A 91,166-nucleotide genomic window follows, 5' to 3' on the forward strand; every position below is an offset into this window, starting at 1 on the left:
TTACGCACCACCCCGTCAGTAGCTGAACAGGAGGGACAGCTGATAGAAACAGAAGCCACTGGAGCACCTCAAAAACACCATCATACACTAAATCAGTAAGTTGGCAGCATCACCGGCATTAACTACTATCAGCCGCGCCGCGTGAAGTGTCGCGACAGCGCGGTGAACCCGCAGTCGCCGTTTATGCCGGAATGGTTCTTTGATAGCTACGAGATGCCGGGCCGCAAGATGAACCCGTACCGCGGCTGGGAAATCTACGCGCCAGGTATTTACGATATTCTGATTAACCTGCGCGACAATTACGGCAACCCCCGCTGCTTTATTTCTGAAAACGGCATGGGCGTCGAAAACGAACAACGTTTTATTGAAAATGGCCAGATTAACGATCAATACCGCATCGAGTTTATTTCCGAACATTTAGCCTGGCTGCATAAGGGTATTAGCGAAGGGTGCAATTGTCTTGGTTACCATATGTGGACGTTTATTGATAACTGGTCGTGGTGTAACGCGTATAAAAATCGCTACGGATTTATCCAGCTCGATTTAAAGACGCAGCAGCGCACCATTAAGAAAAGCGGGGAGTGGTTTGCCGCCACCGCCTTAAATAATAGCTTTGATAAAGAGTAATGATGATGATCGCACTAGAAGAAGCCGTAATGGAAATTATCGTCAATGCTGGCCAGTCCCGCAGCCTGTGCTTTGAGGCGCTGCACGCGGCGCGCCAGGGCAACATTGACGAAGCCAAAAGCCTGCTTCGCGAAGCCGACGGCTATGCGCGCCAGGCGCACAAGATGCAGACCAAACTGATTGAGCAGGACGCGGGCGAAGCACGCCAGCCTATGACATTAATTATGGTGCACGCGCAGGATCATTTAATGAACTCCTTATTAGCGCGTGAATTATCCGAAGAAATTATTCATTTATATCAGAGATAGTCTATGGCGAAATAAATTACTGTAATACCTCTGTACCTAAAACTAGAAATCCACTTGTTCTGATGATAGCGACATATTCTGTCAGATCGGAGCGGGATGGTTATTGTCTGAATAAAATTAAACTATATTGAGATAACCATGAATACGATTAAAAAACTTCCATTAACCATGGCGGTTATCGCCGCGCTTTGCCCAATTTCCGTGCTCGCCCAGGAATTCACGCAGGAGCAAATCGACGCCATTGTGGCGAAAGCGGTGGATAAAGCCCTGGCCGAACGTCAGGCCAAAATGGATGCCGCCGTCGCGAAAAAAGCGGACGTGGTGACCGAGCCGCAAAGCGCGGCGCAATCCCCGGACATGGCGATTCCGTTCGGGATTAAGTTTACCGGCTACGCCCGCTACGGCGCGCACTTCCAGGCCGCCGATCAGAAATATGTGGCGGTGGATGGCTCCTACAACGGCGCGTCCGCGATCGGTCGTCTGGGTAACGAAGGCAACGGCGGCGAGTTCCAGCTCTCTAAAGCCTTCAAGGGCGACAACGGCGCCATCTGGGACATCAACGTGATGATCGACCACTGGGGCGACGAAGTTAACCTGAAAAAAGCCTACGCGGGGGTGACCAACATTATGGCCTCCAACCCGAACGCCTATTTCTGGGCCGGTCGCGACTTCCACCAGCGTCCGCAGCAGGGCATCAACGATTACTTCTGGATGAACCACGACGGCCAGGGCGCCGGGGTGAAGAACTTCGATATCGGCGGCGTGCAGTTTGACGTCGCTGCCGTGGCGGCAGTGGAATCCTGTAGCCCGGAAGTGATGGAAGACGAAGCGAACCCGTCACGCATCACCTGTACCGGCGGGTCCGGCACGGGCGACAAAGGTAACTACGCGGCCACCTCTAAAATCCACGGCATGAAGCTCGGTCCGCTGGATCTGGAGCTGTACGCCAACTACGGCTTTGATTCAAAAGCGGTGGAGAGCGACGAGCGTCTGAACGCCTGGCAGGGCGGCGTGGTGCTGAGCCACACCAACGACAGCGGCGTGAACAAGGTGATCGCCCGCTACTCCGATAACTCGGACAACAGCGTGTTCAATAAAACCGAAGACCTGACCACGGTCTACGCCAGCTTCGAAGGGCTGTACAAATTCACCCAGGCCACGCAGGTGGAGTACATCCTCGCCTTCCACGATTACGACAACAGCCGTGATAAGACCGACAACCGCAAGAACTACAACGCCATCGTGCGCCCGATGCACTGGTGGAACGACGTTCACTCCACCTGGCTGGAAGCGGGCTGGCAGCACGTCGATTACGACAACGGCGGCGACAACAAAGGCTGGAAGCTGACCCTGTCGCAGAACATGTCTATCGCCATGGGGCCGGAGTTCCGTCCGATGCTGCGCTTCTACGTGACCGGCGGCAAGGTGGATAACGCACGCACCGCGCGCGTGAACAACACCAAAGACGAGACGCTCGACGACTTCAACGTCGGCGCGATGTGGGAGGCGTGGTTCTAGTAGAGCGTCGTTTGTTTCGCCCGGCGGCGCTGCGCTTGCACGGGCCTACAACGTTTTGTAGGCCGGGTAAGCGTAGCGCCACCCGGCAAGATCCCATGTTATGCTACAAAAAAACCAACATAACAGGGGAGAAAATGGGTTCCACACGTAAAGGGATGCTGAACGTCCTGATCGCCGCCGTTTTATGGGGCAGTTCCGGCGTTTGCGCGCAGTACATCATGGAGAAAAGCCACATTTCTTCGCCTTACCTGACCATGGTTCGCCTGCTGTTTACCGGCGTGATCCTGCTGACGCTCTCCTTCGTTCACGGCGACAAGATTTTCTCGGTCATCAAGCATCGCAAAGACGCCCTCAGCCTGCTGTTTTTCTCGCTGGTCGGCGCGCTCACCGTGCAGCTCACCTTCCTGCTGACGATTGAAAAATCCAACGCCGCGACGGCCACCGTGCTGCAGTTTCTGTCGCCAACGATTATCGTGGCATGGTTCGCGCTGGCGCGGAAAAAGCGCCCCGGCGTGTTTGTTTTGTCCGCGATTGTGACCTCGCTTGTCGGGACGTTCCTGCTGGTCACCCACGGCGACCCAACCTCGCTCTCCATCTCGCCTGCCGCCCTGTTCTTCGGCATCGCCTCGGCGTTTGCCGCCGCGTTTTACACCACCTATCCGTCAACGCTGATTGCCCGCTACGGCACATTGCCGATTGTCGGCTGGAGTATGTTGATTGCCGGATTAATGCTGACGCCGTTCTACGCCGGACGCGGCACCACCTTCGTGATCGACGGCGGCCTGCTGCTGGCGTTTTTCTACCTGGTGGTGATTGGCACCGCGCTGACGTTCAGCCTGTATCTGAAAGGCGCACAGATGATCGGCGGGCCGAAGGCGAGCATCCTGAGCTGCGCCGAGCCGCTGAGCAGCGCGCTGCTGTCGGTGGTGTTGCTGGGCGTGGCGTTCACCCTGCCGGACTGGCTGGGGACGCTGCTGATCGTGTCGTCGGTGGTACTGATTTCGATGGATTCGCGTAGAAGGGTTAAGGCATCGGCGTAGCCTGATGCCCTCACCCCAACCCTCTCCCACGGGAGAGGGAGAAAAACACTACTTCGCTTTAACCTTCCCTGTCACCAGCAGCGCCGTCAGCAGCATCAGCGTACCGGAAATCACCAGCGGTGACGTCAGCCCCAGATGGTCGAGCGCCACGCCGCCAATGGCCGCGCCGCAGGTGTTCGCCAGCTGGATCACCGCCACCTGAATCGACCCGGCTTTTTCCGCCTGATCGGCAAGCGAGCGGGTGATCCACGTCGACCAGCCCACCGGCACCAGCGCAAAGGCAAAGCCCCAGATAATCGCAATGGCAGACGCGACCCACTTATCGCTGCCCCACAGCACCAGCACCGTGGCGCTCGCCGCCAGCACCAGCGGCGCACCCGCCAGCGCCACCTTCAGGGAGCGTTTCAGGAACTGGGACGACAGCGAGGTACCGACAAAGCTGGCGATACCGAAGCTCAGCAGCACCAGCGTCAGGCCGTCTACGTCAAAGCCCGCCATGGTCATAAACACCGGGCGGATATAGGTAAAGAAGGCAAACTGCCCGGCAAAGGCCATGAAGATGGCGGTCATCCCCGCCAGCACGCCGGGGCGCTTGAGCAGCGCGAACATATTCTGCTTATGGTGCGCCGCTTCGCCCGGCAGGGACGGCAGCGCTTTCCACACCCAAATGATGCAGAGCAGGCCCATCACCGCCGCGGCGTTGAAGACGTTACGCCAGCCGATAATCCCACCGAGGAAGCTGCCCAGCGGCGCGGCGATCACCAGCGCGATGGAGACCGCACCGAAGATAACGGAAAGCGCTTTCGGCACCGTCCGCGCGGGCACTAGGCGCATGGTGAGCGAGGCCGACATCGCCCAGAAGCCGCCGAGCCCCAGCCCCAGGCAGGCGCGCCCGAGCAGCAGCAGGGTAAAGCTTTCCGCAAACGAGACCAGCAGGCAGGAGAGCGTCAGCAGCACGCTGAACAGAATGACCACCTTGCGGCGGTCAATCGCGCCAATCACCTGGGTGATAAACAGGCTGGCGAACATCGCCACGAAGGCGGTGACGGTAACGGACTGCCCTGCCACGCCTTCGGAAATGCCCAGATCCTGCGCCATCGGCGTCAGCAGGCTTACCGGCAGAAACTCAACGGTAATCAGGCAGGCGACGCAGAACGCCACGGAGAAAACCGCCGACCAGTTGGGGCGAGTAACCTCTTTGGTCTGCGGTCGGGTCGTGGGCTGGATATGTTCTGTCATGGCGTCACCTGAAGATAAAAACGTGCGGAAAAGTCGCGCAGTTTATCATCAAAAGTGTGACGAATTTAACGTTTAGACAACTTTTGTCGTTTTTACAGGGGATCAGTGCAGGTAAAACACGCCCTCTTCCGGCAGGAAGAGCTGGTTATAGCGTAGCTGGAAGGCGTTCAGCTCCTGCGGATCGGGCTCCATCTCGCGCATAAAGCCAAGCGCCAGACGAATTTGCGCATCGGTAATGGGCGCGGCCAGGCGGGCTTTACGCAGCATGCGGTGCCAGGCGTGCAGGTTCTCCTCGCTGCCGTCGACAATGCAGACCTGCCAGATCAGCAGCACCTGCACGGCGTTTTGCAGATGCGCCTCGTCCGGCCGTTCAAGGTAGCGGATAAACTCATTGCCCGGCGTTTTACCGAACTGATCGATCATCGACTCAACCGGCATCGGGGTGATGCCAAGACGCTCGCTTAAACGTTTGATGGCGCGGCGGGAATCTGAGGTCAGGACGCGAAATCCCACCACAAACACCACGGCAAGCGTTGCCAGCATTATCCAGACCATGCGTTCTCCTTTGACTAGCCGCTCATCATAGCGGGAAACGCACGGCGTCAACAGCGGGCATAACCAGAATAGTGCTCTGAAAAGACGTTGCGGAATGGGGGATCAGGTATTAACGCCGTCGGCGCAGATAAAAAAGCCCGGCATCACACACCGGGCAAAGAAGTTACCTGCACACTCAGGCTGTTTTTAATTTCTGCGCACGATTTTCACGGCGAATTTTACGTTCTTCCAGCACCGCGACCATCGCCATCAGGACGATACAGCCGATGGCTGCCGCATCCAGCGCCGCGAAGGTGCCCGCCCAGCCGGTGAGGCCGAAAATTGGCGTGCCGTCGGCGATCATCCCCAGACCCAGCTTGGCAAAGCTGTCGCCGATCAGATAGGCGAAGGTGCCTTTAATCCCATCGGCAGCGCCGATCGCTTTTTTCGGTACGAAGCCCACTGCCGCCACGCCGATCAGCAGCTGCGGACCAAACACCAGGAAGCCGAGCGCGAACAGGGATGCGAGGTAAACGTACTGGTTGCTGGCGTGCTGGTAGACGCCGAGGGTGGCGATAATCAACGCCAGCGCGATGCAGGCCACCAGCGCGCGACGGCCGTTGGCGAGGTCGGAGAGCCAGCCCCACAGCAGCGTGCCGACCAGCGCGCCCACTTCGAACAGGGTGAAGCCCTGAATTGCTACTTCTTTAGAAAGCTTCAGCTCCTGGAAAGCATACACGGTTGACCACTGGTCAATGCCGATACGCACCACGTAGAGGAAGATGTTTGAGAAGCAGAGCAGCCAGATCACTTTGTTTTTCAGCACGTACTCAACAAAGATCTGCCATTTGGTCATCTCGTTTTCTTCGGTCTCTTTGTCCTCTTCGCTGATCTCCTCGCCGAACAGCTCTTCCGCTTTGCCGAGGCCGTAGGATTCCGGGGAGTCGCTGCCGAAGCGCAGGCCGATAAAGCCGACAATCAGGGCGATAATCGACGGGAAGATAAACATGCCGATCACATGGCCGTCGAACAGGTAGTTTGCGCCGAACAGCGCTACGCCAGCCGCGCCCGCCCCGCCGAGGTTGTGGGAGATGTTCCACATGCCGAGGTAGGAACCACGCTTGCGGCGCGGGGTCCATTTGGTAATGGTGGAATAGCTGCACGACCCGCCGGTACTCTGGAAGAAACCGCTCAGGGCGTAGAAGGCGATCATCAGGAACAGGCTAACGGAACCCGCGCCCATGCTGGCGCTGAAGCCGAGCATACAGATGGCGGAGAGGATCAGCATAAACGGCAGGAATTGCTTGGTGTTTTTGCCGTCCGCGTAGTAGGAAACGACGGTCTTGCCCACGCCGTAGGTGATGGAGAAGCCCAGGCCAATCATCCCCAGCTGCGTCATGCTCAGCCCGTAGGTCGAGATCATGTCGTTCTGCGCGATGTTAAAGTTTTTGCGGATCAGATACATGGTCAGGTAGCCGATGAAGACCACCAGATAGGACTGCATGAACGGTTTGAACCACATCTTGCGCCGCACGTCGAGCGGCAGATCCAGAGTCGGCTTGCGCACCTGGTTTAAGAAGGCCAGCATGGTTGGTTTACTCCTGAGCTGATTTTTGCAGCATTGTAAAAATCAGCCGGGAGAGATGCCTGAGACAGCGTCCAGGTAAAACCGGGAAAATTTCCTAGTTTTGCGCCACTCGGGGTGAAAAGGTGAGGCGCATCACATCACGCTGGCTTCACGCGGGGCCTGCGCATGTAAAAACGGCAGCAGCAGCAGGGCGGAAATGCCCGCCGCGATGGCGATCACCGCGAAGAAGCCACTCCAGTGCCAGATGTCGATGACCCGCGCCAGCGGCCAGCCGGAGAGCGATGCGCCAAGATAGGCAAACAGCCCGACAAAGCCCGTCGCCGCGCCTGCCGCCTCCTTGTGCGAGCACTCCGCCGCCGCCATGCCGATGAGCATCTGCGGGCCAAACACGAAGAAGCCGGTGGTGAAGAAGCACGCCGCCTGCATGACGTAGCTGGCGAACGGCATCAGCCACAGCGAGCCAACAGAGAGCAAAATCCCGGCGGCAAAAATCAGGTTCATCGGGCCGCGGTTGCCGTTGAACAGCTTATCCGAGCCCCAGCCCGCCACCAGCGCGCCGATAAACCCGCCCAGTTCAAACATGGTCACCGCCGAGTTGGCGGTCACCAGGTCCACGCCGAGCGTCTCGGACATGTACAGATTGCCCCAGTCGTTGATGGCCGCGCGCACCACGTAGACCAGCACGTAGCAGAGCGACAGCAGCCAGATGTAGGGGTTTTTCAGCACGTATTTGGTGAGGATCTCCCTGCGGGTCAGCCCCGCGCCCTCCTGCTGCTGGGCAATCTCCATCTCGTCGTGCCGCCAGTCGCCCACCGCAGGCAGGCCCACGGTCTGCGGCCTGTCGCGCAGGCGCCAGCAGAGGAACAGCCCGGCGACAATCGCCAGGCCACCGGCAATCATCATCCCCGCGCGCCAGCCGTAGTGCAGCGCCGCGGCACCCACCACCATCGGGATCAGCGCCCCGCCGACGTTATGTGCGGTGTTCCATATCGCCCACCAGCCGCCGCGTTCGTTGCGCGAGTACCAGGCGGTGAGCAGACGCGCGCAGACCGGCGCGCCCCAGCCCTGGAAAAACGCGTTCAGCGCCCACAGCAGGGCAAAGGCCCACAGCGAGGTGGAGAAGCCAAACAGAATATTCACCACGCCGGTGGCGATCAGCCCAACGCCCATGAAATAACGGGCATTTGAGCGATCGCTGACGATGCCGGAGAAGAACTTCGACAGGCCGTAGGTGATATAAAACAGCGTCGCCAGCAGGCCGATGTCGGTGCGGGTCATCACGCCGCTGGCGAGAATTTCCGGCGCGGCGGCGTTGAAGCTTTTACGGGTGAAGTAGAACAGCGCGTAGCCGAGCCAGATGGTAATCAGAATATGACGTCGCCAGTAGCGGTAGCGGGCGTCGATTTCCGCTTTGTTGCTTAACGGGGCTGCGCTGGCTGGGGTTTTAAACATGGTGCGTCCTTAACGGCAGGCTGACGCTGACGCGCGTCCCATAGGTGCAGGAGAGGCTCAGCGTGCCGCCAAGCGCCTTCACCCGCTCGCGCATGCCCGCCAGGCCAAAGCCCTGCTGGCCGGAGCCCGGCGGCAGGCCGCAGCCGTCGTCTTCAATTACCAGCATCAGACGCTCGTCCTGTTGCCAGCCCTGGATCGTGACCGCGCTGGCGCTGGCGTGTTTGACGATATTGTTCAGCCCTTCCTGACAGACGCGGAACAGCGTCACGCGCTGGCCTTCGCTCAGGGCAGATTCGTTAATTCGCCAGTCGAGATGGCTGACAATGCCGCGGCTTTCCAGCTCCATCTCGCGCATCAGGGAGCGTACCGCCTGCTCCAGCGACAGGTCGTCGAGCTGGCGCGGACGCAGCCTGCCGAGCAGGCGTCGCACCGAGTCATACACGCCCAGTGAAAGCTGTTCGATATGCGCCCCGCCCTGCTTCACGCCTGCGTTTTCTGACGCCAGGCGCTGGACAATGCCCGCCTGGGTGCGGATGGCGGTAATGGTCTGCCCGATGTCATCGTGCAGCTCGCGGGCGACCTCCTGCCGCACGCTCTCTTCCGTCTCCAGCAGGCGTTCAGCCAGACGCCGGTTGCGCGCCAGCTCGGTCTGCAGGGACTGGTTCAGCTCGCGCAGGCGCTGAATGCCCGCCCCCAGCAGCAGCCCGGTCAGGCTCTGGGCCAGCAGCGAGAGCAGCAGATCCACCGGATGGTCGTGCCAGGTCTGGCTGGCAATCAGCGCGATGGCGTTCATCAGGGTCGCGATCAGCGCCCCCTGCCAGCCGTAGTGCCAGGCCAGGGCGATAATCGGCAGCGCCAGGCAAAACGGCGTAAAGCGTGAAAGCTCGGCAGGTAAACCGAGCTGAAGCCAGAGGCTCACCACGAACAGCAGCAGATACCAGATGAGATGCCTGGCGCGCCAGTTCACCGGTTGGGACACCAGCCCCGGACCAAGCGGTTGCCAGACGGTGCTGGTGAGGTAGTGCCAGAAAACCAGACAGGTCGGCGCCAGCGTCAGGCCGCCGGTGAGGGTCAGCAGCAGGGCGTTGAGCATCTCCTTGTCGCCAACCCACGGCAGGGACTGCAGCAGCGCGGCGGCAATCAGCGCCGCCCCCTGACGCAGCAGCGTGCGCCAGTCGCGCTGGTGACGGTAGCGGGAAATGAGCGCAACCGGGAGAAGCGTAAGCAGGCTTCCGGTCATCAATAATGGCAGATGCGCCAGAGCGACTTCCTGCGCCAGCCAGACCAGCAGCAGCCACTCTGCGCCCAGCAAAACGGGCCAGTAGCCGCGCGGGCACTGGAGCATTAGCCCCAGTCGCAGGCCGAAGGGAAAGAGCAGCACCGCCAGTTCAGGACGTTCCACCAGATGCAGGCTGATGCTCCACAGGCAGAACCACGCGGCAGAAAAGATAAAAAAGCTGGCAACGACGGCGATCAGCCGTGAAAACACGGGACTCATTGCCAGCTGTCGAACATGCGGCGCGCCAGCTCAACGTCGTTGCTGACGTTGAGTTTTTCCATCAGGTTGGCGCGATGGACGTGCACGGTCTTCGGCGACAGATCCAGCTCGGCGGCAATCTCTTTTACCGACATCCCCTGCGCGAGCTTCTCCGCCACCTGGCGCTCGCGCCGGGTGAGCGGATCCTGTCGTCCAGCCGCCAGCTTGATGGCGATTTCCGGCGTCAGGTAGCAGCCGCCGGTGGAGACGGTGCGCACGGCGGCAATCAGCTCGTCCGGGCTGCAGCGTTTAGAGAGGAAGCCCCGCGCCCCCGCGTTAAGCGCCTGCTCCACCAGCGCCGGGCTGTCGTGGACCGAGAGCATAATGGTCGCCATCCCTTTCGGCAGCTGGCTTAACAGCTCCAGCCCGGAGAGATCCGGCATCGAAATGTCGCAGATACAGACCTGCACCCCGCGCCCCGGCAGGCCCGCCAGCGCCTCGCGGCCGGAGCCAAACTCGGCCACGACCTGGAAATCCGGTTCGAGGTTGAGAAGCTGGGCAAAGCCAGAGCGGACGATAAGGTGGTCGTCGATAAGGGCGATGGTGGTCATGTGTGTTCCTGCGGTCTGAAAAAGCCGGATGGCGCTGCGCTTATCCGGCCTACAAGAGCGAAAGACGCTTACCTTAAGCGATCTATTCGAAGAACACCGCAATTTTGTTAAACATGGTGGGATCGGACTGGTTGCGCGCCACGTTGGTGACGTCCTCCAGCTTGTCGATCTGCGCCATCATCTGCTCCAGACGCTGGTCATCGTTGACCAGTAGCCAGATGCGGCTGTGCTCGCTGCCCTGAATCGGCAGACAGAGAATGCCTTCCACGTTAAACGCCCGGCGGGCAAACAGCCCGCAGACGTGGGTCATGACGCCAGGGTGGTTGCGGACGGTGAGTTCCAGAATGACGTTATCATGTTGTTTCTGCATGGCTTATTCTCCCACCATCTCAGTATTTGCCGCACCCGGCGGCACCATCGGATACACTTTTTGTTCAGGGTCGATACGCACGTGGATCAGCGCCGGGCCCGGACGCGAGATCGCCGCCTGCAGCGCCGCGTGGGCATCCTCTTCCGCGTTCAGATCGCAGGTGTGCAGGCCAAAGCCGGCGGCAATCTGCATAAAGTTAATCATCCCCGGATAGGTCGCCGCAAACACGCCCTGCTTGTAGAACAGGCTCTGCTGCTGGTGCACCAGCCCCAGCGCCTCGTTGTTCATCAGGATGATTTTCACGTCTAACTGGTTTTCGGCCGCGGTCGCCATCTCCTGAATGTTCATCATCAGGCTGCCGTCACCGGAGAAGCAGATGACCTTGCGGTCCGGATTCGCCAGCGCCGCGCCCACAGCTGCGGGCAGGCCAAAGCCCATGGTGCCGAGGCCGCCGGAGGTCAGCCACTGGCGCGGACGGTTCAGCGGGTAGGCCTGGGCGGTCCACATCTGGTGCTGGCCCACGTCGGTGGTGATAATCGCGCTGTCGTCCACGCAGGCGGCAACGGCGTTGATAAGACCATAGTGGCTCAGCGGATCGCCTTCAGTTGGGATCGCACCCGGGAACTCGCGCTGCAGATCGGCCACCAGCTGGCGCCAGTCGGCGCGATCGGTCGCGTCGGTTTGCGGGATCAGCTGCGCCAGCACTTCGGCTACGTCCCCCTGAATCGCCACGTGCGGCTGCTTGATTTTACCCAGCTCGGCGCGATCGATATCCACGTGAATGATTTTCGCGTTCGGGCAGAACTCCTCGGTTTTGCCAATCGCCCGGTCATCAAAACGCGCGCCCATCACAATCAGCAAATCCGCCTCTTGCAGGATGTAGTTGGTGCTGCGCGCGCCGTGCATGCCCAGCATCCCCAGGGACAGCGGGTGCGCTTTAGGCAGCATACCGAGCGCCATCAGGGTCATGGTGGTCGGCAGGTTGGCTTTTTCCGCAAACTGGCGGATTTCATCCGCAGCGTTAATCGCCCCGCCGCCCAGATAGAGCACCGGGCGTTTGGCGGCGTTAATCATGGCGGCGGCGTCGCGCACGCTCTCAGCGCTGAACTCCGGCGCGGGGGCACGCTCGCCCGGCTCCGGCAGAACGTCGATCTCGATCTCTGCGGTCTGGACATCCTTAGGAATGTCTATCCACACCGGGCCCGGGCGGCCGGACTGCGCAATGCGGAACGCATCGCTAATAACCTGAGGAAGTTCTGCGATGTCGCGAACTAAATAGTTATGTTTGGTGATGGGGATAGAGATGCCGTAGGTATCCACTTCCTGGAACGCATCGGTACCGATCATCGAGGACGGCACCTGGCCGGTAATGCAGATCAGCGGAATGGAGTCGAGGCGCGCGTCGGCGATGGCGGTGACCAGGTTGGTTGCGCCCGGCCCGCTGCAGGCCATACAGACCGCCGGTTTACCCTGCGTGCGCGCCATGCCCTGAGCGATGAACCCCGCCCCCTGCTCGTGGCGCGCCAGCACGTGGCGGATCTGCGTGCTTTGGCTTAACGCATCGTACAGCGGCAGCACCGTGCCGCCAGGGATGCCCGCAACCGTGGTGATGCCCTGTCGCTCCAGCAGATGAACGATCAGCTGCGCGCCGGTAAAACGCGTCTTGGTGGATGTTGTGCCCGAACTTGCCATGCTCCAGTCCTTTTCTTCTGAGCCGACTTTCCGGGGAGGGTCCTAAACGAAAAACCCCGCCCGGTTTGCGCCGGCGGGGTTTTGGATTCGTGTGTTGATCCAGTCCCTACGGCGCATTGCCGACGACCACCACCACACGCACGACGACCACTGCGGCTGGTTGCGCAGTTTTTAGTAGGGTCGAAGTGAAGATGGATGAAGTCATTGGGGACCTGTGTTTGGAATCATTGATGGAATTTATACAAACACAGGTTTTCGGGCGTGACAATGGAAATATTTTCATCTGCGCAAAAATGCGTCAGGGATCACGTTTCGTTTGTTGGGGGATGAAAACAAAAAACCCCGCCGAAGCGAGGTTTTTATCAGGGTCTTGCGGTTGGTCGCCGCAGAACACACTGTGTTACGTCAACGCAAAAAGTATACGCGATCGAAGACGAACGCGCAATTCCGGCACGGATTTTGACGTTTTTGAGTATGGATCGCCTTCCAGATTTTGTCCACAAAATACTGTTCATACGTACAGTATTTATCTATACTGAGGGTGTTCGCAGTGAGCGAGGGGGCCGCAGATCTACCGGCGCAACGAAGTCCTGGCTGAAACGGGTGGTGCCGTCAGTGCCTTAACCCCTGAAGTGAGCACACTGTGTTACGTCAATCCAGGTGCTGGCAACAGGCGGCGGAAAGGTACGCCAGCATCGTGCTCCTTTTAACCAAAAGGAGACGCGTATGAGCGTAGTGGATATGGTGATACTTATCCTCAAACTCATTGTTGCTGTACTGCAACTGCTTGATGCTGTCCTGAAATTCGTTCGGTAATTCAGGTTCAAGTCGCACCTGAGAGGGGCGGGCAACCGCCCCTCTTTAATAACGAGGGAATGCTATGTCGCGTCTGTTAATTGAGCCTGTCACGCCCGACGAGCCGGGGTATAGCGCCCTGAAGGCGGAAAGTATCGCACTGAATTTCAACATGCTGCGCAGGCTGGAAGAGAGCTGGCAGCGGGGTGAGAACCGCTTTAACGCGCCGGGTGAAAAGCTGCTGGGGGCGTTTCTCAACGGCAAGCTGGTGGGCGTGTGCGGTCTGAATCGCGATCCGTTCAGCCAGCAGCCGCGCGCCGGGCGTATTCGCCATCTCTACGTCAGCGAGAAGTGTCGCGGGCTGGGAATTGGCAAGCAGCTTTTGACCGTGTTGATGGCCGATGCCAGCATCTGGTTCGATTTCCTCAATACCCATGCGCCGGACGCTGCCTACGGATTTTATCGCCAGGCAGGGTTTACGCTGGTCTCGGACGAACCGCGGGTGACGCACCGCCTTTTTTGTGCGGTGTAACCGGCTGGCAGCTTCAGGACGTGAATGTTACAGTTGAGTGACAATTCATCACCCGATACGCCATGACCCTCACCGTATTCTGCATTTTGCTGTTCGCCGCCCTGCTGCATGCCAGCTGGAATGCCATTGTCAAAGCCGGAACGGACAAGCTCTATTCCGCGATTAGCGTCAGCGGCTCCGCCACGCTGATTGCCCTGGTGCTGCTCCCCTTCTCTCCACAGCCCTCTGCCGCAAGCTGGCCGTTTTTGATCGTCTCCTGTGCCTTACAGGTGGTCTACACCGTGCTGGTCGCGAAGACCTATCAGGTTTCCGATATGAGCCAGACCTACCCGCTGATGCGCGGCACCGCCCCGCTGCTGGTGGCGCTGATCAGCGTGCTGGTGCTCGGCGATCGTCTCTCCTGGCTCGCCTGGTCCGGCATCGGGGTAATTTGCCTGTCGATTCTGGCGATGGCAATGAACGGGCGCATGCAGTCACGCAAGGGGATCTGGCTGACGCTGCTGAACGCCTGCTTTATTGCGGGATATACGCTGGTGGACGGCACCGGCGTGCGGCTGTCGGAGACCGCGCTGGGCTATACGCTGTGGACCTTCTTTATGAACGGCTTCTGCCTGTTCGGCTGGGCGATGGTCGCGCGTCGGCGCGAGGCGTCCGGCTACCTGCGTCTGCACTGGAAAAAGGGGCTGCTTGGCGGGGTGGGGACCATGGGTTCTTACGGTCTGGCGCTGTGGGCGATGACGCAGGCGCCGCTGGCGGTGGTTGCGGCGCTGCGTGAAACCTCCATACTCTTTGGCGCGCTGATCGCATTTCTGCTTTTAAAAGAGAAGGTTGCGGGCCTGCGCATTGCGGCGGCGCTGGGTATCGCCGGCGGCGCCATTCTGCTGCGCCTGGCGTAAAGCACTGGCAACATTAGTTGCCGTTCTTGTTTACAAATCCTGCCTTTACCGGTTTTTTCATTCACCGCGACAATGCTTAAATTGTCATCTCTCTGTGGTAGATTCCTCGCGCATTTATGGGAATGCGCAGTCACTTATTCTTCATTTTTCTCTTTTGGCAAAAGTATTCAGCGACATGAAAAAGCAACGGAACGTTAACTTATTGTTGATGCTGGTGTTACTGGTGGCCGTCGGTCAGATGGCGCAAACCATCTACATTCCGGCGATTGCCGACATGGCAAAGGAATTGAACGTCCGCGAGGGCGCGGTACAGAGCGTAATGGCGGCCTACCTGCTGACCTATGGCGTTTCGCAGCTCTTCTACGGCCCGCTCTCCGACCGCGTCGGGCGTCGCCCGGTGATCCTGGTGGGCATGAGCATTTTCATGGTGGCGACGGTAATTGCCATTACCACCCACAGCCTGACCGTACTGATTGCCGCCAGCGCCCTGCAGGGCGTGGGGACCGGCGTTGGCGGGGTGATGGCGCGAACCTTACCGCGCGATATGTATCAGGGCACCCAGCTCCGTCATGCCAACAGTCTGTTGAATATGGGGATTCTGGTCAGCCCGCTGCTGGCCCCGCTGATCGGCGGCCTGCTGGACACGATGTGGTCCTGGCGCGCCTGCTACGCCTTCCTGCTGGTGCTGTGCATCATTGTCACCTTCAGCATGGCGCGCTGGATGCCGGAAACGCGTCCGCAGGACGCGCCGCGCACGAAGCTGCTCGCCAGCTATAAAACGCTGTTCGGCAACGGCGCGTTTACCTGCTACCTGCTGATGCTCATCGGCGGCCTGGCGGGCATCGCGGTGTTCGAAGCCTGCTCCGGCGTGCTGCTGGGCGCGGGGCTGGGCCTGAGCAGCATGGTGGTGAGCATTCTGTTTATTCTGCCGATCCCGGCGGCGTTCTTCGGCGCGTGGTTTGCCGGTCGACCAAACAAACGCTTCTCCACCCTGATGTGGCAGTCGGTGATCAGCTGTCTGCTGGCGGGTCTGATGATGTGGATCCCGGGGCTGTTTGGCGTGATGACCGTCTGGACGCTGCTCATCCCGGCGGCGCTGTTCTTCTTTGGCGCGGGGATGCTGTTCCCGCTCGCCACCAGCGGCGCGATGGAGCCGTTCCCGTTCCTTGCAGGTACGGCGGGCGCGCTGGTGGGCGGTTTGCAGAACATCGGTTCCGGCGCGCTGGCCTGGCTCTCGGCGATGATGCCGCAGACCGGGCAGGCTAGTTTGGGCCTGCTGATGACGCTGATGGGGCTGCTGATTTTACTGTGCTGGCTGCCGCTGGCGTCGCGTGTCCCGCATCACGAGCAGCCGGTTTAACCGCATGATGGCCCGGCTTCTCGCCGGGCTTTTCACAGACAGGGGCGATCATCGCCTGCAATAACGGCTCTGGCGCAGGCCGCCAGGCGCCCTCTTCCCCGTCGTAAAACTGGAAATCCGCGTTAAGCGCATACGGGATTTTGGCCTTTTGCAGCTCGCAGGCCATAAAGGTGGCGAACGCGACTTGCGAGGCGGTTGGCGTAAAGCGGCTTGACTCCCCCACGCCCCAGCCCCCGACCCAGCTAACGTGCCCGGTTTTTTGCTGCCAGTGCAGCGCGGCATTGATGCGGTTACGGATTGCCGCTTTCTCTGCCGCCGTGCCGGACGTCCACGGGTATTTGCCGCCATTTTTCAGCGGCCCCCACGGGAAAATATGCCACTCCGCCAGCAGATAGGTTTGGCTGTGCGCGGGCAGCTTCAGGCTGGATAACTCCTCCGGCGCGGCACGCAGGCGTGGCGCAATGAAGATCATGCGCTGCGGGTCGATGTCGTGGATCGCTTTAACGGTTTTTTCATAGACGCGGTTTAGCGACGCCAGATTGTGGTTAAGCTTGTCGGCAGGCTCATAAATGAGATCAAAACCCAGCAGCGGGTAGCTTTGACCGAAATAGTGCGCCACGGCAATCCACCAGTTGACCGTCTCTTTCTCGTTATCGGCTTTCGGGTCGTTTTTATATTCATCAGCCTGATACGCGACTATCGGGATCACGCCATACTGCTCACAGGCTTCTACCAGCTTGCGCAGGTGGATCAGCCGCGCTTCCGTCGGCTCGTCGGCCACGCGGATGCGCACGTGGGTAATGCCTTTAGCCCGAAAATCGCGGACCACCAGCGGGTCGAATTCGCGTATGCCGCGCTCGGTGCGCGCCCAGTCCACATCCATACCGACGCCAAGCTGCTGCGCATAACGGGCAGCCGTCAGCGGCGGCTCAGCGGCAATGGCCCAGCCGGAAGAGATCAGTAACGCGGTCGCTATAAGAGGCTTTAACACGGTTTACCCTGGATAAATCGAAAGCATTACCTGTATTTAGCACGCTTTTTCACATTTGGTGTAGCGCGAAAGCGTAATAATTCTTCAACCTGCCAGTTCTCTCAGCCAGCCGATAAAGGCCTGTATTTTCGGCCACTGTCGGCCCGAAAGCGTCGAAACATAGTAGTGCTGATGGCATTTCAGGGTCTTGTCACCAAACGGGGCGATCAGTTCGCCCCGTTCAAGCCGTTTTTGCACCAGCCGCTTTCTCCCCATCGCGACGCCGACGTGGTTGATGGCCGCAATAATCGCTAAGTCGGAACGATCGAAACCAATACCCGACGATGGCGGCATATTCACCGCAAAGTGCTGCGCCCAGCTCAGCCACTCATCCGTACCGGAATCATTACTCCAGGCCTGACGATCGTGCAGCACCGTGCAGTGGCTGAGGTTATCGGGGTTTTTCAACAGTTCATGCTCACGGGCATACTGCGGCGAGCAGACGGGCAGGATCTCCTCGTCCATCAGGAAGTGATGAGAGAGATGGTTAGGCGGCGTATCGTCGAAATAAAGCGCCAGATCGATACCCGTTCGCTGCATATTGACGTAATCATTGCCGGTCAGGATGGTGAGCGAAATCGATGGATAGCGGCGGGTAAAATCACCCAGCATGGGTACCAGCCAGCACTGGGCGATCGACGGCCGGGAGTAGACCGTCAGCGTACCGGACAGCGCCTGGTTTTTGATATCCAGGATCTCCTGATTCAGGGTGTCGAGGGATGATTTTAGCGTCCAGTAGACGCGCTTTCCCTCCTGCGTCAGCTCGACTTTACGGTGCGAGCGGACGAACAGCTGAATACCCAGCTCCTCTTCCAGCAGGTTGATGCGGTGGCTCACCGCGCTGGGGCTAAGCGACAGTTCCTCCGCCGCAAGGGCGAATGACTCATGCCGGGCGGCCACTTCAAAGGTGTACATTTTCGACAGCTGCCAGCCGTTGAGCAGCCGGTTTCTGGCTTCATTTGCATCGGTCATCACAATTCTCACGCGTGGTTTCTGCGCTCAGCATACCGTTTAAGGGTGAATTAATGTGAACCTAATACGAATTAAGTGCGCTTTTTAGAGAGCAGTCACTGAGTTGATCCAATCTGGCTCACCTGAACGCCAATTTATATCGTTTGTCAGCCCACGCCGCTTTTTCGTCCAATACCCCCAGATGACATAAGGGTGAGGTGAGATATGGGATCTCAGGTCTGGGTTGTGGCAACGCTGCTGGTCAGCATAGTGTTGATTGTTTTAACCATCGTTAAGCTGAAGTTTCACCCGTTCCTCGCGCTGCTGCTGGCGAGCTTTTTCGTCGGCGCAATGATGGGAATGAGCCCGCTGGATATGGTAAACGCCATTGAGAGTGGGATTGGCGGCACGCTGGGCTTCCTGGCGGCCGTGATTGGTCTGGGCACCATTCTCGGCAAGATGATGGAGGTTTCCGGCGCGGCAGAGCGCATCGGGATCGCCCTGCAGCGCTGCCGCTGGCTGTCAGCAGACGTGATTATGGTGCTGGTGGGCCTGATCTGCGGGATCACGCTGTTCGTGGAAGTGGGCGTGGTCCTGCTGATACCGCTGGCGTTTTCCATCGCCAAAAAGACCCACACGTCGCTGCTCAAGCTGGCCATTCCGCTTTGTACCGCGCTGATGGCGGTGCACTGCGTGGTGCCGCCGCATCCGGCCGCGCTGTTTGTGACCAATAAATTAGGGGCGGACGTTGGAACGGTCATTGTCTACGGTTTGATGGTCGGCCTGATGGCCTCTCTGGTCGGCGGCCCGCTGTTCCTGAAGCTGCTCGGCAATCGTCTGCCGTTTAAACCGGTTCCGGCGGAATTTTCAGACCTGAAGGTGCGGGAGGAGCATACCCTGCCGTCGCTGGGCGCCACGCTGTTTACGGTGCTGCTGCCGATTGCCCTGATGCTGGTGAAGACCATCGCCGAACTGAATATGGCAAAAGACGGCACGCTGTATACGCTGCTGGAGTTTATCGGCAACCCGATCACCGCCATGTTTATCGCCGTGTTTGTCGCCTACTACCTGCTGGGCATCCGCCAGCATATGGGCATGGGCGCAATGCTGACCCACACCGAACACGGCTTTGGCTCTATCGCCAACATTTTGCTGATTATCGGCGCGGGCGGCGCGTTCAACGCCATCCTGAAAACCAGCGGACTGGCGGACTCGCTGGCGCAAATTCTCTCGAACCTGCACATGCACCCTATCCTGCTCGCCTGGCTGGTGGCGCTGGTGCTGCATGCCGCCGTAGGCTCCGCCACGGTCGCGATGATGGGCGCCACGGCCATCGTCGCGCCGATGCTGCCGCTTTACCCGAACGTCAGCCCGGAGATCATCACGATTGCCATCGGTTCCGGCGCCATTGGCTGCACGATCGTGACCGATTCTCTCTTCTGGCTGGTGAAGCAATACTGCGGCGCGACCCTGAATGAGACCTTCAAATACTATACGACGGCGACGTTTATCGCCTCGGTGCTTGCACTTGGCGGCACATTCCTGCTTTCCTTCATTATCTGAGCGCGAAGAGACGTATTATGGAAAACGCAACTATCACCACTTTAACCGCACAGTTTCCTCTGGTTGAGGATCTGATTGCCCTGAAAGAAACCACCTGGCTTAACCCGAACACCACCACGCTTGAAGAAGGGCTGCCCTATGTCGGGCTGACCAAAGCCGACGTGGACGATGCCCATGCGCGCCTCAACCGCTTCGCGCCATATCTGGCGAAAGCCTTCCCGGAAACGGCCGCAACGGGCGGGATTATTGAATCCGAACTGGTCGCCATCCCGGCAATGCAGGCGCGGCTGGAGAAAGAATCTGGCAAATCCATTCCCGGCACGCTGCTGCTGAAAAAAGACAGCCATTTGCCGATCTCCGGCTCGATTAAAGCGCGCGGCGGTATCTATGAGGTGCTGACCCACGCGGAAAAACTGGCTCTGGACGCCGGGTTGCTGAGCGTTGAGGATGACTACAGCATCCTGCTGGAGCCGCGCTTTAAGGACTTCTTCAGCCAGTACAGCATTGCGGTAGGCTCAACCGGCAACCTGGGGATGTCCATCGGCATCATGAGCGCCCGCATCGGCTTTAAGGTGACGGTGCATATGTCCGCCGATGCCCGCGAGTGGAAGAAAGCCAAACTGCGCAGCCACGGCGTCATCGTCGTGGAATATGAGCAGGATTATGGCGTGGCGGTGGAGCAGGCACGCAAAGCGGCAGAAAGCGATCCGAACTGTTTCTTCATTGACGATGAAAACTCCCGCACCCTGTTCCTGGGCTACGCGGTGGCGGGCGAGCGCCTGAAGGCGCAGTTTGCCGCTCAGGGCCGCGTGGTGGATGCCGATCATCCGCTGTACGTCTACCTGCCGTGCGGCGTCGGCGGCGGCCCCGGCGGCGTGGCGTTTGGCCTGAAGCTGGCCTTTGGTGACAACGTCCACTGCTTCTTCGCGGAGCCCACGCACTCCCCGTGCATGCTGCTGGGCGTTTACACCGGCCTGCACGATGAGATCGCGGTGCAGGACCTGGGCATTGATAACGTGACGGCGGCGGACGGTCTGGCGGTAGGACGCGCCTCCGGCTTCGTGGGCCGCGCGATGGAGCGCCTGCTCGACGGGTTCTATACGCTTTCCGATCAGAGCATGTACGACATGCTCGGCTGGCTGGCGCAGGAGGAAGGCATTCGGCTGGAACCGTCCGCGCTGGCGGGGATGGCCGGGCCGCTGCGCGTGCCTTCAGATGCCAGCGTTACCCACCTGGTGTGGGCGACCGGCGGCGGCATGGTGCCGGAAGACGAGATGGCGAAGTATCTGGCTAAAGGGCAGTAATTCTGCCGGGTGGCGGCTGCGCCTTACCCGGCCTACGGTTCGCGGCAGTTGTAGGCCCGGTAAGGCGTAGCCGCCACCGGGCTTTAAAAGCTCACAATTTGCTGAATGTGAGTCACTGCGAAGAGTAAAGACAGCGACAGCACGGCCAGGGCTATGAGGAACTTATCCCGCACCGCCTTCGGCTGCACAAAGTCGTCCTGCGCTACGTCCATCAGGTTACGGCTGCGGGTATAGCGCCATAAAACGATTGCCACCAGCGCCAGCACAACAAGCGAGATCCAGAACGGCACCCCGGTGCGGTGCCAGTTGTGCTTAATCGCCAGGGCAATCAGCGCGCCATACCCCAGCAGCGTGCGCAGCCAGGCGAGTGACGTCCGCTCCGGCTGCAGACCGGGGTCCGCTTCGCGTCGCGCTTTGCGGCTATCCGCCATAGAACACCAGCCCCATCACCACGCCCGCCACCGCCAGCAAAATCGCGCTGATGATGAGTAACCCGCGCGTATAGGGCAGATCCTGCTTCAGACGCATCGCCTTCTCATTGCGCAGCCAGCGCAGGTAGCCGTAAATCGCCAGCACGCCCGCGAACAGGCACAGCAGCAGCGCCAGCACCTCGCGAATCAGCGGGGTGGCGAAATCAGGCGCGAGCTGGTCGAGCCCCACCCCGGCGGCAAGAAACCCCAGCGCGGTGCGGATCCACGCTAAAAACGTGCGTTCATTAGCCAGCGAGAAGCGGTAGTCCGGCGCTTCGCCGAGGCGGGAAATTTTCATGAAGGTTCCTTGTCGAGCTACGGGCAGGCTTCAGCATAGCGTAAATCAACAAGGACAAGGAGACCGGCATCGGGCGATGCCGGTCAGGACGATCAGTGCAGCGCTGGCCAGTAATCCTTGTTGGCCTCGATCAGGTCATCCAGAATCGCTTTCGCGACGGACGCGCTCGGCACGGTTTTCGACAGGGTGATCGCCTGCCAGAGTTTCTGGTACGAGCGCTGCTCCCAGGCATCCACCACCAGTTTTTCCACCGCCACCTGCTGACTCATCAACCCTTTCTGGAAGTGCGGAATATCGCCCACCGTGAGCGGCTCCGGTCCGTTATGACCCACCAGGCACGGGATCTCCACCATCGCGTCGGCGTCAAAATTATGGATAGCCCCGTTGTTAGGCACAATCAGCAGCATGCGTTCCTGGGTATTAAAGGCAATCGCGGTCGCCAGATCGACGATGTACGAGGCATGTTCGTCGATTTCCAGTTCACCGGCGGAGGACTTGCCCGCCTCGATAATCGCCCGGCATGAACTGAATACATGCTTCTCACGGTGGTCCATGACCTCATTGGCGCGGGTGCGTTCCGGGTTGGAATGCGCGACCACGTAGTCCGGGAACAGGTAATACTTCAGATAGGTGTTCGGCATGGTGTCCGGATCCAGCGCCTGCACGTCTTTGGCTTTGGCGAAGGTATCGTTCCAGCTCGCCTCGGTGTGCGCATCGTCAGACGGCGGTACATAGCCGTGTTTCGCCACGTATTCGCGCAGTTTCGGCATCAGATCGTTGCCGTTGAGATCTTCAATCGACGTCCACCAGCCGAAGTGGTTCAGGCCATAGTAGCGCACGCGCATCTCTTTGCGGTCCTTCAGGCCGACAATCTGCGCCATGCGCCCTTCAATGCCGATCGGCATATCGCAGATGTTGAGAATTTTGGCGTTCGGACGCAGGCGGCGCGTGGCCTCCGCAACAATCGCCGCCGGGTTGGAGTAGTTCAGCATCCACGCGTTCGGGGAGTACTGCTCCATGTAATCCACCAGCTCCAGCACGCCGCCGATAGAGCGCATGCCGTAGGCGATCCCGCCCGGGCCGCAGGTTTCCTGGCCCAGCACGCCGTGGCGCAGCGGGATTTTTTCATCTTTTTCGCGCATCGGGTATTTGCCCACGCGGATATGCGCCATCACGAAATCCACATCGCTAAACGCTGCTTTCGGATCGGTGGTGTAGCTGAATTCAATCTCCGGCGCCTGCTCCTTAAGGATGATTTTGCACGCTTCGGCGATGGTCTCCTGACGCGCGCCGTCGTTGTCATAGAACTTCAGGGCGCGCAGCGGGAAACGGTCACGGTTGGCTAACAGCATCAGGACGATACCAGGCGTGAAGGTGCTGCCGCCGCCTGCAATGACAACTGAGAATTTTTTCATGATATAGCCTCTGTCAGGGTGGTTTGTTCATTCGTTAAGGGGGTTTTCATCAGCGATTCCAGCTGGTCGCGCACCTGAGGAACGTGCAGGCTGACAATCACCTGAATGCCGTTGCCGCGTCGCACCACGCCGTGGGCGCCGAGGGCTTTGAAGACGTCATCACTTTGCGTTTTCGCCATATCGACCAGGGCGATGCGCAGGCGGGTGGCGCAGTTGTTGATGCTTTCGATGTTGGCCGCGCCGCCCAGCGCCTGCAGGAATCCGGCGGCCTGCCCGAGCTGCTGGCTGGCCGCTGCCGGGGCGGTGGTTTGCCCGCGCGCCGCCTTATAGTCGGCCTTGCTGTAGAGCTTGATTTCGCTCTCTTCCCGGCCCGGGGTTTTCAGGTTCAGGCGCGCAATCAGCGTTTTGAAGACCACGAAGTAAACTCCGGTAAAGCAGACGCCAATGCCGATCTGGGTGAACACCGTCGCGGCGTGGTTGTGGAACATCGGGATCCAGTTTTGCGGCAGGAACTGGTCCAGCAGGCCGCCGCCCATGTTCCCGACCACGCCGAAGGTGTACATCACCGTTGCCATGGTGGCCGCCAGCACGGCGTGAACGGCAAACAGCAGCGGCGAGATAAACAGGAAGGTAAATTCGAGCGGTTCGGTAATACCCACCAGCACCGCGGTAAGCGTGGCCGGGACCAGCAGCCCCGCGACCTTGACGCGGTTTTCCGGCGACGCGGTGTACCAGATCGCCAGCGCAATCCCGACCGAGCCAAACACTTTGGAGTTGCCGTGCAGCGCGAACCCGCCTTCCGGGAAAAGGGTTTTCAGCGGCAGGGTGCTCTGGCTGAACTCCTGCAGGTGCTGCGCCCAGTAGACCTGAATCCCGCCTTCCACCGCCGCCGGGCCAAAGATGAACGGACCGTAGACGAAGTGGTGCAATCCGGTTGGGATCAGAATGCGTTCCAGGAAGGTATAGACCCATACGCCCAGCGCACCGGCAGAACGCAGGAACGCCTGCAGGGACTCAATGCCCATCTGCACTTTCGGCCAGCCCAGCAGCGTCAGCCAGGCGCAGGGGATCATGACGAAGAACGCGAGGATAACGACAAACGAGCTGCCCTGGAAAATCCCCAGAAACACCGGCAGCGGCTTGTCAAAATAGCGGTTGTGGATGGCGGTAACGATGCCTGAAATCACGATGGCACCGATGATGCTGGTATCGAGCGTTTTGATGCCAGCAATCATCGCCAGCCCGCTACCGGCCGTTGGTTCGGCGGAGAAGTCGACGCCAAAGAAGTGGCCCCAGGTCATCCCCATCGCGTTGATGAAGTAGTTCCAGGTCAGGAAGCTAATCAGCACTGCCAGGCAGGCGCGGCCCTGGGCCTGCTTCGCCAGGCCAATCGGCAGGCCGACGGCAAAAATCAGCGGCATATTGCGGAACACCGCCCAGCCGCCCTCTTCAATGATGTGAACAATCTGCGCGAAAAGATGATCGGGGGCCGTTAAGGCTTCGCCGACAAACAGCGGGTTGCGAAGCATGATGGCGATTCCCACCACGATCCCGGCGAACGGAAACAGCAACACCGGGGTAAACATGGCACCGCCAAAACGTTGTATTTGACTGAGCATTTTTAAATCCTCATGAAACAACCTGTAGGGGTAGAGGCCTTTATGGTTTTTTGCTGGCCTGAGGTGAGCATAAGAACTTACTGATGCGCGAACATGGCGTGCCGCTGCGATTCGTGATCGCATTCATGGTTTTATTTTGACCAATCAGGTCTACTTTTTACGGTAAATATGGACATGTCAGGACGCCATCCACGCCCTGATAAGGGCAGAGAGGTCTACTGGTGATCTACAAATCCATTGCTGACAGATTGCGGCTGCGGCTGAATTCGTCGGACTACAATATCGGCAGTCCGCTGCCGGGCGAGAAAGCGCTGGCGCAGGAGTTCGGCGTGGCGCGAATGACCATCCGCAAGGCGCTGGATCTGCTGGTGAGCTGGGGGCTGGTTGAACGGCGGCACGGCAGCGGCACGTTTGTGTCACGCAAAGACGTTCACCACGAAACCACCAACCTGACCGGGCTGGTGGAGGTGCTGCGTCAGCAGGGAAAAGAGGTGCAGAGCAAGGTGCTGCAGTTTGAAGTGATGCCCGCCCCGCCCGCCATCGCCAGCCAGCTGCGAATTCAGGTGGATGAGCGGATCTACTTTTCCCGGCGGGTGCGCTACGTGGACGGAAAACCGCTGATGCTGGAGGACAGTTTTATGCCGGTGAAGCTGTTTCGCAATCTGTCGCTGGCGCATCTTGAAGGGTCAAAGTTTGATTACATCGAGAAGGAGTGCGGGATCACCATCAGCGGCAACTACGAGAGCCTGACGCCGGTGCTGGCCGATAAGCAGCTGGCCGGTTATATGAACCTGCCGGAACAGACGCCGCTGCTGCGTATCACCTCCCTTTCCTACAGCGACAGCGGCGAGTTCCTCAACTATTCCGTGATGTTCCGAAATACCAGTGATTACCAGGTAGACTACCATCTGCGGCGCATCCACCCGGACGACCTGCTAGCCCATCCCCCAGAACAGCACCGCCAGTAGCTGCGGCGTAATGATGCGCAGGAACATCACCAGCGGGTAGACGGTGGCATAGGAGAGCGCTGCCGCGCCGCTGGTGCTGTGCAGGTTGTTGGCAAAGGCCAGCGCGGGCGGATCGGTCATGGAGCCCGCCAGCATGCCGCACAGCGTCAGGTAGTTCATTTTGGCGAACATCCGCGCCAGTATGCCCACCGTCAGCAGCGGGATCGCCGTGATAAAGATGCCGTAGCCGACCCAGCTCATCCCTTCGCCCTTGACCAGGGTGTCGACGAAATCCCCGCCGGACTTCAGCCCGACCACCGCCAGGAACAGCACGATGCCCAGCTCGCGCAGCGCCAGGTTGGCGCTCGGCGGCATAAACCAGTAGAGCTTACCGATGCAGCCGATACGCCCGAGGATCAGCGCCATAATCAGCGGCCCGCCCGCCAGGCCCAGCTTGAGCGCCACCGGGAAGCCCGGCACGTACAGCGGGATGGAGCCGAGCAGCACGCCGAGCCCGATACCGATGAACACCGGCAGCATCTGCACCTGCTGCAGTTTTTGCTGGGCGTTACCCACCATATCCGCGACGGCGTCAATGGAAGACGGGCGCCCCACCAGGTTGAGGATATCCCCGAACTGCAGGCTGGCCTCCGGGCTGGCGACCAGCTCGACACCCGCACGGTTAAGGCGGGAGATCACGACGTCATAACGCTCTTTTACCTGCAGATCGCGTATTTTTTTGCCAAGGACGTGCTCGTTGGTTACCACAACGCGTTCAACGCGCATATCGGTGCCGCGCGTTGAGAGCGAGGTATCCACTTCCTGACCAATCACCAGACGGGCATTGTTCAAATCTCCAGGCTGGCCCACCAGGTGCAGCAGATCGCCTTGCTGAATAATGGTGCCGGGGGCAGGCACCATCAGCATATCGTCGCGCTTAAGGCGGGAGCAGATAATATTGGCGCTGTTCAGGATCGGCACGTCCTGAATCGCCATATTGTTCAGGTTGGGGTTATCGACCCGAATGTTGATGGTTTTGATCGGCATATGGCCGTTGGTGAGCGTGGTTTCGTGGTCCTTCGCCTCTTTATCGACGTTAATGCGAAACAGGACGCGGACCAGCCACATGGAGAGCAGAATGCCGCAAATACCAAACGGATAGGCCATGGCGTAGCTCATCCCCATCTGGTCGACAATGCCGGGTTCGATGCCCAAATCGCGCAGGATTTGCTGCCCCGCGCCGAGCGCAGGCGTGTTGGTGACCGCCCCGGAGAAAATGCCCAGCACCACGGGCAGCGGGATAGCAAAGATTTTATGCAGAATGGCGGTGACCAGCCCGCCCATCACCACAATGCCGAGAGCAAACAGGTTGAGCCGTAAGCCGGAGACCCGAAGTGAGGCGAAAAAACCCGGCCCCACCTGAATCCCGATGGTATAGACGAACAGGATCAGGCCGAACTCCTGGGTAAAGTGGAGCATTTCGGCGCTCAGCACCAGCCCGAGCTGGTCGGCAAAGTGTCCAACAAAAATGCCGCCAAACAGCACCCCGCCTATCCCAAACCCGACGCCGCGGATTTTGATATTCCCTATCCACAGGCCAACAACAGCGACCAGGGCCAACACGCTGACGGTTAACGCGATATCACTCATGATCCACTTCCTTGGCATAACCTTGGTTATGCTAAGGATTCTCTCAGAGCCGTGGGCGGTTGTATGGGCGATGGCGCACAAAAAAGCCCTGCCGGGGCAGGGCTTTGTGCGGTCTGTGAGCGGTGTCGGGTGGCGGCTGCGCCTTACCCGACCTACAGGTTCGGCGGGCTTGTTAACTGTTTAACGCCGGCCGGTCGCTAATGGCGATACGCTGTGGCGCGATGGCTTCCGGCACGTTACGGGTCAGGTCAATATGCAGCAGCCCATTGGTAAACGTTGCGCCGGAGACGTCCATATGGTCTGCCAGAGTAAAGCTCAGGCTAAACGGCTGATTAACCAGCCCCTGATGAAGCCATTTGGTCTCGGTCTCTTGTTTTTCCGGCGTACCTTTCACGGTCAGACGCGTGCCTTCGAGCTGAATATCCAGATCCTCCTGACGGAAGCCGGCCAGCGCCAGGGTGATGCGATAGTGGTTATCGTCGCTTTTTTCGATGTTGTACGGCGGAAACGTCTGTTGCTCAGCGGTGTTTTGCAGGGCATTAGCCAGTTTGTCAAAACCAATCCACTGACGAAGTAAGGGGGATAAATCGTAGTTACGCATACTAAATCTCCTTCTGAGAAGCGAGTTCGGCACAGTTTAATTTTGTGCGCAGTTGTTCCTGCAAATCCTGATGGATTCGCATATGCTCCCGTTACGGCAAGCAGGTCTGGGTGGGCCGCTCGCGCGACCCGCATAATTAGTTAATTTCGATACGACGCGGTTTTTTCTCTTCCGGAATCACACGTTCCAGTTCGATAAACAGCAGGCCGTTGACCAGGTTTGCACCTTTCACATGAATGTTCTCAGCTAACTGGAACTTGCGTTCAAAGTTGCGCTCAGCGATGCCCTGGTAAAGGTAGGTACGTTCTTTCTGCTCGGCCGTATGGGAACCTTTCACCACCAGCAGGTTGTCCTGCGCGGTGATCTCCAGTTCGTTTTCTGCAAAACCGGCGACGGCAATGGCGATGCGGTAGTGGTTTTCGTCAACCAGCTCAACATTGTATGGAGGGTAGCCGTTGCTCTGGCTTTGGTTATTTTCTAAATGGTTAAACAGGCGGTCAAAACCAATTGCAGAACGGTACAGCGGAGAAAGATCGAAGTTACGCATAAATAAAACTCCTGAAATCAGCGAGAAAAGTAAGCCTTCCACCATGGACAGGCCTTTACGCCCCCCGAACACCCATCAGGCGAGTTCGTTATCGGGTCGTATTCTTAAAATGGGTCTGCAACCGGGCTTTTCAAGCATGACAACTGCACTTTTTTTTGCACTTTCCTGCATCTCGCATAGACTGGGACAACAGCACAAAGGGTTAAATTGCGATGGCTGCCACAGTGCGGGGTTATCGGGCTATCCATTTTGGATAAGGCTCGCTATAACCCTGAGTTGCAGGTCTATGCAGTGCCATTAACGATGACTGAGTGATGATGAAAAATGTTCTGATAAAGCTGACGACGTTCAGCGGGGTAGTTTTACTTTGCGGGTGTTCGAGCGTGATGTCTCACACCGGCGGTAAAGAAGGAACATATCCGGGGACGCGCGCCAGCGCGGCGATGATCTCCGATGACGATACAAACTGGGGCACCAAATCCCTGGTTATCCTGGATATGCCGTTTACGGCTGTGGCGGACACGCTTCTGCTGCCGTGGGATTTATTCCGTAAGGACGACTCCGTGCGCTCACGGGTAGAGAAAAGCGAGCAGGAAAATCTGGCGACAAACGCCGTCATTCCGCCCGCAGAGATGCCGCCGCGCTAGTTCTGCGCGGTTTCCGTTAACCAGAGCTGACGGAAACCGTCCGTCTCTTCCATCCACGCAATAAAGCGCCCGTCCGGGGAAAATACGACGGCATCCGCAGACGGCGGATTGCCGTGATCGGACGTCAAAAACGTCACCTGTCCGGTCTGCGCGTCACAGCAGGCGATCCGGTTTTCGAGCTCAAACCCCAGCCGATCACCCGCCGGATGCCAGTTAAACGCAGACTGAATATCGCTCCCGTTACGCGTCAGCTGGCGCGGCTCGCCGCCTTCAGGTGAGATCAGCCACAGCTGCACAATGCCGTTATCGTCGCGCATCAGAAACGCGATCTGTGTCCCCTCCGGGTTGCTGCGAACCCAGTGACGCGGCACGTTCACCAGGCCCGGATAGGCCCTTTGATGCGTAAAGGTCAAACGACGCTGCTTCACCCCAGCAGGCGGGGCCGGCAGGGTCTCTGCGGTGCCCTGAAGCGGCGCATCGCCCGCCCTTTTCCAGCTCTGTTCATCTTCTGGCAGGTTAACAATAAACAGTTCAGGCACTTTCTCGCCCGTTGCAGACAGGGTATCGCCGATAAACGCCAGTCTGTCGTTGCCCACCCAGCCCTCTTCGTAGGCGCGGTTAATTTCGTCGCTGCCCGGCTGCGGGTTGGGCGTCGTGCGGCTGACCAGCACGCTCCAGTAAGTCCCCGGGTATTCACGAGGATGGTTTCCCGGCGGATTCACCGGGCCATAAGGTGCCGCCACGCCGACGTTGCGTAAATCAAGCTTCGCATCGCGCACGTGCAGCACGTGGTCGTTATAGGTAAAGCTGACAAGCTGGCCGTTCGGGCTGAAGACATGGACGTGGCTGCCGCCGCGCAGCGCGCCAGGAGTGTACGGCGAAGTGATATCCATTGCGTCCAGGTTGCTCGCCTGACCGTGATGCGCAATTACCCCCTGGCGATGATGAAAATCGTAGTGCCAGCCCGCATCCGGGTTTTTCGGGCCGTGGATAAAGACGTATTTCTCCTGCGCGGGATGAACGGTCACCACGCCAACGTGCGCGCCGTCAGTGGCGCGATAAATCACCTCGACCTCGCCCGTAACAACATTAACCCGCTCGATGGTTTCACCGGTGAACGATGCACCTGACGGGCGCACGTCATAGACCAGCCACTGGCTGTCCGGCGTCCAGGTATTGATGTTAGTAAGCTGGTGGTTGCGGGAAGCGAAGGTGATTTGTTTCATGAGGATACCCTGATGCGCGGTTTTCGCATCAGGGTATCGCAAGCGGGTGTTTAGTTCAGCACAAACTTCTCAATGGCGTAAGCCACGCCGTCTTCGAGGTTGGATTTGGTGACAAAATTAGCCACTTCTTTCACTGACGGAATAGCGTTATCCATCGCTACGCCCATGCCCGCGAATTCAATCATCGCGATGTCGTTTTCCTGATCGCCCAGCGCCATGATTTCGTCCGGTTTGATGCCCAGCGCGTCGGCCAGCGATTTCACGCCGGTGCCTTTATTGACGCGTTTATCGAGGATTTCAAGGAAGTACGGCGCACTTTTCAGCACGGTGTATTTCTCTTTCACCTCGGCCGGAATGCGCGCAATCGCTTTATCCAGGATCTCCGGCTCGTCGATCATCATCACTTTCAGGAACTGGGTGGCCGGATCCATCTTCTCGGCTTCACAGAACACCAGCGGAATGGTCGCCACGTAGGATTCATGTACCGTGTAGTAGCTGATATCACGGTTGGCGGTGTAAAGCGTATTGCGATCGAGAGCGTGGAAGTGGGAACCCACCTCACGGGACAGTTTTTCCAGGAACCGGTAGTCATCGTAGCTTAGCGCGGTTTGCGCAACCGTACTGCCATCTGCGGCTTTCTGCACCAGCGCGCCGTTATAGGTGATGCAGTAGTCGCCGGGCTGATTCATGTGCAGCTCTTTCAGGTAGCTGTGCACGCCCGCATACGGACGCCCCGTGGTGAGGACCACATTCACGCCCTTTGCGCGTGCCGCGGCGATCGCGTTCTTAACGGCTGGAGAGATAGTGTGGTCTGGCAGCAACAGCGTGCCGTCCATATCGATTGCAATAAGTTTGATAGCCATGAGTTCCCCGGGATAAATGAGTGCTGCCTCATGCTAACGCGATTAAGCACACAAAAATAGAGCTACCTTGCGCAACAAAAGCCCCCTTTTACGCCTATCCCGGGGAACAAAGACTTACTCGCGGGTGAGAACGATTTTACCAAACGCACCGCGATCCAGATGCTCAAGAGCCTGTTTAAGCTCGTTAAAACGGTAGCGATGCTCAATCACGGGCTTCAGGCCGGTGACATCCACGGCGCGGACGAAATCCTCCAGCGCCCGGCGGTGCCCCACGCCGATCCCCTGAATGACGGGAGATTTCAGCAACAGTTCGCCAGCCGAGAGCGAAATGTCAGACCCGGCCAGCACGCCAATGACCGAGATACGTCCATGAACGGCAACGGCGCGCAGGGAGTGCTTCAGATTCTCGCCCCCCACGGTTTCAATAATATGGTCGATGCCGCGATCCTGCGTCAGCGCCAGCGCCTCTTCAGCCCAGTCGCCTTTCAGGCGGTTGATGCCCTGGCTGGCCCCCAGCTTTTTGGCCAGCGCCAGCTTTTCATCGCTCCCGGACGTAACAATGACCTCTGCGCCGTGCGCTTTTGCGATTTGCAGGGCGAAAATCGCCACGCCGCCCGTTCCCTGTACCAGCACCGATTGCCCGGCGCGCAGCTGACCGCGTTCCACCAGTGCGAACCAGGCGGTAAGCCCCGCGCAGGGTAAGGTGCTGGCCTCTGCGTCATCCAGGCTTTCCGGCGATGCCGCCAGCGCGTCTTCCTTCACAATCACATACTCGGCCAGCATTCCCTGGAAATAGCCGCCGGACGTTCTATAGGGCAAATTGCGCGCGTCCGCCTGCGGTTTACCGTCGAACCACTCCGGGAAGAAGGTTGAGATAACGCGAGCGCCGGGCTGGAAACGCGTGACGCCTTCACCAACGCTGTCGACGACGCCCGCCATGTCAGACGCCGGGGTAAACGGGAAGGAAAGCGGAATCGGCATCGTGCCTTCTATCACCATTTTGTCGCGATAGTTGAGCGCGACGGCATTCACCCTTACGCGCACTTCACCCGGGCCTGGCTGGGGAATGGGCTCCTGAATAAGCGTTAGGCTCTCGCGCCCGAGGGCGCTCATCGTCCAGCGTTGCATTGTCTCTGTCATTTTTTTCTCCGGCCATCAAGTAAGCTTTAGTACTGACAGTCTACCGTTGACGCATGGTCGCCAGTGGCGATAATTTTTCTCTATATTGACGCCAAAAAAGATACAATTCATGACCGACACGCTGAAGGATATCCCTGTTTTTGTGGCTGCCGTAGAGGCGGGAAGCTTTGCACAGGCCGCCATTCGTCTGCATTTGTCACGCTCGGCGGTAGGAAAAAGCATCGCTCGTCTCGAGGAGCGACTGGGGGTAAGGCTGTTTCAGCGCACCACCCGCAGCCAGAGCCTGACCGATAACGGCGCCCTTTTTTATGAACGGTGCCTGCGTGCGCTGGAGGAAATTCGGGGCGCAGAGTCGCTGCTTGAAACGGGGAAACAGCAGGTCAGCGGCCGCCTGCGCGTTGCCATGCCGGTACTGTTTGGCCGCCAGTGCGTCGCGCCGCTGTTGATTGAACTGGCGCAGGAACACCCCGGGCTTGAGCTTGAGATGTCGTTCAGCGACCGCGTGGTGGATCTGGTGGAGGAAGGGTTTGATATGGCGGTGCGTAACGGCACGCTGCAGGACAGCAGCATGCTGGTCGCCAGAAAGCTAGGGGAACACCGCATGGTGCTGTGCGCTGCGCCGGATTATCTGCAGAACAAAGGCCAGCCGCAAAGCGTGGCTGACTTACCCCATCATACGGCCATTAACTATCTGCGCGCAGGCAGAGTGTTACCCTGGCAACTGATGGATAACGAAGGGACCTCGCACACCTTTATTCCCCGTTCATCGCTCAATATGGACGATTTGCAGGCCATCTGCGACGCGGCGCTGGCCGGGCACGGGATTGCCTGGCTCCCCTGCTGGATGGCCATTAAAGAAATTCATCAGGGAAAGCTCGTCCCGCTCCTGAAGCAGGCGCCGGATGTCCATTTTGACGTCCATGCGGTCTGGCAGCAGACGCCGCACCTGCCGCTGAGGGTGAGGATTGCCGTCGATACGCTCGCCAGTCGCTTACCGTCAGTGCTGTCGCAGGATATGCCCGCGCCCATAAAAAAGCCGCGCTAAACGCGCGGCCAGTTATCGTGCGGTATCACGTCGATTAAATATCGATATTTGCCGCTTTCAGGGCGTTCTCTTCGATGAAGGCACGACGTGGTTCAACCGCATCGCCCATCAGGGTGGTGAACAGCTGGTCTGCAGCAATCGCGTCCTTAACGGTCACGCGCAGCATGCGACGGCTTTCCGGATCCATGGTGGTTTCCCACAGCTGCTCCGGGTTCATTTCGCCCAGACCTTTATAGCGCTGGATCGCGAGGCCGCGACGGGACTCTTTCACCAGCCAGTCCAGCGCCTGCTCGAAGCTGGCTACCGGCTGACGACGTTCGCCACGTTCGATGAACGCATCGTCTTCGATCAGGCCGCGCAGCTTCTCGCCGAGCGTGCAGATACGACGGTATTCCGGACCGGTGACAAACTCGTGCTCCAGCGGGTAGTCAGTGTCGACGCCGTGGGTACGCACGCGAACGATCGGCTCGAATTGGCCGTCAGCGTTCTGCTGAACATCGCATTTCCACTGGCTGCCGTGCTGCTCTTTTTCGTTCAGATCGGTCACCAGAGCGTTCACCCAGCGGGTGACGGTCTGCTCGCTGCTCAGATCGGCTTCGGTCAGGGTTGGCTGATAAACCAGCTCCTTCAGCAGCGTTTTCGGATAACGGCGTTCCATACGCGTAATCATTTTCTGCGTGGCGTTGAACTCGGACACCAGACGCTCCAGCGGCTCACCGGCCAGTGCAGGGGCGTGCGAGTTCGCGTGCAGGGTCGCGCCATCAAGCGCGATTGCGATTTGGTACTGATCCATCGCTTCGTCATCTTTGATGTACTGTTCCTGCTTGCCTTTCTTCACTTTGTACAGCGGCGGCTGGGCAATGTAGACGTGGCCACGCTCAACGATTTCTGGCATCTGACGATAGAAGAAGGTCAACAGCAGCGTACGGATGTGCGAGCCGTCGACGTCCGCATCGGTCATGATGATGATGCTGTGGTAGCGCAGCTTGTCCGGGTTGTACTCGTCACGGCCAATGCCGCAGCCCAGCGCGGTGATGAGCGTCGCCACTTCCTGAGAAGAGAGCATCTTGTCGAAACGGGCTTTCTCAACGTTGAGGATTTTACCCTTCAGCGGCAGAATCGCCTGGTTCTTGCGGTTACGGCCCTGCTTCGCAGAACCGCCCGCGGAGTCCCCTTCCACGAGGTACAGTTCGGACAGCGCCGGGTCGCGTTCCTGGCAGTCAGCCAGCTTGCCCGGCAGGCCGGCTAAGTCCAGCGCGCCTTTACGACGGGTCATTTCACGGGCTTTACGCGCCGCTTCACGGGCACGCGCCGCATCAATAATTTTGCCCACCACGATTTTCGCGTCGGACGGGTTTTCCAGCAGGTATTCGCTCAGCAGTTCGTTCATCTGCTGCTCAACCGCCGATTTCACCTCAGAAGAGACCAGCTTGTCTTTGGTCTGTGAGGAGAACTTCGGATCCGGCACCTTCACGGAAACCACGGCAATCAGGCCTTCACGGGCATCGTCACCGGTGGCGCTGACTTTCGCTTTCTTGCTGTAGCCTTCTTTGTCCATGTAGGCGTTCAGGGTACGGGTCATCGCCGCACGGAAGCCTGCAAGGTGAGTACCACCGTCACGCTGTGGAATGTTGTTGGTGAAGCAGTAGATGTTTTCCTGGAAACCGTCGTTCCACTGCAGCGCCACTTCCACGCCGATGCCGTCTTTTTCGGTGGAGAAGTAGAAGATATTTGGGTGAATAGGCGTTTTGTTCTTGTTCAGATACTCAACAAACGCTTTGATACCGCCTTCGTAGTGGAAGTGGTCTTCTTTGTTGTCGCGTTTGTCGCGCAGGCGAATCGAGACGCCGGAGTTCAGGAACGACAGTTCACGCAGGCGTTTCGCCAGGATGTCGTACTCGAACTCGGTGACGTTGGTGAAGGTTTCGAGGCTCGGCCAGAAACGCACCATGGTACCGGTTTTGTCGGTTTCGCCGGTAACGGCCAGCGGTGCCTGCGGCACGCCGTGCGTGTAAAGCTGACGGTGAATTTTGCCTTCGCGCTGGATAACCAGCTCCAGCTTCTGCGACAGGGCGTTTACTACCGAAACACCTACGCCGTGCAGGCCGCCGGAAACTTTATAGGAGTTATCGTCGAACTTACCGCCTGCGTGCAGGACGGTCATGATCACTTCCGCCGCGGAGACGCCCTCTTCCGGGTGAATACCGGTTGGGATGCCACGGCCGTCATCGGTGACGGAGACGGAGTTATCCGCATGGATGGTGACCACGATGTCTTTACAGTGACCCGCGAGCGCTTCGTCGATAGCGTTATCTACCACCTCGAATACCATGTGGTGCAGACCGGTGCCGTCATCCGTGTCGCCGATATACATACCCGGGCGCTTACGCACCGCATCCAGCCCTTTCAGGACTTTGATACTGGAGGAGTCATAAGAATTCGACATCAACGTTTCTCGCTCATTTCAACTTGGGTTAATCCGTTATTTTACCCTTTTCCACGGTAAACATCTTCGAATTTTCGTCCGACATGTCCATAACGTGTTCAGCGCTAATGGCGCTGACGAAAACCTGCGACTGCGTGGCTTTTAAGCGGCTGGCAAGCAGCCCGCGCCGCGCGTCGTCAAGTTCCGAGGCAAAATCATCTATCAGGTACAGGCAGCGTCGCCCGCTCTCGCGGGTGAGGAACTCCCCCTGCGCCAGGCGCAACGCACACATCAGGAGCTTGAGCTGCCCGCGCGACAACGTGTCTTCCACCGGCGCACCGTCGGCACGAATGCGGAAATCCGCCTTGTGCGGGCCGTGCGCGGTGTAGGTCAACATGCGGTCGCGCTCGAAGCTTCTCTCTAACACCTCGGCATAGTCCGTCTCTTTCTCCCAGCCGCGCTGGAAGGAGAAGGTGAGAGAGAACTCGGGTAAAAACTGTTTGCAGGTGTCGGCCATGTCTTCAGCAATACCTGCGCTGTATTCGGCACGCCAGTTGCTGATTTGTTCCGCAAGAGGGATTAACTCCATGTCCCACGGACGCAGCTGGGCGTAGCGCGTCACCTGGCGCAACGCGGCGTTACGCTGCTTGAGCAGACGCTTCAGGTTGCTCCAGGCGTTAAAGAATCCGGCTTCGTTGTGAAAGCATCCCCAGTCGAGGAACGCTCTTCTGTATTTGGGGCCGCCGTTGAGTAAAGTAAACCCCTCGGGCGTGATCAGCTGCATCGGCATCAGCAGCGCCAGCTCGGCCACCTTGTGGCCGTCGGTACCGTCGATGCGCACCTTGCTGTCGCCCTGCTTGTCTTTGGTCAGGCCGATGGCGGTCTCCCGCTCCTCGCCCTGCAAACGCCCGTGCAGAACAAAAGATTCCTGCTCGTGGCGAATCACGCGACCAATCTGCAAACTGCGAAACGCCCGACCGTGGCCGAGCGTATAGATGGCTTCCAGCACGCTGGTTTTGCCGCTGCCGTTCGCGCCAACCAGGAAATTAAAGCCAGGGGATAAAGCGAGATCCGCGCTTTCGATGTTGCGAAAGTCGCGGATCAACAGACGGGTGAGCGACATTACAGTCTCATTGGCATGACAACATAGGCAGCCGACTGTGATGCGGCATCTTCAATCTGTACGCTCGAAACGGAGTCGGTCAGCAGGATGCGCACGTTCTCGCATTTCAGCGCGTTCAGCACATCCAGCACGTAGCTAACGTTGAAGCCGATTTCCATCTCAGCCCCGGCGTAGGTGACGTCCAGAATCTCTTCTGCCTCTTCCTGCTCCGGGTTGTTGGCGGTGATTTTGATCTGGTTTTCACTCACGTACAGGCGCACGCCGCGGAATTTCTCGTTGGAGAGGATCGCGGCACGGGCAAAGGCCTGCTTGAGGCTGTCGCAACCGGCTTCCAGCGTTTTGTCCGGGTTCTTCGGCAATACGCGGCGATAATCCGGGAAACGGCCGTCAACCAGCTTCGATGTGAAGACAAAATCGCCCACGTGAGCGCGGATGTTATTGCTGCCGATCTGCACGCGCAGCGGCGTGTCGCCACCGTCGAGCATACGCATCAGCTCAATCACCCCTTTACGCGGCACGATCACCGAATGGTTTGGCAGCGAGTCGCCAATCGGCATGGAACAGACCGCCAGACGGTGGCCGTCGGTCGCCACGGTACGCAGCTCTTCACCTTCGGTTTCGAACAGCATGCCGTTTAAGTAGTAACGCACGTCCTGATGCGCCATGGAGAACTGGGTGGCTTCAATCAGACGCTTCATCGTCGCCTGCGGCAGGGTGAATTCCACTTCGCTCTGCCAGTCGTCCAGGTTCGGGAAGTCCGCTGCAGGCAGCGTGGAGAGCGAGAAACGGCTGCGGCCAGAGCGCACCAGCATACGGTCGCCTTCCAGCTGCACGGCGATTTCAGCGCCTTCCGGCAGCCCGCGGCAGATATCAAAGAATTTACGTGCCGGAACCGTGGTCGCGCCCGCGTCGTGCGGCTGCGTCAGCGTAACGCGCGCGATCATTTCCATTTCCAGATCTGTACCGGTCAGCGACAGCGTACCGTCCGCGACCTGAAGCAGCAGGTTTCCGAGAATAGGCAGCGTTGGGCGGCCGCCTAATGGGCCACTCACCTGTTGCAGCGGTTTTAATAAATGTTCACGTTCAACGGTAAATTTCATAGCGTCACGATGATAATGTTCTGATTAGATTGGAAAAATCTTCTTTTATGTCGTGGCTTTCTTCGCGTAACTGCTCAATCTTGCGACAGGCGTGCAGCACGGTCGTATGGTCACGGCCACCAAACGCATCCCCGATTTCCGGCAGACTGTGGTTGGTTAACTCCTTTGCCAGCGCCATCGCCATCTGACGCGGGCGCGCCACCGAGCGGGAACGACGTTTAGACAGTAAATCTGCCACTTTGATCTTGTAGTACTCAGCCACCGTCTTTTGAATATTGTCGATAGTGACCAGTTTTTCCTGCAATGCCAGCAAATCACGCAGCGCTTCACGCACAAAATCGATGGTGATCGCACGACCGGTAAAGTTGGCATTGGCGATAACGCGGTTCAGTGCCCCTTCGAGCTCACGCACGTTGGAGCGCAGACGCTTGGCAATGAAGAACGCCACTTCACCCGGCAGGCGAATGTCGTTTTCATCGGCTTTCTTCATCAGGATCGCGACGCGGGTTTCCAGCTCCGGTGGCTCGATCGCCACGGTCAGGCCCCAGCCGAAGCGGGATTTCAGACGATCTTCAACGCCGTTGATCTCTTTTGGATAACGATCCGAGGTCAAAATGATCTGCTGATTGCCTTCCAGCAGGGCATTGAAGGTGTGGAAAAATTCTTCCTGCGATCGTTCTTTATTGGCAAAGAACTGAATGTCATCGATCAGCAGCGCGTCAACGGAACGGTAGTAGCGTTTAAACTCTTCGATCGCATTGTTTTGCAGGGCTTTTACCATGTCCTGAACGAAGCGTTCGGAGTGCATATACACCACTTTGGCATTGGGCTTGCGCGCCATAATGCCGTTGCCCACCGCGTGCAGCAGGTGCGTTTTACCGAGACCCGTGCCGCCATACAGGAACAGCGGGTTGTAGGCCCCACCTGGGTTATCAGCAACCTGGCGAGCCGCCGCGCGCGCCAGCTGGTTCGACTTACCTTCAACGAAGTTATCGAACGTGTGTTTGACGTTTACGTTAGAGCGGTAGGTTGGCTCAGCCGGTGCAGGAACATTATCCCAACCCTGACGAGCAGGAGCGACGCGAGGAGCCGGCGCGGGTGCGGCCTGAGCAGGCGCAGCCACATTCACGGTTTCACGTACGGTTTGGGTGACCGGCTTTGTGCCCACTTCAAAGCGCAGCTGTGGGGCATCTGACCCGCAGAAATCGTTCAGCAGTCCATTGATGTTATTAAGGTACTTGTCCCTTACCCAATCGAGCACAAAACGGTTTGGCGCGTACAAAGCCAGCGTGTTATCGCTCAGTTCCGCCTGCAACGGGCGGATCCACATACTGAATTCTGTGGCTGGTAACTCATCCTGCAATCGGGCAAGACACTGCTGCCAAAGCGAAAGTGACACGGCGGACTCCACTCGAACAATAAAAGAAAACTATTGAATATTCATGATTGTTGGCGCACATCGGCATGACCCTGTGTAAAGGGGGACGTGCGAATTGCTATCTGCAATTTATCCTGACCAGGATCCTGGGATCCCGATCGGGACCGCGGATCATAGCCTAAACTGAGCCAGAGATCTTCTGTTTCTCACAGATTCTTCCCGATTTATCCACAGGAAGATCAGAAACCGGTTAAGTGTAAACGATCCTGGCGCGAGTGCCCCACGATTTAGCCCGCATATTGGAAAAATTAATGAGCACAGCCAATTTATTGCTTAAATGATCTAACGAAGATCCGGGACGATCCTTGCGCTTTATCGGTGAGCCCGTATAATCCTCGACCCGGCGCGTGATGCTCATCTTCCTGCGTCGTCCGTTGCTCATTTTCCACGCGAAAACGTGCGGAAATACGCGGGAAATAAGGAAAGAGAATTGACTCCGGAGTGTACAATTATTACAATCCGGCCTCTTTAATCACCCACGCTGAGGCGTTAGTCGTTCGAAACTCGTTCGGGTATACGCAAAAGTCAGTGAATTTATTCAAGTTTAGGTAGAAATCGCCATGAAACGCACTTTTCAACCGTCTGTACTGAAGCGCAACCGTTCTCACGGCTTCCGTGCTCGTATGGCTACTAAAAATGGTCGTCAGGTTCTGGCACGTCGTCGTGCTAAAGGCCGCGCTCGTCTGACCGTTTCCAAGTAATAAAGCTAACCCCTGAGTGGTTAAGCTAGCATTTCCCAGGGAGTTACGTTTGTTAACTCCCGCTCATTTCACTTTCGTCTTCCAGCAGCCACAACGGGCTGGCACGCCGCAAATCACCATCCTCGGCCGCCAAAATTCGCTGGGGCATCCCCGCATCGGTCTCACAGTCGCCAAGAAAAATGTTAAGCGTGCGCATGAACGCAATCGGATTAAACGTCTGACGCGTGAAAGCTTCCGTTTACGTCAGCACGAACTGCCTTCAATGGATTTCGTGGTGGTGGCGAAGAAAGGGGTTGCCGACCTCGATAACCGTGCTCTCTCGGAAGCGTTGGAAAAATTATGGCGCCGCCACTGTCGCCTGGCTCCCGGGTCCTGATAGCCCTCATTCGGGTCTATCAACGCCTGATTAGTCCGCTACTCGGGCCGCACTGCCGTTTCACACCAACATGCTCAAGCTACGGAATTGAGGCATTGCGCAGGTTTGGAGTGATAAAAGGCAGTTGGTTGACGGTGAAACGCGTATTAAAATGCCACCCTTTACACCCCGGTGGAGACGACCCCGTCCCCCCAGGACCCTTTGATACCAGAGAACACTAACGATGGATTCGCAACGCAATCTTCTTATCATCGCTTTGTTGTTCGTGTCTTTCATGATCTGGCAGGCATGGGAGCAGGATAAAAATCCTCAACCCCAGCAGCAGACCACGCAGACTACGACCACCGCAGCGGGTAGCGCCGCCGACCAGGGCGTACCGGCCAGTGGCCAGGGGAAACAGATTACGGTTAAGACCGATGTGCTTGAGCTGACAATCAACACCCGTGGTGGTGATGTTGAGCAGGCGCTGCTGTTGACCTACCCGAAAGAGCTGAAGTCTAACGAACCGTTCCAGTTACTGGAAACCACGCCTGAGTTTATCTATCAGGCGCAGAGCGGCCTGACCGGTCGTGACGGCCCGGATAACCCGGCTAACGGTGCGCGTCCACTGTATAACGTCGAGAACGACACCTTTGTGCTGGCTGATGGCCAGAACGAACTCGTTATCCCGATGACCTATACCGACGCCGCAGGCAACACCTTCACCAAAACCTTCACCCTGAAGCGCGGTGAGTATGCGGTGAACGTGGGCTACAGCGTACAGAACGCCAGTGCGAAACCGCTGGAGCTGTCGACCTTTGGCCAGCTGAAGCAGTCCATCAATCTGCCGTCTCACCGTGACACCGGAAGCAGCAACTTTGCGCTGCACACCTTCCGTGGTGCGGCGTACTCCACGCCTGACGCGAAGTACGAGAAATACAAATTCGACACCATTGCCGATAACGAAAACCTGAACGTCAGCGCTAAAGGCGGTTGGGTGGCGATGCTGCAGCAGTATTTCGCGACGGCGTGGGTGCCAAATAACGACGGTACCAACAACTTCTATACCGCGAACCTGGGTAACGGCCTTGCAGCCATCGGCTACAAATCTCAGCCGGTTCTGGTACAGCCGGGTCAAACCGGTAAGCTGGCCAGCACCCTGTGGGTTGGCCCGGAAATTCAGGACAAAATGGCCGCTGTTGCGCCGCACCTGGATCTGACCGTGGATTACGGTTGGTTGTGGTTCATCTCTCAGCCGCTGTTTAAGCTGCTGAAGTTCATCCACAGCTTCCTGGGTAACTGGGGCTTCTCCATCATCGTTATCACCTTCATCGTTCGTGGCATCATGTATCCGCTGACTAAAGCGCAGTACACCTCCATGGCGAAGATGCGCATGCTGCAGCCGAAGATTCAGGCAATGCGTGAGCGTCTGGGCGATGACAAACAGCGTCAGAGCCAGGAAATGATGGCCCTGTATAAAGCAGAGAAAGTGAACCCACTGGGTGGTTGCTTCCCGCTGCTGATTCAGATGCCAATCTTCCTTGCGCTGTACTACATGCTGATGGGTTCCGTTGAGCTGCGCCACGCGCCGTTCGCACTCTGGATCCATGACCTGTCCGCACAGGACCCGTACTACATCCTGCCGATCCTGATGGGCGTGACGATGTTCTTCATCCAGAAGATGTCGCCGACCACCGTGACCGACCCGATGCAGCAGAAGATCATGACCTTTATGCCGGTCATCTTCACCGTGTTCTTCCTGTGGTTCCCGTCAGGTCTGGTGCTGTACTATATCGTCAGCAACCTGGTGACCATCATCCAGCAGCAGCTGATTTACCGTGGTCTGGAAAAACGTGGCCTGCATAGCCGCGAAAAGAAAAAGTCCTGATCCGATAAGTTAACGCTAAAATAAGGGCGGTCGATTGACCGCCTTTTTTATTTGTATTGAACGAGAGCAACCATGAGCCATAACGACACTATCGTCGCCCAGGCAACCCCACCGGGACGCGGTGGTGTAGGCATTCTGCGTATCTCCGGCCTGAAGGCACGCGAGGTGGCCGAAGCGGTGCTGGGTAAACTGCCAAAGCCGCGCTACGCTGATTACCTGCCGTTTAAAGATGCCGACGGCACGCCGCTGGACCAGGGCATTGCGCTGTGGTTCCCCGGCCCGAACTCCTTTACCGGTGAAGACGTGCTGGAGCTTCAGGGCCACGGCGGCCCGGTTATCCTCGACCTGCTGTTAAAACGTATCCTGACCCTGCCGGGCCTGCGCATTGCGAAGCCGGGCGAGTTCTCCGAACGTGCCTTCCTCAACGACAAGCTCGACCTGGCGCAGGCTGAGGCCATTGCTGACCTGATCGACGCCAGTTCTGAACAGGCGGCCCGCTCCGCCCTTAACTCCCTGCAGGGCGCATTCTCCGCGCGTGTGAATCACCTCGTGGAAGCACTTACTCACCTTAGGATCTACGTGGAAGCGGCTATCGACTTCCCGGACGAGGAGATCGACTTCCTCTCTGACGGCAAAATCGAAGCCCAGCTCAACCAGGTGATGGCCGATCTCGACGCCGTTCGCGCCGAAGCGCGCCAGGGCAGCCTGCTGCGCGAAGGGATGAAGGTGGTGATTGCCGGACGCCCTAACGCGGGGAAATCGAGCCTGCTGAACGCCCTGGCGGGCCGTGAAGCGGCAATCGTAACCGACATTGCCGGTACCACTCGCGACGTGCTGCGCGAGCACATCCACATCGACGGCATGCCGCTGCACATCATCGACACCGCCGGTCTGCGCGATGCCAGCGACGAGGTTGAGCGCATCGGTATCGAACGCGCCTGGCAGGAGATCGAGCAGGCCGACCGCGTGCTGTTTATGGTGGACGGCACCACCACCGACGCCGTTGACCCGGCGGAGATCTGGCCGGACTTTATTGCCCGTCTGCCGGCCAAACTGCCGATCACCGTGGTGCGTAACAAAGCAGATGTTACCGGCGAAACGCTGGGTATCAGCGATGTGAATGGTCACTCACTGATTCGCCTGTCGGCGCGTACGGGTGAAGGCGTGGACGACCTGCGTAACCATCTCAAGCAGAGCATGGGCTTTGATACCAGCATGGAAGGCGGCTTCCTGGCGCGTCGCCGTCACCTGCAGGCGCTGGAAGAGGCGGCACGCCATCTTGACCAGGGCAAAGCGCAGCTGATTGGCGCGTGGGCAGGTGAACTGCTGGCGGAAGAGCTGCGTCTGGCGCAGCAGAATCTGAGCGAGATCACCGGGGAGTTTACGTCGGACGATCTGCTGGGACGGATCTTCTCGAGCTTCTGCATTGGCAAGTAATTCCCGCTAATCCATGGTGATTTCCTTCTGGGAAATCACCATTGTCCAAATGGCAACTCGCCTAATCCCTTTTCACCCCCTATCCTGCATGCCTGCATCTATGAGGGGTTTATGGCGCGTTTTCTGTTTTGTAGTTTCGCATTAGTTCTGCTTTATCCGTCCGGTATTGATATGTATCTGGTGGGATTACCGCATATCGCCCGCGATCTGGGCGCCAGCGAAGCGCAACTGCATATTGCGTTTTCGGCCTACCTCGCGGGGATGGCGTCGTCGATGGTCTTTGCCGGGAAGATTGCGGATAAAGCAGGCCGTCAGCCTGTCGCAATCGCCGGTGCCATCGTTTTTGCCCTGGCGTCGCTTCTCTGCTCACAGGCGCAAAACAGCACCGTGTTTCTGGCCGGGCGCTTTATCCAGGGCATCGGTGCGGGCGGTTGCTACGTGGTGGCGTTTGCCATTTTGCGCGACACCTTAAGCGCCCAGCGTCGCGCCAAAGTGCTGTCGATGCTGAACGGTATTACCTGCATCATCCCGGTGCTGGCCCCGGTCGTGGGCTATCTGATCATGCTGAAGTTCCCGTGGCAGAGCCTGTTCTGGACCATGGCGGCGATGGGCGGGCTGGTGTTTGTCCTGTCGATTGCCGTGCTGAAAGAGACCCACCCGGGCTCGCAGAATACCGGCCATACCGCAACCATTCACCCGGCAGAGAAACTTCTAAACCGCTTTTTCCTCAGCCGTCTGACCGTGACCACGTTAAGCGTGGCGGTGATCCTGACCTATGTAAACGTTTCCCCGGTGTTGCTGATGGAGACCATGGGCTTCGATCGCGGTGAGTATTCCACGGTGATGGCATTAACCGCGATGGTCAGTATGGCCGTTTCGTTTTCGACGCCGTTTGCGCTGAATATCTTCCGCCAGCGCACGCTGATGGTGACCTCACAGGTTTTATTCCTTGCCGCAGGCGCGATCCTGGCGACCACCAGCTCACATGCGGTGATGCTGGTGGGCATTACGCTCATTTGCGCCGGGTTCTCGGTTGGCTTTGGCGTGGCGATGAGCCAGGCGCTTGGTCCCTTCTCGCTGCGGGCAGGCGTGGCGAGTTCGGTGCTGGGGATCGCGCAGGTCTGCGGCTCGTCGCTGTGGATTTGGCTGGCAGCCGTAGTTGGCCTGAACGCGCTGAATATGCTGATCGGGGTTCTGATTGGCTGTAGCATAGTCTGCATTACCTTACTTATGGTCATCCAGCCCGCGGCGCACTATGAAGAAGCCCATCAGCAGTCTCGATCTTAACCTGTTGCTGTGCCTGCAGCTTTTGCTGCAGGAGCGCAGCGTTACCAAAGCGGCGAAGCGGATGAACGTGACGCCGTCGGCGGTGAGTAAATCACTGGCCAAGCTGCGTGACTGGTTTGACGACCCGCTGTTTGTCAAAACGCCGCTAGGGCTGCTGCCGACGCCGCTGACGGTGAGCCTGGAGCAGGATCTGGCTGACTGGATGCAAATCGGCAACCAGATCCTCGATAAATTCCATCATGATTCTCCGGGCGGGCTGACGTTCGTGCTGGCCGCGGAAACGCCGCTGATGCTGATCCGCTTCAATACCCTGCTGGAGCAGGTGAACCAGCGCTATCCGCAGGCGACGGTGAAAATGCGCCAGTGGGATTACGACTCGCTGGACGCGATTACGCGTGGCGAGGTGGATTTGGGCTTCACCGGGCGTGAAACGCATCCGCGATCCCGCGAGCTGCTTAAGCTGATGCCGTGGTTTATCGACTACGAAATCCTGTTCAGCGACCGCCCCTGCGTCTATCTGCGCGAGGATCATCCGGCGCTTCAGCAAGAATGGAATCTGGAGACCTTCCTGCGCTATCCCCACATCAGCATCTTCTGGGAACGCAGCGATACCTGGGCGCTTGATGAGGTGTTAAAGGAGATGGGACGCGATCGCACTATCGCCATGAGCCTGCCGGGCTTCGAACAGGCGATGTTTATGGCGGCGCAGCCCGGCCATCACTATATCGCCACCGCCCCGCACTACTGTCATCACTACAATGAACTCCACCAGCGTAAGCTGATCGCGCTTCCGATCCCCATTGATGAGGAGCAGGCGGATAAATTGACCGTGCCCTTCACGCTGATCTGGCATAAACGGAACAGCCATAATCCCAAAATTCTCTGGCTGCGGGAGACCATCAAGGCGCTGTACGGTGCGAGCGATCCAATTTTTGCCTAAGAAAATGTAAAGTTCGGTCCTAAGGCTTCTCTTACTTCCATTTACTGATTAAAACAGGAGGCAAGTTAAGCGATAATCATGTAACCGTTTAACCGATTACGACCATTATCAAGGAGCGAAAAATGGCTACGCACTTTGCAAGAGGGATACTTACAGAAGGACGTCTCGTATCGGCAAGAATTTCTTCAGCCTGTCACCGTGAAGCACTCACTCTTCCGGAGCATCGCAGGTCGCGGTTTTTAGCGTCCCGAGCGCTTCTCGCAGAACTGATGTTTATGCTGTACGGCACCAGCGAGCTGCCGGACATCATTACCCAGCCAGAAGGCCGCCCGGTCTTTGCCGACCCGGATCTCCCTCGTTTTTCCATTGCCTACACGGGCAATATCATTGGGGTCGCGCTGACCACCGAAGGGGACTGTGGGCTCGATATGGAGCTTCAGCGCGCGACGCGCAGCTTCCACGGTGGTAACGCGCATGAAGACTATCCGCTCTCCAGCAATGAGAAGCTGTGGGTACGCAACCAGAACGATCCTGTTGAAGCCAGAGCCCAGCTCATTACCCTGCGCCAGAGCATTCGCAAGCTCTGCGGATGCGCCTCAGACGACGCCAGCCTGCTGCAGCTGTTGCCTGGTTCCGGACGTCTGCGCGCCGCCCAGGCCACGCTGGTAGAAGCGCTCTGCGACGCGGAGGATGTGCTCATCTGGTCCATCGCGGTGACCCCCGCCATCGAACGCATGAAAATCTGGGAATTTGACAGTCAACAGGGATGGCGTAGCCTTCCTGATGTGCCCGAGCGCGCCAACGAGCCCGCCGCACGTCTGATGCGATTAACCAGTTTACCGGCAGAAAAAGCATTCACCCTTAGCTGATCCAATCAGGGTCATCATGATGAAACAGGAGTAATCATGTCTGATACGTTGAAAGTTGTTACGTTACTGGGAAGCCTGCGCAAAGGTTCATTTAACGGGATGGTAGCCCGCACGCTGCCACAGCTGGCACCTGCAGGTATGGAAATTAGCGCCCTGCCGTCTATTGGCGATATTCCGCTTTATGATGCTGACGTACAGCAGGAAGAAGGGTTCCCGCAGAGCGTTGAAGCGCTGGCAGAGCAGATTCGCCAGGCTGACGGCGTGGTCATCGTCACGCCAGAGTACAACTACTCTGTACCCGGTGGTCTGAAGAATGCCATCGACTGGCTGTCCCGTTTACCTGAGCAGCCGCTGTCAGGCAAACCGGTGTTGATCCAGACCAGCTCCATGGGCGCGATTGGCGGCGCGCGCTGCCAGTATCACCTGCGTCAGATCCTGGTCTTCCTCGATGCGATGGTGATGAACAAGCCGGAATTTATGGGCGGAGTGATTCAGAACAAGGTCGACCCACAAACGGGTGAGGTGGTGGATCAGAGCACGCGCGACCATCTCTCTGGCCAGCTGACGGCGTTCGGGGATTACATTAAGCGGGTTAAAGCCTGATAAAAAAGCCCGGTGGCGCTAGCGCTTACCGGGCCTACACTCGTCAGTAGGTCAGGTAAGCGAAGCGCCACCTGACACCACAAACCGCACCTTAGTGCGCGTCAATAAACACAATCTTCAGTACAAACAGCAGCGCCACAACGATGACGCACGGGCTGAGGTCGCGGAAGCGGCCGGTACCGATCTTCATTACGCAGTAAGAGATAAAGCCCAGCGCGATACCTTCGGTAATCGAGAAGCTGAACGGCATCATCACGGCGGTAATAAACGCTGGCACCGCTTCGGTTAAATCATCCCACTTCACGCGCGACAGGCTGGAGGTCATCAGCACACCCACGTAGATCAGCGCACCCGCTGCAGCGTACGGAGGCACCATGCCCGCCAGCGGAGAGAGGAAGATCACCAGCAGGAACAGAATACCCACTACAACCGCCGTCAGACCGGTACGGCCGCCCACGGAGACGCCGGAAGAGGATTCGATGTAAGCGGTCACAGACGAGGTCCCGATAAATGAGCCGGTCACAGAGGAGATACTGTCCACAAACAGCGCCTGCTTCATGCGCGGGAATTTGCCTTTCTCATCTGCCAGACCCGCTTTGTCGGTCACGCCGATCAGCGTACCGGAGGAGTCGAAGAGGTTCACCAGCATGAAGGAGAAAATCACGCCCGCCAGGCCCAGGTTCAGGGAACCCGCCAGATCAACATGGCCAACAACGGTAGAGACGCTCGGTGGCGCGGAAACGATGCCGTTATAGTGAACGTCGCCCAGCATCCAGCCCAGCAGCGTGGTCACCACGATGGAGACCAGCACCGCCGCATGAATATTGCGGGAAGCCAGGATAGCGATGATAAAGAAGCCCAGCACGCCCAGCAGCACGTTATGCGAGGTCAGGTGACCGATGCTCACCAGCGTATCCGGGTTCGCCACGATCACGCCGGCGTTTTTCAGCCCCATCATCCCGATAAACAGACCGATACCGCTGGTGATGCCCACGCGCAGGCTCACGGGAATGTTCGCAATCATCCAGTAACGCACGCGGAAAATGGTCAGCAGCAGCAGGCCAACCGCGCCCCAGAAGATGGCGCCCATACCCACCTGCCACGGCAGCCCCATCGCCTGAACCACCACGAAGGCAAAGAACGCATTCAGACCCATCGCCGGGGCCAGCGCGACCGGCAGGTTAGCGAACACACCCATCAGAATGCTGCCGAGGGCCGCGATCAGACAGGTAGTCACGAAGACGGCGCTGGTATCCATGCCAGCAACGCCCAGAATTTGAGGGTTAACAAAAACGATATAGACCATCGTCAGGAAGGTGGTGAAACCGGCGATCACTTCGGTGCGTGCCGTCGTGCCGTGCTCGCGCAGTTTAAACACGCGCTCAAGCAGACCCTGACCAGATGTCTGGGTAGTGTGTTGTTGACTCATCATCAATTTCCGAACAAGGAGGGAAAATTCGTCGCTATCCTATACCAAAATGCGACAATAGTGGCGGTTACGTGATACTTTTTTCATTGAATTTGCTTATACGGCAACGATTGCGTTCCGGTGAACTGCCGTACGTAAACGTTAAACTGGTTAAAAGGGAAAGGCATGTCCGGAATTGAAGCGGTATTTTTCGACTGCGACGGTACGCTGGTCGACAGTGAGGTCATTTGTTCCCGCGCGTATGTGGCCATGTTCCAGGAATTTGGCATTACGCTGGAACTCGACGAGGTGTTTAAGCGCTTTAAGGGCGTGAAGCTCTACGAGATCATCGACATCATTAACGAAGAACACGGCGTCGTTCTGGATAAAGCGGCTCTGGAACCGGTGTACCGCGCCGAGGTTGCGCGCCTGTTCGATTCGGAGCTGGAGGTGATTCCGGGCGCAAACGCGCTGCTGGATGCCATGACGGTGCCGATCTGCGTGGTCTCCAACGGACCGGTCAGCAAAATGCAGCACTCGCTCGGCAAGCTTGAGATGCTGCACCACTTCCCGGAAAAACTGTTCAGCGGCTACGATATCCAGCGCTGGAAGCCGGACCCGGCACTGATGTTCCATGCGGCAAAGGCGATGAACGTTAACGTAGAGCACTGCATTCTGGTGGATGACTCGTCTGCGGGCGCGCAGTCGGGGATTGATGCGGGGATGGAGGTGTTTTACTTCTGCGCCGACCCGCACAACAAGCCGATCGTTCATCCAAAAGTCACGACCTTCACCGATCTGGCGCAGCTACCCGCGCTGTGGAAGGCGCGCGGGTGGAATATTACGCGTTAAGCCGCCCCTCCCGGCAGGGAGGGCGACAGGTTTATCTGAAGAGCTTTTGAACAAACTCAGCATAGGCCGGACGCCAGACGTCCATTTCGTGATTCAGACCGGGGTACATTTTATAGTCGAATTTGATGCCCTGCTTTTCCAGCTCCGCTTTCAGACCGGCGATATCTTTGCCGGTCACCGAATCGCGCTCTCCCACAACGACGGTGAAGTTATGCAGCTGCCGGTTAATGGCCTCAGGCTGCTTAAAGCGTGCGGCCACGCCTTCGTCAGGCACGGTTGTCGTGGTAACGCCGCTGAACGTTCCCAGCCAGCCGAAGCTCTCCAGATGATTCATCCCGGAGACCAGCGCCTGATAACCGCCCTGTGACAATCCCGCCAGTGCCCGGCCTGCCGCATCTTTACGCACGTTGAAGCGTGTATCCACCAGCGGAATAATCTCGCTCATCAGTTCACGGTCTGCGGCTTTCGCATTGAGCGGATAGAAAGACTTCCGTCGTTCTGCCGGTGGGAAGTTCTCGGGGATGGCCTCAGTGCTCTCCGTCTCGGTGTCGGGTACCACCACCAGCATCGGTTTGATTTTCCCTTCGGCCATCAGGTTATCCATGATTTGCGGCAGACGGCCCTGATCGATGGCAGAGAGCCCGGTATCCCCAAAACCATGGTAGAAGTAGAGCACCGGTAAGGGTTCCCCTGTGCCGTTGTAGCCAGGGGGAGTCCATACATAGACGCGGCGCTCTGACTTGAGTGACGGCGAGTGCCAGGTCAAGGTCGTCAGATCGCCATGCGGTACAGGACGATCGTCGAGAATACTGCCCGGAACCAGAATCAGGCTGGTGTTCACCTGCCGCTGGGGTTTTTGATAGCGGCTTCCCGTGTCAACTGAACGGAAACCATCGATGTCGAAATAATATTCGTAGAGATTCGGGGCCATCGGCTCGCTTTTCCATGACCAGACGCCATTTTTCTCTTTCGTCATATCATGGGAAACCTGGCTTTCAGGCATTGACCCCGTCACCACGGAGACTCGCGTTGCGCCGGGTGCAAACAGGCGAAACGTAATGCTTTTATCCGCATTAACCTGGGTCACATAGTGGCTGACCGGGGTAGTCTGGTCAGGTGTGACCGGCAACGGTGCGGCAATCACGTCTGTTCCAGTACCGATCCCGATGCTGATGGCCATCGCCAGGCACGCTAATGAATTTTTCATATACCATCCTTTGCTGTTTTTTCGTCTCACGTTAGCGCGTTTCGAACGTCAGGCAACGGATGAAGGGGAAAATTGTGATTACACTAGAAATAACAACGCCGGTGAGTACCGGCGTTGTTATCAGATGACAGGATTACTCTTTCGGGTCTTTACCCGCCAGCAGCTTGTCCAGCTCGTCGCCGCCCACGTGACGGAAGTCCTGACCCTTCACGAAGTAGAAAATGTATTCGCAAATATTCTGGCAGCGGTCACCGATACGCTCGATGGAGCGCGCGCAGAACAGGGCCGTCAGCACGCTCGGGATCGTGCGGGAATCTTCCATCATGTAGGTCATCAGCTGGCGCACGATGCCTTCATACTCCTGATCGACCTTCTTGTCTTCACGGTAGATACGCACCGCTTCGTCCAGATCCATCCGCGCAAAGGCATCCAGCACGTCGTGCAGCATCTGCACGGTGTGGCGGCCCAGCGACTCCAGGCTGACCAGCAGCGGCTGATGCTGCTGAGAAAACTTCTCCAGCGCGGTGCGGCAGATTTTATCGGCGACGTCACCAATACGTTCCAGCTCGGCGATGGTTTTGATGATCGCCATCACCAGACGCAGGTCGCTCGCCGTCGGCTGACGTTTCGCGATAATGCGCACGCAGGCTTCGTCGATAGCCACTTCCATCATGTTGACGTTTTTATCGCCTTCAATGACGCGCTTCGCCAGCTCGCTGTCCTGGTTGTGCATCGCCGTAATCGCATCAGAAAGCTGCTGCTCGACCATGCCGCCCATGGTCATCACCTGGGTGCGAATGCTTTCCAGCTCTGCGTTGAACTGGCCGGAAATGTGTTTATTAAGATTGAGGTTGTCCATGGTTTCTCCACATGCACTAAGGCAAATCAACCGTAGCGGCCAGTAATATAATCTTCGGTTTGTTTCTTCGCGGGCTTAGTGAACAGATCGTCCGTGTTACTGAACTCAATCAATTCACCCAGGTACATAAACGCCGTGTGATCGGAGCAACGCGCAGCCTGCTGCATGTTGTGGGTCACGATAACCACGGTGTAATCCTGCTTCAGCTCGGTGATCAGTTCTTCAATACGACCGGTTGAAATCGGGTCCAGCGCTGAACACGGCTCATCCAGCAGCAACACTTCCGGGCGAATCGCAATACCGCGCGCAATGCACAGACGCTGCTGCTGACCACCGGAGAGAGAGTACCCGCTCTGGTGCAACTTATCTTTGGTTTCGTTCCATAATGCGGCCTTGGTCAAAGCCCACTGCACGCGCTCATCCATATCGGCACGGGAGAGCTTTTCAAACAGACGCACACCAAACGCAATGTTGTCATAAATAGACATCGGGAACGGCGTGGGTTTCTGGAACACCATCCCCACTTTCGCACGCAGCAGGGCAATATCCTGAGCCTGGGTCAGAATGTTTTCACCGTCGAGGATGATTTCCCCTTCAGCGCGCTGCTCCGGATAGAGCGAATACATTTTGTTAAAGGTACGCAGCAGCGTGGATTTCCCACAGCCGGACGGACCGATAAATGCCGTGACCTGGTTCTTTGCGATATCCAGGTTGATGTTCTTCAGGGCATGGAATTTGCCGTAGTAGAAGTTCAAATCACGAACCTGAATCTTACCCGGGGCAGTATCAACCATACTCATTGACTCATTTCCTCATTCGGCGCCGCGATCTGCCGCGCCGTAAAAAATTAACCGTGTTTCTTCTTCGCGAAAATGACGCGCGCCAGAATGTTCAGCAACAGTACGCAAAGGGTAATGATCAGCACCCCGGCCCAGGCCAGCTGCTGCCATTCCGCGAAGGGGCTCATCGCAAATTTAAAGATCGTCACCGGCAGGTTGGCAATCGGCTGCATCATGTCCGTGCTCCAGAACTGGTTGGAGAGGGACGTAAACAGCAGCGGTGCCGTTTCACCCGCGATACGCGCCACCGCCAGCAGGATACCGGTCATGATCCCGGAGACCGACGCCTTCAGCGTAATCGCAGAGATCATCTTCCATTTCGGCGTACCCAGCGCGTAAGCGGCTTCACGCAGGCTGTCCGGCACCAGTTTAAGCATGTTCTCGGTGGTTCGAATCACAATCGGCACCTGCAGCAGCGCCAGCGCAATGACGCCCGCCCAGCCGGAGAAGTGTTCCATCTGCGCCACCACCACGGTGTAAACGAACAGACCCACGACGATAGACGGGGCTGACAACAAAATGTCGTTAATGAAGCGAATCACTTCCGCCAGCCAGGATTTACGGCCGTATTCAGCCAGGTAGATACCCGCCATAATGCCCAGCGGCGTGCCGAAGACCGTGGCCCAGAGGATCAGCAATCCGCTGCCCGCCAGGGCATTCGCCAGGCCACCACCCGCCGTGTTCGGCGGCGGCGTCATTTCGGTGAACAGCGAGAGTGACATTCCGTCAATCCCGCGAACGACCGTTGAGAAGAGGATCCAGACAAGCCAGAACAGACCGAATGCCATCGTCGCCATAGAGAGCGTCAGGGCAATGCGGTTTTTCATGCGGCGTCTGGCCTGCATTTTGCGGCGGGATTCCGCCAGTTCAGCAGTAGCTTGCATTTCGAGAGTGGCCATTAGCGTGCTCCCTCATTTTTAGCGAGACGCATAATCATCAGCTTGGAAATCGCCAGAACAATGAAGGTAATAACGAACAGAATCAGACCCAGCTCCATCAGCGCCGCAACGTGCAGGCCGGATTCCGCTTCCGCAAACTCATTCGCCAGCGCAGAGGTAATACTGTTGCCCGGCATGTAGAGCGACGCGCTGTCGAGCTGGTAGGTGTTACCGATGATAAAGGTAACCGCCATGGTTTCACCCAGCGCACGACCCAGGCCCAGCATCACGCCCCCGATCACCCCATTTTTGGTGAACGGAAGAACAATGCGCCAGATCACTTCCCAGGTGGTGCAGCCGATGCCGTAGGCCGACTCTTTCATCATCACCGGCGTTTGTTCGAAGACATCGCGCATGACCGCCGCAATGTACGGAATAATCATGATGGCGAGGATCACACCCGCCGCCAGAATGCCGATACCGAAAGCCGGGCCGGAGAACAGGGCCCCCACAAACGGAATGGCAGAGAGGACGTTACCCACCGGTTCCTGGAAGTACGTGGCGAACAGCGGCGCAAAGATAAACAGACCCCACATGCCGTAGACGATACTTGGGATGGCCGCCAGCAGTTCGATGGCGATACCCAATGGGCGACGCAGCCAGCCCGGCGCGAGCTCCGTCAGGAACAGGGCGATACCGAAACTTACCGGAACCGCAATCAGCAGGGCGATGAACGAGGTCACCAGCGTGCCGTAAATCGGCACCAGTGCACCGTAGATATCGTTCGGCGCATCCCACTCTTTACTCCACAGGAAGGAGAAACCGAATTTCTGGATGCTCGGCCAGGAGGAGAAAATCAGAGACACGATAATGCCGCCCAGCAGCAATAGCACAATCAGCGCAGCCAGTTTGACCAGCGCGCTGAAAATCATGTCACCTTTTTTACCCGGAGGGTTAAATGCAGGCTTGGTTGCAGCCATAAATTACTCTTCTGTTTGAGACGTTTTTACGAATATGCCCGGTGGCGCTGACGCTTACCGGGCCTACAGAGTAAACCGTAGGGCGGGTAAGCGCAGCGCCACCCGCCATCTTCGTTAAATATATCCTGTTAGTACAGCGCTTTACCGCTGCTGTCTTTCACGTTGGTTTTCCATGCAGCGCGAATCTGCTCAACCACGTTGTCTGGCAGGGTGGCGTAATCCAGAGCGTTAGCCTGTTTGCCGCCGTTTTTGTATGCCCAGTCGAAGAACTTCAGCACTTCAGCGCCCTGTTCAGGTTTCTTCTGCTCTTTGTGCACCAGGATGAAGGTGGTAGAGGTGATTGGCCACGCTCCTTCGCCCTTCTGGTTAGTCAGATCCTGCGCGAAGGATTTGCTCCAGTCAGCGCCTTTGGCGGCGTTAGCAAAGTTCTCTTCGGTCGGGCTAACCGGTTTGCCGTCGGCAGACACCAGTTTGGTGTAGGACAGGTTGTTCTGCTTCGCGTACGCATACTCTACGTAGCCGATGGAGCCAGGCAGACGCTGTACGAACGCGGCGATACCGTCGTTACCTTTACCGCCCAGACCGGTAGGCCAGTTAACGGTAGAGCCGGAGCCGACTTTAGATTTCCACTCTTCGTTCACTTTCGCCAGGTAGCTGGTGAACACGAAAGAGGTACCAGAACCATCCGCGCGGCGAACCACGGCGATGTTCTGAGAAGGCAGCTTCAGGCCTGGGTTGAGTTTGGCGATCGCTTCGTCATCCCATTTTTTGATTTTGCCCAGGTAGATGTCACCCAGGGTTTTGCCGTCCAGCACCAGCTCGCCCGACTTCACGCCCGGCAGGTTGATCGCCAGAACCACGCCACCGATCACGGTAGGGAACTGGAACAGGCCTTCCTGAGCCAGTTTGTCATCAGACAGCGGAGCATCTGATGCGCCGAAATCAACCGTGTTCGCGGTAATTTGTTTTACGCCACCGGAGGAGCCGATACCCTGATAGTTAACCTTGTTACCGGTTTCTTTCTGGTAGGTATCCGCCCATTTGGCATACACCGGCGCAGGGAAGGTTGCACCAGCGCCAGTCAGGCTTGCTTCTGCAAATACAGAGAACGCGCTCAGAGATAAGGTCGCGGCGACAACAGTTGCGACAGTGGTACGCATAACTTTCATAATGTCTCCTGCAAGATTTTCGTAAATCGTTGTTTAGTGGCTACGATGAGCAAAATAGGACAAACAGGTGACAGATAAATGTACGAATTATGACATTTTTATGACAATGCAGGCGTTAAAAATAAGTCATTGATAATAAATGATATTTATTCATGATGGCGTCATAGAATTGTCATACAGAAAGGGATAAGCCTGGTACATAAGGGGGAAAATGACAACGGCTGTCATAAACAGCCGTCGGGTGATTAATGTTCAATTTCCAGCGTGACCGTCGCGTACGCTTCAAACGTTCCAGGTTTTGGCTGAGCCCCCGTTGCGCTTGCAGGCGCAGCGGAAAAGGTAAGCGAATTGTTTTCGGCGCCGTTGTTGTTTTCGCCCCTATCCATGTCCATCCTGCCGCCGTTGACGCTGACCAGACGATCCCACTTGTCGTATACCACAATGCCTACATCATCATTGCCGTTGACTTTCATCATCGTGGCATCGGCGTCAACAGGGTCTCCATGGAAAGTGGAGTAGACAATATTCTCATCCAGCATGCCTGTGCACTGTACCTGAATCGTCTTTTTTACCTTGTGACTCGTCACGGCGGTGCCTTTGGTAGCGGAAAATTCCGGGGCCGGGATTTTGCCAAAATCTATCTCAAGCGTCTGCCCGGGCGCTATCTCGCAGTTTTGCGGCACGACGATATCGCCAGCGATTTTGATCTCTGCCATTTTTTCGGTGCTGGAGGTCGAGGAGGCCGCATCCAGCCCTCCATAAAGATCGGCGACTATCGTACCTGGCACACTCACCCGGCCAATAAACGGCTTGTTAATTAAGAATGATATTTTTATTTGTGAACCGGTATTGAGTGTTGGTTCGCTCCCTTCCTCGCCAGGCGCATAACAATAGGAGCTATGAGACATTACGTTTGGTTCTGCACTGAAAGGTACCGGTATATATTCTCTGCCAAGCACAAGTATCGACGTGGCGATGCTGAGGTTGTTATTAAGGGTAAAATAGGTATACCCGTTCTTTACCACATCTTCACTTAACGGCGATCGTGCGGTGTAGTAGATTTGGCGAAAGCCCGTAGAGTAATGCGTAAGACAGTTGCATTGCGCTTTGTAACTCGTAGATGAACTGAGCGTTTCCAGATCTCTGTACCTGCTTTATTTTTATCCGCCGGGATCGACTGCCCGTTCAGATTAAGGTTATAGATATAAGCGCCACCTTCGGAGTGACAAATCCCGTCGCCCGTGGTGTACGCCTTGCATACTGGCGTCATAAATATTATCAACGCGCTTAAAAACAGAGGTGTCCTGAATTTCATCTTATTTCCCTATTGGCATACTGCCGATATTTGTATCAGTTCAACGCCTTCTGGCGGGGTAAAATGGTAGTTAACCGGGCAGGTCACCGTGTTATCTGCACCCCACTTCAGGACAAACGCCCCCTCTTCCGTCATGCCGGACAGATAAAGCTCGCCATTTTCGCCCACAATGCCGGTTACGCTGCCTTGGGGTAAATCAGCCGAGGCCATTGCGCCAAACGGCACCGGTTTGCCACTCTTCTGCCGCACATTGAACAGGACGCGATAGCCCACGTGAGTGACAAACTCCGCCCGTACCACCGCGCCGCGCGTCGGGATAACGCTGAGGATACTGTTGTCGATTTCGACGTTGGCCTTCGCAAAGTAATCGCTGTCGATCTCCACTCTGTTTTCATCGTAGGCATTGAGCTGCGTCTGTACCGTATAGCCGCGCCAGTCCGTCGCCTTACCCGTACCATTCTCCAGCGCCAGGCCGGAAGCTCCCGGGGCTTTAACCAGCGCGACGGTTTCCCCTAGCTCCTGAGAGAAGGTGATGCCATCGCTGTGGGCCAGAATCCCGCCCTTCATGCCATAGTTGAGGCGCTGGTTGTCCTGGGTATAGTCGTAACTGGCGTTTACCGAACCATAGGTGCCGTCATAGCCCACCCCTGCGCTGTTGTTGTAATCTTCGTTATCCGCATCGTAAGACTGCTGAACGTTCCAGGAGAGGTTGTGCGCATCCAGCGCGTTACCGCTCAGCCCCACCTGGTGCATCCCTTTTCCGTGGTTGTTTTGGGTGTACCCATAGTTGACGTAGCTGTCATGCAGCCAGCCTGACAACGGTATGGAGAGAGAGAGCATAAAAATCTGTTCGCTGCCCTGGCTGTCGCTGATGTCAGTGTCGGTGCTATTTTGGGCCGAGGTGAGTGAATCGGTGTAGTTCCAGGAGACGTTCCAGGAAATAGAGCGCCAGCTATTGCTGTAGCCCAGCTGCACCAGCCGCTCGACTTCATTCGTCTTCCAGTACTGCTGGCGGCTAAGGGTAAGATAAATATTTCCCATCCCGTCGCCAAAGGTCTGCGTCCATGTTCCCTCCAGACGGCTACGGCGGTTACCTGTCGTCCAGAAGTCGCTCTCGTTATTCTGCCGGGACGCCCATTCGTTCAGGGTGTAGTAGCCCTCTGTGGAGTAGCGGTAGCCCACCAGCCGAAACGTTGTGTTAGTTTCATCAAAACGTTTGGAATAGAGAAAACGGTAAGATTGCCCGCTTTCGTCATCGTCCTCAAACCGCGCGCGGGCATGCGTTACGTCCAGCGAAATGGCGCCCAGCGAACCCATATCTTTCCCCACGCCAAGCGCGGCGGAGGTGTAATCGCTGGTTCCCTGCACGCCCCCGTAGAGGGTAATACCCGCAGGAAAACCGTGTAAAACCTGCGCCTGAAAAACGATCGGCTGAAAATCGTTTTGATCGCGCAGTTCACCCGCGCTGATATCAACATCGGTTTGATCTTCACGCTTCAGGATCGCCAGTGAGGCGTAAGGCTGGGTAAAATGTTGCTCGCTGCCATCCTCTTCTTTGATGGTAACATCCAGATCGCCACCCGAATTGGTAGTGTTTAAATCCTTGAGCGCAAACGCTCCCTGCGGTACGGCAGACTGGTAAATGATGTAACCGTTTTGCCGCACAATCACGGTCGCATTGCTTTTCGCCACGCCGCGAACCACTGGCGCAAACCCCGTCAGGCTCGAAGGCAGCATGTCATCATCCGTATAGAGACGCATACCACGCAGTTGCGTGCTGTCAAACACGTCGCTTGCGGTCCACGTATCCCCCAGCATGATTTGGCTGCGTAACGCGGCGATATCGCGCTGTAAATAGGTATTGATCGAATGATACGAAGACTCGCCATCGGTCACGTTTAGCGTACTGTAGTTACGTAAACGCCATGCCCCCAGGTTGGCACCGTTGCGCAGGTTCAGATAATAAAAATCGTCGTTAACATCCTCGTTCGAATGCACCGTGCTGGAGCCGGAAAAATCGTAGTTCACCATAAGCGCATTGATGCCCTCATCCCAGCGTGAGGGACTGATATAGCCGCGCGCCGATACATCAATATAGATTTGCGGCAACGTGACGTTAAGCTGGAGTTTATCCGTATCAAACGTCCAGGTTGAGCCGGGAACGAGCGGTGCGGGGTTCAGACAGGCTTTGTCATCTATGTCGTTAAGGGCCTTGATAGCCGCCACTTTTACCCCAAGCTCAGCGAGCACGGTTTTGACGTCTGAGAAGCAAGGATGAAGGTTGCTGGTGGCAGTATCTTCGACAAAGGTTACCTCCCGGCGGTCAACATATTCGCCGTTAACATGAATACTGACCTTATAGTTCCCGGCAGGTAGATTGTTCGCGCGGTTAAACTGGTGGATATCAACGTCCACAGGATGATCGATTTCAAGCAACGCAGGGTTAAACATATCCCTCGCGGCCGTCTCGGCGGATAAACCAAGCACCACCCCGGAAGCAAACGCGATGAAAATACGGGAACACTCCATAAATAAACCATCCTTTGCTTAAAGCGCTGCTTTTAAATCCTGACTAATCGCACCGAAATCATTCACATACCGCCACACCAGCGCATGGCCATTCACGCCTTCCGGTAAGGGTAAACGCAGGGTTTCAAAGGGATGGACGATATTGAGTGGCACATCTTTGCCGTCCACTGTCACATTCATAACGTTGATATTTAGCGGCGTGGGATTTTCAACTACCAACTGCCGATTTTCTCTGTGCCACTTCACCTGCGTGGCGGCGCGCTCCGGGGTGATGTTCAACGAGGCCGGACGCCAGAGCAGCTTGATACGCGTCTTAATGGCGATTTCCATCGCGTTCGGCTTATTGCTCGCCGGGGGAATATTTTTGATGTTCAGCCAGAACACCGACTCCCGATCCTGCGGTAAATTGCCCTCGGTTTTCATAATGCGCAGAATTTTTTCCTGCCCAGCCTCCAGACGAGATACCGGTGGAATGACGGTAAACGGTGGTTTTTTCGCGGTTCCTGTATTATTGAAGGGGTCAACCCATGTTTGAATAAGATAAGGGATAGCCGCTTCGTTATTTTTGACAGTAATGGTTGTGTCGGATTTATCACTCAAATAAATCACTCGTGTGCCACCAATAACCACACCTGCCGATGCCAGTGTAGAAATACCCGTAAGACAACACGCTATTAATACATTCACTATACGCCCTGGCATAATCCAATGTCCTTATATATAAAGGAGCCTGTTAATAAGTTCTTAACAGGCTCCGAATCCATCATCGCTGATTATTTCAGATTTTCAATAGTAAACTGAGAGTCAGCATTCGCAGTACCCGGCGTCACTGTTGCCAGAGTCTGGACGAATTTCGCCTTGAATCCCATATCCGCTTTACCATCAGCAATGGCAACGTATTTAGAATTGTTGTACAACGGGATCGCGGTATCATCGCTCAGGTTGAACAGTTTAATCGCCACGCCCGTCGCCGCAATGGCATCGCCGCTGCCAGTGAACTCGCCATCCGTACCGCTTTCGCCGTTCACCGGCGTACCGATTGAGAGATAACCTTTACCGATGGTATCTTTATCTTCCGTCCCGTCAAAGCGTACTGCCGCCTGAGTATAGGTTGCCGGGCAGCCTTCCAGACGGATGTGGAAATCTTTAACAGACGCGGTGGAATCAATACCTGCGAAAGTAGTGGCCGCCACACGACCAATATTAACAGTCTGGTTGCTGGTATCAGTCGTGACTGTACAGGTAGAATCAATCACCTCGCCACGGAAATGAACAGTACCGTCAGCCGCTAATGTCGCACCTGAAAACAGAGCGGAAGATAAAACCAGCGAAGTGGCTATAACGTTTAATTTCATGAAACTCTCCATAATTTATATTATTTGTATGCGTTTCATTTACACATTCAAATAAAACACACCATCCTTTAAAGCGTGGCGATAGTACAATTCATTCCTGCCCTATGACAAACACGTTTTCCCTCATGAAATATCTTTAAAAGAAAATAATAAAAACGAAAAATAAAAAACCCCTTACAAATAAGAATAAAAAATAATTAAAAAATGCTATTGATGCCTCTTTTCTGTTTTTTTGAGAATTTATCAATATCTTTTCTTTGCCACCGCTAAATAAGATTATTTTTTAAGCAGAAATCGGCGAGACAATCAGATGACGCAATAATGTAAGGAAACATGAAAAAAGAAACAGGCTGCGATAAAAAGAAGTAATCGCTGAGGGGAGGACTATGAGGCTGCCAGAATACTGGCAGCCTCGGGTAGGCTGGAGATTATTCTACGGTAACGGACTTCGCCAGGTTACGCGGCTGGTCAACGTCGGTGCCTTTGATCAGCGCCACGTGATAGGCCAGCAGCTGCAACGGCACGGTGTAGAAGATCGGCGCAATCACCTCTTCCACATGCGGCATCTCGATGATGTGCATGTTGTCGCTGCTGGCGAAACAGGCATCTTTATCAGCAAAGACGTACAGCACGCCGCCACGGGCGCGGACTTCTTCGATGTTGGACTTCAGTTTTTCCAGCAGTTCGTTGTTCGGTGCCACGACGATAACCGGCATATCCGCGTCAATCAGCGCCAACGGACCGTGCTTCAGCTCGCCTGCCGCATAGGCTTCAGCGTGAATGTAAGAGATCTCTTTCAGCTTCAGCGCGCCTTCCAGCGCAATCGGATACTGATCGCCACGGCCCAGGAACAGGGCGTGATGTTTGTCAGAGAAATCTTCCGCCAGAGCTTCAATGCGTTTGTCCTGAGACAGCATCTGCTCAATACGGCTCGGCAGCGCCTGCAGACCGTGAACGATGTCATGCTCAACAGAGGCATCTTCACCTTTCAGACGCGCCAGTTTCGCCACCAGCATCAGCAGAACCGTCAGCTGAGTGGTAAACGCCTTGGTGGAGGCCACGCCGATTTCGGTACCCGCTTTGGTCATCAGCGCCAGATCGGATTCACGCACCAGCGATGAGCCCGGGACGTTACAGATGGCCAGAGAACCCAGATAACCCAGCTCTTTAGAGAGACGCAGCGCCGCCAGGGTATCTGCCGTTTCACCTGACTGGGAAAGGGTGATCATCAGGCTGTTACGACGCACGGCAGATTTGCGATAGCGGAACTCAGACGCAATTTCTACGTCGCACGGCACGCCCGCCAGAGATTCAAACCAGTAGCGAGAGACCATACCGGAGTTGTAGGAGGTGCCGCAGGCCACGATCTGAATATGCTCAACCTTGCTGAGCAGTTCGTTCGCGTTTGCGCCCAGCTCGCTCAGATCCACTTCACCATGGCTGATGCGCCCGGTCAGGGTGTTTTTGATGGCGTTTGGCTGCTCGTAAATCTCTTTCTGCATGTAGTGACGGTAAGCGCCTTTGTCGCCCGCGTCGTACTGCAGATTCGATTCGATCTCCTGACGTTTCACCTGCTCGCCTTTGGTATCGAACACGGTCACGCTACGGCGAGTCACTTCGGCGATATCCCCCTCTTCGAGGAAGATAAAGCGACGGGTGACCGGCAGAAGTGCCAGCTGATCGGAAGCGATAAAGTTTTCACCCATGCCCAGGCCGATAACCATCGGGCTACCGGAACGCGCGGCCAGCAGCGTGGACGGGTCGCGGGAATCCATGATCACCGTACCGTACGCACCGCGCAGCTGAGGAATAGCACGCAGCACCGCATCACGCAGCGTACCGCCCTGCTCAAGTTCCCAGTGCACCAGGTGAGCAATCACTTCGGTGTCAGTTTCAGAGACGAAGGTGTAGCCGCGCGCTTTCAGTGCTTCACGCAGCGGTTCGTGGTTTTCGATAATGCCATTGTGCACGACCACGATGTGTTCAGACACATGCGGGTGCGCGTTGCCTTCAGACGGTTCGCCGTGCGTCGCCCAGCGGGTGTGCGCAATACCGGTTCCCCCGTGCAGCGGATGTTCTTCCGCGGCCTGGGCCAGCATCTGCACTTTACCGAGACGGCGCAGACGGGTCATATGACCTTCTGCATCGACAACAGCCAGACCGGCAGAGTCGTAACCACGGTATTCCAGACGACGTAAACCTTCGAGAAGGATTTCAGCAATATCACGCTGCGCAACTGCGCCAACAATTCCACACATAATTTTAGATTCCGAATTTAGGCATAATGCCTGCGTTGTCGCTGACCTGTATTTGCCCTTTCCGGGCGCCCCGAGCCTTGTAGAGAGTGGGGTTATTTTTATGGGTACTGCTTGTGGGGGGAGATATATGTTTATCTCCTCACCCGGGTTTGCCTGATGACGGCTACGCCTTATCAGGCCTACTCAATCGTAGGGCGGGTAAGCGTAGCGCCACCCGCCTTGTTGTTACTTCTTCTTCACAGGACGTTTCCAGCCCTGCTTGTGCACCTGCGGCACACGGCTTAATACAAGTTCGTTATCGGCGATATCGCGCGTAACGGTTGTCCCGGCGGCAATCGTTACGCCGTTACCCACGGTAACAGGCGCCACCAGTTGGGTGTCGGAACCGACAAACACATCATCACCGATGATGGTTTTAAACTTATTGGCGCCGTCATAGTTACAGGTGATTGTGCCTGCGCCAATGTTGACGTTGTCACCAATTTCCGCGTCGCCCAGATAGGTTAAATGACCGGCTTTAGAGCCTTTACCCAGACGCGCTTTTTTCATCTCAACGAAGTTGCCCACGTGAGCGCCTTCCAGCAGCTCAGCGCCCGGGCGCAAACGCGCAAACGGGCCGATGGTACAGGCCACATCCAGACGGGCATTTTCCACCACGCTGTACGGGCTGATTTCACAGTCGTCACCAATGACGCTGTTTTTGATCACGCAGCCAGCGCCAATTTTGACGCGGTTGCCCAGCGTCACGTTACCCTCGAGGATGACGTTAGTATCAATTTCAACGTCGCGCCCGTGCGCTAACGTTCCACGCAGATCGAAACGCGCCGGATCGCGCAGCATCACGCCAGCCAGAAGGAGTTTCTCGGCCTGTTCGGACTGATAAACGCGCTCAAGACGGGAGAGTTGAAGACGGTTGTTCACCCCTTCGGTTTCGCTGATGCGCGCCGGATGGACCGCCGCAATCTCGCGCCCTTCCAGGTATGCCATCGCAATAATGTCGGTGATGTAGTATTCACCCTGGGCGTTATTGTTATTGAGCTTCGACAGCCAGCGCTTCATATCCGCACCATTGGCAATCAGGATACCGGTGTTGATCTCCTGAATCTGACGCTGCGCCTCGCTGGCATCTTTATGCTCAACAATACCCGTAACGTTGCCGTTTTCACGGGTGATACGGCCATAACCGGTTGGATCGTCCAGCACGACGGTTAATAAACCGATGCCGCCCTGCGGTTTGGCTTCACGCAGGCGAGTCAGCGTTTCAACGGAGATCAGCGGGACATCGCCGTAGAGCATCAAAATGTCTTCGTCATCCGCAAAGAAGGGCGCTGCCTGCTGCATGGCATGGCCTGTACCCAACTGCTCGGCCTGAAGCACCCAGTTGAGCTTGTCGTCGCTCAGCGTCTTTTTAAGCAGATCGCCGCCGTGGCCGTAGACCAGGTGGACCTGACTTGCACCCAATTCATTCGCTGCATCAATGACGTGCTGCACCATTGGCTTTCCTGCAAGCGTGTGAAGCACTTTAGGCAGGTCGGAATACATGCGGGTCCCTTTGCCTGCGGCAAGGATCACCACGCTCATCGCACTGTTTGACATACGCATCCTGACGGTAGTTTGAGTGAGAAGTAAAAACGTTTGATGCTTAAAATTCTACATCTTTTTCAACATGAATTAAGGACGAAAAAAAAGCCAGCCTGGTATCCAGACTGGCTTTTGTGCTTTTCAAGCCGGTGTTACATCGCTTTTTTGGTCAACTCGATAACGCGCAGTTTGGCGATCGCTTTGGCCAGCTCCGCAGACGCCTGAGCGTAATCCACGTCACCATGAGAGCTGCTAATGTGCTCTTCAGCCTTACGCTTCGACTCCAGGGCTCGCGCTTCGTCGAGATCCTGGCCACGAATAGCGGTATCGGCCAGAACGGTCACACTGCCAGGCTGCACTTCAAGAATGCCGCCGGACAGATAGATAAACTCTTCGTGACCGAACTGTTTAACGATGCGGATCATACCAGGCTTAATGGCGGTGAGCAGCGGTGCGTGACCCGGGAAAATACCCAGCTCACCTTCACTACCCGTTACCTGGATTTTCTCGACCAGACCAGAGAACATTTGTTGCTCTGCGCTGACGACGTCCAGGTGGTAAGTCATTGCCATATCACCCTCCGATTAAGGCGTTAAAGTTTTTTGGCTTTTTCCACAGCTTCTTCGATGGAACCAACCATGTAGAACGCCTGCTCTGGCAGGTGATCGTATTCGCCTTCCATGATGCCTTTAAAGCCACGGATGGTGTCTTTCAGGGAAACGTATTTACCCGGAGAACCGGTGAATACTTCCGCAACGAAGAACGGCTGGGACAGGAAGCGCTGGATCTTACGCGCACGTGCTACCACCAGTTTGTCTTCTTCAGACAGTTCATCCATACCCAGGATGGCGATGATGTCTTTCAGTTCCTGGTAACGCTGCAGCAGGGACTGTACGCCACGCGCGGTGTCGTAGTGTTCCTGACCAACAACCAGTGGATCCAGCTGACGGCTGGTGGAGTCCAGCGGGTCAACGGCTGGGTAGATACCCAGAGACGCGATCTGACGGCTCAGTACCACGGTTGCATCTAAGTGCGCAAAGGTGGTGGCTGGTGATGGGTCAGTCAAGTCATCCGCAGGTACGTATACCGCCTGAACGGAGGTGATAGAACCGGTTTTGGTAGAGGTGATACGTTCCTGAAGAACACCCATCTCTTCCGCCAGCGTTGGCTGATAACCTACCGCTGAAGGCATACGACCCAGCAGTGCAGATACTTCAGTACCGGCCAGGGTGTAACGATAGATGTTATCAACGAACAGCAGAACGTCACGGCCTTCGTCACGGAACTTCTCAGCCATCGTCAGGCCGGTCAGCGCAACGCGCAGACGGTTTCCAGGTGGCTCGTTCATCTGGCCGTAAACCAGGGATACTTTGTCCAGAACGTTGGAGTCGGTCATTTCGTGGTAGAAGTCGTTACCCTCACGAGTACGTTCACCTACGCCCGCAAACACAGAGTAACCGGAGTGCTCGATCGCGATGTTACGGATCAGCTCCATCATGTTTACGGTTTTACCTACACCCGCACCACCGAACAGACCCACTTTACCGCCCTTCGCAAACGGACACATCAGGTCGATAACTTTGATACCGGTTTCCAGCAGTTCCTGAGAGCTGGACAGCTCTTCGTAGGAAGGTGCCGCGCGGTGGATAGCCCAACGCTCTTCTTCACCGATGTCGCCTTTCATGTCGATTGGCTGACCCAATACGTTCATGATACGACCCAGTGTTGCTTTACCTACCGGGACTTCGATCGGGTGCTCAAGGTCTTTTACTTCCAGACCACGACGCAGACCGTCGGAAGAACCCATCGCGATGGTACGCACGATACCGCCGCCGAGCTGCTGCTGAACTTCCAGCACCAGGCTCTCGTTACCATTCTGTACCTCAAGCGCGTCGTACACGCGTGGTACGGCGTCCTGAGGGAACTCGACGTCCACCACGGCGCCGATTACCTGGACAATCTTTCCAGTAGCCATCTTGAATCCTCTACGTAATTCGTAAACCTGGTTAAACCGCGGCGGCCCCCGAGACGATCTCGGTGAGTTCCTGAGTAATGCTGGCCTGACGAGCTTTGTTGTAAACCAACTGCAGCTCTTTAATCAGGCTGCCGCCATTATCGGTCGCGGCTTTCATCGCCACCATTCGTGCGGCCTGCTCGCTGGCCAGGTTTTCTACAACGCCCTGATAAACCTGAGATTCAACGTAACGACGCAGCAGGGTATCCAGCAGCGGTTTCGGATCGGGTTCATACAGGTAATCCCAGGCTTTTTGCTTCAGCTCGTCATCTTCTGATGCCGGTAACGGCAGCATCTGAGTGAGCGTTGGAACCTGAGACATGGTGTTAATGAATTTGTTGCTGACAACGTACAGTCTGTCCAGACGGCCTTCATCATAGGCCTGCAACATCACTTTAACCGGGCCGATCAGTTCGGACAGGGACGGGTTATCACCCATACCGGTCACCTGAGCGACAATGTTGCCACCAACGGAGTTAAAGAAAGAGACGCCTTTAGAGCCGATCATTGCGATATCGCACTGAACGCCTTTTTCAGACCATGCTTTCATATCCGCCAGCAGTTTTTTGAACAGGTTAATGTTCAAGCCGCCACACAGACCACGGTCGGTCGACACCACCAGGTAGCCCACGCGCTTAACGTCGCGTTCTTCCAGGTAAGGGTGCTTATATTCCAGATTACCGTTTGCAAGGTGACCAATCACTTTGCGCATGGTTTCTGCATAAGGACGGCTGGCCGCCATGCGATCCTGCGATTTACGCATTTTGGAAGCGGCGACCATCTCCATCGCTTTAGTGATCTTTTGCGTGTTCTGGACGCTTGCGATCTTACTACGTATCTCTTTTGCGCCGGCCATGAGCTTCTCCTCAATGCCAGGCGGCTTGTCCTGAGACAAGCCGCCGGACGATTACCAGGATTGGGTTGCTTTGAAGGAATCGAGGATAGCTTTCAGCTTGCCTTCGATTTCGTCGTTATAGCCACCGGTCTGGTTGATCTCTTGCATCAGCGGAGCGTGATCACGGTCGACGTAAGCCAGCAGAGCGGCTTCGAAGCTACCGATTTTCGCCAGTTCCACATCTTCGAGGTAACCGCGTTCAGCCGCGAACAGTACCAGGCCCTGCTGAGCAACAGACATTGGTGCGTACTGTTTCTGCTTCAGCAGCTCGGTCACTTTCTGACCGTGGCTCAGCTGTTTACGGGTTGCTTCGTCCAGATCGGATGCGAACTGAGAGAACGCAGCCAGTTCGCGATACTGTGCCAGCGCGGTACGGATACCACCGGACAGTTTCTTGATGATCTTGGTCTGAGCAGCACCACCCACACGGGATACGGAGATACCCGGGTTAACCGCCGGACGAATACCGGAGTTAAACAGGTTGGTTTCCAGGAAGATCTGACCATCGGTAATGGAGATTACGTTGGTCGGAACGAACGCAGAAACGTCACCCGCCTGGGTTTCAATGATCGGCAGCGCGGTCAGAGAGCCCGTTTTACCCTTCACTTCACCTTTGGTGAAGTTCTCGACGTATTCCGCGTTAACGCGGGAAGCACGCTCCAGCAGACGAGAGTGGAGGTAGAATACGTCGCCAGGGAACGCTTCACGTCCAGGTGGACGACGGAGCAGCAGGGAAACCTGACGATAAGCAACAGCCTGCTTAGACAGGTCATCGTATACGATCAGCGCATCTTCACCGCGGTCACGGAAGTATTCGCCCATTGCACAACCGGCGTATGGTGCCAGGTATTGCAGTGCAGCAGATTCAGAAGCGGTCGCCACAACAACAATGGTGTTAGACAGCGCGCCGTGCTCTTCCAGTTTACGAACCACGTTAGAAATGGTGGACGCTTTCTGGCCGATAGCCACGTACACACATTTGATGCCGGAGTCACGCTGGTTGATGATGGCGTCGATTGCCATCGCGGTTTTACCGGTCTGACGGTCACCGATGATCAGTTCACGCTGACCACGACCGATTGGGATCATGGCGTCAACGGACTTATAACCTGTCTGAACAGGCTGATCTACGGACTGACGGTCGATAACGCCTGGTGCGATAACTTCGATTGGGGAGAAGCCATCGTGCTCAACCGGACCTTTACCGTCGATTGGCGCACCCAGGGTGTTAACAACGCGACCCAGCAGGCCACGGCCAACCGGTACTTCCAGAATACGGCCAGTACACTTAACCTTCATGCCTTCGGCGAGGTCAGCATATGGACCCATCACAACTGCACCAACGGAGTCGCGCTCCAGGTTCAGTGCGATAGCGTAACGGTTACCCGGGAGGGAAATCATCTCACCCTGCATACAATCGGCCAGGCCGTGGATGCGGATAACACCGTCACTTACAGAAACAATAGTACCTTCGTTGTGAGCTTCACTCACAACATTGAACTGAGCAATGCGCTGCTTGATCAGTTCGCTGATTTCGGTGGAATTCAGTTGCATGCTCCAGTCCCCTTAAGACTGCAAGACGTCTGCAAGGCGCTCAAGACGGCCGCGTACGCTGCCATCAATGACCATATCACCCGAACGGATGATTACGCCTGCCATTACAGACTTATCGATTTTGCAATTCAGCTTAACTTTGCGTGACAGACGTTTTTCCATCGCGGCGGTAATTTTCGCAAGCTGTTCGTCACTCAGTTCAGTCGCAGAAGTCACTTCGACTTCAGCGGTAGCTTCACTAAGGGCACGTAAGTGCTCAAACTGCTCGAGAACATCCGGGAGCACACGGAGACGACCATTTTCTGCCATCACCTTAATCAGGTTCTGGCCGTTGGCATCCAGTTGCTCTCCGCACACGGCGATAAACGACGCGGCGAGGGTTTCAGGTGCTAACGCACCGGAAAGCAACTCGGCCATTTGTTCGTTTTTCGTCACCTCAGCGGCAAACGCCAGCATATTCTGCCAGCGATCGACATTTTGGTGTTCGATAGCAAAGTCAAAAGCTGCTTTGGCGTAGGGGCGAGCTACCGTAACAAATTCAGACATCAGCCCCTCCCTCCTTACAGTTCAGCGACAAGTTTGTCCACGATGTCGCTGTTAGCAGCTTCATCCACGGAACGTTCGATGATCTTCTCGGCGCCAGCAACAGCCAGAATCGCAACCTGCTTACGCAGTTCTTCACGAGCACGTTTACGCTCAGCTTCAATTTCAGCCTGAGCCTGTGTCACGATCTTAGTACGTTCCTGTTCTGCTTCAGCTTTCGCTTCGTCCAGGATCTGCGAACGGCGTTTGTTAGCCTGTTCGATGATAACCTGAGCTTCCGCTTTCGCTTTTTTCAGCTGGTCTGTCGCGTTGGCCTGTGCAAGGTCCAAATCTTTCTTAGCGCGTTCTGCAGAAGCCAGACCGTCAGCAATTTCTTTCTGACGTTTTTCGATGGCTGCCATTAAAGGCGGCCATACATACTTCATGCAGAACCAGACAAAGAGAATAAACGCGATGGCCTGGCCGAGGATTGTTGCGTTCATGTTCACAGCACAATACCTCTTTAATATCTGTGGCTTAGGGTTTTAAAACTACTACTACGCGACAGCAAACATCACGTACAGACCCAGACCTACAGCGATCATTGGGATAGCATCCACCAGCCCCATAACGATAAAGAACTGAGTACGCAGCAGAGGAATCAGATCAGGTTGACGCGCAGCGCCTTCCAGGAATTTGCCCCCGAGGATGCCGATACCGATCGCAGCACCGATAGCCGCCAGACCCATCATCACAGCGGCAGCCATGTACAGCAGATCCATATTCAGGTTTTCCATGACAGTCTCCAGTTTGTTTCAATTAAAACGTAGTAGTGTTGGTAAAAAATCAGTGCTCTTCAGACGCCATCGACAGATAGACGATCGTCAGAACCATGAAGATAAAGGCTTGCAGCGTAATGATCAGGATGTGGAAAATGGCCCACGGCACATTCAGAACCCACTGTGACCACCACGGCAGAAGACCCGCGATCAGAATGAAAATCAGCTCACCCGCATACATGTTGCCGAACAGTCGCAGACCCAGTGAAACAGGTTTGGACAGCAGGCTAACGCCTTCCAGGATCAGGTTGACCGGAATAAACGCCCAGTGGTTGAACGGCTGCAAGGTAAGCTCTTTCACAAAGCCGCTTACGCCTTTCATTTTGATGCTGTAGAAAAGAATCAGGATAAACACGCCCAGCGCCATCGACAGGGTGATGTTCACGTCCGCAGACGGTACAACACGCAGTGCAGGCAGGCCGAAGATGTGCTCGCCAATAAACGGCAGCAGATCGATTGGCAGCAGGTCCATCAGGTTCATCAGGAAGACCCAAACGAACACGGTCAGCGCCAGCGGAGCAATCAGCTTGCTCTTGCCATGGTACATGTCTTTGACGCTGCCATGGACGAAGCCGATGATCATTTCGATGAAGGTCTGGAATTTCCCTGGTACACCGCTGGTCGCTCGTTTAGCAACACCGCGGAACATGGCCAGGAACAGAAGACCCAAAACCACCGAGAAGAACATGGAGTCGATGTTGATCGTCCAGAAGGTGGCCGGGGGGTTATGTGGATCCACCAGCGAGAATGTACGCAGGTCCAGCTGAAGGTTATTCAGATGGTGACCTATGTAATCCTGCGGCGTCATATTTTCTGAAGCCATGATGCCTTTTACCCTTTGTTATTGATTACAGCTGGAGCCAGAACTTGTACCACCAGCACCAAAACCCACGTTGCTATCAGCGGCATGAAGACCACTTTCAAAACCGCCAGCGCCATCACCAGTAGAGCAAAGGTCAGCAACACCTTACACACTTCGCCGAGGGCGAAGGACCAGGCCACGCGGCCTTTGGCAGGTGTATGCGCCTGATGACGCCAGGCAAAAATCATAAACAACACGTTTGGCAGCACAACCGCCAAACCCCCGCACACGGCGGAGATGCCCCAGAAGGGGTCTTTGAGGCTAAACAGCAGTCCACTTGCTATCACAGCCAGAAACTGAATGAACAGAAGCTTACGAGCAACGTTTCTACTCAAGAGCGACACAGACATCACGTTTTTACTCCTGCTCCCTTCGAGGTATGCCGCGTGTCGTATAAAACGTCCTTTAAGGCTCAGAGTCAAGCATCAAAAAGCGGTCAAATTATACGGTGCGCACCCGTGATTTCAAACATTAAGTAGCGAAAAGGTGAATAAATGTTTAAATATTTTTCCCCACCGCTATTTTTTAACTTTCGCTGAAAGCGTCAACCTTCGACCAAAACTGCAAACAGCGCGAAAACGTTGTCGATAAAGCGTGCACGAGATCACAAAACACACATTTGCGATAAGGTTGTATTTATCAAAGGCGCAAATCGCAGAAATTTATCTTTATGAAATTAAACGCAAAATGTCGCAACTATTTTCAAAACAGCCCAGTACACAATAAAAACCTTTTATTGACATTCTTAATAAATAATTAACATTGCGTTCTGGTTACTGCCTTCCACTTTTAGCAGACTTATATTTTCAAAGATGACTATCTTCTCGGTGAATAACGATTGCTTCGTTAACCGGAAGAAAAACCTTAGTGAAGTAGAGGTTAAAAGCTCCTCGGTAAATCCCCGGTAGTTGTGCTGTTTTTTAACATGATAAGAACAGCACGAATTCCACATTTTTTATTAATTTTTTAAAAATTGTTTGGCTTAATTATCACCAGGTGACGTTCGCCTTCGAGCTGAGGAATCTGTAATTTCTCAATAGACTCGACAGCAAAACCGTCCGGAAGCTGTTCAATCTCATCGCCTGGCAACTGCCCTTTCAGCGCATAAAAGCGGCCATTCTCCGCAGGTAAGTGCTTGCACCAGCTCACCATATCGTTGAGCGACGCAAATGCGCGGCTGATAACCCCGTCAAACGGCGGCTCTGCCGGGAACTCCTCTACCCTGCTCTGCACGGGCGTGATGTTTTCAAGCTTCAACTCATGCTGTACCTGGCGTAAAAAGCGCACGCGTTTGCCAAGGCTGTCCAGCAGCGTGAAATGGCTCTCAGGGCGAACAATCGACAGCGGAATACCCGGCAGACCAGGGCCTGTCCCCACGTCGATAAAGCGTTCACCTTTCAGCCAGGGAGCAACCACGATGCTGTCGAGAATGTGGCGAACGAGCATCTCGTTGGGGTCGCGAACAGACGTCAGGTTGTACGCTTTGTTCCATTTGTTCAGCATATCGACATAGGCCACCAGCTGATTTTTCTGGTGATCGGTGAGCGAAATACCTGCCTGATCCAGCAGACGAGAGAGTTTGTTGAGCACGGTGAATACCTGTTGAGAGTTTTTTTGCCCGGTAGCGCTGCCGCTTACCGGGCCTACGAATAAGTAGGGCGGGTCAGCGAAGCGCCACCCGCCAAAAGCAATGTCAATTACGCGCTACGGCGCAACATGCCCTGCTTTTTCAGCCACACCAGCAGGATCGAAATCGCCGCCGGGGTCACGCCCGAGATGCGGGATGCCTGACCGATCGACACCGGTTTGTGATCGTTCAGCTTGGCGATCACTTCGTTGGAAAGGCCCGTCACCTGGCGGTAGTCCAGCATTTCCGGCAGCAGCGTGTTTTCGTTACGCTGCTGTTTTTCGATCTCATCCTGCTGACGGGCGATGTAACCTTCGTACTTCACCTGGATCTCGACCTGCTCTGCCGCTTCAGCGTCTTCCAGGCCCGGCGCGAACGCGGTCAGTTTGACCAGGTTCTCGTAGGTGACTTCTGGACGGCGCAGCAGATCTTCACCGCTGGCTTCGCGCGACAGCGGCGCGGTTAAGTGAGCGTTCACTTCAGCAGCGGTTTCCGCCTGCGGATTCACCCATGTGGTTTTCAGACGCTGACGTTCCTGCTCAATGCGCTCCAGCTTCTCGTTGAAGCGCGCCCAGCGTTCGTCATCGACCAGACCCAGCTCGCGGCCCATTTCGGTCAGACGCAGGTCGGCGTTATCTTCACGCAGCATCAGGCGATATTCCGCGCGAGAGGTAAACATACGGTACGGTTCTTTGGTACCCAGCGTGCAGAGATCGTCAACCAGCACGCCCAGATAAGCCTGAGAACGCGCCGGAGCCCAGCCCTCTTTCTCAGCAGAGAAGCGCGCGGCGTTCAGACCGGCAAGCAGGCCCTGTGCAGCCGCTTCTTCGTAGCCGGTGGTGCCGTTAATCTGACCCGCGAAGAACAGACCGTGGATGAATTTGCTCTCCAGGGTCGGCTTCAGGTCACGCGGATCGAAGAAATCGTACTCAATAGCGTAGCCAGGGCGAACGATTTTTGCGTTCTCCATACCCTGCATTGAGCGAACAATTTGCATCTGTACGTCGAACGGCAGGCTGGTGGAGATGCCGTTCGGGTAAATTTCGTTTGAGGTCAACCCTTCCGGCTCCAGGAAGATCTGGTGCTGGTTGCGATCGGCAAAGCGCATCACTTTGTCTTCGATCGACGGGCAGTAGCGTGGACCGATCCCTTCGATCACGCCGGCGTACATCGGGCTGCGATCGAGGTTATTGCGGATCACATCATGGGTTTTCTCGTTGGTGTGCGTGATGTAGCACGGCACCTGCTGCGGATGCTGTGCCGCATTGCCCATAAACGAGAAGACCGGCATTGGGTTATCACCGTGCTGTTGCGCCAGCACGCTGAAATCAATGGTGCGCGCATCAATACGCGGCGGCGTGCCGGTTTTCAGGCGGCTGACGCGCAGCGGCAGCTCGCGCAGACGGCGAGACAATGGGATAGACGGCGGATCGCCAGCACGGCCGCCGCTGTAGTTATCCAGACCAATATGAATTTTACCGTCAAGGAAGGTACCCACGGTCAACACCACGGCTTTGGCGCGGAATTTGAGGCCCATCTGGGTCACGGCGCCTACGACGCGATCGTTCTCAACGATAAGATCTTCAACCGCCTGCTGGAAGATCATCAGGTTCGGCTGATTCTCCAGCGCGGTACGTACCGCCTGGCGATAAAGTACGCGGTCTGCCTGAGCACGGGTCGCACGCACAGCGGGGCCTTTACTGGCGTTTAGTATCCTAAACTGAATGCCTGCGTGATCGATCGCCTTCGCCATCAGGCCGCCAAGTGCATCCACTTCTTTTACCAGGTGTCCTTTCCCAATGCCGCCAATCGCCGGATTACAGGACATTTGTCCCAGCGTGTCGATATTGTGTGTCAAAAGCAGGGTCTGCTGACCCATTCGCGCTGCGGCCATTGCGGCCTCAGTGCCTGCGTGACCCCCGCCAATGATGATGACGTCAAAAGGATCCTGATAAAACATGGTGGTCTGCCTCGCGTAAAGCGGTAAGAAAATGGATTGAAGCCCGGGCCGTGGATTCTACTCAACTTTAGTCTTTCGAGAAAGCATTGGGATCCTGGGCTATTAAAAAGAAGATCTTTTTATTTAGAGATCTGTTCTATTGTGATCTCTTATTAGGATCGCGAACCCGTGTGGATAAGTCCGATCTCATAAAGAAGATCATGCAGTTAGAAAGGATCGTTTGCTGTGAATGATCGGTGATCCTGGGCCGTATAAGCTGGGATCAGATCGCGACTTTATACACAGGCCAAAAACGGCGCTACGGTTGTTCTTTGGATAACTACGGGTTAATACGAGCTTTTAACCAGAGTTATCCACATCTGTTCGCGCGATCTTTAATCGTTTTTGAGTAAATTTTTCCATTCCGCGAGCCAGATCTCGGCTGGATCCTCCGGAATGTCATGATCGAGGATGTTGATCTTGAGCGTTTCACCCAGCTGTTTTGCTCCGCAGGAGGTCACAGCGGCTTCGACTTTCTCTATTGCCCCGCAAAAGGTGTCATATTCACGACTGCCGATCCCCACTGCGCCAAAACGGACGTTTGACAGGTCGGGCTGCTGTTCCAGCAGTTCGTCATATAAAGGTTGCAGGTTGTCCGGCAGATCGCCCGCGCCGTGCGTGGAGGTGATCAGCAGCCAGACCCCGTCAGTCGGGAGATCTTCCAGCAACGGGCCGTGCAGGGTTTCCGTAGAAAAGCCCGCCTCTTCCAGCTTTTCAGCCAGATGTTCCGCTACGTATTCCGCACCGCCAAGGGTGCTGCCGCTGATAAGGGTAATGTCCGCCATTGATCGCTCGCCCAGATAAAGAGACGGCCATTGTACGCTGTGAACGAGCTGGGATCTACCTGTGGAAAATGTGGGAATGGATTTGCCCGATCACGGGCGGATGGTACGCATGATCGGGTTTTGCAGGGAGATCAGGGTCTCGGTGGACTGAATTTCATCGATTGTTTGGATCTTGTTGATAAGTACCTGCTGGAGGGCGTCGATGGATCGGCACATGACCTTAATAAAGATGCTGTAGTGCCCGGTGGTGTAGTACGCCTCGGTGACTTCATCCAGCGCGTTTAGCTTCGCCAGGGCGGAGGGGTAGTCTTTTGCGCTTTTTAGAATGATGCCGATGAAGCAGCAGACGTCGTAACCCAACTGCTTCGGGCTGACGTCAATGCGCGCGCCGGTAATGATCCCCGCCTGCTTCATCTTCTCTACGCGAACGTGAATGGTTCCCGGGCTGACGCCAAACTGTTTCGCCAGTTCGGCGTAGGCGGTACGGGCATTGGCCATTAACGCCTCCAGAATGCCGCGGTCGAGATTGTCGATCTGATAATTTTCCATAGCTTTTTCTTATGAAGATTAATGAATCACTCTATTCTAGCGCCTTATTTTATCGAATCAAAAGTGAAGGCGGCTTTTTGTTGATGGGTTATTGAATAAGGTGCCATTTCTGTTGCTTAATCAATATCAACAGGACGCAGGAGTATAAATAATGAAAACCGCTTACATCGCAAAACAACGCCAGATCAGTTTCGTAAAATCCCATTTTTCCCGCCAGCTTGAAGAGAAGCTTGGGCTGATTGAAGTCCAGGCCCCGATCCTCAGCCGCGTGGGTGACGGGACGCAGGATAACCTCTCTGGATGCGAAAAAGCGGTACAGGTAAAAGTGAAAACGCTGCCAGACGCCCAGTTCGAAGTGGTTCATTCACTGGCGAAGTGGAAGCGTCAGACCCTGGGACAACATGACTTCAGCGCGGGCGAAGGGCTCTACACGCACATGAAAGCCCTTCGCCCCGATGAAGACCGCCTGTCTCCCATTCATTCCGTTTACGTTGACCAGTGGGACTGGGAGCGCGTGATGGGCGATGGCGAGCGCCACGTTGGCACGCTGAAGTCTACCGTTGAGGCGATCTACGCCGGGATCAAAGCGACCGAAGCGGCCGTAAGCAAAGCATTTGGTCTGGCACCGTTCCTGCCGGAAACGATCCACTTTGTACACAGCCAGGAATTGCTGACCCGTTTCCCGGATCTGGATGCCAAAGGCCGCGAGCGGGCGATCGCCAAAGAGCTCGGTGCGGTGTTCCTGATTGGGATCGGCGGCAAACTGTCTGATGGCAAACGCCACGACGTTCGTGCGCCGGATTATGATGACTGGAGCACCACCGGTGAGGGGGAATTTGCCGGTCTGAACGGCGATATTCTTGTCTGGAACCCGGTACTGGAAGACGCATTCGAGCTTTCTTCTATGGGGATCCGCGTGGATGCTGATGCGCTGAAGCGCCAGCTGGCGGTGACCGGCGATGAAGATCGTCTCAAACTGGAGTGGCACCAGGCGCTGCTGCGTGGGGAAATGCCGCAGACGATTGGCGGCGGTATCGGCCAGTCCCGTCTGACCATGCTGCTGCTTCAGCTGCCCCATATTGGTCAGGTGCAGTGTGGCGTCTGGCCGCAGCAGGTGCGTGAAAGCGTCGGTTCTCTTCTGTAATTAACGCTGCCAGCGTCTGAGCAGGCGGCTACGCAACCCGGTATCAAAGCGCCAGATATGATCGAAGATGCGCATGATGCCGGGTTTTCCATGGGCGGACATCGCCACCGCATGAAAACGGTGCTGATGCACACGCTGTAATTCCTTCACTTTATTGACCACGTCATCCGGCAGCCGCTGGGCAATAAAATCGGATATCACTACCGCGTCAGCGTCATACCAGTCGCCGCCCTGCATCCGCTCTACGATGCTGCGAAAACAGCTGGCCAGATCGGTTCCGCCGCGAAAGCGCTGGCTCAGGAAGCGGATTGCCTGCTCGATCCCCTGCTGGTTCGTCAGCTCATAGCCCACGACTTCGCTGGAGAACAGCATGATGAAGCAGCGGCGGCGATCGGCGAGCGCCACGCGCATCAGCGCCAGACAGAACGCCTTTGCACACTGCTCGTTAAACCCGCCCATGGAGCCGGACGTATCCACGCAGACAATAAATGGCCCGCGCGGCTGTTCGTCAAAATCCTGATGAATGACCGGCCGCTGGCTGACTTTCTCGCGCCAGGCTTCACCGTGCAGCCGGTAGGTGAGGAGCTGTTTTTCCACCAGCCGACGGTAAAACTCGTACTCCAGCTCGGTCATCCCGAGCGTGCTCAGCTCCGTGGGCAGCAGGCGCAGAATATCATCGCTCTGCTGGAGCCCGTCGACCTGCTCCGGTACGGTGGCCGGCTCACGCACCAGGGTGCGGAAGGTTTCCATCGGGGCATCTTTCTTTGGAACCGACTTTGCCTCCCTTGAACGTCCCAGCTGTTCTGCAAGCTTCATCAGCTCGGGCTGCTGCGCCAGAAAATCGCCGTACTTGACGATCAGCTGATAGTCCCCGCGCCGAAGCTGACCGGCGCTCATATCCCAGAGACGCCCTGCCGCGTTCTCATTTTCCACCAGCACCTGCTCAAGCTGGCCGCTTAAGGTCATGCGTTCCTGAACTTCACTGAGCAGCTGTTCGCGCTCTTCATCCAGCAGCTGCTGGTTTAGCGTCGTGGCCTGCACCACCAGGCTGAGACGCCAGCGCTGTAAAAAGAGGGTGTGCAGTGCGGGAGTGAACGTGGCGTTATCCGTGACCAGCCCACGGGCCTGGCTGGCAAACGGGGAGTGGACCTTGTCGAGCAACGTCAGGGTTTGCGGAAGCTGGACGATAAACTGCGACGTGGAAAGTCGCTGGCACTGCTGATAGCAGGCCACTTCTTCCGTTAACTCAGGGGGGACTTCGGTCTCTTTAAACCGTTGACGCAGGTTATCCCGCCAGCGCGGAAGATCGTCGGTCATCGCCTTTTTGAGCTTCGGAAATTTTTCAAAGAAGGCCGCCAGCTGCGGTGAAGCCAGAAGGGTGATCACCACTTCTTCGATCAACCCTTCCTCGCTGACGGCCAGCATGACGTTAAGCGTATCCAGGGTTAGCATTGACGCGCCTGTTTGATCTGCGCGCTGACGTCCTGCAGGCTGGCTTCGATGCGGCCTAACCAGTCGCTATGGATAAAGAGGCATTTTTGCTGCTCGCTAAAGCGGGTGTGCTGCTGGTGCCATTCGGTGTCCAGCGCGTCCAGCTGCTGCTTAATCTCTTCGGGGACGCTCTCAGAGGCGGTTCCCGGAAGCGCAAGACGCGAGCCCTGCAGGCTGACGTCGCGGATCACCAGGTGCTGGCTGCTGTCCACTTCCATGGTCAGCGGCTGCGCGAAACCGATGCCGTTGAGCTTTCCACGGATCTCTCCACCCTTATCCAGCCACTGCGCCAGCGTCTCGCGCTCAATCGTCACGTGCACCACCTGCATGTCATGCAGCTTGAGCGGCTGCTGAAGCAGCAGGGTCAGCGTCGTGCTGGTGAGTTCAGAGGGTAATTCATAGTGCGGTTTGCGGGCGAACATCCCCCCCAAGCGATTCACTTTCAGCGCGGTTTTATCACTTTGCTGCTGCTGAAGCTGGATGCGCCGCTGGGCAATCGCCCCCAGTTGGTTGAGCATCGCCTGCTGTCCCCAGGCGTGTCCGGTCATCAAAACGTCGAGCTGCTGCTGCATCAGATTCATGCCTTCCGCGTCGTGCCAGAGGCAGTCTTTCAGCAGGATCAGATCGATGGGCGCAACGGCATCGCGACCGCTGAACAGGGCGCTGGCCTGCAGCAGGCGGATCGCTTTTTTCCAGCGGCGATCGGAGACATAGGGGGCAGAGGGCAGTAAATCAAGCTGCTGGCGCAGCATGAAGATCAGCTCGAAGACGGAATCAGGCAGCTTAATTTTACCGATCTCTTCCTGCCACTGGTAATACTCCTCGTCTGATACCTGCAATGACGCTGCTACCGGATTCTCGTTCTCATCCTGCTGGCTGACCAGCATGGAACGGAAATTGGACTTATCCTGCACTTTGTCCAGCCACAGGCGGATCAGCATACGGTCATACAGCGCTTCCAGGCTGCTGTCGGCTTCAGGCAGTTCGTTTGAGGCGGCCACCAGCAGGCGCATCGGGATTTTCTCTTCACTGGTGCCGTTGCGGAACCGACGTTCGTTTATCGCCGTGAGCAGGGTGTTCAGAATGGCCGGGCCGGCTTTCCAGATCTCATCAAGGAAGACAATTTCTGCCTCAGGCAGATACCCCGTCGTCAGGCGCTCGTAGCGTCCTTCATCTTTCAGCGCCTGAATGGAAAGGGGGCCAAACACCTCTTCCGGGGTGGAAAAGCGGGTCATCAGGTATTCAAACGCGCGGGCGTTCTTAAAAGCAAACTTAAGCCTGCGGGCAATCAGGCTTTTGGCGATGCCCGGCGGCCCAAGCAGAAACACGCTTTCACCGCTCAATGCTGCCAGTAAACAGAGGCGAATGGCGTGGCTACGCTCGAAAAGGCCTTTCTCCAGCGCGCTGCTGAGGCGGGAAATTCTTTCTGCTAATAAATGTGAGTGAGCCATAATAGTTTTGCATCCTTTCGCCGTCGTGGCGGCCAATTGAAGCGAGTATAGACGTTTCAGTCAGGGCTGGTAATAGGCTGAAGTGCGGCGCAATTTTCTTTGCGCTACATTAATGCGGTTGCATTTAGGGGTACGATTTTGCAATGAATCGTGCATACTGTGCGCTTTTTGTGGGCCAAGGGACCAGGAACACATTTGTTATTTAAACGAAAAGACTAGTCTATGAGCACTGATAATAAGCAATCATTACCCGCAATTACGCTTGCGGCGATCGGGGTTGTCTACGGTGATATCGGCACCAGCCCGCTTTATACGCTTCGTGAATGTTTGTCCGGCCAGTTTGGCTTTGGTGTTGAGCGCGATGCCGTGTTTGGCTTCCTGTCCCTCATCTTCTGGCTGCTGATTCTGGTCGTTTCCGTTAAGTATCTCTCCTTCGTTATGCGCGCTGATAACGCGGGCGAAGGCGGTATCCTGACCCTGATGTCCCTTGCAGGGCGCAACACCTCCGCCAGAATGACCTCCGTGCTGGTGATTATCGGCCTGATTGGCGGCAGCTTCTTCTACGGAGAGGTGGTTATCACGCCCGCGATTTCGGTCCTCTCGGCGATAGAGGGGCTGGAGATCATCGCGCCACAGCTTGATACGTGGGTGGTCCCGCTGGCGATAATCGTGTTGACGCTGCTGTTTGTGATCCAGAAGCACGGTACCGGGCTGGTGGGAAAACTGTTTGCGCCGATTATGCTGGCCTGGTTCCTGATCCTGGCGGCGCTCGGTTTACGCAGCATTATCGCGAACCCGGAAGTGCTGCATGCGCTGAACCCATACTGGGCCGTGCATTTCTTCCTCGAATACAAAGTAGTTTCCTTCGTGGCGCTGGGGGCGGTCGTGCTCTCCATCACCGGTGTGGAAGCGCTGTATGCGGATATGGGTCACTTCGGAAAGCTGCCTATCCGCGTGGCCTGGTTTTTGGTTGTGCTGCCGTCGCTGGTGCTCAACTACTTCGGCCAGGGCGCGCTGTTGCTCAAAAACCCGGAGGCGATTAAGAACCCGTTCTTCCTGCTGGCGCCTGACTGGGCGCTGGTGCCGATGCTGATCCTGGCGACGCTGGCGACCGTCATTGCCTCTCAGGCGGTGATTTCCGGCGTGTTTTCTCTGACGCGCCAGGCCGTGCGTCTGGGGTATCTCTCACCGATGCGCATCATTCATACCTCAGAGATGGAGTCGGGCCAGATCTACATCCCGTTCGTTAACTGGCTGCTCTACTTCGCTGTTGTGATTGTGATTGTCAGCTTCGAGCACTCCAGCAACCTGGCGGCGGCGTACGGTATTGCGGTAACCGGCACCATGGTGCTGACATCGCTTCTCTCCACCACGGTGGCATACCGTAACTGGCACTGGAATAAGTTCCTCGTGGCGATGATTCTGGTGGGCTTCCTGTGCATTGACGTGCCGCTGTTCTCCGCGAACCTCGACAAGATTGTCTCCGGCGGCTGGCTGCCGCTGACGCTGGGGCTGGTGATGTTCATCGTCATGACCACCTGGAAAAGCGAGCGCTTCCGCCTGCTGCGCCGTATGCATGAGCACGGGAATTCTCTGGAGGCGATGATCGCGTCGCTGGAGAAATCCCCGCCGGTCCGCGTGCCCGGCACCGCGGTGTATATGTCTCGCGCCCTGAACGTGATCCCGTTTGCGCTGATGCATAACCTCAAGCACAACAAAGTGCTGCACGAGCGCGTGATCCTGCTGACGCTGCGTACCGAAGATGCGCCATATGTTCACAACGTGCGCCGCGTGCAGATTGAGCAGCTCTCCCCGACCTTCTGGCGCGTGGTGGCAAGCTACGGCTGGCGCGAAACGCCGAACGTGGAAGAGGTGTTCCACCGCTGCGGTCTGGAAGGCTTAAGCTGCCGGATGATGGAGACGTCGTTCTTTATGTCCCACGAGTCGCTGATCATCGGTAAGCGCCCGTGGTACCTGCGCCTGCGCGGTAAGCTGTATCTCATCCTGCAACGTAACGCCCTGCGTGCGCCTGACCAGTTTGAGATCCCGCCTAACCGCGTGATAGAGCTGGGTACGCAGGTCGAGATTTAAGTCCTTTCGAAAATGCCGGGTGGCGCTGCGCTTACCCGGCCTACCAAACCCGTAGGCCCGCGCAAGCGAAGCGCCGCCGGGCAATATCTCCCATCAATATTTCACTTAGCGAAACGTTTCGACGTCGATCACAAATCTGTTACGTCATGGTGGTTTTCTGAACATTTCTGAGGCTACACTTCTTTTAGCGAAACGTTTCGCTAGTGGAGCAAGAAAATGAAGAAAGGCACTGTACTCAACTCAGAAATCTCGTCGGTGATTTCCCGTCTTGGGCATACCGATACGCTGGTGGTTTGCGATGCAGGCTTACCGGTTCCGCGCAGCACAACCCGTATTGATATGGCGTTAACGCAGGGCGTACCTTCGTTTATGCAGGTACTGGACGTGGTGACCGCGGAGATGCAGGTTGAGGCGGCCATTCTCGCGGCGGAAATCAAACAACATAATCCGCAGCTCCACGAAACGTTGCTCAGCCATCTTGAGCAGCTGCAACAACACCAGGGAAACACCATCGAAATTCGTTACACAACGCACGAACAATTCAAACAACAAACCGCAGACAGTCAGGCGGTGATTCGCAGCGGGGAGTGTTCCCCGTATGCGAATATCATTCTCTGTGCTGGCGTCACCTTCTGAGGCCATCATGGACGCATTACTGCAACTCAAAGGGATCGATAAGTCGTTCCCGGGCGTAAAAGCCCTCTCCGGCGCGGCGCTGAACGTTTACCCCGGGCGCGTAATGGCGCTGGTGGGCGAAAACGGCGCCGGCAAATCCACCATGATGAAAGTGCTGACCGGTATCTATCAACGCGATGCCGGTTCACTCCTCTGGCTGGGTAAAGAAACCACCTTCACTGGCCCGAAATCTTCTCAGGAAGCGGGTATCGGCATTATTCACCAGGAGCTGAACCTGATCCCGCAGCTCACCATTGCGGAGAACATCTTCCTCGGTCGTGAATTCGTTAACCGCTTCGGCAAGATCGACTGGAAAACCATGTATGCCGAAGCCGACAAGCTGCTGGCGAAATTGAATCTGCGCTTTAAGAGCGACCGCCTGGTCGGCGATCTCTCCATCGGCGATCAGCAGATGGTGGAAATCGCGAAGGTGCTGAGCTTTGAGTCGAAGGTCATCATTATGGATGAACCGACCGACGCCCTGACCGATACCGAAACCGAATCCCTGTTCCGCGTTATCCGCGAGCTGAAATCGCAGGGGCGCGGGATTGTCTATATTTCTCACCGCATGAAAGAGATCTTTGAAATCTGCGATGACGTCACCGTTTTCCGCGACGGGCAGTTTATTGCCGAGCGCGAAGTGGCCACGCTGACCGAAGATACGCTCATCGAAATGATGGTGGGACGTAAGCTGGAAGATCAGTATCCGCATCTGGATAAAGCGCCGGGTGAGATCCGCCTGAAGGTGGACAACCTCTGCGGTCCGGGTGTGAACGACGTCACCTTTACATTGCGCCAGGGCGAGATCCTGGGCGTGGCGGGCCTGATGGGCGCGGGACGAACCGAGCTGATGAAAGTGTTGTACGGCGCACTGCCGCGCACCAGTGGGTATGTCACCCTCGACGGCCATGAAGTGGTCACCCGCTCCCCGCAGGATGGTCTGGCGAACGGCATCGTCTATATCTCCGAAGACCGCAAACGCGACGGCTTAGTGCTGGGCATGTCGGTAAAAGAGAACATGTCCCTGACCGCGCTGCGCTATTTCAGCCATAGCGGCGGCAGCCTGAAGCATAAAGACGAGCAGCAGGCGGTCAGCGATTTTATCCGTCTCTTTAATGTTAAAACGCCGTCGATGGAGCAGGCGATTGGCCTGTTGTCCGGCGGGAATCAGCAGAAAGTGGCGATTGCTCGCGGGCTGATGACGCGCCCGAAAGTGTTGATCCTCGATGAGCCAACCCGCGGCGTGGACGTGGGGGCGAAGAAAGAGATCTATCAGCTGATTAACCAGTTCAAGGCCGACGGTCTGAGCATCATTCTGGTCTCTTCCGAGATGCCAGAAGTATTGGGCATGAGCGATCGCATTATCGTCATGCATGAAGGGCATCTCGGCGGTGAATTCACTCGCGAGCAGGCCACCCAGGAAGTTCTGATGGCTGCCGCTGTGGGCAAGCTTAATCGCGTGAATCAGGAGTAAGAAGATGACTACCCAGGCTGTTTCTGGTCGCCGCTATTTCACAAAGGCGTGGCTGATGGAACAAAAATCGCTCATTGCCCTGCTGGTGCTGATCGCGATTGTGTCGACCATGAGCCCGAATTTCTTCACCGTAAATAACCTGTTCAACATTCTGCAGCAGACGTCGGTGAACGCCATTATGGCGGTCGGCATGACGCTGGTGATTTTGACCTCAGGGATCGATCTGTCCGTCGGTTCCCTGCTGGCCCTCACCGGCGCGATCGCCGCTTCGCTTGTCGGGATTGAAGTCAACGCGCTGGTGGCCGTGGCCGCGGCTCTGGCGGCAGGCGCGGCGATTGGTGCCGTCACCGGCGTGATTGTGGCAAAAGGGCGCGTTCAGGCGTTCATCGCGACGCTGGTGATGATGCTGCTGCTGCGCGGTGTGACCATGGTGTATACCAACGGCAGCCCGGTCAATACCGGCTTCACCGATAACGCCGATCTGTTTGGCTGGTTCGGTATCGGTCGCCCGCTGGGTGTCCCGACCCCGGTCTGGATCATGGCTATCGTCTTCCTGGCGGCGTGGTACATGCTGCACCATACCCGTCTGGGTCGTTATATCTATGCGCTGGGCGGTAACGAAGCGGCAACGCGCTTGTCCGGGATTAGCGTTAATAAAGTCAAAGTTATCGTGTACTCCCTGTGCGGTCTGCTGGCGTCACTGGCGGGCATCATCGAAGTGGCGCGCCTCTCTTCCGCGCAGCCGACGGCGGGTACGGGGTATGAGCTGGATGCTATTGCAGCAGTGGTTCTGGGCGGTACGAGTCTGGCGGGCGGTAAAGGTCGCATTGTTGGGACATTGATCGGCGCACTGATTCTCGGTTTCCTGAATAATGGTTTGAATTTGTTAGGTGTTTCCTCCTATTACCAGATGATCGTTAAGGCAGTGGTGATTTTGCTGGCGGTACTGGTAGACAACAAAAAACAGTAACTGACGACACTACAGGACATCTTAGATATGAACATGAAAAAACTGGCTACCCTGGTTTCCGCTGTCGCGCTGAGCGCAACCGTAAGTGCTAACGCCATGGCGAAAGATACCATCGCGCTGGTTGTCTCTACGCTGAACAACCCGTTCTTCGTCTCCCTGAAGGATGGAGCGCAGAAAGAAGCGGATAAACTGGGCTACAACCTGGTGGTACTGGATTCACAGAACAACCCGGCGAAAGAGCTGGCTAACGTTCAGGACTTAACCGTTCGTGGCACCAAAATTCTGCTGATCAACCCAACCGATTCTGATGCCGTAGGCAACGCCGTGAAGATGGCAAACCAGGCGAAAATTCCTGTGATCACCCTGGACCGTCAGGCAACCAAAGGCGACGTAGTGAGCCATATCGCGTCTGACAACGTGCTGGGCGGCAAAATCGCGGGTGACTACATTGCGAAGAAAGCCGGCGAAGGCGCGAAAGTCATCGAACTGCAGGGGATTGCCGGTACGTCTGCCGCCCGCGAGCGTGGCGAAGGCTTCCAGCAGGCGGTTGCAGCGCACAAGTTCAACGTGCTGGCTAGCCAGCCGGCAGACTTCGACCGTACTAAAGGTCTGAACGTCATGCAGAACCTACTGACCGCACATCCTGACGTGCAGGCGGTATTCGCGCAGAACGACGAAATGGCGCTGGGTGCGCTGCGCGCTCTGCAGACTGCAGGTAAATCTGATGTGATGGTTGTCGGATTTGACGGCACGCCGGATGGTGAAAAAGCAGTAAACGATGGCAAACTGGCTGCGACCATCGCTCAGCTGCCTGAGCAGATTGGCGCGACTGGCGTTGAAACTGCCGACAAAGTGCTGAAGGGCGAAAAAGTTCAGGCTAAATACCCTGTTGACCTGAAACTGGTTATCAAGCAGTAAAAGGCGAATCAGGCCGTCACTGGCGGCCTGAGGGACACCAATAAAGAAAAGTGTGGCATACGCCACCGGGTAACACCGGTGGCGCTCTCAGATGGACAACCCAACCATGAAAACCGCAGGCAACCTCGTCGTCCTTGGCAGTATCAATGCCGATCACATTCTTAACCTTGAATCGTTCCCTGCACCGGGCGAAACCGTCACGGGTAACCAGTATCAGGTCGCATTCGGCGGTAAAGGGGCAAACCAGGCCGTCGCTGCCGGTCGCAGCGGGGCGAATATTGCGTTTATCGCCTGCACGGGTGATGACGATACCGGCGAGCGCGTACGCAAGCAGCTGGCGAGCGACAACATCGATATCGCACCGGTCAGCGTTGTTGCAGGGGAATCTACCGGCGTGGCGCTGATTTTCGTCAACGCAGAAGGTGAGAATGTCATCGGTATTCATGCTGGCGCTAACGCAGCGCTGACGACGGAGCGCGTGGAAGCGCAACGTGCAATCATTGGCGGCGCCGAGGCCCTGCTGATGCAGCTGGAGTCGCCGGTTGAAAGCGTGCTGGCCGCGGCCAAAATTGCGCATGAAAATCATACCACTGTCGTACTTAACCCGGCCCCAGCCCGTGTATTATCAGACGAGCTGCTGGCGCTGGTGGATATCATCACGCCGAACGAAACCGAAGCCGAAAAGCTGACGGGCATTCGCGTAGAAAACGATGACGATGCCGCGAGAGCCGCGCGTGCGCTGCACGACAAAGGCATCAGAACCGTGATCATCACCCTGGGCAGCCGTGGGGTATGGGCAAGCGTAAACGGTGAAGGCCGTCGCGTGCCGGGCTTTAAGGTGAAGGCGATTGATACCATCGCAGCGGGAGACACCTTCAATGGTGCGCTGGTGACCGCGTTGCTGGAAGGCAAGAAAATGGATGATGCGATCCGCTTCGCGCATGCCGCTGCCGCGATTGCGGTGACGCGCAAGGGCGCTCAGCCTTCCGTTCCGTGGCGTAAAGAGATCGATGAATTCTTAAGTCAGCAGGGGTAACGCTTGGCCACAATGAAAGATGTCGCCCGCCTGGCGGGCGTTTCTACCTCGACGGTGTCTCACGTCATTAATAACGATCGCTTCGTCAGCGAGGCGATTCGGGAAAAAGTCGAAGCGGCAGTAAAAGATCTCAACTATGCGCCGTCTGCACTGGCGCGCAGCCTTAAGCTCAACCAGACGCGTACGATCGGTATGCTGATCACCGCCAGTACCAACCCCTTTTATTCTGAGCTGGTTCGCGGCGTGGAGCGCAGCTGCTTCGAGCGTGGCTACAGCCTGGTGCTGTGCAATACCGAAGGGGACGAGCAGCGCATGAACCGTAACCTGGAAACGCTGATGCAAAAACGCGTCGACGGGCTACTGCTGCTGTGTACCGAAACGCACCAGCCGTCGAAAGAGATTATCCAGCGCTATCCCTCCATTCCCACGGTGATGATGGACTGGGCGCCGTTCGACGGCACCAGCGACCTCATTCAGGATAATTCTCTGCTGGGGGGGGATATGGCCACCCAGTATCTGATCGATAAAGGCTATACCCGCATTGCCTGTATTACCGGTCCGCTGGACAAAACCCCGGCGCGTTTGCGTCTGGAAGGATATCTCGCCGCGATGGCGCGGGCGGGACTTTCCGTGCCGGAAGGGTACCGTATTACCGGTGATTTTGAGTTTCACGGTGGTTTTGAAGCGATGCAGACGCTGCTGGCGCAACCGCAGCGTCCGCAGGCGGTGTTTATCGGCAACGACGCCATGGCGTTTGGCGCCTATCAGGCGTTATATCAGGCCGGTTTGCGCGTTCCCCATGATATGGCGGTAATCGGCTACGATGATATCGAGCTGGCCAGCTATATGACGCCGCCGCTCACCACCATTCATCAGCCAAAAGATGAACTGGGCGAGCTGGCCATCGATGTGTTGATCCACCGAATGGCTCAGCCCACGCTGCAGCAGCAGCGCCTGCAGCTTACTCCTGTTCTGATGGAACGCGGTTCGGTTTAGCTTTCTCTTTGTGACGCTCTTTAATCAGGTTTCGGCCGTCTTTCGGTTTTAACAGCATAAAGACCAGCGCTGAAACGACGGTGAGTGCGCCCATGGTGATAAAGGTATAGTGGAACTGCTCGACGGTGTTCGCGCTGTCGAAACCTTCATAAAACCGCAGTACCGCCGCGCTCACTGCAACCCCTAAACTGATCGACAGCTGCTGTGTGACTGCCAGCACGCTGTTGCCGCTACTGGCGTTCTCGTCGGTCAGATCCGCAAGGGTGATGGTGTTCATCGATGTGAACTGCGTCGACATCGCCATGCCCAGCACAAACAGCGGCAGGATCAGCATCCAGACGGGAAGCGAGGCGGACTGCAGCGAGAACTGCGCAATCATCAGACCGATAAAGACCGTCACGCCAACCAGCGTTTTGCGATAGCCAAACCAGCGTAGCACCTGCGTCACGGTCGATTTTGCCAGAATCGAGCCCATCGCCGTGGGCGCCATCATGCAGCCGGCAATCAGTGCCGGATAGCCGAAACCAACCTGCAGCATCAGCGGCATCAGGAACGGTACGCAGCCCGTCCCCAGACGCGAGGCAATGTTTCCCGCGATCCCGACGGAAAACGTTCGGGTGTTGAAGAGCCCAAGAGAGATTAACGGCATCGGATGGCGGCGCGCATGACGTATATAAAGAAGGAAAAGCAGAATCCCGGCGAGGATAACGGAGAGCGCCATCCACGTCGCGACGATCTTCTCGCCAAACAGCTCCATCCCGCTGGAGAAGAGCACCAGGCTCAGGCCAAACAGGAAGAAGCCGCCCATATCGAAACTGCGCCTTGGCGTGGTGAAGTTCGGCATATATTTGCGGGCATACAGCAGCCCCGCTACGCCAATCGGAATATTAATCAGGAAGATCCAGTGCCAGCTTGCCCATGTGACAAACACGCCACCGAGTACCGGGCCAAGTATCGGCCCTACCAAACCCGGCATGGTGACGAAGTTAAGCACGGGAAGCAGTTCGCTTCGCGGGTAGGCTCGCAGCAGGGCAAGACGTGCCACGGGCATCATCATCGCACCGCCAATGCCCTGTAATACGCGGAAGATAACCAGCTCCGTTAAGGACGAGGAGAGCGCACAGGCCAGCGAACCGAGCGTAAAGAGCGTTACGGCCAGCATGAAAACTCTGCGGGTGCCGAAGCGGTCGGCCAGCCAGCCGCTAACAGGGATCAGCATCGCGACCGTCAGGGTATAGCTGATGATGGCGGACTGCATCGCCAGCGGGGAACGGTTGAGGCTTTGCGCAATAGCGGGAAGCGCGGTGTTGAGGATGGTGGCATCCAGTGCCTGCATAAAAAACGCCATGGCTGCAATCCACGGCAATCCGGCCATGCTGCGCGCTTTTTTCTTTGTCATGTATTTACCTGCTGGTGGGTTGGCGCAGCCAGCAATGCCTGGCACGCACTCAGGGCTCGCTGCCCGTCGCTTTCCTGAATGGCATCCACTATCGCCTGGTGCCATTCCAGTTTTACCACGTCGTCTTGTGTAATAGAGGTAAAGTAAGTGTGGTACACCGAATGGAATAAAGAGGCAAAAGAGGTGAGGAACGGATTGGCGCTCATCATATAGATATGTTCATGCCAGGCCATATCGACCTCAACCCAGCGTTCGCGGTTGAAGTGTTTTTTCAGGAACACCATCTCTTCCATCAACGCGTTAAGCTGCGCTTTCTGCTCTGCTGTTCCAAGCGTGGCAGCAAGCAGACATGCCTGAGGCTCAAGGCTACTGCGCATTACCAGAAAGTGATCGATAACCTGATGAAAGTTGTCTTCCGTCATCCACCAGGAGAGCAGCTCCTGATCGAGAAAATTCCAGTTACTTTGTGGCATCACGCGTGTGCCAATACGAGGACGCGGAAGCACCATTCCTTTCGCCGTCAGGGTTTTCACCGCTTCGCGCACGGCGGTACGGCTCACCCCAAACTGCTCACCCAGCTCCATTTCACCCGGCAGGATGCTTCCCGGGGCATATTTACCCGCTAAAATCCGCTGAGCCAGCTTTTCGGCCAGCACATAAGACAGGTTTTTTTGGGCGGCCAGCTGTTGCGCGCTTAATGGCATCGCTTTTATTCCTTAAAGATTCATGCTGATAATTATGCCACCGTGAATGTGATTGTGGTTGCAGATACATCAAATAGAACAATTTGTAGCTTGATTTCACCTCTATTGGTGAAAAAAAACGCGGATGGAAACTTTTTTTAAATTTCCTCTTGTCACATCAGAATAACTCCCTATAATGCGCCTCCACTGACACGGAACAACGGCACACACGCCGCCGGGTCAGCAGAGAATAGCGAAAATAAACGCTTGACTCTGAAGCGGGAAAGCGTAATATGCACACCCCGCGCCGCAGCGAAAACGAAGCGGCACTGCTCTTTAACAATTTATCAGACAATCTGTGTGGGCACTCAAAGTGACATGGATTCTTAACGTCCTCGGACGAAAAATGAATACCAAGTCTCTGAGTGAACATGCGTAATT

Annotated in this window: 86 protein-coding genes, 1 pseudogene and 1 other annotated feature; of the genes and pseudogenes, 31 read left to right on the top strand and 56 right to left on the bottom strand. The window is 56.5% G+C overall.

Annotated features, from left to right (window positions below; translation table 11 throughout):
- A partial coding sequence (locus FHC48_RS23830) for an IS1 family transposase (RefSeq protein ID WP_097491765.1) occupies positions 1-59 on the bottom strand: 59 nt, incomplete at its 3' end.
- Positions 60-108: 49 nt separating this feature from the next.
- Here FHC48_RS23830 and FHC48_RS16720 point away from each other — a divergent pair.
- From FHC48_RS16720 to FHC48_RS16735, 4 genes and pseudogenes are all read left to right on the top strand, one after another.
- Positions 109-627 (top strand): annotated as a pseudogene (locus tag FHC48_RS16720) (family 1 glycosylhydrolase); the annotation flags it as partial.
- Between the two features lie 5 nt (positions 628-632).
- Entirely contained in the window at positions 633-935 is a 303-nt protein-coding gene (locus FHC48_RS16725) for a PTS lactose/cellobiose transporter subunit IIA (RefSeq protein ID WP_008500136.1), read from the top strand.
- 138 nt (positions 936-1,073) lie between these two features.
- Positions 1,074-2,453: a carbohydrate porin gene (locus FHC48_RS16730; RefSeq protein WP_058653707.1), complete on the top strand. Its 1,380-nt coding sequence runs from the start codon at positions 1,074-1,076 to the stop codon at positions 2,451-2,453.
- A 134-nt stretch (positions 2,454-2,587) separates the two neighbouring features.
- Positions 2,588-3,493, top strand: coding sequence for an EamA family transporter (locus FHC48_RS16735; RefSeq protein ID WP_032654354.1), 906 nt, complete (start codon positions 2,588-2,590; stop codon positions 3,491-3,493).
- Between the two features lie 48 nt (positions 3,494-3,541).
- Here FHC48_RS16735 and nepI read toward each other — a convergent pair whose 3' ends face one another.
- From nepI to ivbL, 9 genes are all read right to left on the bottom strand, one after another.
- Positions 3,542-4,732, bottom strand: a complete 1,191-nt coding sequence (nepI, locus tag FHC48_RS16740; protein ID WP_119312270.1) for a purine ribonucleoside efflux pump NepI — start codon at positions 4,730-4,732, stop codon at positions 3,542-3,544.
- Between the two features lie 102 nt (positions 4,733-4,834).
- On the bottom strand, positions 4,835-5,287 hold the full coding sequence (locus tag FHC48_RS16745; RefSeq protein WP_059364740.1) for a DUF1198 domain-containing protein: 453 nt from the start codon (positions 5,285-5,287) through the stop codon (positions 4,835-4,837).
- Positions 5,288-5,462: 175 nt separating this feature from the next.
- A complete protein-coding gene (uhpT, locus tag FHC48_RS16750) occupies positions 5,463-6,854 on the bottom strand; it encodes a hexose-6-phosphate:phosphate antiporter (RefSeq protein ID WP_039024528.1) in 1,392 nt (463 codons plus the stop codon).
- A 132-nt stretch (positions 6,855-6,986) separates the two neighbouring features.
- Complete coding sequence (locus tag FHC48_RS16755) at positions 6,987-8,306, bottom strand: MFS transporter (protein WP_046091932.1); 1,320 nt, start codon at positions 8,304-8,306, stop codon at positions 6,987-6,989.
- Positions 8,299-9,804, bottom strand: coding sequence for a signal transduction histidine-protein kinase/phosphatase UhpB (gene uhpB / locus FHC48_RS16760; RefSeq protein ID WP_059364744.1), 1,506 nt, complete (start codon positions 9,802-9,804; stop codon positions 8,299-8,301). The genes FHC48_RS16755 and uhpB overlap by 8 nt, the downstream gene beginning before the upstream one ends.
- On the bottom strand, positions 9,801-10,394 hold the full coding sequence (gene uhpA / locus FHC48_RS16765; RefSeq protein ID WP_021242693.1) for a transcriptional regulator UhpA: 594 nt from the start codon (positions 10,392-10,394) through the stop codon (positions 9,801-9,803). Before uhpA ends, uhpB begins: the two co-directional genes overlap by 4 nt.
- 82 nt (positions 10,395-10,476) lie before the next feature.
- Positions 10,477-10,764, bottom strand: a complete 288-nt coding sequence (gene ilvN / locus FHC48_RS16770) for an acetolactate synthase small subunit (RefSeq protein ID WP_008500144.1) — start codon at positions 10,762-10,764, stop codon at positions 10,477-10,479.
- A gap of 3 nt (positions 10,765-10,767) precedes the next feature.
- Positions 10,768-12,456, bottom strand: a complete 1,689-nt coding sequence (gene ilvB / locus FHC48_RS16775) for an acetolactate synthase large subunit (protein WP_008500145.1) — start codon at positions 12,454-12,456, stop codon at positions 10,768-10,770.
- A gap of 106 nt (positions 12,457-12,562) precedes the next feature.
- Positions 12,563-12,661: an ilvB operon leader peptide IvbL gene (gene ivbL / locus FHC48_RS16780; protein WP_057979964.1), complete on the bottom strand. Its 99-nt coding sequence runs from the start codon at positions 12,659-12,661 to the stop codon at positions 12,563-12,565.
- Positions 12,662-13,182: 521 nt separating this feature from the next.
- Between ivbL and tisB the strand changes: the two genes are divergently transcribed.
- From tisB to emrD, 4 genes are all read left to right on the top strand, one after another.
- Positions 13,183-13,272 (top strand): type I toxin-antitoxin system toxin TisB, encoded by a 90-nt coding sequence (tisB, locus tag FHC48_RS16785; protein ID WP_008500146.1) that lies wholly within the window; start codon positions 13,183-13,185, stop codon positions 13,270-13,272.
- Positions 13,273-13,336: 64 nt separating this feature from the next.
- Positions 13,337-13,783 carry a GNAT family N-acetyltransferase gene (locus FHC48_RS16790; RefSeq protein ID WP_059364747.1) on the top strand — a complete coding sequence of 149 codons (447 nt, stop codon included), beginning with the start codon at positions 13,337-13,339 and terminating at the stop codon, positions 13,781-13,783.
- A 62-nt stretch (positions 13,784-13,845) separates the two neighbouring features.
- Positions 13,846-14,679, top strand: a complete 834-nt coding sequence (locus FHC48_RS16795; protein WP_059364749.1) for an EamA family transporter — start codon at positions 13,846-13,848, stop codon at positions 14,677-14,679.
- Between the two features lie 175 nt (positions 14,680-14,854).
- Positions 14,855-16,039, top strand: coding sequence for a multidrug efflux MFS transporter EmrD (gene emrD, locus FHC48_RS16800; RefSeq protein WP_045353354.1), 1,185 nt, complete (start codon positions 14,855-14,857; stop codon positions 16,037-16,039).
- On the opposite strand, the gene FHC48_RS16805 is transcribed toward emrD, so the two are convergent.
- Together FHC48_RS16805 and dsdC are read right to left on the bottom strand one after the other, a co-directional pair.
- Positions 15,942-17,030, bottom strand: a complete 1,089-nt coding sequence (locus tag FHC48_RS16805; protein WP_023293702.1) for a cellulase family glycosylhydrolase — start codon at positions 17,028-17,030, stop codon at positions 15,942-15,944. The genes emrD and FHC48_RS16805 overlap by 98 nt on opposite strands.
- 84 nt (positions 17,031-17,114) lie before the next feature.
- The gene (gene dsdC, locus FHC48_RS16810; protein ID WP_059364751.1) at positions 17,115-18,041 is read right to left on the bottom strand and encodes a DNA-binding transcriptional regulator DsdC; all 927 of its coding nucleotides are present in this window, start codon (positions 18,039-18,041) and stop codon (positions 17,115-17,117) included.
- Positions 18,042-18,245: 204 nt separating this feature from the next.
- Between dsdC and dsdX the strand changes: the two genes are divergently transcribed.
- Together dsdX and dsdA are read left to right on the top strand one after the other, a co-directional pair.
- A complete protein-coding gene (gene dsdX, locus FHC48_RS16815) occupies positions 18,246-19,583 on the top strand; it encodes a D-serine transporter DsdX (protein ID WP_045372107.1) in 1,338 nt (445 codons plus the stop codon).
- 17 nt (positions 19,584-19,600) lie between these two features.
- On the top strand, positions 19,601-20,887 hold the full coding sequence (gene dsdA, locus FHC48_RS16820) for a D-serine ammonia-lyase (protein WP_059364754.1): 1,287 nt from the start codon (positions 19,601-19,603) through the stop codon (positions 20,885-20,887).
- 83 nt (positions 20,888-20,970) lie between these two features.
- Here the strand turns inward: dsdA and FHC48_RS16825 are convergent, their stop codons facing one another.
- The 4 genes from FHC48_RS16825 to FHC48_RS16840 all read right to left on the bottom strand — a co-directional run bounded on the left by FHC48_RS16825 (position 20,971) and on the right by FHC48_RS16840 (position 24,689).
- Entirely contained in the window at positions 20,971-21,318 is a 348-nt protein-coding gene (locus FHC48_RS16825; protein WP_021242685.1) for a DUF202 domain-containing protein, read from the bottom strand.
- Positions 21,308-21,655: a YidH family protein gene (locus FHC48_RS16830; RefSeq protein WP_021242684.1), complete on the bottom strand. Its 348-nt coding sequence runs from the start codon at positions 21,653-21,655 to the stop codon at positions 21,308-21,310. The genes FHC48_RS16825 and FHC48_RS16830 overlap by 11 nt, the downstream gene beginning before the upstream one ends.
- 92 nt (positions 21,656-21,747) lie before the next feature.
- Positions 21,748-23,070 (bottom strand): 6-phospho-alpha-glucosidase, encoded by a 1,323-nt coding sequence (locus tag FHC48_RS16835; RefSeq protein ID WP_032654314.1) that lies wholly within the window; start codon positions 23,068-23,070, stop codon positions 21,748-21,750.
- Positions 23,067-24,689 carry an alpha-glucoside-specific PTS transporter subunit IIBC gene (locus tag FHC48_RS16840; protein ID WP_059364757.1) on the bottom strand — a complete coding sequence of 541 codons (1,623 nt, stop codon included), beginning with the start codon at positions 24,687-24,689 and terminating at the stop codon, positions 23,067-23,069. Before FHC48_RS16840 ends, FHC48_RS16835 begins: the two co-directional genes overlap by 4 nt.
- Before the next feature lie 221 nt (positions 24,690-24,910).
- Here FHC48_RS16840 and FHC48_RS16845 point away from each other — a divergent pair, with 221 nt between their 5' ends.
- Positions 24,911-25,657: a GntR family transcriptional regulator gene (locus FHC48_RS16845; RefSeq protein ID WP_023618235.1), complete on the top strand. Its 747-nt coding sequence runs from the start codon at positions 24,911-24,913 to the stop codon at positions 25,655-25,657.
- Here the strand turns inward: FHC48_RS16845 and FHC48_RS16850 are convergent.
- The 3 genes from FHC48_RS16850 to ibpA all read right to left on the bottom strand — a co-directional run bounded on the left by FHC48_RS16850 (position 25,625) and on the right by ibpA (position 28,434).
- Entirely contained in the window at positions 25,625-27,286 is a 1,662-nt protein-coding gene (locus FHC48_RS16850) for a putative transporter (protein WP_048030323.1), read from the bottom strand. The two genes, FHC48_RS16845 and FHC48_RS16850, sit on opposite strands and share 33 nt — an antisense overlap.
- A gap of 172 nt (positions 27,287-27,458) precedes the next feature.
- Positions 27,459-27,887, bottom strand: coding sequence for a small heat shock chaperone IbpB (ibpB, locus tag FHC48_RS16855; RefSeq protein ID WP_008500161.1), 429 nt, complete (start codon positions 27,885-27,887; stop codon positions 27,459-27,461).
- Between the two features lie 136 nt (positions 27,888-28,023).
- Complete coding sequence (gene ibpA, locus FHC48_RS16860) at positions 28,024-28,434, bottom strand: small heat shock chaperone IbpA (RefSeq protein WP_008500162.1); 411 nt, start codon at positions 28,432-28,434, stop codon at positions 28,024-28,026.
- Positions 28,428-28,499: a sequence feature (ROSE (Repression Of Heat Shock gene Expression) occurs in the 5'-region of heat shock genes and acts as an RNA thermometer to modulate expression.), on the bottom strand. It overlaps the preceding gene by 7 nt.
- A gap of 249 nt (positions 28,500-28,748) precedes the next feature.
- On the opposite strand from ibpA, the gene FHC48_RS16865 reads away from it, so the two are divergent.
- A complete protein-coding gene (locus FHC48_RS16865) occupies positions 28,749-29,081 on the top strand; it encodes a YceK/YidQ family lipoprotein (RefSeq protein ID WP_021242679.1) in 333 nt (110 codons plus the stop codon).
- Here the strand turns inward: FHC48_RS16865 and FHC48_RS16870 are convergent.
- The 3 genes from FHC48_RS16870 to FHC48_RS16880 all read right to left on the bottom strand — a co-directional run bounded on the left by FHC48_RS16870 (position 29,078) and on the right by FHC48_RS16880 (position 32,310).
- Positions 29,078-30,307, bottom strand: coding sequence for a DUF3748 domain-containing protein (locus tag FHC48_RS16870; RefSeq protein ID WP_059364759.1), 1,230 nt, complete (start codon positions 30,305-30,307; stop codon positions 29,078-29,080). The two genes, FHC48_RS16865 and FHC48_RS16870, sit on opposite strands and share 4 nt — an antisense overlap.
- 50 nt (positions 30,308-30,357) lie before the next feature.
- Positions 30,358-31,170: a sugar-phosphatase gene (gene yidA / locus FHC48_RS16875; RefSeq protein WP_008500165.1), complete on the bottom strand. Its 813-nt coding sequence runs from the start codon at positions 31,168-31,170 to the stop codon at positions 30,358-30,360.
- A 114-nt stretch (positions 31,171-31,284) separates the two neighbouring features.
- Positions 31,285-32,310: an NAD(P)-dependent alcohol dehydrogenase gene (locus tag FHC48_RS16880; RefSeq protein ID WP_059363324.1), complete on the bottom strand. Its 1,026-nt coding sequence runs from the start codon at positions 32,308-32,310 to the stop codon at positions 31,285-31,287.
- Positions 32,311-32,419: 109 nt separating this feature from the next.
- Here FHC48_RS16880 and FHC48_RS16885 point away from each other — a divergent pair, with 109 nt between their 5' ends.
- The gene (locus FHC48_RS16885) at positions 32,420-33,355 is read left to right on the top strand and encodes a LysR family transcriptional regulator (RefSeq protein ID WP_059363323.1); all 936 of its coding nucleotides are present in this window, start codon (positions 32,420-32,422) and stop codon (positions 33,353-33,355) included.
- Between the two features lie 34 nt (positions 33,356-33,389).
- Here FHC48_RS16885 and gyrB read toward each other — a convergent pair whose 3' ends face one another.
- From gyrB to dnaA, 4 genes are read right to left on the bottom strand one after another with little or no spacing between them, the layout of a single operon-like run.
- Positions 33,390-35,801, bottom strand: coding sequence for a DNA topoisomerase (ATP-hydrolyzing) subunit B (gyrB, locus tag FHC48_RS16890; RefSeq protein ID WP_008500168.1), 2,412 nt, complete (start codon positions 35,799-35,801; stop codon positions 33,390-33,392).
- Positions 35,802-35,829: 28 nt separating this feature from the next.
- On the bottom strand, positions 35,830-36,903 hold the full coding sequence (gene recF / locus FHC48_RS16895; protein ID WP_008500169.1) for a DNA replication/repair protein RecF: 1,074 nt from the start codon (positions 36,901-36,903) through the stop codon (positions 35,830-35,832).
- On the bottom strand, positions 36,903-38,003 hold the full coding sequence (gene dnaN / locus FHC48_RS16900; RefSeq protein WP_008500170.1) for a DNA polymerase III subunit beta: 1,101 nt from the start codon (positions 38,001-38,003) through the stop codon (positions 36,903-36,905). Before dnaN ends, recF begins: the two co-directional genes overlap by 1 nt.
- Positions 38,004-38,007: 4 nt before the next feature.
- The gene (gene dnaA / locus FHC48_RS16905; RefSeq protein ID WP_010426558.1) at positions 38,008-39,402 is read right to left on the bottom strand and encodes a chromosomal replication initiator protein DnaA; all 1,395 of its coding nucleotides are present in this window, start codon (positions 39,400-39,402) and stop codon (positions 38,008-38,010) included.
- A gap of 599 nt (positions 39,403-40,001) precedes the next feature.
- Between dnaA and rpmH the strand changes: the two genes are divergently transcribed.
- From rpmH to FHC48_RS16950, 9 genes are all read left to right on the top strand, one after another.
- Positions 40,002-40,142 (top strand): 50S ribosomal protein L34, encoded by a 141-nt coding sequence (gene rpmH / locus FHC48_RS16910; RefSeq protein WP_000831330.1) that lies wholly within the window; start codon positions 40,002-40,004, stop codon positions 40,140-40,142.
- A gap of 16 nt (positions 40,143-40,158) precedes the next feature.
- Positions 40,159-40,518 carry a ribonuclease P protein component gene (gene rnpA, locus FHC48_RS16915; RefSeq protein ID WP_021242673.1) on the top strand — a complete coding sequence of 120 codons (360 nt, stop codon included), beginning with the start codon at positions 40,159-40,161 and terminating at the stop codon, positions 40,516-40,518.
- Positions 40,482-40,739, top strand: a complete 258-nt coding sequence (gene yidD, locus FHC48_RS16920; RefSeq protein ID WP_001307474.1) for a membrane protein insertion efficiency factor YidD — start codon at positions 40,482-40,484, stop codon at positions 40,737-40,739. The genes rnpA and yidD overlap by 37 nt, the downstream gene beginning before the upstream one ends.
- A 2-nt stretch (positions 40,740-40,741) precedes the next feature.
- Positions 40,742-42,385 (top strand): membrane protein insertase YidC, encoded by a 1,644-nt coding sequence (yidC, locus tag FHC48_RS16925; protein WP_008500173.1) that lies wholly within the window; start codon positions 40,742-40,744, stop codon positions 42,383-42,385.
- A gap of 72 nt (positions 42,386-42,457) precedes the next feature.
- On the top strand, positions 42,458-43,822 hold the full coding sequence (gene mnmE, locus FHC48_RS16930) for a tRNA uridine-5-carboxymethylaminomethyl(34) synthesis GTPase MnmE (RefSeq protein ID WP_032654291.1): 1,365 nt from the start codon (positions 42,458-42,460) through the stop codon (positions 43,820-43,822).
- Between the two features lie 111 nt (positions 43,823-43,933).
- Positions 43,934-45,109: an MFS transporter gene (locus tag FHC48_RS16935; RefSeq protein ID WP_059363322.1), complete on the top strand. Its 1,176-nt coding sequence runs from the start codon at positions 43,934-43,936 to the stop codon at positions 45,107-45,109.
- Positions 45,078-46,049, top strand: a complete 972-nt coding sequence (yidZ, locus tag FHC48_RS16940) for an HTH-type transcriptional regulator YidZ (protein ID WP_008500176.1) — start codon at positions 45,078-45,080, stop codon at positions 46,047-46,049. The genes FHC48_RS16935 and yidZ overlap by 32 nt, the downstream gene beginning before the upstream one ends.
- Positions 46,050-46,171: 122 nt before the next feature.
- Entirely contained in the window at positions 46,172-46,918 is a 747-nt protein-coding gene (locus tag FHC48_RS16945) for a 4'-phosphopantetheinyl transferase superfamily protein (RefSeq protein ID WP_023326370.1), read from the top strand.
- A 36-nt stretch (positions 46,919-46,954) separates the two neighbouring features.
- Entirely contained in the window at positions 46,955-47,521 is a 567-nt protein-coding gene (locus tag FHC48_RS16950) for an NADPH-dependent FMN reductase (RefSeq protein ID WP_014833835.1), read from the top strand.
- 91 nt (positions 47,522-47,612) lie between these two features.
- Here the strand turns inward: FHC48_RS16950 and adeP are convergent, their stop codons facing one another.
- Entirely contained in the window at positions 47,613-48,950 is a 1,338-nt protein-coding gene (adeP, locus tag FHC48_RS16955; protein ID WP_021242668.1) for an adenine permease AdeP, read from the bottom strand.
- 165 nt (positions 48,951-49,115) lie between these two features.
- Between adeP and yieH the strand changes: the two genes are divergently transcribed.
- Positions 49,116-49,781 carry a 6-phosphogluconate phosphatase gene (gene yieH, locus FHC48_RS16960; protein ID WP_008500180.1) on the top strand — a complete coding sequence of 222 codons (666 nt, stop codon included), beginning with the start codon at positions 49,116-49,118 and terminating at the stop codon, positions 49,779-49,781.
- Between the two features lie 31 nt (positions 49,782-49,812).
- On the opposite strand, the gene FHC48_RS16965 is transcribed toward yieH, so the two are convergent.
- The 25 genes from FHC48_RS16965 to asnC all read right to left on the bottom strand — a co-directional run bounded on the left by FHC48_RS16965 (position 49,813) and on the right by asnC (position 76,397).
- Positions 49,813-50,961 carry an esterase gene (locus tag FHC48_RS16965; RefSeq protein WP_087450469.1) on the bottom strand — a complete coding sequence of 383 codons (1,149 nt, stop codon included), beginning with the start codon at positions 50,959-50,961 and terminating at the stop codon, positions 49,813-49,815.
- A 160-nt stretch (positions 50,962-51,121) separates the two neighbouring features.
- A complete protein-coding gene (gene phoU / locus FHC48_RS16970) occupies positions 51,122-51,847 on the bottom strand; it encodes a phosphate signaling complex protein PhoU (protein WP_008500182.1) in 726 nt (241 codons plus the stop codon).
- Between the two features lie 26 nt (positions 51,848-51,873).
- Positions 51,874-52,647, bottom strand: a complete 774-nt coding sequence (gene pstB / locus FHC48_RS16975; protein WP_008500183.1) for a phosphate ABC transporter ATP-binding protein PstB — start codon at positions 52,645-52,647, stop codon at positions 51,874-51,876.
- 47 nt (positions 52,648-52,694) lie between these two features.
- Positions 52,695-53,585: a phosphate ABC transporter permease PstA gene (gene pstA / locus FHC48_RS16980; RefSeq protein ID WP_024907882.1), complete on the bottom strand. Its 891-nt coding sequence runs from the start codon at positions 53,583-53,585 to the stop codon at positions 52,695-52,697.
- Positions 53,585-54,544, bottom strand: coding sequence for a phosphate ABC transporter permease PstC (gene pstC / locus FHC48_RS16985; RefSeq protein ID WP_008500185.1), 960 nt, complete (start codon positions 54,542-54,544; stop codon positions 53,585-53,587). The genes pstA and pstC overlap by 1 nt, the downstream gene beginning before the upstream one ends.
- Before the next feature lie 128 nt (positions 54,545-54,672).
- A complete protein-coding gene (pstS, locus tag FHC48_RS16990) occupies positions 54,673-55,713 on the bottom strand; it encodes a phosphate ABC transporter substrate-binding protein PstS (protein WP_008500186.1) in 1,041 nt (346 codons plus the stop codon).
- A gap of 245 nt (positions 55,714-55,958) precedes the next feature.
- Positions 55,959-56,852, bottom strand: a complete 894-nt coding sequence (gene stgD / locus FHC48_RS16995) for a fimbrial protein StgD (protein ID WP_227028283.1) — start codon at positions 56,850-56,852, stop codon at positions 55,959-55,961.
- A 185-nt stretch (positions 56,853-57,037) separates the two neighbouring features.
- On the bottom strand, positions 57,038-59,557 hold the full coding sequence (locus tag FHC48_RS17000) for a fimbria/pilus outer membrane usher protein (RefSeq protein ID WP_059363320.1): 2,520 nt from the start codon (positions 59,555-59,557) through the stop codon (positions 57,038-57,040).
- An 18-nt stretch (positions 59,558-59,575) separates the two neighbouring features.
- Positions 59,576-60,259 carry a fimbrial chaperone gene (locus FHC48_RS17005; RefSeq protein WP_059363318.1) on the bottom strand — a complete coding sequence of 228 codons (684 nt, stop codon included), beginning with the start codon at positions 60,257-60,259 and terminating at the stop codon, positions 59,576-59,578.
- Positions 60,260-60,330: 71 nt separating this feature from the next.
- Positions 60,331-60,912, bottom strand: a complete 582-nt coding sequence (locus FHC48_RS17010) for a chaperone-usher fimbrial major subunit (RefSeq protein WP_059363316.1) — start codon at positions 60,910-60,912, stop codon at positions 60,331-60,333.
- A gap of 428 nt (positions 60,913-61,340) precedes the next feature.
- On the bottom strand, positions 61,341-63,170 hold the full coding sequence (glmS, locus tag FHC48_RS17015) for a glutamine--fructose-6-phosphate transaminase (isomerizing) (RefSeq protein ID WP_059363314.1): 1,830 nt from the start codon (positions 63,168-63,170) through the stop codon (positions 61,341-61,343).
- A 225-nt stretch (positions 63,171-63,395) separates the two neighbouring features.
- Positions 63,396-64,766: a bifunctional UDP-N-acetylglucosamine diphosphorylase/glucosamine-1-phosphate N-acetyltransferase GlmU gene (glmU, locus tag FHC48_RS17020; protein ID WP_059363311.1), complete on the bottom strand. Its 1,371-nt coding sequence runs from the start codon at positions 64,764-64,766 to the stop codon at positions 63,396-63,398.
- 137 nt (positions 64,767-64,903) lie between these two features.
- The gene (locus tag FHC48_RS17025) at positions 64,904-65,323 is read right to left on the bottom strand and encodes a F0F1 ATP synthase subunit epsilon (RefSeq protein ID WP_006177560.1); all 420 of its coding nucleotides are present in this window, start codon (positions 65,321-65,323) and stop codon (positions 64,904-64,906) included.
- A 20-nt stretch (positions 65,324-65,343) separates the two neighbouring features.
- Positions 65,344-66,726, bottom strand: coding sequence for a F0F1 ATP synthase subunit beta (gene atpD, locus FHC48_RS17030; RefSeq protein WP_003862362.1), 1,383 nt, complete (start codon positions 66,724-66,726; stop codon positions 65,344-65,346).
- A gap of 31 nt (positions 66,727-66,757) precedes the next feature.
- The gene (gene atpG, locus FHC48_RS17035; RefSeq protein WP_008500191.1) at positions 66,758-67,621 is read right to left on the bottom strand and encodes a F0F1 ATP synthase subunit gamma; all 864 of its coding nucleotides are present in this window, start codon (positions 67,619-67,621) and stop codon (positions 66,758-66,760) included.
- 51 nt (positions 67,622-67,672) lie between these two features.
- Positions 67,673-69,214 (bottom strand): F0F1 ATP synthase subunit alpha, encoded by a 1,542-nt coding sequence (gene atpA, locus FHC48_RS17040; protein ID WP_003862367.1) that lies wholly within the window; start codon positions 69,212-69,214, stop codon positions 67,673-67,675.
- Between the two features lie 12 nt (positions 69,215-69,226).
- Positions 69,227-69,760 (bottom strand): F0F1 ATP synthase subunit delta, encoded by a 534-nt coding sequence (gene atpH / locus FHC48_RS17045; protein ID WP_008500192.1) that lies wholly within the window; start codon positions 69,758-69,760, stop codon positions 69,227-69,229.
- 14 nt (positions 69,761-69,774) lie between these two features.
- The gene (gene atpF / locus FHC48_RS17050; RefSeq protein ID WP_003862370.1) at positions 69,775-70,245 is read right to left on the bottom strand and encodes a F0F1 ATP synthase subunit B; all 471 of its coding nucleotides are present in this window, start codon (positions 70,243-70,245) and stop codon (positions 69,775-69,777) included.
- Between the two features lie 48 nt (positions 70,246-70,293).
- Positions 70,294-70,533: a F0F1 ATP synthase subunit C gene (atpE, locus tag FHC48_RS17055; RefSeq protein ID WP_000429386.1), complete on the bottom strand. Its 240-nt coding sequence runs from the start codon at positions 70,531-70,533 to the stop codon at positions 70,294-70,296.
- A gap of 49 nt (positions 70,534-70,582) precedes the next feature.
- Positions 70,583-71,398, bottom strand: coding sequence for a F0F1 ATP synthase subunit A (atpB, locus tag FHC48_RS17060; protein ID WP_008500193.1), 816 nt, complete (start codon positions 71,396-71,398; stop codon positions 70,583-70,585).
- 8 nt (positions 71,399-71,406) lie between these two features.
- On the bottom strand, positions 71,407-71,787 hold the full coding sequence (atpI, locus tag FHC48_RS17065) for a F0F1 ATP synthase subunit I (RefSeq protein ID WP_008500194.1): 381 nt from the start codon (positions 71,785-71,787) through the stop codon (positions 71,407-71,409).
- 616 nt (positions 71,788-72,403) lie between these two features.
- Entirely contained in the window at positions 72,404-73,027 is a 624-nt protein-coding gene (rsmG, locus tag FHC48_RS17070; RefSeq protein WP_008500195.1) for a 16S rRNA (guanine(527)-N(7))-methyltransferase RsmG, read from the bottom strand.
- A 107-nt stretch (positions 73,028-73,134) separates the two neighbouring features.
- Positions 73,135-75,024, bottom strand: a complete 1,890-nt coding sequence (gene mnmG / locus FHC48_RS17075; RefSeq protein WP_008500196.1) for a tRNA uridine-5-carboxymethylaminomethyl(34) synthesis enzyme MnmG — start codon at positions 75,022-75,024, stop codon at positions 73,135-73,137.
- Positions 75,025-75,398: 374 nt separating this feature from the next.
- Entirely contained in the window at positions 75,399-75,848 is a 450-nt protein-coding gene (gene mioC, locus FHC48_RS17080) for an FMN-binding protein MioC (protein ID WP_008500197.1), read from the bottom strand.
- 90 nt (positions 75,849-75,938) lie between these two features.
- Entirely contained in the window at positions 75,939-76,397 is a 459-nt protein-coding gene (gene asnC, locus FHC48_RS17085) for a transcriptional regulator AsnC (protein ID WP_008500198.1), read from the bottom strand.
- 151 nt (positions 76,398-76,548) lie between these two features.
- Between asnC and asnA the strand changes: the two genes are divergently transcribed.
- Positions 76,549-77,541 (top strand): aspartate--ammonia ligase, encoded by a 993-nt coding sequence (asnA, locus tag FHC48_RS17090; RefSeq protein WP_039267126.1) that lies wholly within the window; start codon positions 76,549-76,551, stop codon positions 77,539-77,541.
- Here the strand turns inward: asnA and viaA are convergent, their stop codons facing one another.
- Both viaA and ravA read right to left on the bottom strand, forming a co-directional pair.
- On the bottom strand, positions 77,542-78,993 hold the full coding sequence (viaA, locus tag FHC48_RS17095; protein WP_008500200.1) for an ATPase RavA stimulator ViaA: 1,452 nt from the start codon (positions 78,991-78,993) through the stop codon (positions 77,542-77,544).
- Entirely contained in the window at positions 78,987-80,483 is a 1,497-nt protein-coding gene (gene ravA / locus FHC48_RS17100) for an ATPase RavA (RefSeq protein ID WP_220420553.1), read from the bottom strand. The genes viaA and ravA overlap by 7 nt, the downstream gene beginning before the upstream one ends.
- Positions 80,484-80,705: 222 nt before the next feature.
- Here ravA and kup point away from each other — a divergent pair, with 222 nt between their 5' ends.
- The 7 genes from kup (at position 80,706) to rbsR (ending at position 88,643) form a co-directional block, all read left to right on the top strand.
- Positions 80,706-82,574 (top strand): low affinity potassium transporter Kup, encoded by a 1,869-nt coding sequence (gene kup / locus FHC48_RS17105; RefSeq protein ID WP_021242659.1) that lies wholly within the window; start codon positions 80,706-80,708, stop codon positions 82,572-82,574.
- Between the two features lie 216 nt (positions 82,575-82,790).
- Entirely contained in the window at positions 82,791-83,210 is a 420-nt protein-coding gene (gene rbsD / locus FHC48_RS17110; RefSeq protein ID WP_008503495.1) for a D-ribose pyranase, read from the top strand.
- A 7-nt stretch (positions 83,211-83,217) separates the two neighbouring features.
- Positions 83,218-84,723, top strand: a complete 1,506-nt coding sequence (gene rbsA, locus FHC48_RS17115) for a ribose ABC transporter ATP-binding protein RbsA (protein WP_021242658.1) — start codon at positions 83,218-83,220, stop codon at positions 84,721-84,723.
- Positions 84,724-84,727: 4 nt separating this feature from the next.
- The gene (gene rbsC / locus FHC48_RS17120; protein WP_021242657.1) at positions 84,728-85,693 is read left to right on the top strand and encodes a ribose ABC transporter permease; all 966 of its coding nucleotides are present in this window, start codon (positions 84,728-84,730) and stop codon (positions 85,691-85,693) included.
- A 27-nt stretch (positions 85,694-85,720) separates the two neighbouring features.
- A complete protein-coding gene (rbsB, locus tag FHC48_RS17125; protein ID WP_008503498.1) occupies positions 85,721-86,611 on the top strand; it encodes a ribose ABC transporter substrate-binding protein RbsB in 891 nt (296 codons plus the stop codon).
- Positions 86,612-86,717: 106 nt separating this feature from the next.
- On the top strand, positions 86,718-87,647 hold the full coding sequence (gene rbsK / locus FHC48_RS17130; RefSeq protein ID WP_055321871.1) for a ribokinase: 930 nt from the start codon (positions 86,718-86,720) through the stop codon (positions 87,645-87,647).
- Between the two features lie 3 nt (positions 87,648-87,650).
- Positions 87,651-88,643, top strand: coding sequence for a ribose operon transcriptional repressor RbsR (gene rbsR / locus FHC48_RS17135; RefSeq protein WP_021242654.1), 993 nt, complete (start codon positions 87,651-87,653; stop codon positions 88,641-88,643).
- Here the strand turns inward: rbsR and mdtD are convergent.
- Together mdtD and FHC48_RS17145 are read right to left on the bottom strand one after the other, a co-directional pair.
- Positions 88,609-90,042, bottom strand: a complete 1,434-nt coding sequence (mdtD, locus tag FHC48_RS17140; RefSeq protein WP_023326354.1) for a multidrug transporter subunit MdtD — start codon at positions 90,040-90,042, stop codon at positions 88,609-88,611. The genes rbsR and mdtD overlap by 35 nt on opposite strands.
- Positions 90,039-90,746, bottom strand: coding sequence for a FadR/GntR family transcriptional regulator (locus tag FHC48_RS17145; protein ID WP_008503502.1), 708 nt, complete (start codon positions 90,744-90,746; stop codon positions 90,039-90,041). The genes mdtD and FHC48_RS17145 overlap by 4 nt, the downstream gene beginning before the upstream one ends.
- Between the last annotated feature and the right edge of the window lie 420 nt (positions 90,747-91,166).

Origin of the sequence: Enterobacter sp. EC_50, from assembly GCF_019584525.1 — a bacterium.
Classification (GTDB): domain Bacteria; phylum Pseudomonadota; class Gammaproteobacteria; order Enterobacterales; family Enterobacteriaceae; genus Enterobacter; species Enterobacter roggenkampii.

Excerpts from the sequence above, each read along its gene's own strand:
- FHC48_RS16885 (WP_059363323.1), top strand. The coding sequence starts at position 32,420 with ATGACCGACACGCTGAAGGATATCCCTGTTTTTGTGGCTGCCGTAGAG.
- mnmE (WP_032654291.1), top strand. The coding sequence starts at position 42,458 with ATGAGCCATAACGACACTATCGTCGCCCAGGCAACCCCACCGGGACGC.
- FHC48_RS16935 (WP_059363322.1), top strand. The coding sequence starts at position 43,934 with ATGGCGCGTTTTCTGTTTTGTAGTTTCGCATTAGTTCTGCTTTATCCG.
- FHC48_RS17010 (WP_059363316.1), bottom strand. The coding sequence starts at position 60,912 with ATGAAATTAAACGTTATAGCCACTTCGCTGGTTTTATCTTCCGCTCTG.
- FHC48_RS16755 (WP_046091932.1), bottom strand. The coding sequence starts at position 8,306 with ATGTTTAAAACCCCAGCCAGCGCAGCCCCGTTAAGCAACAAAGCGGAA.
- glmU (WP_059363311.1), bottom strand. The coding sequence starts at position 64,766 with ATGTCAAACAGTGCGATGAGCGTGGTGATCCTTGCCGCAGGCAAAGGG.
- dsdA (WP_059364754.1), top strand. The coding sequence starts at position 19,601 with ATGGAAAACGCAACTATCACCACTTTAACCGCACAGTTTCCTCTGGTT.
- yidZ (WP_008500176.1), top strand. The coding sequence starts at position 45,078 with ATGAAGAAGCCCATCAGCAGTCTCGATCTTAACCTGTTGCTGTGCCTG.
- ivbL (WP_057979964.1), bottom strand. The coding sequence starts at position 12,661 with ATGACTTCATCCATCTTCACTTCGACCCTACTAAAAACTGCGCAACCA.
- rpmH (WP_000831330.1), top strand. The coding sequence starts at position 40,002 with ATGAAACGCACTTTTCAACCGTCTGTACTGAAGCGCAACCGTTCTCAC.
- nepI (WP_119312270.1), bottom strand. The coding sequence starts at position 4,732 with ATGACAGAACATATCCAGCCCACGACCCGACCGCAGACCAAAGAGGTT.
- pstB (WP_008500183.1), bottom strand. The coding sequence starts at position 52,647 with ATGAGTATGGTTGATACTGCCCCGGGTAAGATTCAGGTTCGTGATTTG.
- tisB (WP_008500146.1), top strand. The coding sequence starts at position 13,183 with ATGAGCGTAGTGGATATGGTGATACTTATCCTCAAACTCATTGTTGCT.
- phoU (WP_008500182.1), bottom strand. The coding sequence starts at position 51,847 with ATGGACAACCTCAATCTTAATAAACACATTTCCGGCCAGTTCAACGCA.
- atpI (WP_008500194.1), bottom strand. The coding sequence starts at position 71,787 with ATGTCTGTGTCGCTCTTGAGTAGAAACGTTGCTCGTAAGCTTCTGTTC.
- adeP (WP_021242668.1), bottom strand. The coding sequence starts at position 48,950 with ATGAGTCAACAACACACTACCCAGACATCTGGTCAGGGTCTGCTTGAG.
- FHC48_RS16945 (WP_023326370.1), top strand. The coding sequence starts at position 46,172 with ATGGCTACGCACTTTGCAAGAGGGATACTTACAGAAGGACGTCTCGTA.
- FHC48_RS16830 (WP_021242684.1), bottom strand. The coding sequence starts at position 21,655 with ATGAAAATTTCCCGCCTCGGCGAAGCGCCGGACTACCGCTTCTCGCTG.
- dsdX (WP_045372107.1), top strand. The coding sequence starts at position 18,246 with ATGGGATCTCAGGTCTGGGTTGTGGCAACGCTGCTGGTCAGCATAGTG.
- FHC48_RS16795 (WP_059364749.1), top strand. The coding sequence starts at position 13,846 with ATGACCCTCACCGTATTCTGCATTTTGCTGTTCGCCGCCCTGCTGCAT.
- viaA (WP_008500200.1), bottom strand. The coding sequence starts at position 78,993 with ATGCTAACCCTGGATACGCTTAACGTCATGCTGGCCGTCAGCGAGGAA.
- FHC48_RS16735 (WP_032654354.1), top strand. The coding sequence starts at position 2,588 with ATGGGTTCCACACGTAAAGGGATGCTGAACGTCCTGATCGCCGCCGTT.
- gyrB (WP_008500168.1), bottom strand. The coding sequence starts at position 35,801 with ATGTCGAATTCTTATGACTCCTCCAGTATCAAAGTCCTGAAAGGGCTG.
- ravA (WP_220420553.1), bottom strand. The coding sequence starts at position 80,483 with ATGGCTCACTCACATTTATTAGCAGAAAGAATTTCCCGCCTCAGCAGC.
- FHC48_RS16950 (WP_014833835.1), top strand. The coding sequence starts at position 46,955 with ATGTCTGATACGTTGAAAGTTGTTACGTTACTGGGAAGCCTGCGCAAA.
- yidD (WP_001307474.1), top strand. The coding sequence starts at position 40,482 with ATGGCGCCGCCACTGTCGCCTGGCTCCCGGGTCCTGATAGCCCTCATT.
- uhpB (WP_059364744.1), bottom strand. The coding sequence starts at position 9,804 with ATGAGTCCCGTGTTTTCACGGCTGATCGCCGTCGTTGCCAGCTTTTTT.
- ilvB (WP_008500145.1), bottom strand. The coding sequence starts at position 12,456 with ATGGCAAGTTCGGGCACAACATCCACCAAGACGCGTTTTACCGGCGCG.
- ibpB (WP_008500161.1), bottom strand. The coding sequence starts at position 27,887 with ATGCGTAACTACGATTTATCCCCCTTACTTCGTCAGTGGATTGGTTTT.
- ilvN (WP_008500144.1), bottom strand. The coding sequence starts at position 10,764 with ATGCAGAAACAACATGATAACGTCATTCTGGAACTCACCGTCCGCAAC.
- pstC (WP_008500185.1), bottom strand. The coding sequence starts at position 54,544 with ATGGCTGCAACCAAGCCTGCATTTAACCCTCCGGGTAAAAAAGGTGAC.
- mioC (WP_008500197.1), bottom strand. The coding sequence starts at position 75,848 with ATGGCGGACATTACCCTTATCAGCGGCAGCACCCTTGGCGGTGCGGAA.
- FHC48_RS17000 (WP_059363320.1), bottom strand. The coding sequence starts at position 59,557 with ATGGAGTGTTCCCGTATTTTCATCGCGTTTGCTTCCGGGGTGGTGCTT.
- uhpA (WP_021242693.1), bottom strand. The coding sequence starts at position 10,394 with ATGACCACCATCGCCCTTATCGACGACCACCTTATCGTCCGCTCTGGC.
- rbsC (WP_021242657.1), top strand. The coding sequence starts at position 84,728 with ATGACTACCCAGGCTGTTTCTGGTCGCCGCTATTTCACAAAGGCGTGG.
- recF (WP_008500169.1), bottom strand. The coding sequence starts at position 36,903 with ATGTCGCTCACCCGTCTGTTGATCCGCGACTTTCGCAACATCGAAAGC.
- atpA (WP_003862367.1), bottom strand. The coding sequence starts at position 69,214 with ATGCAACTGAATTCCACCGAAATCAGCGAACTGATCAAGCAGCGCATT.
- rbsB (WP_008503498.1), top strand. The coding sequence starts at position 85,721 with ATGAACATGAAAAAACTGGCTACCCTGGTTTCCGCTGTCGCGCTGAGC.
- FHC48_RS17145 (WP_008503502.1), bottom strand. The coding sequence starts at position 90,746 with ATGCCATTAAGCGCGCAACAGCTGGCCGCCCAAAAAAACCTGTCTTAT.
- FHC48_RS16745 (WP_059364740.1), bottom strand. The coding sequence starts at position 5,287 with ATGGTCTGGATAATGCTGGCAACGCTTGCCGTGGTGTTTGTGGTGGGA.
- atpB (WP_008500193.1), bottom strand. The coding sequence starts at position 71,398 with ATGGCTTCAGAAAATATGACGCCGCAGGATTACATAGGTCACCATCTG.
- FHC48_RS16870 (WP_059364759.1), bottom strand. The coding sequence starts at position 30,307 with ATGAAACAAATCACCTTCGCTTCCCGCAACCACCAGCTTACTAACATC.
- rbsA (WP_021242658.1), top strand. The coding sequence starts at position 83,218 with ATGGACGCATTACTGCAACTCAAAGGGATCGATAAGTCGTTCCCGGGC.
- pstS (WP_008500186.1), bottom strand. The coding sequence starts at position 55,713 with ATGAAAGTTATGCGTACCACTGTCGCAACTGTTGTCGCCGCGACCTTA.
- pstA (WP_024907882.1), bottom strand. The coding sequence starts at position 53,585 with ATGGCCACTCTCGAAATGCAAGCTACTGCTGAACTGGCGGAATCCCGC.
- FHC48_RS16825 (WP_021242685.1), bottom strand. The coding sequence starts at position 21,318 with ATGGCGGATAGCCGCAAAGCGCGACGCGAAGCGGACCCCGGTCTGCAG.
- FHC48_RS16730 (WP_058653707.1), top strand. The coding sequence starts at position 1,074 with ATGAATACGATTAAAAAACTTCCATTAACCATGGCGGTTATCGCCGCG.
- yieH (WP_008500180.1), top strand. The coding sequence starts at position 49,116 with ATGTCCGGAATTGAAGCGGTATTTTTCGACTGCGACGGTACGCTGGTC.
- glmS (WP_059363314.1), bottom strand. The coding sequence starts at position 63,170 with ATGTGTGGAATTGTTGGCGCAGTTGCGCAGCGTGATATTGCTGAAATC.
- FHC48_RS17025 (WP_006177560.1), bottom strand. The coding sequence starts at position 65,323 with ATGGCAATGACTTACCACCTGGACGTCGTCAGCGCAGAGCAACAAATG.
- rbsK (WP_055321871.1), top strand. The coding sequence starts at position 86,718 with ATGAAAACCGCAGGCAACCTCGTCGTCCTTGGCAGTATCAATGCCGAT.
- FHC48_RS16790 (WP_059364747.1), top strand. The coding sequence starts at position 13,337 with ATGTCGCGTCTGTTAATTGAGCCTGTCACGCCCGACGAGCCGGGGTAT.
- asnA (WP_039267126.1), top strand. The coding sequence starts at position 76,549 with ATGAAAACCGCTTACATCGCAAAACAACGCCAGATCAGTTTCGTAAAA.
- ibpA (WP_008500162.1), bottom strand. The coding sequence starts at position 28,434 with ATGCGTAACTTCGATCTTTCTCCGCTGTACCGTTCTGCAATTGGTTTT.
- mdtD (WP_023326354.1), bottom strand. The coding sequence starts at position 90,042 with ATGACAAAGAAAAAAGCGCGCAGCATGGCCGGATTGCCGTGGATTGCA.
- FHC48_RS16835 (WP_032654314.1), bottom strand. The coding sequence starts at position 23,070 with ATGAAAAAATTCTCAGTTGTCATTGCAGGCGGCGGCAGCACCTTCACG.
- mnmG (WP_008500196.1), bottom strand. The coding sequence starts at position 75,024 with ATGTTTTATCAGGATCCTTTTGACGTCATCATCATTGGCGGGGGTCAC.
- dnaN (WP_008500170.1), bottom strand. The coding sequence starts at position 38,003 with ATGAAATTTACCGTTGAACGTGAACATTTATTAAAACCGCTGCAACAG.
- FHC48_RS16880 (WP_059363324.1), bottom strand. The coding sequence starts at position 32,310 with ATGACAGAGACAATGCAACGCTGGACGATGAGCGCCCTCGGGCGCGAG.
- FHC48_RS16725 (WP_008500136.1), top strand. The coding sequence starts at position 633 with ATGATCGCACTAGAAGAAGCCGTAATGGAAATTATCGTCAATGCTGGC.
- dsdC (WP_059364751.1), bottom strand. The coding sequence starts at position 18,041 with ATGACCGATGCAAATGAAGCCAGAAACCGGCTGCTCAACGGCTGGCAG.
- atpH (WP_008500192.1), bottom strand. The coding sequence starts at position 69,760 with ATGTCTGAATTTGTTACGGTAGCTCGCCCCTACGCCAAAGCAGCTTTT.
- FHC48_RS16865 (WP_021242679.1), top strand. The coding sequence starts at position 28,749 with ATGATGAAAAATGTTCTGATAAAGCTGACGACGTTCAGCGGGGTAGTT.
- FHC48_RS16965 (WP_087450469.1), bottom strand. The coding sequence starts at position 50,961 with ATGGCCATCAGCATCGGGATCGGTACTGGAACAGACGTGATTGCCGCA.
- FHC48_RS16840 (WP_059364757.1), bottom strand. The coding sequence starts at position 24,689 with ATGCTCAGTCAAATACAACGTTTTGGCGGTGCCATGTTTACCCCGGTG.
- rbsD (WP_008503495.1), top strand. The coding sequence starts at position 82,791 with ATGAAGAAAGGCACTGTACTCAACTCAGAAATCTCGTCGGTGATTTCC.
- atpE (WP_000429386.1), bottom strand. The coding sequence starts at position 70,533 with ATGGAAAACCTGAATATGGATCTGCTGTACATGGCTGCCGCTGTGATG.
- kup (WP_021242659.1), top strand. The coding sequence starts at position 80,706 with ATGAGCACTGATAATAAGCAATCATTACCCGCAATTACGCTTGCGGCG.
- yidC (WP_008500173.1), top strand. The coding sequence starts at position 40,742 with ATGGATTCGCAACGCAATCTTCTTATCATCGCTTTGTTGTTCGTGTCT.
- atpD (WP_003862362.1), bottom strand. The coding sequence starts at position 66,726 with ATGGCTACTGGAAAGATTGTCCAGGTAATCGGCGCCGTGGTGGACGTC.
- emrD (WP_045353354.1), top strand. The coding sequence starts at position 14,855 with ATGAAAAAGCAACGGAACGTTAACTTATTGTTGATGCTGGTGTTACTG.
- uhpT (WP_039024528.1), bottom strand. The coding sequence starts at position 6,854 with ATGCTGGCCTTCTTAAACCAGGTGCGCAAGCCGACTCTGGATCTGCCG.
- atpG (WP_008500191.1), bottom strand. The coding sequence starts at position 67,621 with ATGGCCGGCGCAAAAGAGATACGTAGTAAGATCGCAAGCGTCCAGAAC.
- asnC (WP_008500198.1), bottom strand. The coding sequence starts at position 76,397 with ATGGAAAATTATCAGATCGACAATCTCGACCGCGGCATTCTGGAGGCG.
- FHC48_RS16850 (WP_048030323.1), bottom strand. The coding sequence starts at position 27,286 with ATGAGTGATATCGCGTTAACCGTCAGCGTGTTGGCCCTGGTCGCTGTT.
- yidA (WP_008500165.1), bottom strand. The coding sequence starts at position 31,170 with ATGGCTATCAAACTTATTGCAATCGATATGGACGGCACGCTGTTGCTG.
- FHC48_RS17005 (WP_059363318.1), bottom strand. The coding sequence starts at position 60,259 with ATGCCAGGGCGTATAGTGAATGTATTAATAGCGTGTTGTCTTACGGGT.